The sequence below is a fragment of the Microbacterium sp. S308A+ genome (assembly GCF_049800815.1).
Lineage (GTDB): Bacteria > Actinomycetota > Actinomycetes > Actinomycetales > Microbacteriaceae > Microbacterium.
In genome coordinates, this window is the sequence record NZ_JBNAFT010000001.1 from 687,703 (window position 1) to 801,283 (window position 113,581).

Annotated in this window: 105 protein-coding genes (2 of these 105 running past the window's edge); 27 read left to right on the forward strand and 78 right to left on the reverse strand. The window is 69.9% G+C overall.

Annotated features, from left to right (window positions below; genetic code table 11):
- A protein-coding gene (gene dapF / locus ACP15J_RS03250; protein ID WP_424935487.1) for a diaminopimelate epimerase crosses the window boundary here: on the reverse strand, positions 1-731 show its 5' portion. Its footprint begins 142 nt before the window's first position; 731 of the gene's 873 nt are visible here — the first part of the coding sequence; the start codon lies at positions 729-731; its stop codon lies beyond the left edge, outside the window.
- Positions 732-822: 91 nt separating this feature from the next.
- Between dapF and ACP15J_RS03255 the strand changes: the two genes are divergently transcribed.
- Together ACP15J_RS03255 and ACP15J_RS03260 are read left to right on the forward strand one after the other, a co-directional pair.
- Positions 823-1,449, forward strand: coding sequence for a ClpP family protease (locus ACP15J_RS03255; RefSeq protein WP_424935486.1), 627 nt, complete (start codon positions 823-825; stop codon positions 1,447-1,449).
- Between the two features lies 1 nt (position 1,450).
- Complete coding sequence (locus ACP15J_RS03260) at positions 1,451-2,053, forward strand: ClpP family protease (RefSeq protein WP_424935485.1); 603 nt, start codon at positions 1,451-1,453, stop codon at positions 2,051-2,053.
- Positions 2,054-2,112: 59 nt separating this feature from the next.
- On the opposite strand, the gene ACP15J_RS03265 is transcribed toward ACP15J_RS03260, so the two are convergent.
- The 13 genes from ACP15J_RS03265 to ACP15J_RS03325 form a co-directional block, all read right to left on the reverse strand.
- Complete coding sequence (locus tag ACP15J_RS03265) at positions 2,113-2,457, reverse strand: helix-turn-helix domain-containing protein (RefSeq protein WP_424935484.1); 345 nt, start codon at positions 2,455-2,457, stop codon at positions 2,113-2,115.
- Positions 2,458-2,503: 46 nt separating this feature from the next.
- Complete coding sequence (gene miaA / locus ACP15J_RS03270) at positions 2,504-3,451, reverse strand: tRNA (adenosine(37)-N6)-dimethylallyltransferase MiaA (RefSeq protein ID WP_424980874.1); 948 nt, start codon at positions 3,449-3,451, stop codon at positions 2,504-2,506.
- 19 nt (positions 3,452-3,470) lie between these two features.
- Entirely contained in the window at positions 3,471-5,018 is a 1,548-nt protein-coding gene (gene miaB / locus ACP15J_RS03275; RefSeq protein WP_424935482.1) for a tRNA (N6-isopentenyl adenosine(37)-C2)-methylthiotransferase MiaB, read from the reverse strand.
- A 59-nt stretch (positions 5,019-5,077) separates the two neighbouring features.
- Positions 5,078-5,596 carry a regulatory protein RecX gene (locus ACP15J_RS03280; protein WP_424935481.1) on the reverse strand — a complete coding sequence of 173 codons (519 nt, stop codon included), beginning with the start codon at positions 5,594-5,596 and terminating at the stop codon, positions 5,078-5,080.
- Positions 5,597-5,877: 281 nt separating this feature from the next.
- Positions 5,878-6,930, reverse strand: coding sequence for a recombinase RecA (gene recA / locus ACP15J_RS03285; protein ID WP_424935480.1), 1,053 nt, complete (start codon positions 6,928-6,930; stop codon positions 5,878-5,880).
- 262 nt (positions 6,931-7,192) lie between these two features.
- On the reverse strand, positions 7,193-7,417 hold the full coding sequence (locus ACP15J_RS03290) for a DUF3046 domain-containing protein (protein WP_197220367.1): 225 nt from the start codon (positions 7,415-7,417) through the stop codon (positions 7,193-7,195).
- A 4-nt stretch (positions 7,418-7,421) separates the two neighbouring features.
- The gene (locus ACP15J_RS03295) at positions 7,422-7,730 is read right to left on the reverse strand and encodes a helix-turn-helix domain-containing protein (RefSeq protein ID WP_197220368.1); all 309 of its coding nucleotides are present in this window, start codon (positions 7,728-7,730) and stop codon (positions 7,422-7,424) included.
- A gap of 144 nt (positions 7,731-7,874) precedes the next feature.
- On the reverse strand, positions 7,875-8,369 hold the full coding sequence (locus tag ACP15J_RS03300; protein WP_424935479.1) for a CinA family protein: 495 nt from the start codon (positions 8,367-8,369) through the stop codon (positions 7,875-7,877).
- A complete protein-coding gene (gene pgsA / locus ACP15J_RS03305; protein ID WP_424935478.1) occupies positions 8,366-8,950 on the reverse strand; it encodes a CDP-diacylglycerol--glycerol-3-phosphate 3-phosphatidyltransferase in 585 nt (194 codons plus the stop codon). The genes ACP15J_RS03300 and pgsA overlap by 4 nt, the downstream gene beginning before the upstream one ends.
- Positions 8,950-11,718: a DNA translocase FtsK gene (locus ACP15J_RS03310; protein ID WP_424935477.1), complete on the reverse strand. Its 2,769-nt coding sequence runs from the start codon at positions 11,716-11,718 to the stop codon at positions 8,950-8,952. Before ACP15J_RS03310 ends, pgsA begins: the two co-directional genes overlap by 1 nt.
- Positions 11,719-11,807: 89 nt before the next feature.
- Positions 11,808-13,484, reverse strand: a complete 1,677-nt coding sequence (locus tag ACP15J_RS03315; RefSeq protein WP_424935476.1) for a ribonuclease J — start codon at positions 13,482-13,484, stop codon at positions 11,808-11,810.
- A gap of 61 nt (positions 13,485-13,545) precedes the next feature.
- A complete protein-coding gene (gene dapA, locus ACP15J_RS03320; RefSeq protein WP_424935475.1) occupies positions 13,546-14,523 on the reverse strand; it encodes a 4-hydroxy-tetrahydrodipicolinate synthase in 978 nt (325 codons plus the stop codon).
- Between the two features lie 22 nt (positions 14,524-14,545).
- Positions 14,546-14,995, reverse strand: coding sequence for an EF-Tu/IF-2/RF-3 family GTPase (locus tag ACP15J_RS03325; RefSeq protein WP_424935474.1), 450 nt, complete (start codon positions 14,993-14,995; stop codon positions 14,546-14,548).
- Positions 14,996-15,043: 48 nt separating this feature from the next.
- Between ACP15J_RS03325 and ACP15J_RS03330 the strand changes: the two genes are divergently transcribed.
- Positions 15,044-15,583, forward strand: coding sequence for an NUDIX domain-containing protein (locus ACP15J_RS03330; protein ID WP_424935473.1), 540 nt, complete (start codon positions 15,044-15,046; stop codon positions 15,581-15,583).
- A 52-nt stretch (positions 15,584-15,635) separates the two neighbouring features.
- On the opposite strand, the gene ACP15J_RS03335 is transcribed toward ACP15J_RS03330, so the two are convergent.
- Genes ACP15J_RS03335 through ACP15J_RS03345 form a run of 3 tightly spaced genes read right to left on the reverse strand, consistent with a single transcriptional unit; the run spans position 15,636 to position 17,712 of the window.
- On the reverse strand, positions 15,636-16,397 hold the full coding sequence (locus tag ACP15J_RS03335) for an SDR family NAD(P)-dependent oxidoreductase (RefSeq protein ID WP_424935472.1): 762 nt from the start codon (positions 16,395-16,397) through the stop codon (positions 15,636-15,638).
- Between the two features lie 32 nt (positions 16,398-16,429).
- Positions 16,430-16,906, reverse strand: a complete 477-nt coding sequence (locus ACP15J_RS03340) for a dihydrofolate reductase (protein ID WP_424935471.1) — start codon at positions 16,904-16,906, stop codon at positions 16,430-16,432.
- Positions 16,903-17,712: a thymidylate synthase gene (locus ACP15J_RS03345; protein WP_424936056.1), complete on the reverse strand. Its 810-nt coding sequence runs from the start codon at positions 17,710-17,712 to the stop codon at positions 16,903-16,905. The genes ACP15J_RS03340 and ACP15J_RS03345 overlap by 4 nt, the downstream gene beginning before the upstream one ends.
- A 166-nt stretch (positions 17,713-17,878) precedes the next feature.
- Between ACP15J_RS03345 and ACP15J_RS03350 the strand changes: the two genes are divergently transcribed.
- The 3 genes from ACP15J_RS03350 to ACP15J_RS03360 are packed head-to-tail and all read left to right on the forward strand — an operon-like array spanning position 17,879 to position 19,382.
- Complete coding sequence (locus ACP15J_RS03350) at positions 17,879-18,337, forward strand: TlpA family protein disulfide reductase (RefSeq protein ID WP_424935470.1); 459 nt, start codon at positions 17,879-17,881, stop codon at positions 18,335-18,337.
- On the forward strand, positions 18,334-18,909 hold the full coding sequence (locus tag ACP15J_RS03355; protein WP_424935469.1) for a DUF4395 domain-containing protein: 576 nt from the start codon (positions 18,334-18,336) through the stop codon (positions 18,907-18,909). The genes ACP15J_RS03350 and ACP15J_RS03355 overlap by 4 nt, the downstream gene beginning before the upstream one ends.
- Positions 18,910-18,956: 47 nt before the next feature.
- The gene (locus tag ACP15J_RS03360) at positions 18,957-19,382 is read left to right on the forward strand and encodes an OsmC family peroxiredoxin (protein ID WP_424935468.1); all 426 of its coding nucleotides are present in this window, start codon (positions 18,957-18,959) and stop codon (positions 19,380-19,382) included.
- A gap of 18 nt (positions 19,383-19,400) precedes the next feature.
- Here the strand turns inward: ACP15J_RS03360 and ACP15J_RS03365 are convergent, their stop codons facing one another.
- A complete protein-coding gene (locus ACP15J_RS03365; RefSeq protein WP_424935467.1) occupies positions 19,401-19,844 on the reverse strand; it encodes a hypothetical protein in 444 nt (147 codons plus the stop codon).
- Between the two features lie 108 nt (positions 19,845-19,952).
- Between ACP15J_RS03365 and ACP15J_RS03370 the strand changes: the two genes are divergently transcribed.
- Complete coding sequence (locus ACP15J_RS03370) at positions 19,953-20,957, forward strand: ATP-binding cassette domain-containing protein (protein WP_424935466.1); 1,005 nt, start codon at positions 19,953-19,955, stop codon at positions 20,955-20,957.
- Positions 20,954-21,778: an ABC transporter permease gene (locus tag ACP15J_RS03375; protein ID WP_424935465.1), complete on the forward strand. Its 825-nt coding sequence runs from the start codon at positions 20,954-20,956 to the stop codon at positions 21,776-21,778. The genes ACP15J_RS03370 and ACP15J_RS03375 overlap by 4 nt, the downstream gene beginning before the upstream one ends.
- A gap of 121 nt (positions 21,779-21,899) precedes the next feature.
- Here the strand turns inward: ACP15J_RS03375 and ACP15J_RS03380 are convergent, their stop codons facing one another.
- Positions 21,900-25,076, reverse strand: coding sequence for an ATP-binding protein (locus ACP15J_RS03380; protein ID WP_424935464.1), 3,177 nt, complete (start codon positions 25,074-25,076; stop codon positions 21,900-21,902).
- Entirely contained in the window at positions 25,073-25,819 is a 747-nt protein-coding gene (gene dapB, locus ACP15J_RS03385) for a 4-hydroxy-tetrahydrodipicolinate reductase (protein WP_424935463.1), read from the reverse strand. The genes ACP15J_RS03380 and dapB overlap by 4 nt, the downstream gene beginning before the upstream one ends.
- A gap of 61 nt (positions 25,820-25,880) precedes the next feature.
- On the opposite strand from dapB, the gene ACP15J_RS03390 reads away from it, so the two are divergent.
- Positions 25,881-26,351 (forward strand): GNAT family N-acetyltransferase, encoded by a 471-nt coding sequence (locus tag ACP15J_RS03390; RefSeq protein ID WP_424935462.1) that lies wholly within the window; start codon positions 25,881-25,883, stop codon positions 26,349-26,351.
- A gap of 28 nt (positions 26,352-26,379) precedes the next feature.
- On the opposite strand, the gene ACP15J_RS03395 is transcribed toward ACP15J_RS03390, so the two are convergent.
- The 4 genes from ACP15J_RS03395 to ACP15J_RS03410 form a co-directional block, all read right to left on the reverse strand.
- Positions 26,380-26,982, reverse strand: coding sequence for a histidine phosphatase family protein (locus ACP15J_RS03395; protein WP_424935461.1), 603 nt, complete (start codon positions 26,980-26,982; stop codon positions 26,380-26,382).
- Between the two features lie 105 nt (positions 26,983-27,087).
- Complete coding sequence (locus ACP15J_RS03400) at positions 27,088-28,107, reverse strand: aldo/keto reductase (RefSeq protein ID WP_424935460.1); 1,020 nt, start codon at positions 28,105-28,107, stop codon at positions 27,088-27,090.
- Between the two features lie 196 nt (positions 28,108-28,303).
- Complete coding sequence (locus tag ACP15J_RS03405) at positions 28,304-30,583, reverse strand: polyribonucleotide nucleotidyltransferase (protein ID WP_424935459.1); 2,280 nt, start codon at positions 30,581-30,583, stop codon at positions 28,304-28,306.
- A gap of 292 nt (positions 30,584-30,875) precedes the next feature.
- Positions 30,876-32,822, reverse strand: coding sequence for a GDSL-type esterase/lipase family protein (locus ACP15J_RS03410; RefSeq protein WP_424935458.1), 1,947 nt, complete (start codon positions 32,820-32,822; stop codon positions 30,876-30,878).
- A 150-nt stretch (positions 32,823-32,972) separates the two neighbouring features.
- On the opposite strand from ACP15J_RS03410, the gene ACP15J_RS03415 reads away from it, so the two are divergent.
- The 3 genes from ACP15J_RS03415 (at position 32,973) to ACP15J_RS03425 (ending at position 35,106) form a co-directional block, all read left to right on the forward strand.
- Positions 32,973-33,608 carry a DedA family protein gene (locus ACP15J_RS03415; protein ID WP_424935457.1) on the forward strand — a complete coding sequence of 212 codons (636 nt, stop codon included), beginning with the start codon at positions 32,973-32,975 and terminating at the stop codon, positions 33,606-33,608.
- Positions 33,609-33,618: 10 nt separating this feature from the next.
- Positions 33,619-33,795 carry a DUF5302 domain-containing protein gene (locus tag ACP15J_RS03420; protein ID WP_424935456.1) on the forward strand — a complete coding sequence of 59 codons (177 nt, stop codon included), beginning with the start codon at positions 33,619-33,621 and terminating at the stop codon, positions 33,793-33,795.
- 96 nt (positions 33,796-33,891) lie between these two features.
- On the forward strand, positions 33,892-35,106 hold the full coding sequence (locus ACP15J_RS03425) for a coiled-coil domain-containing protein (RefSeq protein ID WP_424935455.1): 1,215 nt from the start codon (positions 33,892-33,894) through the stop codon (positions 35,104-35,106).
- A 20-nt stretch (positions 35,107-35,126) separates the two neighbouring features.
- Here the strand turns inward: ACP15J_RS03425 and ACP15J_RS03430 are convergent, their stop codons facing one another.
- From ACP15J_RS03430 to efeU, 5 genes are all read right to left on the reverse strand, one after another.
- A complete protein-coding gene (locus ACP15J_RS03430) occupies positions 35,127-35,789 on the reverse strand; it encodes an FMN reductase (protein WP_424935454.1) in 663 nt (220 codons plus the stop codon).
- Position 35,790: 1 nt separating this feature from the next.
- Positions 35,791-36,996: an LLM class flavin-dependent oxidoreductase gene (locus ACP15J_RS03435; RefSeq protein WP_424980875.1), complete on the reverse strand. Its 1,206-nt coding sequence runs from the start codon at positions 36,994-36,996 to the stop codon at positions 35,791-35,793.
- Between the two features lie 136 nt (positions 36,997-37,132).
- Entirely contained in the window at positions 37,133-38,443 is a 1,311-nt protein-coding gene (efeB, locus tag ACP15J_RS03440) for an iron uptake transporter deferrochelatase/peroxidase subunit (RefSeq protein WP_424935452.1), read from the reverse strand.
- A gap of 1 nt (position 38,444) precedes the next feature.
- Entirely contained in the window at positions 38,445-39,674 is a 1,230-nt protein-coding gene (gene efeO, locus ACP15J_RS03445; RefSeq protein WP_424935451.1) for an iron uptake system protein EfeO, read from the reverse strand.
- Positions 39,671-40,609: an iron uptake transporter permease EfeU gene (gene efeU, locus ACP15J_RS03450; protein WP_424935450.1), complete on the reverse strand. Its 939-nt coding sequence runs from the start codon at positions 40,607-40,609 to the stop codon at positions 39,671-39,673. Before efeU ends, efeO begins: the two co-directional genes overlap by 4 nt.
- A gap of 134 nt (positions 40,610-40,743) precedes the next feature.
- Between efeU and ACP15J_RS03455 the strand changes: the two genes are divergently transcribed.
- A complete protein-coding gene (locus tag ACP15J_RS03455) occupies positions 40,744-41,748 on the forward strand; it encodes an isopenicillin N synthase family dioxygenase (RefSeq protein ID WP_424935449.1) in 1,005 nt (334 codons plus the stop codon).
- A 120-nt stretch (positions 41,749-41,868) separates the two neighbouring features.
- On the opposite strand, the gene rpsO is transcribed toward ACP15J_RS03455, so the two are convergent.
- On the reverse strand, positions 41,869-42,138 hold the full coding sequence (gene rpsO, locus ACP15J_RS03460) for a 30S ribosomal protein S15 (protein ID WP_139890564.1): 270 nt from the start codon (positions 42,136-42,138) through the stop codon (positions 41,869-41,871).
- Positions 42,139-42,341: 203 nt separating this feature from the next.
- On the opposite strand from rpsO, the gene ACP15J_RS03465 reads away from it, so the two are divergent.
- Complete coding sequence (locus tag ACP15J_RS03465) at positions 42,342-43,571, forward strand: MFS transporter (protein ID WP_424980876.1); 1,230 nt, start codon at positions 42,342-42,344, stop codon at positions 43,569-43,571.
- A 47-nt stretch (positions 43,572-43,618) separates the two neighbouring features.
- Here ACP15J_RS03465 and ACP15J_RS03470 read toward each other — a convergent pair whose 3' ends face one another.
- The 3 genes from ACP15J_RS03470 to ACP15J_RS03480 form a co-directional block, all read right to left on the reverse strand.
- Positions 43,619-44,170 carry a YceI family protein gene (locus ACP15J_RS03470; protein ID WP_424935447.1) on the reverse strand — a complete coding sequence of 184 codons (552 nt, stop codon included), beginning with the start codon at positions 44,168-44,170 and terminating at the stop codon, positions 43,619-43,621.
- A 175-nt stretch (positions 44,171-44,345) separates the two neighbouring features.
- On the reverse strand, positions 44,346-44,714 hold the full coding sequence (locus ACP15J_RS03475; RefSeq protein WP_197220322.1) for an FKBP-type peptidyl-prolyl cis-trans isomerase: 369 nt from the start codon (positions 44,712-44,714) through the stop codon (positions 44,346-44,348).
- Positions 44,715-44,928: 214 nt separating this feature from the next.
- Positions 44,929-46,206 carry a PrsW family intramembrane metalloprotease gene (locus ACP15J_RS03480; RefSeq protein ID WP_424935446.1) on the reverse strand — a complete coding sequence of 426 codons (1,278 nt, stop codon included), beginning with the start codon at positions 46,204-46,206 and terminating at the stop codon, positions 44,929-44,931.
- A 61-nt stretch (positions 46,207-46,267) separates the two neighbouring features.
- Here ACP15J_RS03480 and ACP15J_RS03485 point away from each other — a divergent pair, with 61 nt between their 5' ends.
- Positions 46,268-47,137, forward strand: coding sequence for a fumarylacetoacetate hydrolase family protein (locus ACP15J_RS03485; RefSeq protein ID WP_424935445.1), 870 nt, complete (start codon positions 46,268-46,270; stop codon positions 47,135-47,137).
- A gap of 94 nt (positions 47,138-47,231) precedes the next feature.
- Here ACP15J_RS03485 and ACP15J_RS03490 read toward each other — a convergent pair whose 3' ends face one another.
- From ACP15J_RS03490 to ACP15J_RS03505, 4 genes are all read right to left on the reverse strand, one after another.
- Positions 47,232-48,707 carry an aspartate ammonia-lyase gene (locus tag ACP15J_RS03490; protein WP_424935444.1) on the reverse strand — a complete coding sequence of 492 codons (1,476 nt, stop codon included), beginning with the start codon at positions 48,705-48,707 and terminating at the stop codon, positions 47,232-47,234.
- A 130-nt stretch (positions 48,708-48,837) separates the two neighbouring features.
- Complete coding sequence (locus ACP15J_RS03495) at positions 48,838-49,746, reverse strand: phosphodiesterase (RefSeq protein ID WP_424935443.1); 909 nt, start codon at positions 49,744-49,746, stop codon at positions 48,838-48,840.
- Between the two features lie 15 nt (positions 49,747-49,761).
- Positions 49,762-50,094 carry a hypothetical protein gene (locus ACP15J_RS03500; protein WP_424935442.1) on the reverse strand — a complete coding sequence of 111 codons (333 nt, stop codon included), beginning with the start codon at positions 50,092-50,094 and terminating at the stop codon, positions 49,762-49,764.
- Positions 50,091-51,329, reverse strand: a complete 1,239-nt coding sequence (locus ACP15J_RS03505) for an anion permease (protein WP_424935441.1) — start codon at positions 51,327-51,329, stop codon at positions 50,091-50,093. The genes ACP15J_RS03500 and ACP15J_RS03505 overlap by 4 nt, the downstream gene beginning before the upstream one ends.
- Positions 51,330-51,504: 175 nt before the next feature.
- Between ACP15J_RS03505 and ACP15J_RS03510 the strand changes: the two genes are divergently transcribed.
- On the forward strand, positions 51,505-53,655 hold the full coding sequence (locus ACP15J_RS03510) for a S9 family peptidase (protein ID WP_424935440.1): 2,151 nt from the start codon (positions 51,505-51,507) through the stop codon (positions 53,653-53,655).
- Between the two features lie 34 nt (positions 53,656-53,689).
- Here ACP15J_RS03510 and ACP15J_RS03515 read toward each other — a convergent pair whose 3' ends face one another.
- The 6 genes from ACP15J_RS03515 to truB all read right to left on the reverse strand — a co-directional run bounded on the left by ACP15J_RS03515 (position 53,690) and on the right by truB (position 60,116).
- Entirely contained in the window at positions 53,690-54,718 is a 1,029-nt protein-coding gene (locus tag ACP15J_RS03515; RefSeq protein ID WP_424935439.1) for a 6-phosphofructokinase, read from the reverse strand.
- 222 nt (positions 54,719-54,940) lie between these two features.
- Positions 54,941-57,097 (reverse strand): DEAD/DEAH box helicase, encoded by a 2,157-nt coding sequence (locus ACP15J_RS03520; RefSeq protein ID WP_424935438.1) that lies wholly within the window; start codon positions 57,095-57,097, stop codon positions 54,941-54,943.
- A gap of 205 nt (positions 57,098-57,302) precedes the next feature.
- Entirely contained in the window at positions 57,303-58,259 is a 957-nt protein-coding gene (locus tag ACP15J_RS03525; protein ID WP_424935437.1) for a bifunctional riboflavin kinase/FAD synthetase, read from the reverse strand.
- Positions 58,256-58,693 carry a hypothetical protein gene (locus ACP15J_RS03530; RefSeq protein ID WP_424980877.1) on the reverse strand — a complete coding sequence of 146 codons (438 nt, stop codon included), beginning with the start codon at positions 58,691-58,693 and terminating at the stop codon, positions 58,256-58,258. Before ACP15J_RS03530 ends, ACP15J_RS03525 begins: the two co-directional genes overlap by 4 nt.
- 113 nt (positions 58,694-58,806) lie before the next feature.
- Positions 58,807-59,175, reverse strand: coding sequence for a hypothetical protein (locus tag ACP15J_RS03535; RefSeq protein ID WP_424935435.1), 369 nt, complete (start codon positions 59,173-59,175; stop codon positions 58,807-58,809).
- Positions 59,172-60,116: a tRNA pseudouridine(55) synthase TruB gene (truB, locus tag ACP15J_RS03540; protein ID WP_424935434.1), complete on the reverse strand. Its 945-nt coding sequence runs from the start codon at positions 60,114-60,116 to the stop codon at positions 59,172-59,174. Before truB ends, ACP15J_RS03535 begins: the two co-directional genes overlap by 4 nt.
- Before the next feature lie 109 nt (positions 60,117-60,225).
- On the opposite strand from truB, the gene ACP15J_RS03545 reads away from it, so the two are divergent.
- The gene (locus ACP15J_RS03545; RefSeq protein WP_424935433.1) at positions 60,226-61,119 is read left to right on the forward strand and encodes an A/G-specific adenine glycosylase; all 894 of its coding nucleotides are present in this window, start codon (positions 60,226-60,228) and stop codon (positions 61,117-61,119) included.
- A 33-nt stretch (positions 61,120-61,152) separates the two neighbouring features.
- Here the strand turns inward: ACP15J_RS03545 and ACP15J_RS03550 are convergent, their stop codons facing one another.
- The 5 genes from ACP15J_RS03550 to nusA form a co-directional block, all read right to left on the reverse strand.
- Positions 61,153-63,318 (reverse strand): LuxR C-terminal-related transcriptional regulator, encoded by a 2,166-nt coding sequence (locus tag ACP15J_RS03550; protein ID WP_424935432.1) that lies wholly within the window; start codon positions 63,316-63,318, stop codon positions 61,153-61,155.
- Positions 63,319-63,436: 118 nt separating this feature from the next.
- The gene (gene rbfA, locus ACP15J_RS03555; RefSeq protein ID WP_424935431.1) at positions 63,437-63,868 is read right to left on the reverse strand and encodes a 30S ribosome-binding factor RbfA; all 432 of its coding nucleotides are present in this window, start codon (positions 63,866-63,868) and stop codon (positions 63,437-63,439) included.
- 142 nt (positions 63,869-64,010) lie between these two features.
- On the reverse strand, positions 64,011-66,737 hold the full coding sequence (infB, locus tag ACP15J_RS03560) for a translation initiation factor IF-2 (RefSeq protein ID WP_424935430.1): 2,727 nt from the start codon (positions 66,735-66,737) through the stop codon (positions 64,011-64,013).
- 59 nt (positions 66,738-66,796) lie between these two features.
- The gene (locus ACP15J_RS03565) at positions 66,797-67,069 is read right to left on the reverse strand and encodes a YlxR family protein (protein ID WP_424935429.1); all 273 of its coding nucleotides are present in this window, start codon (positions 67,067-67,069) and stop codon (positions 66,797-66,799) included.
- Between the two features lie 41 nt (positions 67,070-67,110).
- Positions 67,111-68,094 carry a transcription termination factor NusA gene (nusA, locus tag ACP15J_RS03570; RefSeq protein WP_424935428.1) on the reverse strand — a complete coding sequence of 328 codons (984 nt, stop codon included), beginning with the start codon at positions 68,092-68,094 and terminating at the stop codon, positions 67,111-67,113.
- A 243-nt stretch (positions 68,095-68,337) separates the two neighbouring features.
- On the opposite strand from nusA, the gene ACP15J_RS03575 reads away from it, so the two are divergent.
- On the forward strand, positions 68,338-70,854 hold the full coding sequence (locus tag ACP15J_RS03575) for a LamG-like jellyroll fold domain-containing protein (protein ID WP_424935427.1): 2,517 nt from the start codon (positions 68,338-68,340) through the stop codon (positions 70,852-70,854).
- 143 nt (positions 70,855-70,997) lie between these two features.
- Here ACP15J_RS03575 and ACP15J_RS03580 read toward each other — a convergent pair whose 3' ends face one another.
- The 3 genes from ACP15J_RS03580 to ACP15J_RS03590 form a co-directional block, all read right to left on the reverse strand.
- Positions 70,998-72,029, reverse strand: a complete 1,032-nt coding sequence (locus ACP15J_RS03580; protein ID WP_424935426.1) for a TIGR00730 family Rossman fold protein — start codon at positions 72,027-72,029, stop codon at positions 70,998-71,000.
- Between the two features lie 56 nt (positions 72,030-72,085).
- Positions 72,086-73,846, reverse strand: coding sequence for a proline--tRNA ligase (locus ACP15J_RS03585; protein ID WP_424935425.1), 1,761 nt, complete (start codon positions 73,844-73,846; stop codon positions 72,086-72,088).
- Positions 73,847-73,925: 79 nt separating this feature from the next.
- Positions 73,926-74,699, reverse strand: a complete 774-nt coding sequence (locus ACP15J_RS03590) for an isocitrate lyase/PEP mutase family protein (protein ID WP_424935424.1) — start codon at positions 74,697-74,699, stop codon at positions 73,926-73,928.
- Between the two features lie 52 nt (positions 74,700-74,751).
- On the opposite strand from ACP15J_RS03590, the gene ACP15J_RS03595 reads away from it, so the two are divergent.
- A complete protein-coding gene (locus ACP15J_RS03595; RefSeq protein ID WP_424935423.1) occupies positions 74,752-76,167 on the forward strand; it encodes an RNB domain-containing ribonuclease in 1,416 nt (471 codons plus the stop codon).
- A 23-nt stretch (positions 76,168-76,190) separates the two neighbouring features.
- Here the strand turns inward: ACP15J_RS03595 and ACP15J_RS03600 are convergent, their stop codons facing one another.
- The 3 genes from ACP15J_RS03600 to ispG all read right to left on the reverse strand — a co-directional run bounded on the left by ACP15J_RS03600 (position 76,191) and on the right by ispG (position 78,803).
- Positions 76,191-77,084: a hypothetical protein gene (locus ACP15J_RS03600; protein WP_424935422.1), complete on the reverse strand. Its 894-nt coding sequence runs from the start codon at positions 77,082-77,084 to the stop codon at positions 76,191-76,193.
- Positions 77,081-77,413, reverse strand: coding sequence for a nuclear transport factor 2 family protein (locus ACP15J_RS03605; RefSeq protein WP_424935421.1), 333 nt, complete (start codon positions 77,411-77,413; stop codon positions 77,081-77,083). Before ACP15J_RS03605 ends, ACP15J_RS03600 begins: the two co-directional genes overlap by 4 nt.
- 238 nt (positions 77,414-77,651) lie before the next feature.
- On the reverse strand, positions 77,652-78,803 hold the full coding sequence (gene ispG / locus ACP15J_RS03610) for a flavodoxin-dependent (E)-4-hydroxy-3-methylbut-2-enyl-diphosphate synthase (RefSeq protein ID WP_197220199.1): 1,152 nt from the start codon (positions 78,801-78,803) through the stop codon (positions 77,652-77,654).
- A gap of 233 nt (positions 78,804-79,036) precedes the next feature.
- Between ispG and ACP15J_RS03615 the strand changes: the two genes are divergently transcribed.
- Positions 79,037-80,953: a chorismate-binding protein gene (locus tag ACP15J_RS03615; protein WP_424935420.1), complete on the forward strand. Its 1,917-nt coding sequence runs from the start codon at positions 79,037-79,039 to the stop codon at positions 80,951-80,953.
- A gap of 51 nt (positions 80,954-81,004) precedes the next feature.
- On the opposite strand, the gene ACP15J_RS03620 is transcribed toward ACP15J_RS03615, so the two are convergent.
- From ACP15J_RS03620 to ACP15J_RS03630, 3 genes are read right to left on the reverse strand one after another with little or no spacing between them, the layout of a single operon-like run.
- Entirely contained in the window at positions 81,005-82,321 is a 1,317-nt protein-coding gene (locus tag ACP15J_RS03620) for a M50 family metallopeptidase (protein WP_424935419.1), read from the reverse strand.
- A 38-nt stretch (positions 82,322-82,359) separates the two neighbouring features.
- Entirely contained in the window at positions 82,360-83,448 is a 1,089-nt protein-coding gene (gene dxr, locus ACP15J_RS03625) for a 1-deoxy-D-xylulose-5-phosphate reductoisomerase (protein ID WP_424935418.1), read from the reverse strand.
- Positions 83,449-83,502: 54 nt separating this feature from the next.
- On the reverse strand, positions 83,503-84,462 hold the full coding sequence (locus ACP15J_RS03630; protein WP_424935417.1) for an FKBP-type peptidyl-prolyl cis-trans isomerase: 960 nt from the start codon (positions 84,460-84,462) through the stop codon (positions 83,503-83,505).
- A 257-nt stretch (positions 84,463-84,719) separates the two neighbouring features.
- On the opposite strand from ACP15J_RS03630, the gene ACP15J_RS03635 reads away from it, so the two are divergent.
- Entirely contained in the window at positions 84,720-85,418 is a 699-nt protein-coding gene (locus ACP15J_RS03635; protein ID WP_424980878.1) for a lysophospholipid acyltransferase family protein, read from the forward strand.
- Here ACP15J_RS03635 and ACP15J_RS03640 read toward each other — a convergent pair.
- Positions 85,387-85,884 (reverse strand): OsmC family protein, encoded by a 498-nt coding sequence (locus ACP15J_RS03640; RefSeq protein WP_424935415.1) that lies wholly within the window; start codon positions 85,882-85,884, stop codon positions 85,387-85,389. The genes ACP15J_RS03635 and ACP15J_RS03640 overlap by 32 nt on opposite strands.
- Here ACP15J_RS03640 and ACP15J_RS03645 point away from each other — a divergent pair.
- The gene (locus ACP15J_RS03645; protein ID WP_424980879.1) at positions 85,883-86,914 is read left to right on the forward strand and encodes an asparaginase; all 1,032 of its coding nucleotides are present in this window, start codon (positions 85,883-85,885) and stop codon (positions 86,912-86,914) included. The genes ACP15J_RS03640 and ACP15J_RS03645 overlap by 2 nt on opposite strands.
- 57 nt (positions 86,915-86,971) lie before the next feature.
- Complete coding sequence (ald, locus tag ACP15J_RS03650; RefSeq protein ID WP_424935413.1) at positions 86,972-88,087, forward strand: alanine dehydrogenase; 1,116 nt, start codon at positions 86,972-86,974, stop codon at positions 88,085-88,087.
- Between the two features lie 5 nt (positions 88,088-88,092).
- Here ald and ACP15J_RS03655 read toward each other — a convergent pair whose 3' ends face one another.
- The 17 genes from ACP15J_RS03655 to prmC form a co-directional block, all read right to left on the reverse strand.
- The gene (locus ACP15J_RS03655; RefSeq protein ID WP_424935412.1) at positions 88,093-90,966 is read right to left on the reverse strand and encodes an FtsK/SpoIIIE domain-containing protein; all 2,874 of its coding nucleotides are present in this window, start codon (positions 90,964-90,966) and stop codon (positions 88,093-88,095) included.
- 57 nt (positions 90,967-91,023) lie between these two features.
- Positions 91,024-91,839: a PP2C family protein-serine/threonine phosphatase gene (locus tag ACP15J_RS03660; RefSeq protein WP_424935411.1), complete on the reverse strand. Its 816-nt coding sequence runs from the start codon at positions 91,837-91,839 to the stop codon at positions 91,024-91,026.
- 68 nt (positions 91,840-91,907) lie between these two features.
- The gene (locus tag ACP15J_RS03665; RefSeq protein WP_424935410.1) at positions 91,908-92,888 is read right to left on the reverse strand and encodes an aldo/keto reductase; all 981 of its coding nucleotides are present in this window, start codon (positions 92,886-92,888) and stop codon (positions 91,908-91,910) included.
- A 100-nt stretch (positions 92,889-92,988) separates the two neighbouring features.
- A complete protein-coding gene (locus tag ACP15J_RS03670) occupies positions 92,989-93,879 on the reverse strand; it encodes a hypothetical protein (RefSeq protein ID WP_424935409.1) in 891 nt (296 codons plus the stop codon).
- 69 nt (positions 93,880-93,948) lie between these two features.
- Positions 93,949-94,713, reverse strand: coding sequence for a YaaA family protein (locus ACP15J_RS03675; protein WP_424935408.1), 765 nt, complete (start codon positions 94,711-94,713; stop codon positions 93,949-93,951).
- Between the two features lie 117 nt (positions 94,714-94,830).
- A complete protein-coding gene (locus ACP15J_RS03680) occupies positions 94,831-95,094 on the reverse strand; it encodes a F0F1 ATP synthase subunit epsilon (protein ID WP_424935407.1) in 264 nt (87 codons plus the stop codon).
- Between the two features lie 2 nt (positions 95,095-95,096).
- Positions 95,097-96,551: a F0F1 ATP synthase subunit beta gene (gene atpD / locus ACP15J_RS03685; RefSeq protein WP_197220349.1), complete on the reverse strand. Its 1,455-nt coding sequence runs from the start codon at positions 96,549-96,551 to the stop codon at positions 95,097-95,099.
- 23 nt (positions 96,552-96,574) lie between these two features.
- Complete coding sequence (locus ACP15J_RS03690; RefSeq protein WP_197220350.1) at positions 96,575-97,474, reverse strand: F0F1 ATP synthase subunit gamma; 900 nt, start codon at positions 97,472-97,474, stop codon at positions 96,575-96,577.
- 19 nt (positions 97,475-97,493) lie between these two features.
- Positions 97,494-99,134 (reverse strand): F0F1 ATP synthase subunit alpha, encoded by a 1,641-nt coding sequence (gene atpA, locus ACP15J_RS03695; RefSeq protein ID WP_424935406.1) that lies wholly within the window; start codon positions 99,132-99,134, stop codon positions 97,494-97,496.
- Positions 99,135-99,184: 50 nt separating this feature from the next.
- A complete protein-coding gene (locus tag ACP15J_RS03700) occupies positions 99,185-99,973 on the reverse strand; it encodes a F0F1 ATP synthase subunit delta (protein WP_424935405.1) in 789 nt (262 codons plus the stop codon).
- Positions 99,973-100,524 carry a F0F1 ATP synthase subunit B gene (locus ACP15J_RS03705; protein WP_424935404.1) on the reverse strand — a complete coding sequence of 184 codons (552 nt, stop codon included), beginning with the start codon at positions 100,522-100,524 and terminating at the stop codon, positions 99,973-99,975. Before ACP15J_RS03705 ends, ACP15J_RS03700 begins: the two co-directional genes overlap by 1 nt.
- A 27-nt stretch (positions 100,525-100,551) precedes the next feature.
- On the reverse strand, positions 100,552-100,788 hold the full coding sequence (gene atpE / locus ACP15J_RS03710) for an ATP synthase F0 subunit C (RefSeq protein WP_197220103.1): 237 nt from the start codon (positions 100,786-100,788) through the stop codon (positions 100,552-100,554).
- A gap of 57 nt (positions 100,789-100,845) precedes the next feature.
- A complete protein-coding gene (gene atpB / locus ACP15J_RS03715; protein WP_424980838.1) occupies positions 100,846-101,622 on the reverse strand; it encodes a F0F1 ATP synthase subunit A in 777 nt (258 codons plus the stop codon).
- Between the two features lie 137 nt (positions 101,623-101,759).
- Positions 101,760-102,287: a hypothetical protein gene (locus tag ACP15J_RS03720; RefSeq protein WP_424935403.1), complete on the reverse strand. Its 528-nt coding sequence runs from the start codon at positions 102,285-102,287 to the stop codon at positions 101,760-101,762.
- On the reverse strand, positions 102,284-103,480 hold the full coding sequence (locus ACP15J_RS03725) for a glycosyltransferase family 4 protein (protein WP_424935402.1): 1,197 nt from the start codon (positions 103,478-103,480) through the stop codon (positions 102,284-102,286). Before ACP15J_RS03725 ends, ACP15J_RS03720 begins: the two co-directional genes overlap by 4 nt.
- Positions 103,477-104,298 carry an L-threonylcarbamoyladenylate synthase gene (locus tag ACP15J_RS03730; protein ID WP_424935401.1) on the reverse strand — a complete coding sequence of 274 codons (822 nt, stop codon included), beginning with the start codon at positions 104,296-104,298 and terminating at the stop codon, positions 103,477-103,479. The genes ACP15J_RS03725 and ACP15J_RS03730 overlap by 4 nt, the downstream gene beginning before the upstream one ends.
- Before the next feature lie 44 nt (positions 104,299-104,342).
- Positions 104,343-105,200, reverse strand: a complete 858-nt coding sequence (gene prmC / locus ACP15J_RS03735) for a peptide chain release factor N(5)-glutamine methyltransferase (protein WP_424935400.1) — start codon at positions 105,198-105,200, stop codon at positions 104,343-104,345.
- A 186-nt stretch (positions 105,201-105,386) separates the two neighbouring features.
- Here prmC and cysK point away from each other — a divergent pair, with 186 nt between their 5' ends.
- Both cysK and epsC read left to right on the forward strand, forming a co-directional pair.
- Entirely contained in the window at positions 105,387-106,325 is a 939-nt protein-coding gene (gene cysK, locus ACP15J_RS03740; protein ID WP_424935399.1) for a cysteine synthase A, read from the forward strand.
- A 14-nt stretch (positions 106,326-106,339) separates the two neighbouring features.
- Positions 106,340-106,900: a serine O-acetyltransferase EpsC gene (gene epsC, locus ACP15J_RS03745; protein ID WP_424936055.1), complete on the forward strand. Its 561-nt coding sequence runs from the start codon at positions 106,340-106,342 to the stop codon at positions 106,898-106,900.
- A 114-nt stretch (positions 106,901-107,014) separates the two neighbouring features.
- Here epsC and ACP15J_RS03750 read toward each other — a convergent pair whose 3' ends face one another.
- Positions 107,015-108,559, reverse strand: coding sequence for a CitMHS family transporter (locus ACP15J_RS03750; RefSeq protein WP_424935398.1), 1,545 nt, complete (start codon positions 108,557-108,559; stop codon positions 107,015-107,017).
- Positions 108,560-108,702: 143 nt separating this feature from the next.
- On the opposite strand from ACP15J_RS03750, the gene ACP15J_RS03755 reads away from it, so the two are divergent.
- Both ACP15J_RS03755 and ACP15J_RS03760 read left to right on the forward strand, forming a co-directional pair.
- The gene (locus ACP15J_RS03755) at positions 108,703-110,382 is read left to right on the forward strand and encodes a sensor histidine kinase (protein WP_424935397.1); all 1,680 of its coding nucleotides are present in this window, start codon (positions 108,703-108,705) and stop codon (positions 110,380-110,382) included.
- Positions 110,379-111,032 carry a response regulator gene (locus ACP15J_RS03760; protein ID WP_424935396.1) on the forward strand — a complete coding sequence of 218 codons (654 nt, stop codon included), beginning with the start codon at positions 110,379-110,381 and terminating at the stop codon, positions 111,030-111,032. Before ACP15J_RS03755 ends, ACP15J_RS03760 begins: the two co-directional genes overlap by 4 nt.
- A gap of 63 nt (positions 111,033-111,095) precedes the next feature.
- Here ACP15J_RS03760 and prfA read toward each other — a convergent pair whose 3' ends face one another.
- Together prfA and rho are read right to left on the reverse strand one after the other, a co-directional pair.
- On the reverse strand, positions 111,096-112,175 hold the full coding sequence (gene prfA, locus ACP15J_RS03765; RefSeq protein ID WP_424935395.1) for a peptide chain release factor 1: 1,080 nt from the start codon (positions 112,173-112,175) through the stop codon (positions 111,096-111,098).
- Positions 112,176-112,191: 16 nt separating this feature from the next.
- Positions 112,192-113,581 carry the 3' portion of a transcription termination factor Rho gene (rho, locus tag ACP15J_RS03770; protein WP_424980839.1) on the reverse strand. It continues 563 nt past the right edge of the window, so only the last 1,390 of its 1,953 coding nucleotides appear in the window; the start codon falls outside the window, past its right edge; the stop codon is at positions 112,192-112,194.

Here is a 113,581-nt window from a genome sequence, read left to right on the forward strand (position 1 = left end):
CCGGCCCAGTAGCGCACCGCCAGAGCGGTCGCGGCGGCACCGGTCCCGCAGCTCAGCGTCTCGCCCACGCCCCGCTCGAACACGCGCATGCGCACCTGGCCGATGCCGTCGTGCACGAGCGGGTCCGACGGGACCACGAACTCCACGTTGGCACCCTCCTCATGCGCCGGCGCGAGCTCCGGGGCATGAGACAGGTCGAGCCCGTCGAGCTCGTCGTCGGAGGCGAGGGCGACGACCACGTGCGGGTTGCCCACGTCGACTCCCAGCCCAGGACGCGGCACGCCGAGACCGGTGGCCCGTGCCAGCGGCTCACCGCCAGCGAGGCCCCAGCGGCCGAGGTCCACCTGATACCCGTCGCCGCCGCGCATGACGTCTCGCACGCCGGCACGGGTGGCGATCGGCAGAGTCCCACCCGGCTCGATCGTCGCCAGGCCGCTGCGGATCAGATAGTGGGTGAAGACGCGGATGCCGTTTCCGCACATCTCCGCGACGGAGCCGTCGGCGTTGCGATAGTCCATGAACCACTCCGCGGCCGGCTCCTCGTCGAGGGAGGCGGCTCCCTCGGGAACGGCCGAGGACCGCACAACACGGAGCAGACCGTCTCCTCCGATGCCGAATCGTCGATCGCACAGGGCGGCGACTCGCTCGGCCGAGAGCTCCAGGACGCCCTCCGGGTCGGCGATGATGACGAAGTCGTTTCCTGTGCCGTGTCCCTTGGCGAATGCGACCATGCCCTCAGTCTAGGCGGGACGCCGCTCACGGCGGATCCGCCCGAGGCAGAACAGGTCGTCGTGCTCGCCCGTCGGCGCGCAGTCTGGATGCATGACCGAAGACATGGCCCGCAACCTCTTCGACAGTGAGACGCGTCGAATGCTCTACGCCCGCAGAGTGCTCGTGCTCGACGGCGCCCTGGATGACGACAACGGCGTGTTGCTCATGACGCAGCTGCTGGCGCTCGCCGCCGAGGACCCGCAGGCGGACATCACCCTGTGGATCCACTCTCCCGGCGGCTCGGTGCCGGCCATGCTCGCGATCCGCGACCTCATGCGGACCATCCCGTGCGACGTCGTCACGATCGCGTTCGGCCTCGCCTGCAGCGCCGGGCAGTTCCTCCTCTCCGCCGGCACCCCCGGCAAACGACGTGCTCTCCCGCACAGCCGGATCCTGCTCCATCAGGGGTCCGCGGGCATCGGCGGCACCGCGGTCGACGTGGAGCTGCAGGCCGCCGATCTCCGACAGACCCGCGACACCGTCCTCGCCCTCATCGCCCAGGACACCGGTCAGCCGCTCGACCGCGTGTTCGAGGACTCCCTGCACGACCGGTGGTTCAGTGCCGAGGCGGCGCAGGCCTACGGGTTCATCGACGAGATCACCACTGACTTCCCGTCGATCATGCCGCGCCCCGCCCGTCGACCGGTCGGACTCGCCCCCACGAACGAAGGAGCCTGAGATGGCACAGGTCCTCATCCCGAACGTCGTCGCCGAGACACCGCGCGGTGACCGTGTGATGGACGTCTACTCGCACCTGCTCGCTGAGCGGGTCGTCTACCTCGGCACCCCGCTGGACGCCGACGTCGCCAACGCCCTGGTCGCCCAGCTGCTGTACCTCGATGCCAGGGGCAGCGATCGGGACATCCAGTTCTACATCAATTGCGAGGGCGGAGATCCGAGCGCCATGCTCGCCGTCTACGACACGATGAGATTCGTCCGCTCGGACATCGCGACCTTCTGCGTTGGCCAGGCCGTGGCCGTCGGCGCGGTGCTGCTCGCCGCCGGCGCTCCGGGCAAGCGAGCCGCGCTGCCGCACGCGCGAGTGATCCTCCATCAGCCGGCAGCCCAGGGCCGGGGGGCGATCCCCGACCTGATCCTGCAGGCGGACGAGGTCGTACGAGTGCGGGGGGACCTGGAGCAGATCCTCGTGGACCACACCGGTCAGACCCCGGAACGGCTCCGTGCCGACACCGACCGCGACCTCGTCCTCACTGCAGAGGAGGCTCGCGAGTACGGTCTGATCGACGAGGTCGTCGCTGAACGCACCAGACCCGGCCTCTGATCCATCTGCCCGCCAGGCCAAGGATCCGGCGAACGGCCAGGCGGCGAGAGCGAAAGCGGTCAGGCGGCGAGAGCGAAAGCGGCGCGGGTCCGCATCGACGTCGAGACGGTGGACGAGGGCGATGCGACCCGCTCGCCCACTCCCCTGGTCAGGTCGAGAAGGGTCAGACCGAGCGCGCCCGCGACCGCGGCGAGCATCTCGCTCGACGGCTCTTTGAGCCCGCGCTCCATCTCCGACAGATACTGGGGCGAGACGCCGGCGCGGCGGGCCGTCTCGGCGAGGGTCTCGCCCCGATCCGCACGCTCCTCACGGAGCAGCTCGCCGACGACCTCCCGCCACAGGGGCTCCGGTCCAGAGCGGCCGGGAGACGCGAATCGGGAGGAGGTCTCGGCGAGGTCGGTCATGGCCACATGCTAGATGCGGAGGGACGGCCGGGACGAGCCGATCCGCTCACAGCAGAAAGCCGGACACGCTCCGCGGGTTGATCGTCACGCCGCCGTCGATCCATTCGACGGCGGCATAGCGGCGGAACCAGGAGACCTGGCGCCGGGCGTAACGCCGGGTGAGCGCCTGGGTCCGGGCAATCGCCTCTGCCTCAGTGACATCGCCGTTCAGCTGAGCGAGCGCCTGTGCGTAGCCGATCGCGCGACGAGCCGTCGCCCCCTGTTCGAGGCCCGCGTCACGCAGGCGGCTCACCTCGTCGACGAGCCCGTCCGACCACATGCGCTCCACCCGCCGGTCGAGGCGCTCGACCAGCGCCGCTCTGTCGACATCGACACCGAGGACACGGGTGTTCTCCTGCCAGGGCTCCGGAGCCTCAGGCAGCGCGGCTCCGTGCGTGCTCCCGCCCTGCTCGAGCACCTCGAGCGCGCGGACGATCCGGCGCCCGTTGCGCGGATCGACCCGTGCCGCCGTCCGCGGATCGATCTGTTCCAGACGGGTGAACAGCGATTCCGCGCCCACCGTGTCGAGCTCTGCCTCGAGACGTGCACGAATGCCGGCGTCGCGCGGCGGGAACCGGAAGTCGAAGAGCACGCTGGAGACGTACAGGCCCGACCCTCCGACGAGGATCGCGTCGGCTCCTCGGCTCTGGATCGCGGAGATCGCCGCCCTGGCCTCGGGCTGATACCAGGCGACCGCGGCCTCGTCGGTGACGTCGCAGACGTCGAGAAGGTGGTGCGGCACCCCGCAGCGCTCCGCGACGGGCAGCTTGGCCGTGCCGATGTTCATGCCGCGATAAAGCTGCATGGCGTCGGCGTTGACGATCTCCGCGTTCCGTCCCCGCTCCGCGAGCGCAGAGGCCAACGCGAGCGACAGGTCGCTCTTGCCCGTGCCCGTGGCCCCGACGATCGCCCACAGACGCGGCGCGTCCGCGGGTCGAGATCGGCCCACAGGCAGGTTCACCGTCCGAGCCGCGTCAGACGCCGGTGCGGAGCGTCGGCAGCCCGAGCGAGACGGACCGCGGGCCCTCTCCGGCGAGCGGGGTCGGCACACCGCACGACTCCGCCTGCGCCCGATCCCAGGCATCGCCGCCACGCGTCCGGCGAATGCGGAGAGGGGAACCGTCCGGCGCATCGGCAAGCAGGTGGAACGGCGCCGCATGCGTGACCAGGGCCGTCACGACGTCTCCCGGCCGCGGAAGGTCGGAGCCCGCCGGGACCTCGAAATGCACGAGGCGGTTGTCCTCCGCCCGGCCCGTGAGACGATGCGTCTCCGCGTCCTTCTTGCCCTCGCCCACCGATACGAGCACCTGCAGCTCACGTCCGAGCTGCTTCTGGTTCTCCTCTAGCGAGATGCGTTCCTGCAGGGCGATCAGGCGGTCGTAGCGAGCCTGCACGACCTCTTTGGGCACCTGATCGGGCATGACCGCCGCCGGGGTGCCTTCGCGGATCGAGTACTGGAAGGTGAACGCGCTGGCGAACCGCGCCTGCTCGACCACCCGCATCGTCTCCTCGAAGTCCTCTTCGGTCTCGCCGGGGAATCCCACGATGATGTCGGTGGAGATCGCCGCGTGGGGGATGCGAGCGCGCACCCGCTCCAGGATGCCGAGGAACCGCTCACTGCGATATGAGCGGCGCATGGCACGGAGGACCCGATCGCTCCCCGATTGCAGCGGCATGTGCAGCTGAGGCATCACCGCCGGAGTCTCAGCCATGGCGTCGATCACATCGTCGGTGAAGGCGGCGGGATGCGGGCTGGTGAAACGGATCCGCTCAAGCCCGTCGACCTCTCCCGCGGCGCGGAGGAGCTTGCCGAACGCCTGCCGATCCCCGAACTCCACTCCGTAGGAGTTCACGTTCTGCCCGAGAAGAGTGATCTCGATCGCCCCGTCGTCGACGAGAAGACGGATCTCGTTCAGGATGTCGCCAGGGCGTCGATCCTTCTCCTTGCCCCGGAGGCTGGGGACGATGCAGAAGGTGCAGGTGTTGTTGCAGCCGACCGAGATCGACACCCATCCGCTGTGCGCGGAGTCCCGTCGTGTCGGGAGCGTGGACGGGAAGACCTCCAACGACTCGAGGATCTCGACCTCGGCCTCGCCGTTGTGCCGCGCACGCTCCAGGAGACCGGGCAGCGAGCCCATGTTGTGCGTGCCGAAGACCACGTCCACCCAGGGCGCCTTGTCCAGGACCGCCTGTTTGTCCATCTGAGCGAGGCACCCGCCCACGGCGATCTGCATGCCGTCCCGCTTGTCCTTGCGGGACTTGAGGTGTCCCAGCGTCCCATAGAGCTTGCCCGCCGCGTTGTCGCGCACGGCGCAGGTGTTGATGATGACGACGTCCGCCTCGTCGCCCTCGCCCGCACGCACATACCCGGCGCTCTCCAACGATCCGGAGAGCCGCTCGGAGTCGTGGACGTTCATCTGGCACCCGAAGGTGCGCACCTCGTAGGTGCGCTGACGCCCGGCGGCATCCCGTGCCGCTGAGGAGGGCGCGATAATCGTCGGTTCACTGGCAGGACTGGTCATGATGTCAGCCATTCTACGTCGCGTTCCCGCGGATACTCCTCGCCTGCGGGCCTTCGCCGTCAGTCCTCGTCCGCGTCCTCGAAGCGGACCCGAGAACGGGCGTCCTGCACGCCACCGGTCCCGCCGAGGCCGATCCGTCCGCCGCCACGTCGCGCCTCCCGCATGGCGATCCGCGCCGCCTCCATGGCCACCCTGCCGGCATAGCCTCGACGGGCGAGCTGGCCGACGAGCCTCCGGAGAGCCGTGTCCTCGTCGAAACGGACGAGGGACGGAGCCTTCGTCCGAGCGAAATCAAGCGCGCGCTCGGCGTCGTCATCAGCCAGAGAGGAGAGCGCCGCCTCAGCGACGTCGCGGGGCACGCCCCGTTGCGCCAGCGTCCGCCCGATCGCGACCCGCCCCTGGCCTTTGCGCTCTGACCCCGCGGTGACCAGATACTCGGCCAGCGCCTGGTCGTTGAGATAGCCCCGTCCCTCGAACTCGACGATCACCTCGTCGATCCGCTCCCGCGAGACGCCCTGGCCACGCAGGAGGTCACGCGCCTCGACCGAGGAGAGCTGCTTTGCCCGCAGCCGCCGCACGAGGAGCTCCCGCGCGTCAGGATGAGACGACCGGTCTTGCTCATGAGACGCGTGGTCACGATCGGAAGGAACCCGCGATTCAGCGGGGCTCGTATGTCTCCCGATCGCTCGAAGACGGGCACGATGTGCGGGATGATCAGGCCCCGGGCCTCGGTCGTTCTCGGGATCAGCGCTCTGCGCCACGGCGTCGTGAAACGCGTCTTGACGTGAACCGCCGCGGCCGAAGAGAGGGATCACGGGGGCGAGCTCCTCCGGCTGCTCGCCCCCGTTCTCGATGCCCATCAGGCCGGACGACGCTGCGCGAGCTCGTCGCCCAGGGCCTCGGCCGGCGCCGCCGCGCCGCCCACACCCAGCTTCTGCTTGATCTGCGTCTCGATCGCGCCGGCGACGTCCGGGTTGTTGATCAGGAAGTTTCGGGCGTTCTCCTTGCCTTGGCCGAGCTGATCGCCGTCGTAGGTGTACCACGCGCCGGACTTCTTCACGATGCCGTGGTCCACACCGAAGTCGATCAGGCTGCCCTCGCGGGAGATGCCCGTGCCGTACAGGATGTCGAACTCGGCCTGCTTGAACGGCGGGGCCATCTTGTTCTTGACGACCTTGACCCTGGTCCGGTTGCCGACGGCCTCGGCACCGTCCTTCAGCGTCTCGATCCGACGGATGTCGAGCCGTACGGAGGCGTAGAACTTCAGCGCCTTGCCGCCGGCAGTGGTCTCGGGTGACCCGAAGAAGACGCCGATCTTCTCACGCAGCTGGTTGATGAAGATCGCGGTCGTCTTGGTCTGGTTGAGACCGCCGGTCAGCTTGCGGAGCGCCTGGGACATCAGCCGGGCCTGAAGCCCCACGTGCGAGTCACCCATCTCGCCCTCGATCTCGGCACGCGGCACGAGGGCCGCGACCGAGTCGATCACCACGAGGTCGATCGCCCCCGAGCGGATCAGCATGTCGGCGATCTCGAGAGCCTGCTCGCCGGTGTCAGGCTGGGACACGAGCAGCTGGTCGATGTCGACGCCGAGCTTCTTCGCATAGTCGGGGTCGAGCGCATGCTCGGCGTCGACGAAGGCAGCGATGCCGCCCGCCCGCTGCACGTTGGCGATCGCGTGCAGAGTCAGCGTGGTCTTACCAGAAGACTCCGGACCATAGATCTCGATGATGCGTCCTCGCGGCAGGCCGCCCACGCCGAGCGCGACGTCGAGCGCGATGGAGCCGGTGGGGATGACCTCGACAGGAGCGCGCTCGTCGCTGCCCAGGCGCATGACCGAGCCCTTTCCGAACTGCTTGTCGATCTGCGCGAGAGCCGATTCCAGGGCCCTTTCACGGTCTGCGGGAGATGGCATGGCGTGCTCCTTCGTGCTCGTTTCCTGCCGCCTGTAGGCTGTCGCGACGTTCCCGGCTGGGCCCGCTCTCCGACAAGGCGTATGACACCTCGGTCATGTCGACCACGGTATGAGAGGCCTCCGACATCCGGAGAAGACCTTGCAGGATCCGTGAACGACCACCCGTGGACGTCATCTGTGCAGGAGCCTACGCTCGCCATCGAACGGATTTTCGATGACACGCCGATGCGTCCGGACCTCCGTTCGAACACGCCGAACCCGCTCAGCGTCGGCGCGGCTCCAATCGGCCAGCGCCATAGCGCCGATCGGCAGGCACGTCCGTCTCCTCGCACAGCGCGAGCCAGATCTCGCGGGGAGGGACCCCCGCCGACAACGCCTCAGAAGAGGTCCGCCCGCCCAGTGCGCTCAGCACGAGGTCATCGACCAGAGAGGACGCCCGTGCGCCGAACTCGGCTTCGACGGCACGAAGGAACTCGCTACGGCGCATCCGATCAGCGGAGCGTGAGCTCGGGCTCGACCTCGGCGACCAGCTCGTCCGGCACGACATCCGGGAAGACCTGGATGCCCTCAAGCACCGAGATCCGGTCGCCGACCTCGCGCATGATCGTCGAGATGGGGACGTCGAGCGCGTCCGCGACGGACGCGAGGATCTCGCTGGACGCCTCTTTCTGCCCGCGCTCGACCTCACTGAGATAACCGAGGGCAACCGAGGCCTTGCTCGCCACCTGGCGCAGCGTGCGACCCTTCTGCAGGCGGAAGTCCCGCAGCACGTCGCCGATCTCCTGTCGTACAAGGATCATCGGAACCCCCTCTCCTCATCGTCCGGCCGGACGCTTCTGCCCGATCGGATGGTCAGTCTAACCCGACCCGCTGGCATCGAATCTAGTTTTTCATCCTGTGCTTTGAATGTGAGCACACTGGACTCAACTTCGGAGCGGAGGGTGTTATTCCCCGTCCTCCGAGATCCACTCGCGCAGATACGACAGCGCCGCCGAGACGGCCTCAGCCCTGATCGCAGCGCGGTCCCCCTCGAAGCGGAACGCTCTGCTCTCCTGACGGTCTCCGCGGCTCACTCCGATGTGGACCGTGCCGATCGGAGCCCCGTCCTGCATCGTCGGGCCCGCGACCCCGGTGGTCGAGACGCCGACCTCGGCCTCCCCGCCCTCTACCGTCAAGGCCTTGCGCGCGCCACGAGCCATCTGGCGCGCCACCTCGCCGTCGACCGGTCCTCGCTCGGCCAGGAGGCGCGCATCGACGCCGAGGAGGGTCTGCTTGACCGGCGTGGCATAGGCGATCACGGCGCCGCGAAACACATCCGAGGCCCCGGGAACCGTGACCAACGCGGCGGAGAGCGCTCCCCCGGTCAGCGATTCGGCGACCGCGAGGTGCAGTCCGCGATGGCGGAGCAACGCCAGAAGCTCCTCCGCCTGGTCGGTCACGATGCGCGCCGCTCCTTCCGCGCCCCGCGCATCTGCGCCGCGACATAGTCGACGCCGCTCGCGACGGTCAGCACCAGCACGACGATCATGAGGACGAACGTCACGAGCGTCCACGGGCCGAGGCCGATCAGCACGTGCAGCGGCAGCAGCACCCACCCCAGAGCGACCCCCTGGACGGCGGTCTTCAGCTTTCCCATCCAGGCGGCGGCGACCACGTGCTCCTTGGCGACCACGAGGCGATGGACCGTGATGCCCCACTCCCGGAGGAGGATGACGCCGACGATCCACCAGGAGACCTCGTCGAGGATGGCCAGGCCGATGAAGCCCGCCCCCGTGAGGAGCTTGTCGGCGATCGGGTCCCAGAGCTTTCCGAAGTCGCTGACGAGATCGTAGCGGCGCGCGAGGTACCCGTCGACCCAGTCGGTCGAGATCGCGAGGATGAACAGGGCAGCCGCGGTCCAGCGCAGCGCAGGCTGGCCCAGGCCATACGTGCCGCCCAGGAACAGCAGCACGAAGAAGACGACCGCGAGCGGGATCCGAGCGATCGTGATCGCGTTGGGGAGCTGTCTCGGGATGGCCATCAGTCGCGTCCCGTCAGACCCCAGGCGTCCTCATCGCCCTCAGCCTCGACGACGGGAAGTCCCCGAAACTGCGCCTCGATCGCATCCGCCCCGTACGGATCGGCGGAGGAGGCGGCCGCGGCAGCCGCACCCGACGAAGGGGCGGCACCGGCCGAGGGGCCGCCCGAGGGCGGATCCTCGCCACGGAGCTTGGCCATGACCGACGGCAGCTGCTCGGCGGTGACGAGCACGTCTCGCGCCTTCGACCCCTCCGAGGGACCGACGATCTCACGCGACTCCAGGAGATCCATGAGGCGCCCTGCCTTGGCGAACCCGACACGGAGCTTCCGTTGCAGCATCGAGGTGGACCCGAACTGCGTCGAGACGACGAGCTCGGCAGCGGCCAGCAGGAGCTCGAGGTCGTCGCCGATGTCCTCGTCGACCTCTTTCTTCGCCGGGGCCATGGCCTCCTGCACGTCCGGACGGTATTCCGGCCGCGCCTGGGCAGTGACATGCTTCACGACCGCGTCGATCTCGTCCTCCTGCACCCATGCGCCTTGGAGGCGGAAGGGCTTGGAGGAGCCCATCGGTGAGAACAGCGCGTCTCCTTGGCCGATGAGCTTGTCGGCGCCGGGGCTGTCCAGGATCACGCGGCTGTCCGTGACGCTCGTGACCGCGAACGCGAGACGTGAGGGCACGTTGGCCTTGATGAGGCCGGTGACCACGTCGACGCTCGGCCGCTGCGTGGCGAGGACCAGATGGATGCCGCTCGCTCGCGCGAGCTGGGTGATCCGCACGATCGAGTCCTCGACGTCGCGCGGGGCGACCATCATGAGGTCGGCGAGCTCGTCGACCACGACGAGGAGATAGGGATAGGGCTTGAGCACGCGTTCGCTGCCCGGCGGGACCTCGACCTCGCCCGCGCGCACGGCGCGGTTGAAGTCGTCGATGTGACGGAAGCCGAACGACGCGAGGTCGTCGTACCGCATGTCCATCTCCTTCACGACCCACTGGAGCGCCTCGGCCGCCTTCTTGGGGTTCGTGATGATGGGGGTGATGAGATGCGGCACGCCGGCGTAGCTGGTGAGCTCCACCCGTTTCGGATCGATGAGCACCATGCGCACGTCGGCGGGGCGTGCCCGCATCAGCAGGCTCGTGATCATCGAGTTGACGAAGCTGGACTTCCCCGACCCGGTCGACCCGGCGACCAGCAGGTGCGGCATCTTGGCCAGGTTCGCGACGACGAAATTGCCGCCCACGTCCTTGCCGACGCCGATCGTGAGCGGGTGGGTGCTCTTCTGCGCTGCGGGAGAGCGCAGAACGTCACCGAGCGAGACCGTCTCCCGGTCCGCGTTGGGGATCTCGATGCCGATCGCGCTCTTGCCCGGGATCGGCGAGAGGATCCGCACATCGTTGGAGGCGACGGCATAGGCGATGTTGTTGGCGAGCTGCGTGATCTTCTCGACCTTGACGCCGTGCCCGACCTCGACCTCGTACTGCGTGACGGTCGGCCCCCGAGAGAAGCCGGTGACCTTGGCGTCGACCTTGAACTGCGTCAGCACGCTCGTGATCTGCTCGACGACGCGGTCGTTCGCCTCCGAGCGCGCAACCGACGGCGGCCCTGCGCTGAGCACGCCCGGCGACGGAAGGATGTAGGGCGCGACCGGAGCCTGCGGCCCTCGCTCCCCCGGCCCATCGGTGCCGAAGCCGTCGAACCCAGGCAGCTCGGGGAGCTCCCCCGTGTCCGCGCCGTCGTCGAGGAGCGCGGTGGTCTGCTGCTCGGCGAGCCCGTCGGTCATCGACTGGAGGTCGGACAGGACCTCGGTCGCGGCGTCATAGGGGTCGTCATCGCGGATGACGGCCTGATCGTATGCGGGCGTCTGGTCGGCCGGCCCCGCGACCGGCAGCAGCTCGGTGAGATCCTGCGACCCCAGCGTGCTCGCCTCGCCCGGATCCTCCTCGCGGCCCGTCTTGTTGCGCCGCCACCAGGGCAGCGTGTCGTCCTTCTCCTCGCGCTCCTGAGCCTGATCGGACGAAGCGTCGGCGCCCTTCGGCACGCGCTCGGCGTCGAACATCCAGGCGTAGAGATCACCGAGGCGGGAGCCGATCCGATTCGGTGGCGTCTTGGTGAGGATGAGGACGGCGAGGACCGCCAGCAGCGAGAGCACGACGTAGGCGACGACCGAGGTCAGATAGCTCAGCGGCTGCCCCAGCAGCCATCCGAACAGACCGCCCGCCCGGCTCAGCGCCTCGATGCCCTGTTGCGGCTGCGGAAGACCGCCGGCGACATGGCAGAAGCCCGCCAGGGTCATGACGAACAGTCCGAAACCGATCCCGATCCGCCCGTTGTCGTGCACGGAGGACGGATGCCGGAAGAGCCACCCGGCGAGGAACAGGAGCAGCACCGGCAGGATGAAGGCGGTACGGCCGACGAGCGCGCCGAACGTGTAGGCGCTGATCCTGGTTGCGACCTCGTTGTTGATGAAGAACCACTCGTTCACGGCGCCGGCGACGGCCAGCAGCACCAACAGGAACGGGAAGCCGTCGCGACGCTGATCCTTCTCGAGGGTCTCGGGGCCGAACGCCCGGAAGAGACCCCCCACGCCGTGCGCGAGCCCGCCCCAGGCGCGCATGATCACCGGGGGCTTCTCGACCTCGTCGATGTACTTCTTGGGCGCGGCGGCGCTTCGGCGCTTCGGCGCGGATGCGGAACCCGAGCCGGAGCGAGAGCGCGTCGAGGACTTCTCGGCCGACCCGCCGCTCTTGGTCGCACTCGTACTCCTGGGCATACTCCCACGCTACGGCCGGAGGACGACATTCCCCCGTAATGACGCGGGCGTACGCGAACTCGGCCGCGGGATCGTCCTCGCTCGGGCGCTCAGGCCTCGATCACGAGGGGGACGATCATCGGCCGACGACGCAGCTTCTGGTTGATCCACCGACCGATCGTGCGACGGACGATCTGCGAGAGCGCGTGGCTGTCGCGCACGCCGTTGCCCGCGGCCTCCTTGAGGGCGGCCACGATCTTGGGGGCGACGTCGTCGAACACGGCGTCGTCCTCCGCCACGCCCCTGGCGTGGATCTCGGGACCTGAGATGATCCGCCCCGTCGTGGAGTCGACCACGACGATGACCGAGACGAAGCCCTCCTCGCCCAGGATCCGCCGGTCCTTGAGGTCGGCGTCGGTGATCTCCCCGACCGTGGAGCCGTCCACGTAGACGAAGCCCAGGTCGAGCTGACCGGCCACCCGCGCATCGCCGTCGCGCAGGTCGATCACGGTCCCGTTGGCGGCCACGATCGTGCGCTCCTCGGCGATGCCGGTGTCCTGGGCCAGCTTCGCGTTCGCGATGAGGTGCCGGTACTCGCCGTGCACGGGGAGCACGTTCCTGGGCTTCAGGATGTTGTAGCAGTAGAGCAGCTCGCCAGCTGCCGCGTGTCCGGAGACGTGGACGCGCGCATTGGCCTTGTGCACCACGTCCGCACCGAGCTTGGTCAGGCCGTCGATCACGCGGTAGACCGCGTTCTCGTTCCCGGGGATCAGGCTGGAGGCCAGGATCACCGTGTCACCGGGGCCGGGTTCGATCGCGTGGTCGAGGTTCGCCATCCGGCTCAGCACCGCCATCGGCTCGCCCTGCGAGCCGGTGGACATGTAGACGATCTGGTCGTCGGGCAGATCGCGCGCCTTTTTGTAGTCGATCAGCACGTCACCGGGGACCTTGAGATAGCCCAGCTCCTCTGCGATCGTCATGTTCCGGACCATGCTCCGGCCGAGGAAGGCGACGCGACGACCATGCGCGTGGGCGGCGTCGATGACCTGCTGGACGCGATGCACGTGGCTGGAGAAGCTCGCCACGATAACGCGGCGCGGCGCCTTGCCGATCACCTGGTCGAGCACGGGACCGATCGAGCGCTCGAGCGGCGTGAACCCGGGGACGTCGGCGTTCGTGGAGTCGACGAGGAACAGGTCGACCCCCTCCTCGCCGAGACGGGAGAAGGCACGGAGATCGGTCAGACGCCCGTCGAGCGGGAGCTGGTCCATCTTGAAGTCGCCCGTCGCCAGCACGAGTCCGGCCTGCGTCCTGATCGCGACGGCCAGAGCGTCGGGGATGGAATGGTTGACCGCCACGAACTCGAGGTCGAACGGGCCGACCTGCTCGCGCTGCCCCTCGGCGACCGTCAGGGTGAAGGCCTTGATGCGATGCTCCTTGAGCTTCGCCTCCACCAGCGCGAGGGTCAGGCCTGAGCCGATGAGAGGGATGTCCTGTTTCAGGCGGAGGAGATAGGGGACGGCACCGATGTGGTCCTCGTGTCCGTGGGTGAGCACGACCCCGACGATGTCGTCCAGACGGTCCTTGATCGGCTCGAAGTCAGGAAGGATCAGGTCTACGCCCGGCTGGTGCTCCTCGGGGAAGAGCACGCCGCAGTCGACGACGAGGATCTTGCCGTCGAACTCGAAGATGGTCATGTTGCGGCCGACCTCGCCGAGCCCGCCCAGCGGGGTCACGCGAAGGGAGCCGGACGCGAGTGCCTCGGGCTCGGCGATGGGAGTGGACATACGGTCTCCTCAGTCGGACACCAGGCGTGCCCGTTCGATGCGGGTCAACGCCCGGCGGTGCTCAACGGGTGGTCCCGTGCACCTTGGGCAGCGCGCCGCCGGCGGCGGCGTTGCGGTCGGGACGGAAGTCGGAGAAGTCCGCTCCCGGAACGTCCCTGACGAGCGCGAGCTCGTCCTCGATGATGGCGGCCTCCCATTCCTCCGGCCCGACAAGGGGCAGGCGGACGCGAGGGCTTCCGATACGGCCGAGGCCGTGCAGGATGTACTTGGCCGAGACGGTGCCAGGCACGTGAGTCATGACAGCGCGGACGAGGGGCTCCAGCCGCTGGTGCGCCGCGGTCGCGGTCGCCAGGTCGCCCCGGTTCACGGCGTCCACGATCGTGCGATAGGGAGCCGACGTGATGTTCGCGGTCACGCCGATGAGGCCCGTCGCCCCGATCGCGAGATGGGGGAGCACGTTGGCGTCGTCGCCGGAGAAGTACATCAGGTCGGTCTGGTTGAGGACACGGCTCACCTCGGAGAAGTCACCCTTGGCGTCCTTCACCGCGAGGATGTTCGGGTGCTTGGCCAGGCGCAGGATCGTCTCGTACCGGATGGGCACGCCGGTGCGGCCGGGGATGTCGTAGAGGATCACCGGCAGATCGGTCGCATCGGCCACGAGCCGGAAGTGCGTGAGGACGCCCGCCTGGGTGGGCTTGTTGTAGTACGGGGTCACGATCATGATGCCGTCGGCGCCGGCCTTCTCGCTCGCCTTGTAGAGCTCGATCGCGTGTGCGGTCTCGTTCGACCCCCCTCCGGTGATGATCTTCGCCCTTCCGGCGGCGACGTCCTTGCCGACCTCGACCAGACGCAGCTTCTCAGCGTCGGTGAGCGTGGAGGTCTCCCCCGTCGTCCCGGTCACAACGATACCGTCGGCACCGTCGACGATCACGCGGTCGATGTGCTTCTCCACGGCGGGCCAATCGACCTCGCCGTCCGCCGTCATCGGGGTGACGAGCGCGACGAGCACCTGTCCGAAAGGGTTGCCCGTGTGCGTCATGGTCACAGCGTATCGGGTCGGGCTATGCCCCCGCCGCCGGAGCGACGCGGAGCACGTCCCCGCGCGTCACGTCCGCCACGCCCTTCAGCAGCAGACCGGCGGTGCTCCCGGCCTCGACCTGTGTGGCCTTCTTCCGGAACATCTCGATCCCGGTGATCCTGGCCGTGCCCTTCTCTTCACCTCCGCGCAGCAGCACGACGCCGTCGCCGACGCGCAACGTGCCGATCCGTGCGGCGCCCGTGGCGACGAGACCACGGCCGGTGATCGTGAAGACGTCCTCGACCGTGAACTCCGCGATTCCGCCGGCACCGGCCGTCGAGACGGAGGCCTCGCGTGTCGCGATATCGGACGACGACGCCGCGGGACTCTCGCCACGCATCATCTCTGCGATCCGAGTCGTCTGCTCCTCGTTGTACTGCCGGAGCATCTCGTTCGCGTCGCGCGGCGCCTTCTTCCTCCCGAACCAGCCCATGCCTCGATCCTAGGTCCGGCAGGAGACCGGCTCGGATAGGCTCGCGCCATGGCCTGGCAGACGCACGACTCCCGCGTGATGTACGACAACCGATGGATCTCGGTGCGAGAGGACCGGGTCACCGGCCCCTTCGGCGACGGCATCTACGGCGTGGTCACGGTGAAGCACCCCGCGGTGTTCGTCGTCGCCATCGACGAGGAGGACCGCGTGTGCCTCGTGACCATGGAGCGCTATACGACAGGCCCATCGATCGAGGTGCCCGCCGGGGGGACCGACGGCGAGGACCCTGTCCTGGCAGCTCAGCGTGAGCTGAGGGAGGAGACCGGCCTGGAGGCCGCCCAGTGGACCGCGCTCGGTTCCATGAACGCCCTCAACGGCGTCACCGTCGCGCCCGAGCACGTCTTCCTCGCCCGCGAGCTGCGCGAGACCACGGACAGCGCGGAGACCCGGGCCGAGGAAGGCATCGACGACGTCTCCTGGGTCCCGTTTCCCGAGGTGCTGCGGATGATCGCGGACGGCCGGATCACCGACGGCGAGACGATCGCCGCCCTTGCCTACGCCGGCATCGCGATGGGCCGCTTCCGCTGACGCCGCCTGCCCCGTTCCGCCTCCCGCGCGGGGCACGCTCCCCCGCCAGCGCTCAGACCCGGCCTCGACGAGCCACGCGGGCCGTGACGGACCGCGGGAGGACGCCGGCGAGCGCGACGATCGCCTTATACCGCCATGACGGGATCGAGACGGCCTTGCCTCGGGCGGCGTCACGCAGCCCCTCGCGCACGACGATCCCGGCGTCGAGACACAGCGCTGACGGCACGCCCTCCTCGCCCGCCTCCAGGCCCATCCGGGCATGGAACATCGTGTGGGTGAACCCGGGGCAGACGGCCGTGACGCTCACGCGGTCGCGCGCATACTCGGCGTTCGCCCATCGGCTGAACCCGATGACCCAGGATTTGCAGGCCGAGTACGTCGACCGGGAGATGAAGCCCGCGACCGACGCCACGTTGACGATCCGGCCGCCACGACCACGCATCGCGCCGAGCGCCGCGTGCATCAGATGCATGGTCGCCTCCACGTGCACACGGAGATTACGCGTCTCGTCGGCGATGTCGTTGTCGGCGAAGTGCAGCGGGAGCCCGAACCCGGCGTTGTTCACCAGGACGTCGATCGGCTTCCGCGCGTCTCCGACACGCCTGGCCACGCGGACGAGGTCACGCTCCGCCGAGAGGTCGGCGACAAGCACGTCCGCCCGTACGCCGTGCGCCGTGCGCAGCTCGGCAGCCAGCTCCTCCAGCCGCTCCTCGGAACGTGCGACCAGCACGAGATCGGCACCGCGTTCAGCCAGTTGGCGGGCGAACTCCGCGCCGAGCCCGGCGCTGGCTCCGGTGATGAGGGCGGTGGGCATGAGCGTTCCTTCCGGCGGCGGCGAACGGCGGGTCAGCGCTCGTAGCGGAGGAAGCGGTAGCCGATCCCGGTCCGGGACGTCTGCCACTCCCCTTCGTCCACGAGTCGCCAGCCCGCACGGGAGGGAGCGTAGGCATCGCCCTCGACGTCGAGGGCGAGCTCGGTCACCTCCAGGCGGTCGGCGTCTCCGATCACCTGTCGGAAGATCTCCGCCCCGCCGATGACCCATGCCCGATCGCGGCCGCGCACCGCGTCGGCGACGGTCGCCGCACGGCGGACACCGTCATGCGCCCAGTCCTGGCTGCGAGTGACGACGATGTTCTCCCGGCCAGGCAGAGGACGATACCGCTCAGGAAGGGAATCCCAGGTCTTGCGCCCCATCACCACCGGCGCCGTCATCGTGACCTCTTTGAAATGAGCGAGATCCTCCGGCACATGCCAGGGCATGCCGCCGTCCGCTCCGATCACCCCTCCGCGCGCCTCGGCCCAGATGAGACCCACCCAGGTCATACGGCCACCGCCGCCCTGATCGCCGGATGGTGCCGGTAACCCTCGACGACGAAGTCCTCATAGGCGTACTCGGAGATCGAGGCCGGCCGGCGGGCGAAGCGCAGCAGCGGCGAGGGGAAGGCCTCCCGTGTCAGCTGCTCGCGCACCTGCTCGACGTGATTGTCGTAGATGTGGCAGTCGCCCCCGGTCCAGACGAACTCGCCCGGCTCGAGGTCGGTCTGCTGCGCGATCATGAGGGTGAGCAGAGCGTAGGACGCGATGTTGAACGGGACGCCGAGGAAGAGGTCGGCGCTGCGCTGGTAGAGCTGACAGGAGAGCCGCCCGTCAGCGACGTAGAACTGGAACATCGCGTGACACGGCGCGAGCGCCATGTCGGGGATGTCGGCCGGATTCCAGGCCGAGACGATCAGGCGCCGTGAATCCGGCGTCGCCCGGATCTGGTCGATCACCTGCGCGATCTGATCGATGTGGCCTCCGTCCGGCGTGGGCCACGAGCGCCACTGGACGCCGTACACGGGCCCGAGGTCCCCCGCCTCGTCCGCCCATTCGTCCCAGATCGTCACGCCGTTCTCCTGGAGCCAGCGAACGTTGGAGTCGCCGCGGAGGAACCACAGCAGCTCGTAGGCGATGGACTTGAAGTGCACCCGTTTGGTGGTGACGAGCGGGAACCCCTCAGCGAGGTCGAACCGGATCTGTCGGCCGAACACGCTCGTCGTCCCCGTGCCGGTGCGGTCCTCCTTGTGCGCGCCGTGCGCGAGCACGTCGCGCAGCAGGTCTTCATACGGCGTGGGGATCGCGGCGCTCATGACCGTCAGGATAACCCGCCGGTCATGGGCGAAGGCCCCGTCTGCGGCGGCGAGCCCCGTGGCGGTGGCCGCGACACCCGAGGTCACGGGGGCCGAGGACACGCGCGCGCGGACATCCTGCGTCACATCCGCCCCTGCACCTCCCGTGCCGACGTACCCTCGGACCATGTCCGTGCCCGTCGCGCTCCTCGTGGCCGTCGCGCTGCTTGCGGCGACGACCCTGCTCGGCCTCGTGCTGCGCCGTCGCGAAGGGCGACGACGCGCCGCCCGAGGGACCGTCGCCTCGATCCGTCGCACCGAACTCACGCCCGCGGGGCTCGGCGCCAGGGCGACCCTGGTCCAGTTCGGCACCGAGTTCTGCGCCCGCTGCCCTCAGGCCAGGCGCGTGCTCTCCTCCTGGGCCGCCGGACACGACGGCGTCGCACACGCCGAGATCGACCTGACGCATCGGCGTGACCTCGCCGTCCGCTACGGCATCCTGTCCACCCCCACCACGTTCCTCGTCGATGCGAACGGCACGATCCGCTCTCGCTTCGTCGGCGTGCCGCGTCCCCCCGAGCTCGAGTCCGCGCTCGCCGCGTTGCCTGTCAGCCCCCGCATCGCCCACCAGGGAGGAACCCCATGAGCGCTCCTGCCGGCATCGACCCCCGCGGTCCCGTATTCGCCGCGCGCATCACCGCAGCCCTGCTGCTCCTCGCGACCGTGCTCGGCCTCGTGACCGGGCCGCTGTCCGTGGAGGCCTCCTCTTCCAGCTGGTTCGCCTCTCAGCCGCGTGCCGTCAAGGTCTTCGCCCCCGACGCCTCCTGGACGGCGATGCTGACCGCCCGTGTGCTCGACCCCGCCTTCCTCCTCACCCTCGCGATCGCCCTGCTCTTCCTCTGGGGAGTGCTGTCGCCACGCACACAGCCCTGGAGCGTGCTGTTCCGCAGGATGGTCCGTCCGCGGCTCGCCCCGCCTGTCGAGGTGGAGGACCCTCGTCCGCCGCGCTTCGCCCAGGGCGTCGGGCTGATCGTCGTGACCGTCGGGCTCGTGCTGCACCTGATCGGCGTGCCCTGGGCGTTGCCGATCGCGACCGCCGCCGCCTTCGTCGCCGCGTTCCTCAACGCCGTGTTCGGTGTCTGCCTCGGATGCCAGCTGTACCTGCTGCTGCAGCGGGCGGGGATCGTCGGACAGGCCGGTTCCTCCGCGGCCGCCTGATCGCTAGGCTGGCTGCTGACACCGTCCCACTCCCCGGAGGAATCGAGATGCCCGTCACGAGCGAAGCAGCAGCCACCTGGACCGGAAGCCTCACGGAGGGATCGGGGACCGTCTCCTTCTCGTCCTCGCACCTGGGTACCTTTGCCCTGGATTGGAAGGCGCGCGCCGAGGGCTCCGACACGACCACCACCCCTGAGGAGCTCATTGCCGCTGCGCACTCCTCCTGCTTCAGCATGGCCCTCTCCCATGCGCTCACCGGCAACGGCACCCCGCCGGAACGTGTGGACACCACCGCCTCGGTGACCTTCAAGCCGGGCGCGGGCATCACCGGGAGCCACCTGAACGTGAACGCGACGGTACCCGGCATCGATGCCGAGACCTTCCAGCGCATCGCCGAGGAAGCCAAGACCGGCTGCCCCGTCTCGCAGGCGCTCTCGGGCATCGAGATCACACTCGAGGCGACACTCGCCTGAGGTTCGAGCCCGGGTCGCCTAGGCGGCGACTCGGGCGAGTCGGATCGCCTCCCGGATCGCCGCGCGCGCGAGCTTGCGGTTCCCAGCCGCATCGTGCACCACGCCGAGACGGTACTGGGCGCGCCAGTCGGCCGGGGTCTGCGCCACCGCGTCGCCGTACTCGCGGATCAGCCGTTCGGCATCGTCCTTGCGCAGACGCCCGTTGGGGCTCACCTCGCCCGGGGCTTCCGGCATCCCGCCTTCACCGTCCAGCTGCCGCCCCAGCCGCTCGGCGGCGACGCCGAACTGCATCTCACGCACGAGCGCCCAGACCCCGATCAACGGCATGACGATGAGGGCGACCCCCATCGCGATCGCGATCGGCTCCCCTGAGCCCAGGAGGACGAACGCGCGCCACCCGACCAGAGCGATGTAGAGGACGAGGAGCACGGCCATGACGGCGACGCCGATTCGGGAGCCCATCGCTCCATCCTAGGCTCGCACCCGCGCGCACCCGCCCGACGGAAGCCGCGACAGCGGACGACAGCGGTGGGACAGCGTCGTGAAAGCACGAGGAGGGATGCTCATCCCATGACGAACTCCACCACCGATTGGGCGCTCGAAGCCGACGGGCTCGTAAAGGTGTTCGGCGAGAACCGTGCGGTCGACGGCGTCGACCTGCGCGTCCGCACCGGCACCGTCTACGGCGTCCTCGGCCCGAACGGTGCCGGCAAGACCACCACCATCAACATGCTCGCCACGCTCCTGCGGCCAGACGCGGGTCACGGCCGGATCTTCGGCCACGACGTCGTCCGCGAAGCGCACGTCGTACGGCAGCTGATCGGCGTGACCGGGCAGTTCGCGTCCGTCGACGAGACGCTGTCGGCCAACGAGAACCTGATGATCTTCTCCCGCCTGTTGGGCCTCGGGCGCACCCAAGCCCGTGCGAAGTCCGCCGACCTGCTGGAGCGTTTCGGGCTCGCCGAGGCCGCCACGCGCCCGCTCAAGCAGTTCTCAGGGGGTATGCGGCGCCGGCTCGACCTGGCCGCGTCGCTGCTCGCCCAGCCTCCGCTCATCTTCCTCGACGAGCCGACCACCGGACTGGACCCGCGCACACGAGGCCAGATGTGGGACACGATCCGCGATCTCGTCGCCACCGGCTCCACCGTCCTCCTCACCACCCAGTACCTCGATGAGGCGGATCAGCTGGCCGACCGGATCGCGGTGATCGACCACGGCAAGGTGGTCGCCGAAGGCACCACCGACGAGCTGAAGGCCTCGATCGGCACCTCCTCGCTGCAGCTCCGGCTCGCCGAGGCCGCGGACACCGAAGACGCCCTGGCCGTGATCGCCCGCGTGCTCGACGTGCCGGGAGTGCTCTCCCCCGAGGCCGCCAGGATCACTGTTCCCATGGCCGATCCCGACCGCGTCGCCGACCTTCTCATCACCTTCCGCGAGGCGGGCATCCGGCTCGCGGAGATGAGCGTGCAGAAGCCGACGCTCGACGAGGTCTTCCTCACCCTCACCGGTCACCCCGCCGAGGACGATCCCGACGCGACACACGACTCCTTCAAGAACCAGGAGGTGCTCGCATGAGCGCCATCACCGTCGCCCGCATCGTCCCCGCCTCCGAGCGACAGCTGAAGAACCATGCCAGCCTGGGGCAGACCCTCCGCAACACGCTGACGATGGCGGGCCGTGGTCTCGTGAAGATCCGCCGCACGCCGGAACAGCTCTTCGACGTGACCCTGCAGCCCATCCTGTTCACGCTGATGTTCACCTACATCTTCGGCGGAGCCATCTCCGGAAACGTGGGCAGCTACCTGCCCGTGATCATCCCGGGCATCCTCGTGCAGACCGTGATCACCACCTCCGTGGTCACCGGCACCCAGCTGCGCGAGGACATGGACAAGGGGGTGTTCGACCGCTTCCGATCGCTGCCGATCGCCCGTATCGCCCCGCTCTCCGGCGCGCTGCTGGCAGACACCGTCCGCTACGGCATCGCCACCGTTCTGACCTTCGTGATGGGCTATGTCATGGGCTTCCGCCCGGCCGGCGGACTCCTCATGGTGATCGCGGCCGGCGCGCTCGTCATCGTCTGCTCCTGGGCGGTGAGCTGGATCTTCGCCTTCTTCGGCGTGATCGCCCGCACGGCCTCCAGCGTGCAGGGGATCTCGATGATCGTGCTGTTCCCGCTCACCTTCCTCTCGAACGCCTTCGTCCCGGTCGACACGATGCCGACCTGGCTGCAGTGGTTCGTGAACGTCAACCCTGTCTCGCATCTCGTGACCGCGGTCAGGGACCTGGTCAACACGAGCACGTTCGGGGCCGACGCCTGGCTCTCCCTCCTGGGCGCGGCGGTGATCGTCGCGATCTTCGCCCCGCTGACGGTGCGCGCGTACATGCGCAAAGCCTGACGGCGCCCCCGATGCGGGGCGTTTCGCCGAGCGGCGGACGCCCCGCATCGCCATGTCCCGGCCGGGTCACCCGCGCGGATCGGGGCGGCATGGGGCACAGCACGCGGAGCAGGCGCCGGGATCAGGGCGCTTGGTACCCCAGCACAGCGAGACCGCGGCGGACCCGTCCGGCCGGGTCCAGCTGCGCCGTCGCCGTTCGAGCCGCCGCGATCGCGGAGACCCCGACGAGCCGTTCCGCGTCCGCGAAGTGCTGAGCCATGTCGAGCGTCGGCATGTTCTGCCGGCCGCCGAGCGCCTCGGCGAGGACGAGCGCCTCGACGCCCCGTGCCGCCATGGCCGGCCGACGGACGGCCCAGGCCGACCAGCCGAGGAGAGCGGTCCCGAGGACCGGTCGATCGACCCCCTCCCTGCGCTGCCGGCAGACGGCGATGGTGCGAACTCGCAGGCGGCGCTCCCAGAGGGCGAGCTCGTCCTCGTCCATGCCCAGCGTGCGCGACGCCGCGGAGAAGTACCCGGAGAGCGCCATGAGGTACCACGGCGAACGGCGCTGCCTCGGATCCGCGAACGCGGACATCGCCCGGGCGAAGGATGCGGCGGCCACGTCCGTCCGTCCCTCCAGGAGATCGGCCTCGGCGAGCCCGTAGGCGCCGATCGAGGTCATCTCGAGCCCGTCCTGGCTGAGACCTCCCTCGTCGATCAGCCTCTGGAAGAGAGCACGCGCCTCGGCGACGCGGCCGAGGCAGAGGAGCGCCCCTCCTCGCACCCACTCCTGGTGGTCCAGCTGGTCCTGCGCGCCGTACTCCTCGAACACGGCGGTCGAGCGCTCGATCCACCGCATCGCCTCGGCCGGACGAGCGGACTGCGCCGCAAGCTGCGCGGCGAGGTCGGCCGCCATCCCCTCGGCCCAGCGCTCGCCGATCGCGCGTGCCCGCTTCCAGGCGTCCCGCGCGGCATCCATGGCGATCTCGGCCTCGCCGTCGTTCTCGGCGGTGTGGGACAGGAGAACGTCCGACACCAGGCGCGCATGGGGATCGTCCGGGTCCACGGAGACGTCCAGCCGGTCGGTCGTGGCGACCATCGCGCCGCGCGCCGACCCGACCAGCGCACAGGAGAGCACCCGCCACGCGGGGGCCACGGCCTCTCCCGCGTCCTCGACTCGACGGCGCAGCAGCGCCACGCCCCTGGCCGCGAGCGGATCACCGCTGATCAGGCAGCCGAGGGCAGCCATCGCCAGGGCCATCACGACGAGGTCCGCGTCGATCCGGCCCGCGGGGATCAACGCGGTCGCGACGATCATCTGCGGCGCGTAGCCGAGGAACTCGGTGAACGAGCCGCGGATGAACCAGGACTGCCCGAGAGCGATGAACAGGGGGACCGCGTCGGCCGTGCGTCCCACGGCCAGCAGATGGCGGAGGACGTAGACGAGGTTGTCGTGCTCACGGGTGATCACGCGATGACCGTCCGGGGTCAGACCGCTCGGGAACACCCGGGTGCGGCTCCCGTGACGGTCGGCGAGCGCCAGCGCCCATCCGATGACGGCCTCCCAGGCGGCGTCCTCAGCGCCTTCGCCGGCCAGGCGCGCGTGACCGAACTCGCGCACGGTCTCCAACATCCGGAACCGGACGCCGGAGCCGTCCGGCGCCTCGACCACCATGAGGAGGGAGTGCGAGACCAGCTGGTCGAGCAGGTCGTCCGCGGCGCCGTCGCCGAGCACCGCCGCGGCCGTGGACGCCGCGAACCCTCCGGGAAGGACGGAGAGCTTCGCGAGCGCCGACCGCGCCTCCGGAGCGAGCAGATCCCAGCTCCACTCGATCACGGCCTCGAGCGTGCGGTGGCGCTCGGGAGCGGCGCGATCGCCCGTGGTGAGCAGGGCGAACCGGTTCTCCAGCCGCGCCTCGATCTGTTCCGGCGTCATGGTCCGGACACGGGCGGCGGCGAGCTCGATCGCGAGCGGGAGCCCGTCCAGCCGACGGCACAGCCGCGCGACCACCTCAAGGTCGAGCGTCGCCTCGGGACGAGCCGCTCTGGCCCGCTCGAGAAAGAGGCGCACGGCCGGGGCGGTCTCGTCCGCGGCGATCCCGAGCGGCTCCAGCGGCAGCACGCGTTCGGCAGCGATCGCGACCGGGGTGCGGCTCGTGGCGAGGATCCTCAGCCGGGGCAGCGCGGCGAGCAGGTCGGCGCACCATCGTGCCACGCCGTCGATCACCTGCTCGCAGTTGTCCAGGACGAGCAGGGTCTCCCGCTCGCCGAGCACGCCGGCGATGCGCGCCCCGAGATCGAGCCGCGGGCGGGAGTCGGCCAGACGTCCGCCGGGCGTGTTCTCGCTGATGCCGAGCGCGGCGGCGATGGCAATCGGAACCCCCGCGTCCTCGCGCACGCCCGCGAGCGGCACCACGATCACCACGGGCGACTCGGACTCCCCGGCGAGGGACTGGGCGAGGCGCGTCTTCCCCAGTCCGCCCGCCCCGAGGATCGTGAGGAGCCGCGCTCGCGCGAGGAGGGCGCGTGCCTCCTGGAGCGTCTCGTCACGGCCGATGAGGTCGTTGGGAGCCGCCTGCAGTCCCACGCGCACGCGCGGCCCGTCGTCCTCGTCCCTCAGCAGGCGGGCGTGGAGCTCGGTGATCGCCGGTCCCGGCGAGCTGCCGAGCTCGTCGCGCAGCCGTTCCCGGAAACCCGCGAAGACCCCGAGGGCCTCTGCGGTGCGTCCCTCCTCGGCGAGAGCCTGCATGAGGTCCCGGTGCGCGACGTCGTCAAGGGGCGCGGCCGCGGCCAGCTGCGTCCGCAGGGCGACGGCCTCTGCACCGCGACCGGCGGCGGCGTAGGCGTCGGCGAGCGCCGACTGCGTCTCCTGCCGGAGGCGTCGGGCGGCCTCCTCAAGCTCCTCGCCGACCGGGGCGACGCCGAGATCAGCGCCCGGATCCCCCCGCCACAGGTCCAACGCGGTCTCCAGCAGCTCGACGCGGCCAGGGTCCTGCTCCGGCAACGCCGTGGACGCGGTCGCGAGCGCCCTGGCGCGATGCAGGTCGGTGTCGTCGGTGCCGAGGGCGTATCCGCCGGGCACGCTGCGGATGAGGTCGGGGCCGCCGGTGGCTCGCGCACGAGAGACCAGGGTCTGCAGCGCGGCCTTCGGGTTCTGCGGCTGGTCCTCGCCCCAGACGTCGTCAGCGAGCGCGCCGACCGACCGGGCCGTTCCCACCCCGCCGAGGACGAGCGCGGCGAGCAGGGCACGCATGGCCGCACCGCCGGCGTCTGTTCCGGCGAGCTGCACCGGACCGAGAACGCCGATGCGCGGGATCATGCGCGCGGACTGATGCCGAGGTCGATGATCTTGTCGAGCCCGACGACCACGCCCTTCGCGTCCCGCGCGAAGGGCAGCGCCAGCCGGATCCCCGGCCCGTAGGCCTCGGCGGAGTCGACGGTGTCGTGGACGATGGTGAGCGACTCGCCCTTCCCCGACAGCACGACCTCCTGGCGGGCGATCACCCCCGGACGACGCAGCGAGTGGACCGGGACGCCCGCCACCTGCTGGCCGCGGGCGCGCTGGTCGACGTGCGGGGCGTCGACGGGCCCCTGGCCCGCCCGCGCCTCGGCGATCAGCTCGGCCGTGCGCACGGCGGTCCCGCTCGGCGAGTCGATCTTCGTGTGGCGATGGGCCTCGACGATCTCAGCGGAGGGGAAGAAGGGAGCAGCCAGCGCGGCGAGGGCCGTGCCCAGCGCGGATCCGAGCGAGAAGTTCGGGACGAAGACCGCGCCGGTCCCCGCGGCGTCCACGAGAGGACGCACGAGCGCGATCCGCTCCGCCGACCATCCCGAGGTTCCCACCAGCACGTTGACGCCGCGTTCGACGGCGGCGCGGACCACGTCGACGCTCACGGCGGGAACGGAGGCGTCGACGACGAGGTCGGACCCGTCGAGGTCGTCGAGCTCGCTGCGGGAGGTGAGGACGGCGTGCACGGCAAAGCCGTCGAGCTCCTCGATCACCGCGCGGATGATCGCGCCGAGCTTGCCGGTCCCGCCTACAAGGGCCACGCGCGTCGTCATGGCTCGATTCTATTCAGCGCGGCGGACGCCATCCCGGACGCGCGCGGCGTACCGTCGAAGAATGGTGACCTTCCGTCCGGCTCTCCCCGACGACGCCGACGCCCATGCGGCCCTCGTCGAGTACTTCGCCGCCCGCGCCGCCGACTTCCCCGGCCACACTTACTCCCCCGTCTTCCCCACCGCAGCGGCCTTCACTCCGCCAGCGGGCGTGCTGCTGCTCGTCGAGGAGGACGGTGCCGTCGTCGGCTGCGGAGGCATCCGCCGGATCCCCGTCACCGCGTCCACCGCCGTGCGCTACGAGGTCAAGCACGTCTTCCTCCGTCCCGAGACGCGGGGCCGCGGATGGGGCGGCGCGCTCCTCGACGAGCTGGAACGCCGTGCCGCGGAGTGGGGCGCGCATGATCTCGTGCTCGACACCCACCACACCCTCAAGGCGGCGGGACACCTGTACCGCCGCAACGGCTACGTGGAGATCGAGCCGTACAACGACAACCCCAACGCGACACGCTGGTATCGCAAGACGCTGGGCTGACGTCCGCCCCTCCCGTCGCGCGCCGGTCTCAGACCGGGAGCGGGTCAGGCATCCCCGTGCGCAGCTCGAACGGCAGGTGCCCGAGATCGTTGTGCGCCACGAGGCTCCAGGGTCTCCCCTGCTTCTGGGCGATGACCGTGAGTCCGCAATGCGCCTGGTTGAGTGTCATCCACCGCCACTCCGGCGCCTCGATGACCTCGCGGACGAACCACGAGATCACGAAGTTGTGCGTGATGAGGACCTCGTGCACCTCTCCTGGCTTGCGGACGAGGAACTCGTTCACCGCGTCGCCCATCTGCGCACGACCTGCCTCGATCTCCGCCTCGGTGACGGAGCCGAAGAAGGGCTCGAAGACGGCGGGGGTGTCGTCGGTCATCCCGCTCGGGACACAGTCGAACAGCAGCGCCGTGGGCTGCACGTCCACGGCCGGCAGCCGCTCCGCGATCGCGCGGGCCGTCTCGGCTGCGCGCGACAGCGGCGAATGCCAGACCGCGTCGAGCGCGAGACCGGACAGCCGGTCGGCGATCAGCTCGGCCTGCCGTCGTCCCCGCGGGGAGAGGGGCCCGTCGTCTACGCCGTACTCGGCGTCCTGGTGTTCGCCATGCCTGACCAGATAGATGTAATGGGTCACAAACCGCTCGCTTCGTCGCCGACGCTGGTGTCGGAGCTTCTTTCAGCCTACGCCACGCCCTCCGACACCGCCGGCGCGTCGCCCCGGAACGACGGATAGCGGCCGTCAGCTGGCGGCGCGGGCGAGTTCGGCCAGCTGGGCACGGCTGATCAGGAGACCAGCCCCCTGGATGAGCTCATCGACGTGCGCGGTGGAGAACGCATTGACGATGGGCGCCGTGACGGTCCGCTGAGCGAGGAGCCAGCCGACGGCGACGGCGGCGACCGGCACCTGCAGGTCTTCGGCGACGAGATCGAGGGCACGCAGCAGCTTGATGCCTCGACGGTTGAGGTGGCTGCGCAGCTGCATTCCTCGTGCCCCGTTCAGCGTCTGCTTCGTGCGATGGCGCCCGGAGAGGAACCCGTGCTCCAAAGCATGCGACGGAGTGACCGCCAGGCCTTGCGCTCCCGCCACGAGGCGGAGATCGCCCTCGTAGCCTGTCCGCCGGAGCAGATTGTAAGGCTCGTCGAGCACCTCGATCCGCGGATAGCCCGCCGAGGCGAGGATCCGCGCCTCGACCAGTCGCTCCGGAGTGAACCCATAGGCGCCGAGCGCCCCGACCTTCCCGGTCTCCTTGAGCCACTCGGCGGTCGCCAGCGTGTCCTCCAGCGCGGCGTCGTCATCGTCGCTGCCATCGAGGTAGAGCACATCGATCCGCTCCACGCCGAGACGAGTGAGCGAGCTCTCGACCGACCGGACGAGATTGACCGAGCCGAGTCCGGGATTGTCCGGATGGGCTCCGACGCGCACCCCGAGGATGATCTCGTCTCGACATCCGTGGCTGCGCAGCCACCGGCCGATGACATGCTCGCTCCGCCCGCCCGCGAAGCTGTCCGCGGTGTGCACGGCGTTGCCGCCGAACTCCGCGTAACGATCCAGGATCGCGTTGCTCGCGTCGGCGTCGGTGTTCCAGCCGAACTCCGCTCCACCGAGCACGAGGGGGAAGACCGAGAGACCCGTCTCGCCCAACGGCACTCTGACCCTCTCGCCGACGCCCGGGCCGATCACCGGGAGCGGCGCCGAAGGATGAGGGGCGCTCTCGGCTCGTTGCACGTCGTTCGGAGTCCCGACGCTGAAAAGTCGCATGCCCTCACCCCCGCTGATGCTTGCGTTGCCCGTACTTAGAGCGTAAGGGAGCCGACCGACAGTTCCGTCCTTGACGAAGAGCACCGAACGACCATCCGATAACGAAAGGATCACGATAGGAGAGAAGAGCCCGTTGCATCCCCACTTGGGGGACGCAACGGGCTCTCACTATCTCTCTGAGGTCATGCCCCGAAGGTCACGCCTCGGCCGAAACGGCCTCCTCGACGGCCTGGCCCTCGACCGGGGCGTCGTCGAGCACGGGCTCGAGCGAGAGCTTGCCGCGGTCGTCGATCTTCGTGATGCGCACGAGGATCTTCTGGCCGACGCCGAGGACGTCCTCGACGTTCTCCACGCGCTTGCCGCCGGCGAGCTTGCGCACCTCGGTGACGTGCAGCAGGCCGTCCTTGCCGGGGAGCAGGGAGACGAAGGCGCCGAACGTCGCGATCTTCACGACGGTGCCCAGGAACTGCTCGCCGACCTCCGGGTTGGTGGGATTGGCGATCGCGTTGACCTGAGCGCGCGCGGCCTCGGCCGAGGGGCCATCGGTCGCGCCGATGTACACCGTGCCGTCGTCCTCGATCGAGATCTGCGCGCCGGTCTCGTCCTGGATCGCGTTGATCGTCTTGCCCTTGGGGCCGATCAGCTCGCCGATCTTGTCCACCGGGATCTGCACGCTGATCACGCGCGGCGCGGTCGGCGCCATCTCGTCGGGGGCGTCGATCGCGGCGTTCAGCACACCGAGGATCGTCAGACGCGCATCCTTGGCCTGCGTCAGCGCGCCGGCGAGGACCTCCGAGGGGATGCCGTCGAGCTTGGTGTCGAGCTGGATCGCCGTGACGAACTCGCTGGTGCCAGCGACCTTGAAGTCCATGTCGCCCAGGGCGTCCTCGGCGCCGAGGATGTCGGTCAACGCGGCATAACGCGTCTGACCGTCGACCTCGTCCGAGACCAGGCCCATGGCGATGCCGGCGACAGGAGCGCGCAGCGGCACGCCCGCGTTCAGCAGCGACAGGGTCGAGGCGCAGACAGAGCCCATCGAGGTCGAGCCGTTGGACCCGAGTGCCTCGGAGACCTGGCGGATCGCGTAGGGGAACTCCTCGCGGCTCGGCAGGACCGGCACAAGGGCGCGCTCGGCAAGGAAGCCGTGCCCGATCTCGCGACGCTTCGGGGAGCCGACCCGGCCGGTCTCACCGGTCGAGTAGGGCGGGAAGTTGTAGTGGTGCATGTAACGCTTGCTCGTCGTGGGCGAGAGCGAGTCGATCTGCTGCTCCATCTTGAGCATGTTCAGCGTGGTGACGCCCAGGATCTGGGTCTCGCCGCGCTGGAAGATCGCCGAGCCGTGGACACGCGGGATGACCTGCACCTCGGCGTCGAGCGGACGGATGTCGGCGAGGCCGCGACCGTCGATGCGCGCGCCCTCGGTGAGGATACGGCCGCGAACGATCTTCTTGGTGACCGACTTGTATGCGTTGCCGAACTCGGCGAGGGCGCTCTCGGGGAGCGTTCCTGCCTCGACCGCGGCGGTCAGCTCGCCCTTGACGCGCTCCTTGATCGTGTCGTCGGCGTCCTGGCGCTCCTGCTTGTCAGCGATCTGGTATACGTCGCTGAGCTCCGCGAAGGCGCGCTCAGACACGAACGAGTAGACCTCGTCGCTGTACAGCGGGAACACCGGGTACACGCCCGGCTCGCGCGACGCCGACGCGGCCATCTTCGCCTGCGCCTCGACGAGCTGCTTGAGGAACGGCTTCGCCGCCTCCAGCCCCTGCGCGACGACGCCCTCGTCCGGCTTGGTCGCACCGGCCTTGATCAGGTTCCAGCTGCCTTCGGTGGCCTCGGCCTCGACCATCATGATCGCGACGTCCTCGGTGCCGTCGGCCTTGGTGACCACACGCCCCGCGACGACGAGGTCGAACACGGCCTCCTCGAGCTGCGCGGCGGTGGGGAAGGCGACCCACTGATCGGCGTGCTCGCCGTGACCGGGGATGAACGCCAGGCGCACACCCGCGATCGGGCCGGAGAACGGCAGGCCCGAGATCTGTGTCGAAGCCGACGCGGCGTTGATCGCGAGCGCGTCATAGAACTCGCCCGGCGCGATCGAGAGGACGGTGATGACGATCTGGACCTCGTTGCGCAGCCCGTCGACGAACGACGGACGCAGCGGGCGGTCGATCAGACGGCAGACCAGGATCGCCTCGGTCGAGGGGCGCCCCTCACGACGGAAGAACGAGCCGGGGATCTTGCCTGCGGCGTAGGAGCGCTCTTCCACGTCGACCGTGAGCGGGAAGAAGTCGAAGCCCTCGCGCGGGTGCTTGCCCGCACTCGTGGCCGAGAGGAGCATCGTCTCCTCGTCGAGGTACGCGGCCACCGCGCCCTGCGCCTGCTGCGCGAGGCGGCCGGTCTCGAAGCGGATGGTGCGGGTGCCGAACCGACCGTTGTCGAGCACAGCCTCCGCGGCGGTGATTTCAGGACCTTCCAAGAGGTCTCTCCTTCTTTGTTTAGGCTCGCTCCCCCGTGTGGGGAGCGAGCATCATGAAGGAGCGGAGACGGGCAGATATGGGCGCACGAGGATCCGTGTTCTCCGCCTGCGCTGGCCACCAGTAGAAGATCACCCGGCGTGATCGCGCAGCCGAGGAACCCACCACAGGGGACCAGCTTCCTGCCGACCCGCTCCGTGAAGCATGTGTTGAATTGATGACTCCGCATGGGAGTCCGCTTTCAGCGTAGCAGCCGGGCGCATGGATCACGCCGACGGGGAACCCGTCCGAGCCTCAGACCACGGCCTCTTCCCGCATTCCGGAGGACCGGCCGAGGAGAACATAGTCCTCGTGCTTGGCTACGCGCCCGTCGCCCGCAGCGCGACCGCGCAGCCGCCGCCACATCCACGGCAGTGCATGCCGCCGCCACCAGAGCCGCCGGGTGAGCCGTTCATGCGCGTGGAGCACCTCGTCCAGAGCGCCCAGGGCCTCCGCATGCGGCACACCGAGGAGCTCCCCCACCCGGTAGGCGAGGAACCGGTGCCCGCGACTGGACAGATGCACGAGGTCCTCACCCCAGTTCGGCCGCTCGCCGAGCTCCGGGTGCAGGTCGGTGTCGACGAGCATCGCGCCGGTACGCTCCGCCACCGCCGCGAGCGCGCTCGCGAAGGCCGCGAACCGGCCGGCGTAGAGCGCGGACTCCGGCCGCCGGGGAAGGAAAGGGGTGATCAGGACGACATCGGCGCCGTCTCCGCGGAGCTGCCTGACCGCCTCCTCGATCTGACGGGCGAGAGCAGCGACGTCCGCCCTTCCCTTCACGAGGTCGTTCGCCCCGACGAGGATCGAGACGAGATCGGGGCGGAGAGTGCGCGCCCGCTCCAGCTGAGGACCACAGACGTCCATGACCCTTTTGGAGCGGATCGCGAGGTTGGCGTATCGCAGCCCGCCCCTGGAGGCGAGAAGGAGGGCGAGCCGATCGGCCCATCCGCGCAGAGAGCCGTCCGGGGCGGGATCGCACAGCCCTTCGGTGAGCGAGTCGCCGAGGGCGACGTACCTCCGCCAGCGCGGAGAGGGGGCTGCGAGACGCGGAGCGGGCTCGGGGCGGCGCGAGCGCGGCGCCCGGAGAGCGCGGTCGATGTCGTGCAGCTCCTGCGCGCCGGCGTAGTGCGGGACCAGTTCCTCACACACCGCGGTCCATGAGCGTCCTTGCACGGAGAGACGGCCCGCTTCGCCGAACGAGCGGGCCTTGCGCCGGTCCCCCACGAGGTCCACGACCCTGGCCCGCAGATCGGCCAGGTCGCCCGGCCGGTAGAGCCATCCGTCGATCCCCGGCCGGACGAGGTCGAGCGGTCCGCCGCGACCGGTCGCCACGATCGGCACGCCGCTCGCATGCGCCTCCTGCAGGGTCTGCCCGAACGTCTCGCTCTCGCCAGGATGGACGAACACGTCGAACGAGGCCATGACCCGCGCAAGCTCCAGCCCGCCGAGGTGCCCCCGGAAGTCCGCCTCGGGGAGAAGAGCCTCCAGCCGCGCCTGCGAGGGACCGTCACCGACGATCACGAGCCGCACGCCGGGGAGACCGACAAGGGCGCGCAGGTCCTCCACCTGCTTCTCCGGGGCGAGCCGGCCCACATAGCCGACCACGGCCTCTTCCCGATGCCGGTGCTCGCCGCTCTCCTCCCGACGCTCAGGACGGAACCGCTCGACGTCCACGCCCCTCCCCCAGCGCCGCACTCGGTCCACCCCCAGACGGGCGAGCTGCGCCTCCGCGTCCGAAGACGGCGCGAGCGTGAGCGTGACCCGTCGATGCAGGCGTGCGATGTGCCGCTCCGCGAGGGCTGCGGTCAGGGCGACACCGTAGCGCGAGGCGTAGGCGGCGACGTCGGTCTGATACGCGGCGACCGTCGGCAGGTCCAGCTGCTCCGCAGCGAGCGCGCCTCGCCACCCCAGCGCGAACGGCGAGGCCAGATGCACGACGTCCGGCTGGAACCGTTGCAGCGCGGCGGCGATCCGCCTCGTGCTCGGGGCGACGACGCGCACGGAGCGGTATCCGGGCAGCCCGACACTGGGGATCGCCTCGATCCGTACATCGCGCATGCGCACCGGCATGTCCCGGGCCGCCGGTGCGATGACGTGGGCATCGTGCCCACGGAGCTCGAGGTGGCGGAGGATCTGCAGCACGGACCCGGTCACGCCGTTCATGTGCGGGAGAAAGGACTCGGTCACGATCGCGACTCTCACGCCCTCAGGATGACGCCCCGCATGGGATGAGAGGACGAGGAACGGCGCCCTTCGCACAGAGTTCACCCGATGCACGCCCGCCGGACACCGGACGTCCGCCGGTCGGCTCCCGTTCACCGACGCCTCACCCTCCTCCGAGAGAGTGGGCCTGTGCTTCCAGAAGGACTCGACGCGCTGCTCACCGGACCTTGGGGTCTCGCCCTGATGTTCCTCCTCGTCCTCGGCGATGCCTTCCTCGTCGTCGTCCCCGGCGAGATCGCGGTGACCGCTCTCGGGGCGCTGGCCATCGCGAACGGCAGCCCCGCGCTCTGGCTCGTGATCCTCTGGGCGGCGGCGGCCGCCTTCGCCGGCGACGCCGCGTGCTACCTGATCGGCCGCCTCGTGGGCACAGAGCGCTGGCGGTGGATGCGCGCGCGCCGCGTGCAGGACGCGCTGTCCTGGGCACGACGCCGTCTCGACGGCGGCACGGCGACGGTGCTGTTCACCGCCCGCTTCGTCCCCTTCGCGCGGCTGGCCATCAACCTCGTCGCCGGAGCCTCGCGGATCCACCCCGTGCGGTATCTGTGCCTCGTGGCGGTGGCGGGCGCCGGCTGGGCGGCCTATCAGGCCGCCATCGGCGCCGTGGTCGCTGCGATCGTCCCTGGCGGACCCGTCGTGGCGATCGTCGTCTCGATCGCGGTGGCCGTCGGCGTCGGCGTGCTCATCGACCTCCTGGTCTCGCGCTCCAGGCGCTCCGCCGGTCGGGGAGACGGACAGGCCGGTGACGCTCCGCTCCCACCGCACTAGGCTGACGCTCATGAGCACCGAGGACAAGGCAGGCCCGTCGGAGGAGATGAAGCGCAAGTTCAAGGAGGCGTTGGACCGCAAGAACGCGAAGCATCGCGAGGGCGAGGCTCACCTCGACGGCGACTCGGCCGTCCACGCGACCAACGCGCCGCAGATGAAGCGCGAGTTCCGGCGCAAGAGCGGCTGAGCGTTCGCCCCTCCCTCCCGTCCCACCGCCGAGGGCAGGGGACGATCCAGGCCGGGCGAGGTGGCAATCCGGACGTGGTCGGGTTAGCGTCGTTCGGTGAGGACACGGGGACGGACGACGCGACGACGCCTGGCAGGGACATCGGCGGCGCTGACATTGGCCTGCGCCCTCTCGCTCCTCGCCCCACCCGCGGCGACAGCCGACGACTATCCGAGCTGGGACGATGTGCGCGCCGCCCAGGGCGACGAGCAGGCGACGCAGGAGCAGATCGCACGCATCGGGACGGCGCTGGCGACCGCGCAGTCCCAGTCGGCCTCCGCCTCTCGTCTCGCTCTGGACACCGGCGATGCCGCGGCCTCCGCACGGACGGAGGCCGAGGTCGCCACCACGCGTGCCCGTGTCCTCTCCGCGCAGGCGGCCCGGGCCCAGACGGCGCTCGACACCGCGCGGCAGAGCACCGCCGAGGTGGTCGCCCACCGCTATCGGCTCGAGTCCTCCACGCCCATAGGCCTGCGCCTGCTCACGACGGGCAGCCCCGAGGAGCTCCTCACGCGGCTCGGCGCCATGGATCGGCTGGACGAGACGTGGGCGACCGTCGCCCGCAAGGCGCAGGCGAGCGCGGCCGTCGCGTCGTCGCTGACCGCGCAGGCCGCAGACGCCGAGCGCGAACGTTCGCGGCTGGCCGCGGACGCCGAGTCCAAGGCGGCGGGGGCTCGCGAGGCCGCGGCGACCGAGGCGAGGGCTGTGACCTCGCTCCAAGGGCACGTCGACACCCTTTACGCGCAGCTCGCCACGCTGAAGAACACCACCGCCGACGTGGAGCGTCGGTTCCGGATCGGTCAGCAGGTCGCCGAGCAGGAGCGACAGCGTCAGGAGGCTGAGCGGCAGGATGCCTCCGACCACGAGTCGAGCGGCTCGGGAGGCGCGGGAGGCGGTTCCGGCGGCTCGGGAGGGGACTCCGGCGGCTCCACTCCCGATCCGGACCCCGGTCAGGGTGTGATCGTCGATCCGGCCGGTGCTCAGGACTACGCCCGGAGCAGGCTGGGCTCCTACGGCTGGTCGACCGACCAGTTCTCCTGCCTGCTGTCCCTCTGGAACCGGGAGTCGGGATGGCGTGCCAATGCGCTCAACCCCTCCAGCGGAGCGTACGGCATCCCGCAGTCACTGCCCGGGGAGAAGATGGCCGCCGCGGGACCCGACTGGCGGACCAACGCCCGCACCCAGGTGGACTGGGGGCTCGGCTACATCGCCGACCGCTACGGATCGCCGTGTGGCGCATGGGCGCACTCCGAAAGCACCGGCTGGTACTAGAGCGCGAGCTCCGCGTGCCGCTACTCTCCTGCCAGCCCGCCGAGCAGATGCCCGAAGGAACGGCCTTTGCCGAGGTACGTGTCGGGGTCGAAGGGGTCGCCGTCCACGGTCGCCCGCCGTCGGGCGACCGCCTCGGCCAGCTCACGCGCCCCTCGCTCGACGCGGGCGCTCAGCGGCGCGACCTCGTCCGCGTTCGCGCCCCAGTCGCTCGATGCGGCGAAGACCCCCGTCGGCACGGGGTCGGCGTGCAGATACGTGAACAGCGGGCGGATCGCATAGTCCACGGCGAGGGAATGGCGCGCGGTCCCTGCGTTCGCGCCGATCAGCACGGGCTTGCCCGTGAGCGCATCGGGGTCGAGCACGTCGATGAACGACTTGAAAAGCCCGGAGTAGCTCGTCGAGAAGATCGGCGTGACGGCGATCAACGCGTCGGCCGAGACCACCGTGTTGATCGCAGAGTCCAGCGCGGCGGGGGCGAACCCGGTCAGCAGGTTGTTCGTGATGTCGTGCGCGAGGTCGCGCAGCTCGATCACGTCGACCGTCGCCTCGATCGGGACGCCGTCAGGCGCGGTCAGACCGTTCAGCGCCCGCACGGTCTCGGCGGCGAGCCGGTCCGCGAGCATCCGCGTCGAGGACGGATTGGACAGTCCCGCGGAGATCACCGCGATGCGCCGGGTGCCCATCTCAGGCCCCTGCCCTGGTCGCGGCGGTCCCGAACGCGGAACCGGCAGGAGCAGCAGCGTCCTGGTACGGGGATCCCGCGGTGAGGTTGTCTCCGCGATTCACTCCCGGCCGCGCCTCGCGCGCAGGGCCGTCGCCGTACACCCCGCGAACACGGGCGGCATGCGTCGGCGCGTCGGGGACGGAGGCCGGCCGGTCCTGCGCGAGCTCCTTCCGCAGGACCGGCACGACCTCGCCGCCGAGGATGTCCAGCTGCTCCAGAACGGTCTTGAGCGGGAGACCCGCGTGGTCGATGAGGAAGAGCTGTCGCTGGTAGTCGCCGAAGTGGTCGCGCATCGCGGCGTAGCGATCGATCACCTGCTGCGGCGAGCCGACCGTGAGAGGCGTCATCTCGGTGAAGTCCTCCATCGAGGGCCCGTGTCCGTAGACCGGGGCGTTATCGAAGTACGGGCGGAACTCGTTCACCGCATCCTGCGAGCTCGCACGCATGAACACCTGCCCGCCGAGGCCGACGATCGCCTGCTCCGGAGTCCCGTGGCCGTAGTGGGCGTAGCGCTGGCGATACAGCTCGATCAGACGCTGATAGTGCTCCTTGGGCCAGAAGATGTTGTTCGCGAAGAACCCGTCGCCGTAGTAGGCGGCCTGCTCCGCGATCTCGGGCGTGCGGATCGAACCGTGCCAGACGAACGGCGCGACCCCGTCGAGCGGACGCGGCGTCGAGGTGAAGCCCTGGAGCGGGGTGCGGAACTTCCCCTCCCAGTCCACGACGTCCTTCGTCCAGAGCTCGTGCAGCAGCGCGTAGTTCTCGATCGCGAGCGGGAGCCCCTGTCGAATGTCCTTGCCGAACCACGGATAGACGGGACCGGTGTTGCCGCGCCCCATCATGAGGTCCATGCGCCCTGCGGAGAGATGCTGGAGCATCGCGTAGTCCTCGGCGATCTTGACCGGGTCATTCGTGGTGATGAGGGTCGTCGAGGTCGACACGATGAGGCGTTCGGTCTGTGCGGCGATGTACGCGAGCGTGGTCGTCGGGCTCGAGGACCAGAACGGCGGATTGTGGTGCTCGCCGATGGCGAAGACGTCCAGCCCGACCTCTTCCGCGTGCTTCGCGATGGCGAGCGTCGCCTGGATGCGCTCACGCTCACTCGGGGTCTGCCCCGTCGTCGGGTCGGCCGTGATGTCGCTGACCGACATGATGCCGAACTGCATGCCGCTCGGGCTCTCCTCGCCGCGACCTGCGCTGGTGATCTCGTCCACGTTCGTCTCCGCTCAGGATGCCTGCGCATCCAATTCTATTCAGATGAATGTAATTGGTCCAACGCAGGGCCGGACGGGATATTCCCGCTCAGGCGGCGAAGAGGGGCTCGGCGATGTACGAGCCCTCCGCCGCGCCGGGCGGGATCGCCCAGAGTCCAGAGCCGACATGACGGATGTACTCGTTCATCAGGTCGGTCGACAGCTTCCTCTGCAGCGCGATGAACTGCGACGGCGAGCGCTGGTAGGAGAGGAAGAAGAGCCCAGCGTCGAGGCGCCCCAGCTCGTTGTTGCCGTCGACGTAGTTGTATCCCCGGCGGAGGATGCGGATCCCGTCATTCTCGGCGGGATGGGCGAGTCGCACGTGGGAGGAGGCGTCGAGGGCTCCGCCACGCAGATCCGGCTCGGTGAACTCGTCGCCGCCGGACAGCGGCGCGCCGCTCCCCTTCTCACGTCCGATGATGCGGTCCTGCTCGGCGAGACGGACACGGTCCCAGGTCTCGATGATCATCGCGATCTTGCGCGCGACGAGGTAGGAGCCGCCGCGCATCCAGGCCGGCTCGTCCTGCTCGCCGACCCAGACGTTCTCGGCGAGGGCCGCCGCGTCGTCGGCGAGGATGTTCGCCGTCCCGTCCTTGAAGCCGAACAGGTTCCGCGGCGTCGCCTGGTCCGCGGCCGTGCGCGACGTGCGGCCGAACCCCAGCTGCGACCAGCGGAGGCGCGCCCGGCCGAATGCGATGCGGCTGAGGTTGCGGATCGCGTGCACCGCCACCTGCGGATCGTCCGCACAGGCCTGGATGCACAGGTCGCCGTCCGAGTGGCCGGCGTCCAGCGCCTCGCCGAGGAAGGCCGGAAGCCGTTCGAGCTCTGCCGGGCGTCGGTCGGCAACCCCGAAGCGGTCCCCCTCGGCGAGGAAGAGCGACGGCCCCAGGCCGAAGGTGATCGTCAGCCCGCTCGCAGACAGTCCCTGCGCCTCGCCGGTGTCGTCGGGCGGCGCGTCGGGCGTGCCGCCGACAGCGCCCGTCGCGCTCACCTCCAGACCGCGGGTCATGCGCGACGCGGCATAGGTCCAGTCCTGAAGGAGGGCGACGAGATCGGCCTGGTCCGCCCGCGGCATCATGTCGAACGCCGCGAAGTGCAGATGGTCCTGTACTCGGGTGGAGATCCCCGCCTGATGCTCGCCGCCGAAGGCGAACCGCTCCTCGGCTCCCTGCCCGCCGAGCGCGGAGGCGGCGACCGCCCCGCCCGCCGCGCCGAGGGCGAGCCCGGCGACGCCGGAGCCGACCGCGAACCCGAGGAGCCCGCGGCGGCTGACGCCCGCCGACTCCTCAGCCTGAGCCGTCGCCGACTCTGCAGAGCCGGCTGCGCCCTCCTCCTCGGGGGCCGCACCTTCCGCGGTCATGTCACCCGAGGAGGGTCGAGGTGAGCTTGGACAGCGGCTCGGCGAGAGCGTTGAGCAGGTCGGTGAGCTCTCGCTTGTCGGCGTCCGTCAGCGTCGCGTACGCGGCGTAGCCGTCGCCGACCCTGTGGGCGGCGAGCGCCTCCTCGAGATCGGCATATCCGGCCTCGATCCGCTCCACGAGCTTCTTGCCCTCGGCGTCCTTCGCCGAGGCGAAGTCCTTGACGAGCGAGAACGCCATCTTCGAGCCCTCGACGTTCGCGACGAAGTCGTAGAGGTCGGTGCCGGACCACCAGTCCTCCTCGCCGCTGATCTTGCCCGTCGCGACCTCGTCCAGAAGCCCGATCGCACCGTTCGAGACCTCCGCGATCCCCTGTGCGTCGAGGTCGGCGACGAAGGCGTCGGAGTGGACGTGGTCGTAGAGCTCCTGGAGATCGGCCAGAAGCCTCTTCCCGTGCTCTGCGCGCTCGGCGGGGCTCGAAGGCGCCCAGTCCTGCCACGCGGGCGTGACGCCGTCGGCGTTCATCGCGTCCGACGCCGGCGTCCAGAGATCCTTCTCGATCCTGTGGAAGCCGGTCCAGTCCAGGCCCTCGGCCTTCGCGTCGAGCTCACGGTAGTCCAGGCGGGGATCGAGCGTCCCCAGCTTGTCCGCGACCGGCTCGATCCGCTCGTAGAACGAGCGCACGAGCGGGAACTGCGCCTTGGCCGTCGCATCGTCGCCGGAGGCGTACGCGGCAACGAACGTCTGCGCCGCAGGGATCAGCTGTCCGACCTGGTCCTTCACGAAGGCGGCGTAGAGCTCCACCGCCTTCTTCTTCTGCGCGACGTCGTCACCGGTTGCCTCGACCGCCTTCCCCGTCACGGCGAAAGAGGCCTTGCCGACGCCGTCGCCGATCATCCCCGGCTTGCAGACCGTGTGGTAATCCCCCGGCTGCGCCACGACGGTGAGGGTGCGCGATGCTCCCGGCGCGACGTTCTCGACCTCGCCGACGATCCGCAGGCCGTCTGCGGCGAGAAGGTAGAACTCCGTCACCTTGGTGCCTTCGTTGCGAACGTCGAAGGAGAGGGTCCCGCTGGTCGCGGTGGCCTCCGCGACCTGGCATGCGTCATCGGTCGAGGTGACGCCGATGCGCGAGCCGGCCGTGGTGTCGGCCTTCGCGACGCATCCGGTGAGGGCGAGGCCGATCGCGGCAACCGCTCCCGCGGTGGCGAGTGTTCGTCGGGCGGAGATCATGCTGCTCCTTGCTGGGTAAGAGAGGACGAAGGCTGCACGGCAGCCGGCTGAGGACGCGGTGCGCGTGAGCGCCGCAGGCCACGAACGAAGAGGAGCCCGACCACGACGACGTAGACCGTCCAGGCGATCACCTGGAGCCAGGTCATCCGGGGCATGAACCCCACGGTGGCCTGGAGGATCACGGCGAGCGCGCTGTCTGGCGCGACCGCCGCGGACACGTCGAAAGCCCAGCCGAACGGGAGCGCCGCCCAGCCGACCGCCTCGGCGCCCGTCCCCGGGTCCACCACGGCGCTCGCGGAGAAGGGGCCGGGAAGGACGGCCGCCTCCTGCAGGTCCATCACCGCGTAGGCGAGCACGCCCGCGGCGACGATCACGAGGAAGCCGCCGCTCCAGGCGAAGAACCGCGACAGGTTCAGCCGCACGACGCCTCGGGCCAGCAGCCATCCGGCGACGACGGCGACGAGGAGGCCGAGGACGGCGCCGAGGAACGCGGAGGGCGCATCGCCGAAGGACTGGATCATGGACCACAGCAGGAGCGTGGTCTCGATGCCCTCCCGGGCCACGGAGACGAATCCGACGGCGACGAGCGCCCACATCGTCCCAGCCGCGAGCGCCCGGTCGACCCCGCCCTGCAGGCTCGCCTTCATCGTGCGACCCGCCTTCTGCATCCAGAAGATCATCCACGTCACCATGCCGACCGCGACGAGGGACAGCGACCCGCCGATGATCTCCTGCGCCTGGAACGTCAGCATGTAGTCGCCGAAGGTCAGCACGGCGCCGATCCCGAGCGCGAGGAGGACGGCAAGGGCCACGCCGGCCCACAGCCTGGGCAGCACGTCCGTGCGCCCGAGGCGTCTGAGGTAGGCGACGAGGATGCCGACCACGAGGGCGGCTTCGAGGCCTTCGCGAAGGCCGATCAGGAAGGTGGCGAGCACAGGCGGCTTTCTGACGTGGGAGGCCTGCCGGTCATGAGGTTAGGCAAACCTCAGAGAGTGTACACCCGCGGGCTCCATGGTAATCCTCGGCAACATTCGCGCCCTCAGCGCTCCGACGGACCTAGCCTCGTCCCATGTCTGAGCTCACCCTCCCCGTCCTCGACCTGTCCCAGCTCGACGAGAGCCCCGAGTCCGCCGCCCGGTTCCGCGACGACCTCCGCGCCGCCACGCACGACGTCGGCTTCTTCTACCTGACCGGGACGGGCGTGAGCGCCGATCTCGAACATCGCCTCCACCGCGCCGCTCAGGACTTCTTCGCCCTCCCCGAGGAGGACAAGCTCGCGATCGAGAACGTGAGGAGCCCGCACTTCCGCGGCTACACGCGCATCGGCGGCGAACGCACGCAGGGCAAGGTGGACTGGCGCGAGCAGATCGACATCGGCCCCGAGCGGGAGCCCGTCGGCGACGGCCCCTCCTTCAACCGACTGATCGGGCCGAACCTGTGGCCCGCGGCGCAGCCCGAGCTCCGCGAGGTCGTGGCGGAGTGGCACGACCACCTCAGCGGGGTGGCACGCAAGCTCCTGCGCGCGTGGGCGCTCGCGCTCGGCGCCGACGAGTCCTACTTCGAAGAGAACTTCGGCGAGCCTTCGACCCTCATCAAGATCGTCCGCTACCCCGGCACGCGTGAGCCGGAGCCGCAGCAGGGCGTCGGCGCGCACAAGGACTCCGGAGTGCTCACCCTGCTCTGGGTCGAGCCAGGCAAGGGCGGCCTCCAGGTCGAGCGGGACGGCGAGTGGGTCGACGCCCCGCCTGTTCCCGGAGCGTTCGTGGTGAACATCGGCGAGCTCCTGGAATACGCGACCGGAGGATACCTCAAGGCCACCAACCATCGGGTCGTCTCACCGAGGGCCCCGGAGGAGCGGATCTCCATCCCGTTCTTCTTCAATCCCGCGCTCGACCGGCAGCTGCCGATCATCGACCTGCCCGCCGAGCTCGCCGCTCAGGCACGCGGGGTGACCGAGGACCCGACCAATCCGATCCACAGCCTGTACGGCGAGAACGCGTTGAAGTCGCGCCTGCGGGCCCACCCCGACGTCGCGGCGATCCATCACGCGGACCTGCTTTCCGCCCGGCTCTGAGCACAGAGGCCCCTCCCGAACCACGGCTCCCGGGCCCCGAACCCGCCGGACACGACGAAGGCCGCCCCACACCCGGGGCGGCCTTCTCAAGAATGTTCTGCGCGATTGAACGCTGGTCGCTCAGCGGCGAAGGCCCAGGCGTTCGATCAGCGAGCGGTAGCGCTCGATGTCGATGTCCTGGAGGTAGCCGAGCAGACGACGGCGCTGACCGACGAGCAGGAACAGCCCACGACGCGAGTGATGGTCGTGCTTGTGCTCCTTCAGGTGCTCGGTGAGGTCCTTGATGCGCTGCGTCAGCAGAGCGACCTGCACCTCGGGGGAACCGGTGTCACCGGGGTGCGTCGCGTACTCTTCGATGATCGCCTTCTTGACGTCTGCTTCCAGTGCCATAGAACCGATCCCCTTTCTCCCGTTGCGCGGTGCCTGTCACCGGATGCGCAGGCTCTCTTTCTCCGCGGCCGATCTAACGGCAACCGCACAAGTCTATCAGTCCCCGCCCACGCTGCCGCCCCACCCGGAGGAGCCGATAGCCTCGGACGGTGGGCCATCTCATCGACCTCCGTCCGCTGCGCGAGAGTCCCGCCTTCGCACGGATGTGGATCGGATCGGCACTGAGCGGGGTCGGGAGCCAGCTGACCCTCGTCACCGTCATGCTGCACGTGTTCGCGCTGACGCAGGACACCTTCGCCGTGTCGATGATCGCAGTGGCCGGCCTCCTCCCGATGATCCTCGCCGGCCTCTACGGCGGAATGCTCGCGGACGCCTTCGACCGACGCCTGGTCGCCCTCGTCTCGGCGACCGTCGGCTTCCTCTCCACCGCCCTGCTGGCCGCGCTCACCTGGACGGGGACCGAGACGATCTGGTGGCTCTACGCGCTGAGCATGATCAACTCCGCCGCGGGATCGGTGGGGATGGCCACCCGCACCGCGATCGTCCCCCGCCTCATCCCCCGCGCACACCTGGCGGCCGCCTCCGCGCTCAACGGCGTCTCCTTCGGCCTGACGGTGATGGTCGGCCCCGCTCTCGCCGGGCTCCTCGTCGCCCTCACCGGCTACGGATGGACGTACACGATCGACGTCGCGCTGATGCTCTCGATGTTCCTGGGCCTGTGGACCCTGCCGACACTTCGCCCCGAGGGTGAGACCGTGCGCCCGGGCCTGTCCTCCCTCGTCGACGGCGCGAGGTTCCTGCGGCAGGCGGGGAACATCCGCATGCAGTACGTCCTCGACATCATCGCCATGACCTTCGGCCAGCCGCTGACCCTGTTCCCCGCGCTGGGCACGGTCCTCCTCGGCGGCGGAGCGGTCACGACGGGCCTGCTCACCGCCGCCGTCGCCGCAGGGACCTTCCTGTCCAGCCTGTTCTCGGGCCGGGTCGCGCAGTATCGCTGGCACGGTCGCGGCATCGCGCGCGCGATCCAGATCTACGGCACCGCGATCCTGCTCTTCGGCGCGGTCCTCCTCGTCGCGTCCCTGCTCCCCGAAGACGCGACCGAGACCGCGCCGAACGTCGCGCTCATCGTCGCGGCGTGCGCGTTCCTCGCGCTCTCCGGCGCCGCCGACAACGTCAGCTCGATCTACCGGAGCACGATGATGCAGGCCGCCGTCCCCGACACAATGCGCGGACGACTGCAGGGCGTCTTCGTCGTCGTGGTCGCCGGCGGCCCCCGCGTCGGTGCGCTGTATGCGGGCGGACTCGCCTCGCTCACCACGCTGTGGTTCCCGCCGCTGCTGGGCGGCCTCCTCGTCATCGCCCTGGTGGCGGTGCTCGTGCGCCTCCACCCCCGCTTCCGCGCATACGACGCGGAGAGCCCCGAGCCCTGACGTCTCGCCGAGGCTCAGGGCTCCCGCGGTCGCGGCGATGAGACTGCTCAGTCCTGCTGCAGCGCCCCCTGCAGATCAAGGGTGATCGTCACGTCCTTGCCCACGAGCACTCCTCCGGTCTCGAGCGCCGCGTTCCACGTGAGGCCGAAGTCCTCCCGGTTGATCACCGTGCTCGCCGACGCACCCGCCTTGTAGTTGCCGTAGGGGTCGGTGCCGAAGCCGCCGAACTCGAAGGCGAAGCTCACCGGCTTGGTCACCCCGTGGATCGTGAGGTCGCCGTCCACGAAGAAATCGCCGTCGTCGACGCGGGCGCCGGTCGAGCGGAACTCCATCGTGGGGTGGTTCTCGACGTCGAAGAAATCGCCGGAGCGGAGGTGCGCGTCACGGTTCTCGTCCTTCGTGTCGATCGAGGCCACGTCGACGCTCGCCTCCACGCTCGCCTCCAGCGGGTTCTCCGGAGCGACGAGGGTCGCGCTCTTGATCCCGAACGTGCCGCGCACCTTCGAGATCATCATGTGGCGGATGCTGAAGGTGACCTCGCTGTGCGCCGGGTCCAGGACCCAGGTGCCGGGGCGGTAGCCGGGGATGTCGATCGTCATCGTGGTTCTCCTCTGTCGGAACGGGGTCGCCGTCCGGCGACGCTGGATCCAACTTACATACGAGTGAATATATTCCGGGGAACGGGCGGGTGACGCCCCGCGGCCGCTGCGGAAGATGACGGAGACGACGAGAGCCCCCGTCGCTCGGTCGGCGGGGGCTCTCCGTTCGTCGTGGTCAGCCGACGGCGACGAGGTCGATGATGAAGATCAGGGTCTTGCCGCCGAGGAAGTGTCCCGATCCGGCGGGGCCGTACGCCAGGTGCGGCGGGATGATCAGCTCGCGACGTCCGCCGACCTTCATGCCGGGGATCCCGTCCTGCCAGCCCTGGATCAGACCGCGCAGCGGGAACTGGATCGTCTCGCCCCGTCCCCACGACGAGTCGAACTCCTCTCCGGAGTCGAACTCGACGCCGGCGTAGTGCACGGTCACGGTGTCGCCGGGCTTGGCCTCGTCGCCGCTCCCTTCGATGATGTCGCGGATGACCAGCTCGGTGGGAGCGGGACCGGTGGGGGCATCGAACTCAGGCTTGGTGCGCTCAGTCATGGTCCCATCCAACCGCGAGCGGGGACGGCCGGTCAACGCGACGACACCTGCCCACAGCGAACATCCGAAAATCCTTGACAGCGAGGCGCCGCGGGTGCAGCCTGGGATCAGATCAACTCAGCGCCCGGGAGACATGCAGGCATCGCCGCAGCACCGGGCGCTGAGTCTGTCTCGGGATCCGCCACCGCGAACCGCGGACAGAGTGAGCCGCCGGTCAGTATGCCAGCAGCTCCGACCGCGTCAGCTGCATGCGCCGGAGCAGCAGCTGCTCGTCGTGGGAGGCATGGAGGTCGCGGCCGCCGATGATCCGCTGTCGCGTCGCGGCGAGTGCCGTGGCGTCCTTGATGAACGAACGCATGAGCGGCCGACGGTCCTCGCGCAGACCGCCGGCCCAGCGGAGCCCCGCGCGGCGTCCGGCCGGGGTCCCGAGCATCGTGACCTCCTGCGGGGTGAACCAGCCCGCCGCCGAGTACTCGGCCAAGCGTTCCTGCGTCACTCGCGCCTCCTCTCGCCGAAGAGCCACGATCCCGAGGATGAAGCCGATGAACAACGGCACCTGCGCGGTGACGTACAGGGCGAAGAAGTCGCCGAACAGCGACGAGCCGTTCCAGAACGCATGCAGCAGCACGGCCCCGACGAGTCCGGTCAGAGCGGCCGAGAGCACCCCGCCCCTGCTGCGTCCGCGCCGGACCGCGAGGCCGATCGCGAAGCCGGTGAGCGCGGTGAACATCGCGTGCGCGAAGGGGGACATGAGGCCGCGGAGCACGAAGGTGACGGTGAGGTCCGCTCCCCCGCCCTCGATGAGGCTGACCGCGAAGTACTGGATGTTCTCGGCGAAGGCGAAGCCGGCGCCGACGAGAGCGCCGTAGACGATCCCGTCCACCGGCCCGTCGAACGCCCTGCGGGCCATCAGGAAGACGAGGAAGACGCCGAAGCCCTTTGCCGCTTCTTCTACGATCGGCGCCTGGATGACGGAGACGAAGGTCTCGCCCCGCGAGCCGAGAAGGGACGTGAGCCCCAGGTCGACGAGCAAGGCGATGCCCACCGCGGCGAGCGCGCCCCAGCCGAGCGCGAAGACCACGAGCGATCTGGGCTCCGGCTCCCAGCGGTCGATGAGCCGGACGCCGAAGAGGACGATCCCGAGCGGGATGAGGGCGAGGACGAGACCGATGAGCGACGCGGCAGCGCCGAGCGTGCCGAGGAAGTACCCGACGAGAGCGATGAGGACGAAGAAGAGGGCACCGAGCGACCAGATGACGGCGCCTCGGCCCGTCCGGCGCGGCACCGGGAGCGCCGGCACGGTGGGCACCGGCGCCGGGGGGCGGTAGACGGGCTGGGTCCCCGTCTCGGGGCGCTGCGCGAACACCGACCCATAGACCGGCCGCCCCTGCGACATCTCGGTGCCGACCGTCCAGGGCGAACCTCCGTCGTCCGCACCCGGAGCGGGACGATCCGCGGACCGGGTGGGCTCGTAGGGTCCTCCAAAGCTCATGGTGAAAGCCTAGAGGGCCCGTCGCCCGCGGCCTGGGAGCGCACCCGGGTAGCGTAGAGACATGCGGTTTGCCCATCTGCGCCGTCCCGAGTCCTCAGCCACCGTCCTCGCCGTCGTCGAATCCGACGCGGCGATCCTCGTGTCCGACCTCGTCGACCCCGCGCCTTCCTCCCTTCAGCAGCTCATCGAGGGCGGCGACGCTCTGCTCGACGCTCTCCGTTCCGCTCTGGCCTCAGGAGACGCGCCTCGGCACGCCGTGGCGGGCTTCTCCTTCGCCTCGGCCGTCATCGCGCCGCCGGCCGTGCTCGCGGTGGGGCTGAACTACGCGGCGCACTCGAGCGAGCTGGGGCTGAAGACCGATGCCGCACCGACCGTCTTCACGCTCTGGCCCAACTCGCTCACCGGCCACGAGGAGACCACGTCCTGGCCACGCACGCTGAGCGAGTCCGTGGACTACGAGGCCGAGCTCGGCGTGCTCATCGGCACCGCGGCGAAAGACGTCGCCGCCGCAGACGCCCTCGATCACGTCTGGGGGTACACCGTGGTGAACGACATCACGGCCCGCGACATCCAGTTCGCCGAAGCGCAGTGGTCCCGGTGCAAGTCCTTCGACGGCTTCACGCCGACCGGACCGTTCGCGGTGACCGCGGACGAGATCCCGGATCCGCAGGATCTCCACATCTGGACGGTGGTGGACGGCCATACCGTCCAGGACGCGACCACGAGGCAGATGGTGCGGAGCGTGGCCACGCTCATCGCGCACCTCTCGCAGTCCCTCACGCTGCTGCCTGGCACGCTCATCTCGACCGGGAGCCCCGGCGGCGCCGGCTACTCCCGCGACCCGCAGATCTTCCTCCGCGACCGGTCCACGGTGACGGTCGGGATCGACGGGATCGGCGAACTCACCACACACTGCCGCATCCTGGACTGATCTGGCAGCACGCACAGGACGGCGGCAGAGCGAGAGGACGCTCCGCCGCCGTCATGTGGATCGGCCCTCTTGTCTCCGTCAGGCCTCCACAGGATCAGATGGCGGCGGGATCCTTCTCGGTGACGTCCTCGGCCGCGATGATCGGGATCGCCGCGGTCGCGGTCTCGAGACCCGACAGGCGCGCCGGCGAGAGCTGCTTGGCGACCTCATCGCGCGACATCAGCCCCGCCTCGACGACGAGGTCGGCGACCGAACGGCCGGTGAGCAGGGCCGTCTTGGCCAGCGCCGCCGACGCCGCGTAGCCGATGAAGGGCGTGAGAGCCGTGATGACGCCGACCGAGGAGCCCACCATCGCGCCGAGGCGATCGCGGTTCGCGGTGATGCCGTCGACGCAGTTGACGCGCAGAGTCCACATCGCCTGTCGCATCCACGTGATCGACTGGAAGATCGAGTGTGCGATCACGGGCTCGAAGGCGTTGAGCTGAAGCTGACCGCCCTCGACCGCCATCGTGACCGTCGTGTCGGCGCCGACGACGGCGAACGCGACCTGATTCACGACCTCCGGGATCACCGGGTTGACCTTGCCCGGCATGATGCTCGATCCCGCCTGCTGAGCAGGAAGGTTGATCTCGCCGAGCCCGGCCTGCGGGCCCGAGGACAGCAGCCGCAGGTCGTTGCAGATCTTCGACAGCTTGATCGCGTTGCGCTTGAGGGACGAGGAAAAGGACATGAACGAGCCGGTGTCACTCGTGGCCTCGACGAGGTCGGTCGCCGTGACGAGATCCAGCCCCGTGATCGCCCGCAGATGGCGCAGGACCGCCGAGGCGTAGCCGGGATGGGTGGTGATGCCGGTGCCGATCGCCGTCGCCCCCATGTTGATCTCGAACAGGAGCGAGGCGTTCTCGGTCAGACGGGTGTGATCGTAGCCGAGGGTCGTGGCGAAGCCGTGGAACTCCTGGCCAAGGGTCATCGGAACCGCATCCTGCAGCTGGGTCCGTCCTACCTTGAGCACGTCGTGGAACTCATCCGCCTTGCCGAGGAACGAGCGACGGAGAAGGTCGAGCTCGTCCAGCATCGAACGGAGCGTGAGCGAGAGGCCGATCTTGATCGCGGTCGGGTAGACGTCGTTGGTCGACTGGCTGCGGTTGGTGTGGTCGATCGGCGAGAGGTAAGCGTAGTCCCCCTTGGGGCGCCCCGCCATCTCGAGAGCGATGTTGGTGATGACCTCGTTGGCGTTCATGTTGGTCGAGGTGCCGGCCCCGCCCTGGATCACGCCGACGACGAACTGGTCGTGGAACTCGCCGTCGATCACCCGCTGCGCGGCCGCGTCGATGAGGTCTGCGCGCTCGGCGTCGAGAACCCCGATCTCCTTGTTCGCCCTGGCGCTTGCCTGCTTGACCATGGCCAGGCCTCGCACCAGGTCGGGATAGACCGAGATCGGACGCTTCGTGATCGGGAAGTTCTCCTCGGCGCGAAGCGTGTGCACCCCCCAGTACGCGTCGGCGGGAATCTCCTTGCTCCCCAGGGAGTCGGTCTCGGTACGAGTCAGGGCAGGCGCATCGGCGGCCATGGACACATCCTTGTGGGTGGTGGCGAACAGTGACGAGGGATGCGACGAGTCTATCTCCGCCGACTCTCCGTTCGCCGCTCCCCCGCCGTCCGCCCGCTCTTCGTCTTCGGCCCCTCCCCAGGCCTGCCGCTCAGGGAGCCGGTTTCCGCGAGAACACCTCGAGTCGTTCCTCCGGCGTGAGGGCCGCCATGTGCGCCACCCATTCCGGAGAGAACGTCTCCGCCTCCTCGCCGGAGAGCGACTCCACGACCGGCACGACCGTGTGCGCGATCGTCTCCGGCCGAACGTGGACGAGCTGGAACGACTGCGCCGCGTCCATCCCGTTCACCCGGTCGGCGGGACGGGCGACGTCCATCGTGTAGCAGGTCGCGGAGGCCACGCTCACCGGGATGCCCGCGAAGGTCGCGTGCATCGAGTAATGCAGGTGCCCGGCGAGGATGCCGCGGACGTCGGAGCCGCGGAGCACATCCGCCAGCTCGTCCTGATGGCGCAGTTCGAGGACGTCGAAGAACGGCACATGGCTCGGAACCGGCGGATGGTGCAAGGCCAGGAGCGTTCCGTGCTCGGCGGGCTCACGCAGCACCTCCCCGAGCCAGGAGAGCTGCTCCGCGTCGAGGTCGCCGTGATGCCATCCGGGGACGGTCGAGTCCAGGGCGACGAGGCGGAGCCCGTTCAGGTCCCACACCCCTGTCACCGGCTCCTCGGACGGCGCGACGCCGAGCAGGTGCTCACGCAGTGCAGGGCGCTCGTCGTGGTTGCCCGCGACCCACACCACCGGTGCGCCGAGACGCGCGGAGACCGGCTCGACCGCCGCGCGCAGCCGACGATACGCCTCGGGCTCGCCGAGATCGGCGAGATCGCCGGTGATGACGATCGCATCCGGGCGTTCGACAGCGCGCTCGATCGCGGCGAGGGTGCGATCCATCGTCCCTTCGACGTCGAAGCGTCCGGCCAGACGCGCCCCGCCGGCAAGCAGATGCGGGTCGCTCACGTGCACGATCGTGTGCGTGGGAGGGGCATAGCGTCCGAACTGGGGCATGCCGCCAGGCTAGTCCTAGCCGAGGACGATGAGCAGGATCCCGCTGATCACCGCGAGAGCGCAGACGGCGAAGCAGGCGAAGGCGGCGATCAGGGCCGCCCGCTTCTGCCCTTCGGAGAGCGGGCTCTTCTTCGCCGCCTTCGCCGCCGCCTTCGCGGCGCGCTTGGCCTCTTTCGGGCTGATCACGGTGATCGCGTCCGTGAACTCCGCCGGTGTCACGACCGGCGCATGCCCGGAACGGACCAGCATCCGCAGACCGAGCGCGTAGAACGTGACGACGATCACCGCGCCTGCGAGCGCCGCGCCGAGCACCTTCACGAAGGCGAACCAGTCGACCATGACGTTCATCGGCCTGCCTCCTTCTCCGCGCGCTTCTGCGCCTTCCGCTCCCGGTGCAGCCGACGCTGGCGCGGGGTGGGCGGAGGCGCGTCGGGGACCTCGACGGCGTGACCGGAGGCTGCCACCTCGCTGAACGCGTTGTGCGCGGTGACGGCGTTGCGCCGAGAGCGCAGGAAGAGCCCGAGGATCACGGCGACGGCGAGGACCGCATCGATGAGCACGCCCCACATCCCGAGCCACACCACGAGCACCGCCGCCACCGCTCCCACCGCGCCCGCGGCGGGGAGGGTGAGGACCCACCCGACCGCGATCCGGCCGGCCGTCCGCCAGCGGACCGTCGATCCCCTCCGCCCCAGCCCGGAGCCGATGACCGATCCGGAGGCCACCTGCGTGGTCGAGAGGGCGAAGCCGAAGGCGCTCGAGGCGAGGATCGTGGCCGCCGTCGAGGTCTCGGCGGAGAAACCCTGGGCGGGCTTGACGTCGGTGAGGCCCTTGCCGAGCGTGCGGATGATCCGCCAGCCGCCGAGGTAGGTGCCGAGAGCGATCGTGAATGCGCACGCGACGACCACCCAGAGCTGCGGCTCATGGTGCGCACCGGACTGCCAGCCGACCGTGATCAGCGTGAGCGTGATCACGCCCATGGTCTTCTGCGCATCGTTCGTGCCATGGGCGAGCGCCACGAGGGACGAGGTGAAGATCTGACCCCAGCGGAACCCGTCCCTGCCGTCCGGCTTGTCGTCGTAGCGACGGGTGACGGCGTAGGCGATCTTCGTGGCGATGAAAGCGATGAGACCGGCGGTCACCGGCGCGATGAGCGCGGGGAGGACCACCTTGGAGAGAACGATGCCGAAGTCGATCCCCGAGGCTCCCACGCCCACGAGCGTCGCCCCGATCAGGCCGCCGAAAAGGGCATGCGAGGAGCTGGAGGGAAGGCCGAGGAGCCAGGTGAGCATGTTCCAGGTGATCGCGCCGATGAGCCCCGCGAAGATCAGGGCGGGAAGGATCCCCTGTCCGATCTGGTCCTCCCGGACGATGCCGCCCGAGATCGTCTTCGAGACCTCGGTGGACAGGAAGGCGCCCCCGAGGTTCAGGAGCGCGGCGAGGAGGACGGCGGTCTTCGGCTTGAGCGCGCCGGTCGCGATGGGCGTGGCCATCGCGTTGGCGGTGTCGTGGAAGCCGTTGGTGAAGTCGAAGAAGAGTGCCAGCGCGATCACCAGCACGACGATGAGGGCTGCGGTTTCCACCGTTCGCTTTCGTTGGGTTGACTCAGGTGTGCCGACGGGATCGGCGTGACGAACGAAGAGTTCACCGTGGGTTCAGCATCCGTTATTCGGGCCCAGTGAATCCTCCCACCGGCACAGGCCACGGTCAAACCCGATCTGGGAGCGCCAGCAGAGCCTGCTCGGATACCGTGGTTCCGTGACCACCGATGCACCGCGCACCCGTACCGACACCGCTCTCGACGGCACCGCACCGATCCCCCCGCGCGCCGCGCGCCGGCCGCAGGCGCGCACCCACCACGGTGACACGGTCGAGGATCCGTACGAATGGCTCCGCGCCAAGGACGACCCGGAGGTGGTGGCCCACCTCGAGGCGGAGAACGCCTACGCGGAGGCGCGGACGGCGCACCTCGCTCCTCTGCGCGAGCGCCTGTTCCAGGAGGTCAAGGGACGGGTACAGGAGACGGACCTGTCCGTGCCGTCCCGTCGTGGCGACTGGTGGTACTACTCCCGCATCGTGGAGGGGCAGCAGTACGGGCTGCAGTGCCGTGCCCGTGTCTCCTCCCCTGACGATTGGACGCCGCCGGCGCTGGATCCCGCGGTGCCGATCCTCGGCGAGGAGATCCTCCTCGACGGCGAGGCCGAGGCCGAAGGGCACGAGTACTTCGCGGTCGGCGCCCTCGACGTCTCGGACGACGCCACACGCCTGCTCTGGTCGACGGACTTCGAAGGCGACGAGCGGTACACCGTCCACGTGCGCGATCTCGGGACGGGCGAGACCCTGGCCGACGAGATCCCCGGCACCGTCGGCGCATTCCTCACCCCCGACGGGCATTCGATCATCTACACCACCGTGGACGAGTCGTGGCGGCCCGACACGCTCTGGTTGCACCGTATCGGCACCGACAGGGCCGACGACGTGAAGCTGTTCCACGAGCCCGACGAGCGGTTCTGGGTGGGCGCCATGCTCACCCGGAGCCGTCGCCTGCTCGTCATCGGCGTGGGATCGAACGTCACGAGCGAGGTCCTGACCCTGGATCCCGATGACCTCACGGCCGCTCCCCGCGTGGTCTGGCCGCGCAGGGAGGGTGTGGAGTACTCGGCCGAGCACGCGGTGGTGGACGGACGCGACGAGCTCCTGATCCTGCACAATGACGGCGCCACCGACTTCGAGCTCGTCGCCGTGCCGCTCGAGGATCCCCAGGGCGAGCGGCGCGTCCTCGTGCCGCACGTGCCCGGCCGGAGGCTGGAGGGCGTGGACGCCTTCCAGGACGTGACCGCGATCGAGTACCGTCGCGAGGGGATCAGCCGCGTCGGGCTCCTCGATCTCGCCAGCGGCGCCATCGACGAGCTGGAGTTCGAGGAGCCGCTTTACTCCGTCGGGCTCGGCGGCAACGGCGAATGGGCGACGCCTTTCCTCCGCCTCGGCTACGGCTCGTTCGTGACGCCGTCGACCGTCTACGACCTCGACTGGCGCACGCGAGAGCTGCACCTCCGCAAGCGGCAGCCGGTGCTGGGCGGATACGAGCCCGAGGACTACGCCCAGGCCAGGGAGTGGGCCATCGCGGAGGACGGCACAAGGGTCCCGGTGTCTCTCGTGTGGAAGCGCTCGTTCGGGGATCCGACGGACGGCACGGGCGCCCGCCCCGTGCATCTCTACGGCTACGGCTCGTACGAGCACGCGATCGACCCCGGCCTCTCCGTCATGCGGCTCTCGGCGCTCGACCGCGGCGCGGTGTTCGCGGTGGCGCACGTCCGCGGCGGCGGCGAGCTCGGTCGACCGTGGTACGAGGACGGCAAGCTGGCGCACAAGAAGAACACGTTCGCCGACTTCGTCGCCGTGGCGCGGCATCTCGTGGACAGGGGTGTGGCGAGCCCAGACCGGCTCGTCGCGGAGGGCGGAAGCGCCGGAGGCCTCCTGATGGGAGCCGTGGCGAACCTCTCCCCCGAGCTGTTCTCCGGCATCCTGGCCTCGGTTCCCTTCGTCGACACGTTGACGACGATCCTGGACCCGTCACTGCCCCTCACCGTCATCGAGTGGGACGAGTGGGGTGACCCGCTGCACGATCCCGAGGCGTACGCCTACATCAAGTCCTATTCGCCGTACGAGAACGTGCGCGAGGGCGCCCCGTACCCGCCGATCCTGGCTGTCACCTCGCTCAACGACACGCGCGTGCTCTACGTCGAACCGGCCAAGTGGGTCCAGCGCCTGCGCGACGCCGGTGCGAGGGACGTCCTGCTCAAATGCGAGATGGTCGCCGGGCACGGGGGCGTCAGCGGCCGCTACAGCTCCTGGCATGAGCGCGCGTACGAGCTCGCCTGGATCCTGGACCGTCTCGGCCTGGCCTGACCGCTCCGTCGACCGCGCCCACAGCGATCGGACCTCAGCCGAAGAGAGCGGCGGCCTCCTCGTACCGGTGCTGCGGGACGGTGTTGAGCTCTCCGAGCGCCTCGGCGAAGGGCACGCGCACGATGTCGGTGCCCTGCATCGCGACCATCTGTCCCCAGGCCCGATCGACGATCGCGTCTGCGGCATGCAGGCCCAGACGCGTCGCCAGCACGCGGTCGAACCCCGACGGCGACCCGCCGCGCTGGATGTGGCCGAGGATCGTCGCACGCGTCTCGATGCCCGTGATGCGCTCGATCTCCGGTGCCAGCTGGTCGCCGATGCCGCCGAGGCGGGGGCGGTTGAACGCGTCGAGCCCCTTGTCGCTGTACGCCTCCTCCATGCCGAGCAGCTTGAACCCCTCGGAGACCACGACCAACGGCGCCCGCCCCCGCTCGTGGGCGCTCGTGACGAGCTCGGCGATGTCATCGAGCGACATCGGCACCTCGGGGATGCAGATCACGTGGGCGCCAGCCGCCATGCCCGCGTGCAGGGCGATCCAGCCGACATGACGGCCCATGACCTCGGCGACCATGCAGCGCTGATGCGAGTCACCGGTCGTGCGCAGACGGTCCATCGCCTCGGTGGCGATGTTCACGGCCGTGTCGAAGCCGAAGGAGTAGTCCGTGGCGCGCAGATCGTTGTCTATCGTCTTCGGCACCCCGATGACGTTGATGCCGTCCTTCGCGAGCCGATCGGCCGCAGCGAGGGTGCCCTCGCCGCCGATCGCGACGATCCCGTCGATCTTGTGGCCATACAGGGTCTTCGCGATGTTCTCGGCCCCGCCCCGTTCTCCCTCGTAGGGGTTGGTCCGACTCGTCCCGAGGATCGTCCCGCCCACCTTGGACAGGCCCTTCACCTCGTGCCGAGTGAGCGGGAAGAAGTCGCCGTCCACGACGCCGCGCCAGCCGTCGCGGATCCCGACGAACTCGAGGTCGTAGGTCGTGGTCCCCTTGAGCACGATGCCACGGATCACGGCGTTGAGTCCGGGGCAATCGCCGCCGCTGGTGAGAATGCCGATCTTCATGCTGCTGCCTTCACACTTCGGGTTGGTAAGGGGCCGGCGACGCTGCCTGCTTCGACCCTAGCGCCGTCGGCCCGCCGGACGCCATTCCCGCCCGCCGAAAATCGGTCTTCTTACTAAGTGGTTCGGCCAGTTTCGACCTTCTTGAGCAGATCTCTCGTGAATCAAAGAAAATGGGGCTCAAGAAGCATGATTCTTGACGGCACGCATGCGACCGCGATCGGGTCACTCTCCGCCGAGCGCGTCACGAAGGAGATGCATGAGCGCCGCCATCTGCACGGACTCGCTCGCGCTCTCCTCGACCGCCTCGCCGTCGAGCGCACGCGCCGCGAGGCCCTGCTTCTGGTCGATGAGCTCGGCGATCTTCGTGTCGATCGTGTGCGCGGCGATGATCCGCCACGCCGTCACCGGCTCGTCCTGCCCGATCCGATGGACGCGGTCGATCGCCTGCGTCTGCTCTGCCGCCGTCCAGCTGAGCTCCGCGAGCACGACATTCGACGCTGCCTGCAGGTTGACGCCGACGCCCGCGGCAGTGAGCGAGCAGACGGCGATCCCGACCTGGGGGTCGCCGTTGAACTCGTCGATCGCCTGCTGACGTGCAGGGGTGCTCTGGTCACCGCGGATCGACACCGCGCGGATGCCGGCGGCTGCGAAATGAGCCTCCGCCTGATCCATGACGTCGATGTGCTTGGCGAAGAAGACGACCTTGCCGACCGAGCGCTGGAGCTGAGCGGCATAGTCGGCGGCGAGCAGGGCCTTGGCCTGCCCGATCCGGCGCACCATCGTGAAGACGTTGTCGCCGCCGGTGCCGGCCGCCTTCGACTCCTCGAGCTCGTTGTGCGCGACGAGCCGCACGATGTCGTCGTCGATCTCGCCCGGCGCGAGACCGCGATCGCCACGGGCCTCGATGATGCGGCGGTACTTCGCCGCCATCCGCTCGCCGAGCTCACGCTCCGCCGCCCTGATGCCTCGCCCGAACTCGTCATCCAGCTGCACGGGCAGATCGGCGATGAGCTTGTCCGGAAGATCGGCGGCCACGTCCACCTTCTTGCGACGGACGATGCCCATCGAGATCACCGCGTCGCGGGCCTCACCGTAGAACGCCTTGTCCGCGGGCGTCAGCCCGGTCGCATCGAGCTTCTCCATGAGCGCGGGGGCCGGCTTGTCGCCCGTGGTCCAACCGAGGAAGCGCCAGATGGCGTCGAAGTCCTCGACGTCGTTGATCAGCGGAGTCCCCGTCAGGGCCATGAGCAGCGGCGCGCCGCCCGGAGTCTGCTCGCGCACGCGCGAGGACAGGGCGAGCACGTTCTGCGACCGCTGCGAGCTGAGGTTCTTGATGAAATGCGCCTCGTCCACGACCATGCCACGCAGGCCGATCGCCCCGAGCCACGACAGATGACGATCAAGGATCTCGTAGTTCACGATGAACACGTCGGCGAAGGCGTCGATGTCCTGCCCGTCTCCCTGGATGACCGCAGCGCGGCGCTGCGGAGTCCACCGCTCCACCTCGCGCGCCCAGTTCATCTTGACCACGTTCGGCACGACCACGAGCAGCGGATACGCGTCGGCGACCGAGGCCGCGAGGACCGACTGAGCGGTCTTCCCCAGCCCGGGCTCATCCGCGAGCAGGAAGGCGCGATGACCGGCCCGCACGGCCTCGAGGAAGCGTGACTGGTGGACCATCACCTCCAGCCCCTTGGGCGACATGTGGTCGTACTCCGGGACCGGAGGCAGCTCCATGGATGCGGCCGTGCCGCCGGCGCCGGTCTCGAACGCCTTGTACAGCGGGCCCATGAGCTCCCAGCCGTCGAGACGTCGTCGCGGGACGGACGCAGGGCGCGGGGTGAGATCGGGCGCGAGGAACGGATTGGCCATCAGTCGCGACTCGACCGAGGGCGGTGTCACCTGCCTCTCCGCGAGCGCCGCAGGCACGACAGGAGCCTGAACCGGCGCGACATCCGTGATGATGAGCTCCTCCGGCGGGAGCTCGGCGCCCGACTCCAGCAGCCAGTCGCGACGCATCCGCTTGGCGACGGGGCTTGTGGCCTGGTCCGCCTCGAGAAGCTGGATGAGAGAGGTGTCGCGCGCGGCGGTCTTGGCCAGGATCGTCGCCACGCCGTCGAGCCGCTTGAGCAGCTCGGCGCGTGTCCCATCCGGGATCGACGGCTCCGCCTTCACCCTGGCGCGCTCCTCGCGCACGAGGAAGGCGATCACCTGGAACTTGACGCGGTTGGTCGGCCCGAGCTTCCCGCGCTGGGCCTTCGCCTCGATCTCTCGCACCTTGCGCGCGAGGATCGGGATGAGGGGCGCGTCGTCATCGCGACGCGCCGTCTTCTTCCGCGATGCGGCGGTGGACCGCGCGGTGGTCGCCGTGGTCGGCATGCTCCTCCTGAGCGTGGATGCCTCTTCGCCTTGTGGCGAACGGTACGGGTGCCCGCGCCTGACTCGCGTCGAAACCGGCGGGCGGCCTCTGGAACGCGGCGCAGATCACCGGGAACGGTGTACGGCGGGCAGAAGCCTCTCCCATCAGCTTACGGCATGAGGCTGCCCTGCGTCAGCGGATGCGTCTGGAGGGGGCCAACGACGCTCACGACGCCGTGTCGGCGGCGAGCAGCGCCCTGGCCTGCACGATGTCCGCGGCGATGCTCTCCTTGAGCGCCTCGACACCGGTGAAGGCCGTCATCCCACGGAGATGATGGACGAACTCGACGGTCACGTCGTGCCCGTACAGGTCGAGACCGGACCGGTCGATCACGTGCGCCTCCACCTGCCGCTCCGGCACGTCGTCGAAGGTCGGGTTGGTACCCACCGAGATCGCGGCCGGGTGCCGGACGCCGTCGGTGTGGTCGTCGAGCCATCCGGCGTAGATTCCGTCCGCCGGCACGAGCTCGTCGAGGGACGACGGCAGGTTCGCAGTCGGGAAGCCCAGCTCCCGGCCCCGCTTGAGCCCGTGCACGACCGTGCCGCGCACCGAGGGCAGACGACCGAGCACGGCGGCGGCACGTGCGACGTCACCCGCCGCGAGCAGCTCACGGACCCAGGACGAGGAGACTCGGCGGTCCGAGCCCGCCAGGAAGACGTCCTCGACGATGTCGACCGTGAAGTCGTGCTGCGCGCCGAGGCGCTGCAGAAGCTCAGGGGTGCCTGCGCCGCCGCGGCCGAAGCGGAAATCCCTTCCCACCAGCACCGCAGCGACACGGAGCGAATCGACGAGGATCGACCGCACGAAGTCCTCGGCATCGCGCAGGGAGAGCTTCTTGTCGAAGGTGAGCACGAGCGTCGCGTCGACGCCCGTCTCTGCGAGGAGCTCCAGTTTTCGTTCGACGCCCACGACGTTCTCAGGGCACCGGTCGGGACGCAGGATGCTCAGCGGGTTGCGGTCGAAGGTCACCACGACGGTGCGGGCGTCGAGAGCCTCAGCATCGCGGCGCGCTCTCTCCAGCACGACGCGGTGTCCCGCGTGCACGCCGTCGAACTTCCCGATCGCCACCACGGTGCGTCCGAACTCCTCCGGCACCTCGGCCGGATCGCGGAACACGATCACGACCGCGCCTCCGCCGGGCGGGACGGTGCAGAGCCGGAAGGCGCGGGTTCAGACGGGGCGGGACGATGCGTCACGAGCCACCAGATCCCGAGCATCGGCAGGAACAGCGGCACCAGGACATAACCGAGCCCGAACTGCGACCAGACGGACTGGTGCTGGAACAGCTCAGGCGCGATCAGGCTCAGGGCGCCGACCACGAGCACGCCGGTCATCTCGAACACGATCGCGATCCAGGCCGCCACATACCAGCCAGGCCGCCCGGCGAGGACGAGCCCGAGAGTGGCGACGATGTAGACGGCCGCCGCGACCGCGGACAGCGTGTAGGCGAGCGGCGCCTCGTCGAACCGCTGCACGATCTGGACGAAGGAGCGCCCGGTCGAGGCGAGCGCCATGATGGCGTAGACGATGACCAGCACGCGTCCGATCCCGCGCATGCGGGACGTGCCGGAGCGCGATGTCGTCTCAGCGGGATCGATGCGAGGAGAAGCGGTGCCCATAGCGGATCCCATCCTACGGCGAGCGGGCGACAGCGGACGCCGACAGTCCCTCAGAGCGGCGGCGTGGTCCAGATGACCTGCATACGCCAGATCATCACCGCCAGAGAGAGGCCGACGACCCCGAGGATGACCGTGCTCCACCGGGTACGGTCCAGGAGCGCCCACAGCACGCCCCCCGCCGGCAGCAGCACCGCCGAGACGAGGTACACCCAGTACTCCAACAGGTCCCCGAGCGGCGGGTTTCCGGCGAAGGGGCCGACGATCGAGGCGACGACCTGAACGATCAGCAGCACCTCGACGAGAGCGAGAGCGCCGACGGAGAGATCGCTCGGGCGACGCCCCGCGAGCCCCAGGCCGAGGCACAGCAGCCCCGCCACGACCGCGACCACGAGCTGGACGACCGTGAGCCACAGGATCACGGCCTCTCCTCCCCTTTCGACTGCCGCCCCGACCGCTCGGGCATGTTCATGGCGCTCTTCACGTCCTCTCCTCGGGGCTCCACCACGCCGACGAGATCACCCGCCGGGTCGATCGCCGCCGCGCGAGAGCCCGCGACGCGCGACCGCTCCCCTACCAGGCGTTTCCCCTGGCGCAGGTCCCTCGCCTCCTTCTCGGTCACGTCCAGCCGCTCCAGGACGAACCCGGCGGCCTCGGCCGGCGGGAGGATCCGCGCTCCGGCGAGATCATCGACGCCGGTCGCGGCCGCCACGTCGAACGGGCCGACCCTCGTCCGGCGCAGCGCGGTGAGATGCCCGCCGACCCCCAGCGCGTCGCCGAGGTCACGAGCCAACGCGCGGATATAGGTGCCCGAAGAGCAGTCCACGACCACGTCCAGGTCGAGGACGCCGTCGCCTGCGCGAGTCTCCAGCACGGCGAACCTGGAGACGGTCACGTCGCGCGCGGCGAGCACGACCTCCTCCCCCGCGCGCACGCGGTCATAGGCGCGGCGCCCGTCGACCTTGATCGCCGAGACCGCGCTCGGGACCTGGGAGATCTCGCCGGTGAGCGCGGCGACGCCGGCGCGGATCCGCTCGTCCCCGAGGCCCGTCACGGTGTCAGGCGCGGCCTGGGCCACGAGCTCGCCGTCCGCGTCGTCCGTCGTCGTGCTCTGCCCGAGACGTATCGTCGCGGAATAGGTCTTGTCAGCGCCGACGACGAACGTCAACAGCCGCGTCGCCGCCTCGACCCCGATCACCAGCAGCCCGGTCGCCATCGGGTCGAGGGTGCCGGCATGACCGACCTTCCGGGTGCCGAAGGCTCGTCGCACCCGAGCCACGACGTCATGGCTCGTGAGGCCTCCCGGCTTGTCGACGAGGAGGAACCCGGGAGGCGGCGCCTCCGTCCCGGTTGCTCTCGCCATCCCCCCAGCCTAGGCGCTCCGCGGGACGACGCCCGGCCTCTCCTCGCCGCAGAGACGCATCCGTCCGCAGGCCAGCCGGCCGGCGCCGCTGGCGAACTAGGCTGGCTGCGTGCCGATCTCCGCCGCCTCCGACGCGCTGACCCGGCTCGACCGCTGGTACGCGGCGCAGGCCAGGGACCTCCCGTGGCGACGCCCGGAGTATCTGACCAGGTACGGTGCCTGGGGCGTGCTGGTGAGCGAGTTCATGCTGCAGCAGACGCCCGTCGCGCGCGTGATCCCACGTCTGTCGGCCTGGCTGGAGCGGTGGCCCACCCCGGCGGCGCTCGCCGCGGCGTCTCCCGCCGAGGTCGTGCACCAATGGGCCAATCTCGGCTATCCGCGACGCGCGCTCTGGCTGCACGGCGCCGCGAAGGAGATCGTCCGCAGCCACGGTGGGCACACGCCCCGCGACGTCGCCTCGCTCTTGGCGCTCCCGGGGATCGGCGACTACACGGCGCGCGCCGTGGCCGCCTTCGCCTTCGGCGATCGACATCCGGTCGTCGACACCAACACACGGCGCGTGATCGCCCGCGTCGTGCACGGGCAGGAACAGCCAGGCCCACCCTCGCGGCAGGACCTCGCCGACATGGAACGGCTGTTGCCGGAGGATCCTGCCGCAGCGACCGTCGTGAACGCGGCCATGATGGAGCTCGGCGCCACACTCTGCGGCGCCCGCAGCGCGCGGTGCGCGCCGTGCCCGCTGTCCTCCGAATGCGCCTGGCACACGACGGGCCATCCGCCAGGGGAAGACCGGCGACGGAAGCAGGCGACGTACGAGGGCTCGGACCGTCAGGCCCGTGGCGGCGTGCTGCGCGCTCTGCGGGAGGCGCCGACGCACCGGCTGCCGGCGCAGGAGGTCCTTCACGAGTGGCCCGAGGCGGCCCAGCGCGACAGGGCGATCGACTCCCTCATCGCCGACGGGCTGATCGAGGCCCACGGCGGCGATCTCCTGCTCCCTCGCTGAACATCCTCGCCCGGCGCGGTGCGGACGAGGGCCTCAGGAGTGGAAGGCCGTGCGATGCGCGAGAGCGATGAGCTCGCCGCGGGAACGGACGTCGAGCTTGGCGAACAGCCGCCCGACGTATACCTCCACCGTACGCACGGAGAGGTGCAGGCACTCGGCGATCTGACGGTTGGTGCGCCCGTCGGCGATCCGCAGCGCGACCTCGAGCTCGCGTGTCGTCATCAATGGCTCCCATAGCGCGCGGCAGGCGACGGGTGCTCCCGGCTCCTCGGCCGTGTCCGGTACCTCCGCCGCACGGTCGAGGCGGTACTGTGTCGCCGTCCGCCAGGCGTCTGCGCCCGCGTCGTCGAACAGCGCGACGGCGAGCGCCAGATGCCGCTCCCCATCGCATCGCTCTCCCCGGCTCAGGCGCTGCGCGCCGAGCAGCGCCTCCACGCGTCCGCGCTCGAACGGAGAGACGATCGTGCGCGCCTCCTCGGCGAGCACAGAGCGCTCACCGACCCATCCTCCCTCCCCGCTCATCCGGATCCGACGGCGCAGGCGCGCCGCGCGGCGCGCATCGGCTGGCCCAGACGGCTCGTGCGCGCCCACGGGCCCGACCTCGTCGAGGCCGGGAAGACCGAGCACCGGACCGGGTGCGCCTTGGTCGACCCAGAGACGCAGGGCGGCGGCGGCCTCGTCCGCCCGCCCGTGGAGGTGCGCCTCGATCGCCCGATCCAGATGGCGACCCGGGCCGGTCGCCGTCGCGTCGCCCTGGGCGAGCAGGTCGGAGAGATGCCCCGGACGTCCATCGATCGCGAGCTCCAGGCGACGGGCGAGCACGGCGGCGAGGCCGGCGAACGGCAGCGCGACGGGAAGCGACAGCGCGGCCGAGCCCAGTCCGGTGTACGCCAGCCGCAGCCGCCCCGCCCAGGTCAGCAGCAACGCCTCCACCACAACCAGATGCGCCTGCTGCAAGGGGCCGCGTCTGATCCAGGTGAGAAGCGGGTCGCTGCCGCTCTCGGTCGGCGACTGGGCGGCGCGGACGATGCGGAGTGCCTGATCGTGGTCGCCTTCGAGACCGGCTCGCAGCGCCGCGGCGATCACAGCGAGTGGGCCGAGCGGGGCGGCCGGACCGCCCGGCCCGCTCCGTCCGTCCGGCAGCCTGCTCTCTCCCTCCGCCTCTCCGGCCAGCAGAGCGCACCAGGAAGCGAACAGGGCGCCCCGCTGATCGCCCCGTTCACCACGACGGGCGTGCATGAGCCATGCCCTGGCTTCGGACCGTGCGCCGCGTTCCGCGCAGAGGATCGCCGCCGTCCCCGCGATCGCCGGCGACGGCTCCTCTCCGCACAGAGTGCGGACGGCGCCGAGTGCAGGAAGGGTACCCCGGCGCATCGCCGCCGCGACAAGGAAGGCGCCGAGCGCCTCCTGGCGTTCTGCCACGGAGCCGCCCACGACCACGGGCTCGAGGAGGTCGAGCGCGTCGTCGAGCCATCCGCCGCTCAACGCGGCGAGCCCGCCGACGATCGCCGCCCTGCGACGGATCGGGACGCCGCCATGACGGGCGGCCTCGTCCGCGTACCGGACCGCCGTGCGGGCGTCGCCGCGCGCGTTCCGCGCGACGGCGACCTCGAGCAGGTCTCCTGCGCGCGTCGCCGCGGAGTCGAGGTTGCCCTTGGCCTGATGCCAGAGAGCGCGCTCCTCCTCGCCTTCGGCCTCGAAGGCGAGCGCCAGGGCTTTATGTGCCCGCCGCCGCTGAGACGCGGTCGCCTGAGCCTGCGCCCAGATGCGCGTACGTGGATCCACATAGACACGGTCGTCGGACAGCACGCCGCCCGCGACCGCGGCCAGCCTCTCCCATTCGCCGACGCCCCGGCCCGAAGCTCTCCGGAGGGTGCCGAAGCGATCGACGTCGGTCAATGCCACCAGAAGGAGAAGCGGCAGGTCGTCATGGCACGGGCCGCACCGGTCGACATAGGCCGTCACCGACGGCGTGAGCGGCAGCGGGTCGGGCAGAACGCGGTGTCCGCGCCGCTGAGCGTCGCTCAGCGCAGCCAGCACCTCGCCTGCGGCCGCGGGGTCTCCGGCACATCCGGCCAGGACCTCGGCGCGGACGGCGGGCGTCGCCGTGGGCCATGCCTCTTCCGGCCGGTCCGCCCCAGAACGACCGTGCGCACGGCCGTGCGCAGCAGCCTGCGCTCGGTTCAGGTTCGCCGGCATTCGAGCCCCCCGCTCTCGTCGTCGATCGCGTGCGCAGCATAGCAACCGTCCACAACGGCGGTCCTCGACGACCGAGGCCGACCCGCGAACGGGGTCGGCCTCGAAAGGTCTCGTGAGATCAGTCCTCCGGGCTCTGCTCTTCGCGTCGGTAGGGATCGGACTCCCCCGCCGGATGCGCGCCGGACGCGAGCTCGGCGACCTGCGCATCACGCTCGCGCGCCTGACGCAACAGGTCCTCCAGGTGGTCCGCCGTCTCGGGCAGCGCATCGGGGATGAACTCCAACGTCGGCACGAGCCGGACGTTGAGCTGCCGCCCCACCTCCTTGCGAAGCATGCCGGTCGCCGAGGCGAGGGCCGCCCCGCTGGCGACGCGCTCCTCTTCGCTCCCCAGCACCGTGTAGAACACCGAGGCGTGCTGGAGATCGCCCGAGACCCTCACGTCGGTGAGCGTCACGAAGCCGAGACGCGGATCGCGCAGACCCTTCTCGAGACGCTCGGCGAGGATGACGCGGATGCGGTCCGCGAGCCGTGCCTGTCGTTCTCCGGCCATGTCCCTACCCTCTCACTCTTCGCCCGCGCTGAACGCGAGCGCGAAGCCTGAGACACCCTGTGACGACCGTTGGGGCGTCCGCGCCAGCGGACCGAGGCCCCCTAAGGTCGGCACAGGGTGTCTCAGGCGTCACACGAACCGATCAGCCGCGCGGCTTCTCCACCATCTCGGTCGTCTCGATCTCGTCGCCGATCTGGATGTCGTTGTATTTGCCGAGGCCGATACCGCACTCGAAGTCGGTGCGGACCTCGGTGACGTCGTCCTTGAACCGACGCAGCGACTCGATGGCCAGACCATCAGCGATCACGACGCCGTCACGGATCACACGCGCCTTGGCGTTGCGCGTGATCGTGCCGGAGCGGACGATGACGCCGGCGATGTTGCCGAACTTCGAGGAACGGAACACCTCCCGGATCTCGGCCACACCCGACTGGACCTCTTCGAACTCCGGCTTGAGCATGCCCTTGAGCGAGTTCTCGATCTCCTCGATGGCGTTGTAGATCACCGAGTAGAAGCGGATGTCCACGCCTTCCCGGGCCGAGGCCTCGCGTGCCTTGGTGTCCGGGCGGACGTTGAAGCCCACGATGATCGCGTTGTCGATCGTCGCGAGGTTGACGTCAGACTCCGTGATGGCGCCGACGCCGCGATGGATGATCCGCAACTGCACCGAGTCGTCGACCTCGATCTTGAGCAGCGACTCCTCCAGCGCCTCGACCGCACCGGAGACGTCACCCTTGATGATGAGGTTGAGCGTCTCGACCTTGCCCTCTTCGAGAGCACGGGTGAAGTCCTCGAGCGAGATACGCTTGCGCGCCTTGGCCAGCTGGGCGTTACGCTCGACGGCCTCGCGCTTCTCGGCGATCTGGCGAGCCATGCGGTCCTCGTCGGTGACGATGAACACATCGCCGGCACGCGGGACCGAGTTCAGCCCCTGCACCTGGACCGGACGCGACGGGGCGGCCTCCTCGACCGTCTCGCCGTTCTCGTCGATCATGGCGCGCACGCGGCCGTAAGCGGTGCCCGCGACGATCGCATCGCCGACGCGGAGCGTCCCCGATTGGATGAGCACCGTCGCCACCGAGCCACGACCCTTGTCGAGCTTGGCCTCGATCGCGACGCCTCGGGCGGCCTTGTTCGGGTTCGCCGTGAGGTCCAGCCCCGCGTCCGCCGTGAGCAGCACGGCGTCCAGGAGCTCCTGGATGCCGGTGCCGGCACGTGCCGACACGTCGACGAACATCACGTCGCCGCCGTACTCCTCGGCCACCAGACCGTACTCGGTCAGCTGCTGACGCACCTTGGCCGGGTTGGCCTCAGGCTTGTCGACCTTGTTCACCGCGACCACGATCGGCACATCCGCCGCCTGAGCGTGGTTCAGCGCCTCGACCGTCTGCGGCATGATGCCGTCGTCGGCCGCGACCACGAGGATCGCGATGTCGGTCACCTGTGCGCCACGGGCACGCATGGCGGTGAACGCCTCGTGGCCCGGGGTGTCGATGAAGGTGATCGCCCGCTCGATGCTGTCGTGCTCGGTCCAGACCTGGTACGCGCCGATGTGCTGGGTGATGCCGCCGGCCTCGCCCTCGATGACGTTGGTCTTGCGGATCGCGTCGAGCAGTCGCGTCTTACCGTGGTCGACGTGTCCCATGACGGTGACCACGGGAGGACGGATCTCGAGGTCGTCCTCGCTCTCGTTCTCCAGCTCCTGCTCGAGGTTGAGACCGAAGCCCTCGAGCAGCTCCTTGTCCTCGTCCTCGGGCGAGACCATCTGGATCTTGTAGCCGAGCTCGGCGCCGAGGACCTCGAAGGTCGCCTCGTCGAGCGACTCGGTCGCCGTGGCCATCTCTCCCAGGTTGAAGAGGATGGTCACCAGCGTGCCCGGCTGCACGGTGTAGCCGTTGAGCGCCTCGAGCTTGTCCGCGAAGTCTGCGATCGATGCACCGCGGCGGAGGCGGATGGTCTCGCCGTTGCCCTTCTGGACGTTGACGCCGCCGACGACCGGCGCCGACCGCATCTCGAACTCCTGCCGCTTCGCCCGCCGCGACTTGCGCTGCTTGCTCTTGCCGCCGCCCTTGCCGAATGCACCGGCCGTGCCGCCGCCAGGACCGCGGCCTCGACCGCCGCCACCACCGGGACGACCGGCGAAGCCGCCGCCACCGCCGGGGCGCTGGAAGCCGCCGCCGGCGCCGGCGGCACCGCCAGGACGACCGGGGCCGCCGGGACGCTGCTGGAACGGCGCGCCCGGACGACCGCCACCGCCAGGACGACCGGGACGGCCGCCGGGGCCGGGACGAGGGCCGCCGACGCGCGGTGAACCGGGACGCGGTGCCTGCGGGCGCGGGATGTTGCCAGGCGTCGGGCGCTGACCCATCCCCTGCTGCGAGGCGAACGGGTTGTTGCCGGGACGAGGCCCTGCCGGACGCTGACCCATCCCCTGCTGCGAGGCGAACGGGTTGTTGCCGGGACGAGGCGCCCCGGGCCGGGGCGTCTGTCCGCCCTGGTCCTGACCGTCCGGCTTGGGAGCCGCGGCGGGGCCGGGCTTGGGCGCCGCGGAAGACGTCGTCGCCTTCTCGACGGGTGCCGACGGCGCCTCAGCGGCGGGCGCGGGCTTCGGAGCGGGACCCGGCTTGGGGGCCGGAGCCTTCGGGCCGGGCTTCGGCGCGGCGCTGGGCTTCGGCGCGGAAGCGGCACCCGCGCCTGTCGACGGCTGGTCGGCCTCGATCGCCGCGCGCAGCTTGCGCGCGACCGGAGGCTCGATCGTCGAGGACGGGCTCTTGACGAACTCGCCGAGCTCCTTCAGCTTGGCGAGCGCGAACTTGCTGTCGACGCCGAGTTCGGCGGCGATCTCGTGCACACGTGGTTTGGCAGCCACAATTCTCCTGTCTGGGTCGGTCGGCCCAGGCAGGGCAGACCACTAGTCGCGGACGGGTCTCATTTCGAGCCGTTCACTTTGTTTCCATAGCCGTTCAGCCGTTTCTCGATGGTCTGCGTGTCCAGCGGAGCGGACACACGGAGCGCACGGGCGAAAGCGCGGCGCCGCAAGGCGGTCTCCACGCACTCCGGCGCCGGATGCACCCAGGCGCCTCTCCCCGGCATCACCGCGCGCTCGTCGATGACGAGTTCGCCGTTCCGCGCGACCACCCTCAGCAGGGCGGAGCGAGGCGCACGAGCGCGGCAACCGACGCACGTTCGTACGGGTTCCATCTTACACCTCGCCCGCTCGTCGTCGTTCCGTGCCGCCGCGGTCAGTCCATGACGCTGTCGGGCTGGATGTCGATCTTGGCGCCGGTGAGCTTGGCCGCGAGGCGGGCGTTCTGCCCCTCCTTGCCGATCGCGAGCGAGAGCTGATAATCAGGCACCAGGGCACGGACCGCCTTTGTCGACGCGTCCAGCACGAACGAGCTGGTGACCTTGGCCGGCGACAGCGCATGGGCGACGAAGGTCGCCAGATCGGGGTTGTGGTCGACGATGTCGATCTTCTCCCCTGCGAGCTCTTCCGTCACCGCTCGGACGCGACGTCCCATCTCGCCGATGCAGGCCCCCTTCGCGTTGATCGACGGGTCGTTCGCCTTCACCGCGATCTTGGTGCGGTGACCCGCCTCGCGGGCCAGGGCGACGATCTCCACGAGGCCGGAGGCGATCTCGGGGACCTCAAGAGCGAAGAGCTTGCGAACGAGCCCCGGATGTGTGCGGGAGACCGTGATCGACGGCCCTTTCGCACCCTTGGACACCGACGTGACGTAGACGCGCAGTCGCGAGCCGTGGCGGTACTCCTCTCCCGGCACCTGCTCCTCGGGCGGGAGGATCGCCTCGATCGAGCCGAGGTCGACGTGGATCATCCGCGGGTTCGGCCCCTGCTGGACGACTCCGGCGACGATGTCGCCCTCCTTGCCGCGGAACTCCCCCAACACTGCGTCATCGGCGATGTCGCGCAGGCGCTGGCCGATGACCTGTTTGGCGGCGAAGGCAGCGATCCGGCCGAAGTCCTCGGGCGTGGCGTCCTCCTCGCCGACGACGGCGCCCTCGTCGTCCTTCAGCGGGATGAGGACGGCGACGTGACCTGACTTGCGGTCGAGCTCGACACGGGTCCTCTCCGGCAGCTCGCCATCGGCGGAGGCGTGCTTCGCGTACGCGGTGAGCACCGCCTGCTCGATGATCGCCACGAGCTCGTCGAAGGGGATCTCCTTCTCCCGCTCGATCGTGCGCAGCAGTCCGAGATCGATGTCCATGGCCGGCCTCCCTATTCAGCTCTCGTCGCCGCGCACAGACGCGCCGACATCCGTTCCACGATATCGGATCCGCCCTCCGCGCCTGCCGGATCCGACACGACCCCGTCGTCAACCGTCCCGCCACCCGGCAGTATCTCGCCGTCAACCTCTCGTACAGACGCGCCGACGAGCATGCCGGAGGCGTCGGCTCTCCTCACCCGCGCCTCCCCCTCCGCCGAACTCCCACCCAGAAGGAAGATCTCGTTGCACTCCCCCATCCCCAGAACCAGAGACCGCCTCGCTCGAAGGACCATCGCCGCAGGGACCGCCGCGCTCCTGTCGGCGGGGCTCCTCGCCGCCGCCGGTACGCCGGCCTCCGCCGCCGAGGAGACAGACCTCGCCTCCCGGTTCACCCTCGCCGTGCTCCCTGACACCCAGTTCTACTCGCGCTACTCCGCTGACCAGTTCGTCCCCCGCTACGGCACCGACCCGTTCGCGACTCAGACCCGGTGGATCGCGGACAACGCCGAGGCGTTGAACATCCCGTTCACCGCCCATGTCGGCGACGTCGTGGACCGAGTCTCGGTCGAAGCCGAATGGGCCGCGGCGGACAAAGCGATGCGCAACCTGGAGGACTCGGGCAGGAGCTACTCCATCATCGCCGGCAACCACGATGTGCTCAACAGCGACGACCGCCTCATGGACACCTCCTACGATGTCTCGGCGGAGCCGTTCCTGAAGTGGTTCGGCACCGACCGCGCCGCCCGCGATCGCTCTTATCAGGGCAGCGACCCGACCGGGTTCAGCCGATATCACGTGTTCGAGAGCGAGGGCCAGGAGTTCATGGTGCTCACCCTCCCCTGGCGCGCCTCGGACGCCACACTCGACTGGGCGAACCGGGTGATCGCGGAGCATCCCACCCTTCCGGTCATCCTCACCAGCCACGAGGTGCTGAACATCGCCGCCGACGCGGAAAGCCCCCGCGAGACCGAGTACGGCCTTCGCCTGTGGGACAAGCTCATCAGGAAGAACGATCAGATCTTCCTGACCTTCAACGGGCACTTCCACGGCGCCACCCGCCTGACCAAGACCAACGACTTCGGCCATGAGGTGCACGAGGTGCTCCTCGACTACCAGATGGCGTACGAGGGCGGCAACGGCTACCTCGGTCTGTTCGAGTTCGACCTCAGCAACGGCCGGATCAGCGCGCAGACCGCCTCGCCGTGGGTGGTCTCCAAGCCTCATGAGGCGCTGACCCGCTACGACCAGCCGCTCCTGGAAGGCCCGCAGCAGCAGTATCGGATCGACATCGACTTCGCCGAGCGCTTCGCCGGGTTCGCGCCGGGGTTCGGGACAGGGATCACGCCGGATGAGCCGTCCCTGACCCAGCGGGTGCGCGACATCCTGCTGGACGGCTTCGAGGGGCCGGACCCGATCGACACCCAGGCTCCTGGCGACTCCCGCGACTTCGCCGAGGTTCCCGGCACGGTGGCGCACTGGCGGTTCAACGGCCTGGACGGCGTCGTGGGCCCGGATGTGGTGGTGCCCGACGTCGCCGGCGGCAACGACCTGCGCCGGATCGACCCCGCCGCCACCGGTGCGCAGGGCGCCGAATGGGATGACGTGAGGGTCCAGAGCGCGGACGTCCACGGATTCTCCTCCGACGGCGCCGCCGTCTGCTTCGCAGACTCGTCGGCCACCCGCTTCAGCTACCTCTCCACAGCGGCCGACGCCGCGATCAACGACGTCGACCTCAGCCGCGGATACACCATCGAGACCTTCCTCAAGATGGACGCGAGCTGGACGGCGGAACGGAACGGCTGGTCCAAGGCGATCGTGCGCACCGGCAACCGCTCCTGGACCGACATGCCTCCGAGCCGATGGGACTACACCGCCTCGCCGACAGCCCTGGGCATCTCCAACCTGCGCGAGTTCCAGTTCACCAGCCTCTCGGCGGATGCCAGGAAGGGCGATCGGGTCAACTGGTCCGGCGAGATCATGACGGACAGCTGGGCGCACGTCGCAATCGTGAACGACCCCGCCCAGAAGACCACGACGATGTACGTCGACGGTGCGCCGGTGCTCCGCAACGCCCTCGACACCGCAGGGATGACGTGGAACAAGGGCATGCCCTGGATCCTCGGCGCCGACTGGGTGGACGACGCGGCCCGCAACGGATGGAACGGCTGCATCGGCGAGACGCGGATCATCGACCACGCCACCACCGCGGACGAGTGGCTCACCCAGCGTGCCGATCTGTCCGGCCTGACGCTGACGAGCGCGCCGCAGGGCACGCTGCCCTCCGGCACCGAGAGCGTCGCCTTCGCCGGGACGGGCCTCCCCGGCGCAGATGTGCGGCTCGAGGTCACCGCCGACGCCGCGGACGCGGCGGCCCGGGAGGCCGGGAGCCCGGTCTCGGAGGCCTCCGCGGTCGTCGCGGCCGACGGGACCTGGTCGCTCGCCGTCAGCGGGCTGGGTGCCGGCGCTTATGGCGCCCACGTTTCCCAGGCCTTGGGGACGCGCGCGGCGGAGCCGGTGTCGACGAGCTTCGCGATCGCTGAGGCGCCGACCACGCCCACGCCGACGCCCGTTCCGACGCCCGGCGACGGCGCGCCAGGCCAGGGCGGCGCACCCGGTGTCGACGGTCCGGGTCGGGGCGGCGAGCTCGCGACCACCGGTCTGGATCAGACGGTGCTCCCGATCCTCCTGTCCGCCGCCGCGGGCCTGATCGTGCTCGGCGGGTCGTTCCTGGCGATCCGCCGCCGTCACGGCCGACTCTGAGAGAGCGCTAAGGCGGTGGGGGGGGGGGGGGGGGGGGGGGGGGCCGCCCCCCCCCCCCCCCCCCCCCACCGCCTTCCTCCTCCCCGCGGAGAAGTCCTCCGCGGCCTGTGGGCGTGCGGGCACAAGCGACCTGCACGCGGCGATCAGCCCTCGACAAGCGCGTTGACCGCCCCGATCAGCCGGTAGAGCGAGCCCACAGAACGCTGCTCCAGCCGCAGCATCAGCCGCGGCAGATCGACGCGGTCGTGGTCGGCGCGTTCCGGGGCGAGCGGCTCGGTCCTCTCGATCGCGCCCGAGGCGCAGAACCCGCCGAACCGGGCGTTGAGATCGGCCAGCTGCGCATCGGTGACGGGCTGGCGCAGGCGCAGGACGAGCCGGTCCCCCACCCAGCGAAGAGAGTCGTAGTTCCGCCAGAACCCGGTGATCTCCGCCACGGCGGCGTCGACCGAGTCGGTGATCAGGACCCGATCGAGATCGTCCGGGGAGATCACCCCGGTCGGGACCATGTGGCGGTCTACATACTCCTTCAAGCCCGCCCAGAAGGTCCCGCCCCTCTCGTCGAGCAGCACGATCGGCATCGGCTCGGCCTTGCCGGTCTGCTGCAGCGTGAGCAGCTCGAACATCTCGTCCATCGTCCCGAACCCGCCGGGGAGGCACACGAACCCGCGTGACTCCTTCATGAGCATGAGCTTGCGAGTGAAGAAGTACTTCATTGACACGACCTGCGACTCCTGGGTGACGATCGCATTCGCCTTCTCCTCGAAGGGCAGCCGGATCGACACGCCCAGCGACATCGCCGCCCCCGCCCCCTCGGCCGCGGCCTGCATGATCCCCGGGCCTGCGCCGGTCACGACCATCCAGCCCTCGGCCGCGAGCGCGCCGGCCACGTCCCTCGCCTGCACGTAGAGGGGATCATCCTGCCTCGTGCGCGCCGAACCGAAGACGGTGACCTTGGGGACGCCCTGGAACGGCCGGAACAGGGCGAACGCCTCCCTCATCTCGGCGAGAGCGGCGGAGGCGATCTTCAGGTCGAGCCGGTCGGCCCCCTCCTGGCCGAGGAGCACGGCGCTGCGCAGCATGCGGGCGACCAGGCTCCGCTCGGTGCGTACGCCCGCATCTTCGAGAAGCGCGTCGATCTCGTTCTGGAGTCCTTCGGGAAGGGTGAGGTCGCTCATGCCTCCACCTTCCCACGTCCAGGCGCTTCCCCGATTCCCAGGGCTCGCCGGCGATGTCAGCGCGAGGCGAGGAGGGAACGGACCGCGTCGTCCACCGGGAGCGCCTCCCGCTCGCCCGTGCGGCGGTCCCAGAGCTCGACCTGCCCGTCGGCGGCGCCACGGCCGACGACGAGGATACGCGGCACGCCGACAAGCTCGGCATCGCCGAACTTCACCCCTGGTGACACCTTCGGACGGTCGTCGTAGAGCACGTCGGCCCCGGCCTCCTCGAGACGAGCGGAGATCTCCTCGGCGAGGGCATAGGCGGTCTCGTCCTTCCCCGTCGCGACGACGTGCACGTCGAAGGGTGCGACCGACGAGGGCCAGATGAGACCCTTGTCGTCGTTGTTCAGCTCGGCGATGATCGCGAGGATCCTGGTGACGCCGATGCCATACGACCCCATCGTCACCGTGGTGAGCTTGCCGTTCTCGTCCAGCACCCTGAGGCCGAGCGCCTCGGCGTACTTGCGGCCGAGCTGGAAGACGTGACCGATCTCCATCCCGCGCGCGAGCGTCACAGGACCCGAACCGTCGGGGGCAGGGTCCCCCTCGCGGACGCTGGCGATCTCCGCCGTTCCGTCGGCGACGAAGTCGCGGCCCGCGGTCACCGAGTGCGCGTGCTTCTGGTCGACGTTCGCGCCGGTGATCCAGGACGTGCCGTCGGCCACGCGTGGATCGACGAGGTAGCGGATACCGGTGGCCGACTCCTCACCGAGGACCGCCCCGGTGGGCGACCAGGGGCCGATGTAGCCGCGCACGAGCAGCGGATGCCGCTCGAAGTCCGCGTCGGTCGCGGGCTCGACCTCCGCCGGTGCGAACGCGACCTCGGCGCGCTTCTCGTCCACCTCGCGATCGCCGGGGATGCCGACGACCACAAGCTCGCGCGTGCCGTCGAGGTGGGTGAGGGCGAGCACGACGTTCTTGAGGGTCTCTGCGGCCGTGACCTCACGGGCCAGCGCGCGGGTGCTGTGCGCGACCAGCGTCTCGATCGTGGGCGTGTCCGGCGAGTCGAAGATCGTTGCCTTCGGCGCGTCGTCCCAGCCAGTAGCCGCAGGGGCGACCGTGGTGAACGCCTCGACGTTCGCGGCGTAGCCGCCCGCGGAGCGGACGAAAGTGTCCTCGCCGACCGGGGTGGGGTGCAGGAACTCCTCGCTGCGCGAGCCGCCCATCGCCCCGGCATCGGCCTGGACGATCACGTACTCCAAGCCGAGGCGCTGGAAGATCCGCTCGTAGGCGTCCCGCTGGGCCTGATAGGACGCGTCGAGACCGGCGTCGGAGGAGTCGAAGGAGTAGGCGTCCTTCATCGTGAACTCACGGCCGCGGAGGAGACCGGCACGCGGACGCGCCTCGTCGCGGTACTTGTCCTGGATCTGGTAGATCGTCAGCGGCAGGTCCTTGTACGAGGAGTAGAGGTCCTTCACCAGCAGGGTGAAGGCCTCCTCGTGGGTGGGAGCGAGGAGGTAGTCGCCACCCTTGCGATCCTGCAGGCGGAACAGCAGATCGCCGTACTCCTCCCAGCGGCCCGTCGCTTCGTATGCCTCCCGGGGCATGAGCGCCGGGAAATGAACCTCCTGCGCGCCGGCGGCGGCCATCTCCTCCCGGACGACTTTCTCGATCCGGGCTTTGACCCGCAGACCCAGCGGAAGCCAGGCGAAGATGCCGGCGGCCTGGCGGCGGATGTACCCCGCCCGGATCAGCAGCCTGTGGCTCGCGACCTCCGCCTCGGCGGGGTCTTCACGAAGGGTGCGCAGGAAGAAGTTCGAGAGACGGGTGACCACGGGACAAGTCTAGTGACGCGGGGCGCGCCGTCCGCGACCGGACTCACGGATCGGTCGCGGACGAACCCGTCATCTCGCGTCAGTTCAGCGGACGGGTACCCTCCGGGATCACGCCGCCCGCGTAGATGTCCGACGCGACGTCCTGCAGCGCGGTCAGGGCCACCCGCTGCGGCAGCGGCCCATAGGAGATCCGCGCAATCCCCAGCGTCTCGTAGGCCGTCGAGGTGAGCGCGCCGGGCAGCCCGATCACGCTGACCCTGCCGCGGCCGATGCCCTCGACCAGGCGCGTGGTCGTCTCGGCGTCCAGGACCCCAGGAACGAAGACGCAAGTGGCTCCCGCATCGAGATACGCCCGGCCCCGCTCGATCGCGTCGGCGACGGACTCCTCGACCGGGCGCCCTCCGGCACGGACGAACGCGTCGGTGCGGGCGTTCAACGCGAACGGGACGCCCTCATCGGCGCCGGCACGGATGATCGCCTCCACGTTCGCGACGGACTCCGCGAGCGGTCGCAGACGGTCCTCGACGTTCGCCCCGACCACGCCGACGCCGATTGCCCGACGAACGGTGTCCCCCGCGTCGTCGTAGCCGTCGTCGAGGTCGGCGGTGACGGGCACATCGACCGCCGCGGCGATCCGGCCGACCATGTCCAGCATCAGGTCTCGCGGGATCTCACCGTCCGCATAGCCGAAGGAGGAGGCGATGGAATGCCCGGCGGTCGCGATCGCGCGCGTCTCGGGGAGCGCGGCGACGGCCTGGGCGGACACGACGTCCCACACGTTGACGACACGAAGGATCTGCGGGGCGGCGTACAGACCGGCGAGGGACTGCGCTTTCTCTGCGAGGGTGCTCATCCCTCCACGCTAACGCGCGGGAGACGGGGACGGGCCGCCTTAGCATGTGTCCATGCCCCAGCGCCGATCCCACGTCGCCCCGTCCGCCGCGCAGAGCGAGCTCGCGACCGCACTCTCCGCCCTGCGCACGGAGATGGACGCCCCGGTGGACTTCTCTCCCGCAGCGATCGCCGAGGCGGAGGCGGTCGTCCCATCCACCCCGGCGCTCGACCTGCGCGAGATCCCGTTCGCGACGCTCGACCCCGCGGGTTCCCGTGACCTCGACCAGGCGTTCCATCTCGAACGCGAGGGCGCCGGCTATCGGGTTCGATACGCGATCGCCGACGTTCCGTCCTTCGTCGCTCCGGACGGGGCGATCGACGTCGCCGCCCGCGAACGCGGTCAGACGCTGTACGCGGCCGACGGCTCGATCCCGCTGCACCCGCGAGTGCTGTCGGAGGGGCGCGCCTCGCTCCTCCCCGGCGTCGATCGCCCCGCGCTCGTCTGGACCTTCCGGCTGGACGGGGACGGAGTCGTCGTCGAGCACAGGCTGGAGCGAGCGCTCATCCGATCCCGCGCCCAGCTCGACTACGTCGCCGCGCAGCGGGCGCTGGACGCGGGTGCCGAGTCGCCGGCGGCCCTCCTGCCCGAGATCGGCGCGCTCCGCCTGGCCCAGGAGGCCTCGCGAGGGGGCGCAAGCCTGAACCTCCCGGACGAGGAGGTCGTCCGGGGCGACGACGGCGCCTACGCCATCGTGCGCCGGAGCCCGCTGCCCATCGAGGACGCAAACGCGCAGCTGTCGCTCATGACCGGGATGGCGGCCGCGGAGCTCATGATCAGCGCCAGGGTCGGTGTGCTTCGCACCATGCCGCAGCCGGACGAGAGAGCCTTCGCCGCGTTCCGCGCGCAGACCAAGGCGCTGGGCCGCCCCTGGACCGAGGGACGCTATGGCGACTACCTGCGAGCCCTCGATCGGGCCGATCCGATGACCCTCCCGGTCCTGCAGGTCGCGGCGGGACTCTTCCGCGGCGCGGGCTACCTCGCCTTCGACGGCACGGTTCCCGAAGACCCCGTCCAGGCCGCGATCGGCGCCCCTTACGCGCACGCGACCGCGCCCCTGCGCCGCCTGGTCGATCGCTGGTCGCTCGCGATCTGTCTCGCAGTCGCCGAGGGGAAGGAGCCGCCGGCATGGGCACGCTCGTCGCTGTCCGCCCTGCCTGCGCTCATGCAGGAGTCGGGGCAGCGGGCCTCACGGCTGGGCGCCGCGACGATCAACGCTGTCGAGGCCGCCCTGATCACGCCCCTCGTCGGGTCGCGTGTGACGGCCACCGTGATCGCGCTGCGCGAGGACCGCGCCACCGTCCAGCTCGCCGACCCCGTCGTCACCGCCTCCACGCCGGCGCCGCCCGAGGCCCGACCGGGCGATCGGGTGACGCTCCTCGTGAGGGGGGCGGACATCGCGCGGGGAGAGATCACGTTCGCGCTGTGAGATGTTCGCGGTGACGGGCGGAGTCAGGGCGCCGGCACCGCGCTCGTGGTCATCACGAGCAGCTGCGGGTCGCTGAGGTCGAGCCGGACCCTGATCGACGCGAAATCCGCGAGTGACGCGGTGTGAGTGCCGCCGCATAGGATCGAGGCCGTCCCCTCGGGCAACGCGCACACCCAGCGACGACGGTCGGCGATCGTCGGCCCCTCGGTCTCGATGCTGCTCGCCGCCGCGGAGGAGATCCATCCCGCGAGGTGCGCGTTGATCCTCTCCTCCCGCTCGGCGAGCGAGGCGGCGAGCCCCTCGGTGTCGAATCCCGCCTTGCGCAGGCTCTTGCCGAGCCGGTACTCGTCCACCGCGCCGTCCTGACGGATTCGGCTGGTCTGATTGGCGCGTCCCTCGAAGTCCGGGAAGCCGAGCGCATCGACGCCCGGCTCCTTCCGCCACAGGTCGGCGACCGCGGCGTCCAGCGCGAGCGAGGCGAGGTGGCAGGCGGTGTGCCCGCGGCTGAGCCCGGAGCGAAGGGCCTCGTCCACCGACGCGCGCACCGTCACACCGGGGACCAGGCCGGCGGGCGCCCCGCCGACGATCCGATGCCCGACAAGCCACGTCCACCCCTCGGTGCCGCGCTTGACCGGGATGTCCGCCGCCACCGCGAATGCGCCGTCGTCGTCCTGCGCGGCCATCACCGCCTCCACGACGTCGACGCGGAAGCCCCCGCCTTCGAGCGCTCCCCGATCGCCCGGCTGGTCGGGCCAGGTGTGGTCGACGGGATGGAACGGTGTCCGATCGAGGACGACGACCGTCGTTCCGTCCTCCGGATGCACGGCCACCACCCGCGCCTCGCCGGTGACGGCTCCTGCAGGGAATGCGACGACCGTCGTCTGCGCGCGCATCGCGCCCACACCGGGCGCGGTCAATGCACCGGGGGGATCGTGAAGCTGGCGAGCCGGTCGCCCTCGACGACGAAGATCCCGTCGGACTCGCCGTTGAAGACGTTGCTGCGCCAGTCGAAATGCACCCGGGTGGTGCCTCCGTCGGACTCGACGCTCAGCACGGTCATCTGCGCCCCGGCGCCGATCGCGTCCGATCCAGCCCAGCTGCGCACTCCCTCTGCACCGCGCAGCACACGTCCCCAGTCGTCGACATAGCCATCCGGCGCGAACGCCGCAACGAAAGCGTCGGTGTCGGCCGCGTTGATCGCGTCGATCATCCTCCGCACGGGGGCGGGAAGCGTCTGGTCGGTCATGATTCCTCCTCGGTTCTCGATGCGGATATCGGCTCCTCCACTCTGCCACGCGACACGGAAGGACGAGCGGCGTCGCCGGGTAGTGTCGATGAACGGGCTGGCGATCATCGCGGGCGGCGAATGGTTCCCCGCAGAACCCCCGCCCCCTACATCCGTCTCGGATACGCGGGCGTTGCCCCAGAGCGGTTCGACAAGGCCGCCCGCTTCCTGGTCCGCTCCCTGGCCGGCCTCAGGAGCCTCAGCTCGTGACGACCTGCGCCGTCCCGAGCGGAGCGTCCGGCCCCATCTCGGCGGCGATGCGGTTCGCCTCCTCGATGAGGGTCGCCACGATCTCCGTCTCCGGAACGGTCTTGATGACCTCGCCCTTGACGAAGATCTGCCCCTTGCCGTTGCCGCTCGCGACACCGAGGTCGGCCTCACGGGCCTCACCCGGTCCGTTCACGACACACCCCATGACCGCGACGCGGAGCGGGACCGTCATGTCCTTGAGCCCCTCGGTCACACTGTCGGCGAGGGAATAGACGTCGACCTGCGCCCGTCCGCACGACGGGCAGGAGACGATCTCCAGCTTCCGCTCCCGGAGGTTCAGCGACTGCAGGATCTGGTGGCCGACCTTGACCTCCTCGGCCGGCGGCGCCGAGAGCGAGACGCGGATCGTGTCGCCGATACCCTCGGACAGGAGAATGCCGAACGCGGTCGCCGACTTGATCGTGCCCTGGAAGGCGGGTCCCGCCTCGGTCACGCCGAGGTGCAACGGCCAGTCGCCCCGCTCGGCCAACAGCCGGTAGGCCTTGACCATGACGACGGGGTCGTTGTGCTTGACCGAGATCTTGAAGTCGTGGAAGTCATGCTCCTCGAACAACGATGCTTCCCACACGGCGCTCTCCATGAGCGCCTCCGGAGTCGCCTTGCCGTATTTCTCCAGCAGCCGCTTGTCGAGCGAGCCCGCGTTCACGCCGATGCGGAGCGAGACGCCGGCGTCGGACGCCGCCTTGGCGATCTCGCCCACCTTGTCGTCGAACTGACGGATGTTGCCCGGGTTCACACGCACCGCCGCACAGCCGGCGTCGATCGCCTGGAAGACGTACTTGGGCTGGAAGTGGATGTCGGCGATGACCGGGATCTGGCTCTTCTTCGCGATGATGTGCAGCACGTCGGCGTCGTCCTGCGAGGGGACGGCGACGCGGACGATCTCGCAGCCAGAGGCGGTGAGCTCGGCGATCTGCTGCAGGGTCCCGTTGATGTCGGTGGTCTTCGTCGTCGTCATGGACTGGACCGAGACGGGAGCATCTCCGCCGACGAGCACCTTGCCGACCCGGATCTGCCGGGACTTGCGACGAGGCGCGAGGACTTCCGGGACGCGCGGCATCCCCAGGTTCACTGCTGGCACTCCACCAGCCTACGCCGCCCGGGCTGGACGGGACCTCCCTGTGATCGTTGACGGTGCGGTCGCGCCGCACGGAGCGCATACGTCGATGTGATAGTTTCGGCGCATGTCCGCGACCCGCACCTGGTGGCCCGCCTTCTAGGCGGTGGCTTCGCGTACAGACGAGATCGAGACCGCCTTCCGGGGCGGTCTTCGTCGTTTCTCGCCGCACCGGATGCCCGAATCAGGAGACACCGATGACCTCTTCCTCCTCGCCGGAATCCGACGCCTTCATCGCGCGCATCCGGGACCTCGCCGACGACCCCGGCTCGTCTTTCGTGCTCCTCGCCCGCGAGGGGGCGGAACGAATCGAGCTCCTCTCCGGGAACGTGGTCGACGTCGAGGAACTCGCAGACATCCCGCTCGGCGACGCCCGTGAGGTCTTCGCGATGGTCCCCTATCGTCAGGTGCGCGAACGCGGCTTCGAGACGCAGGACGACGGGGCGCCGCTGCGCTGCCTGCTCGTGATCGAGCATCTGCATGCCGCGGCCGGACCGATCAGAGAGGCCCTGCCCGACGCCCCGATCCCTCTGTCCGACGGCGGCTTCGACATCGACGACGCGGGATACGCCGCGATCGTCGAGCGCGTGATCGCCGACGAGATCGGGCGGGGCGAGGGCGCGAACTTCGTCATCCGCCGCGACTACACGGCCAAGATCGACGTCGACGAGAGGCGGGCGGCCCTCACCTGGTTCCGCGCCCTCCTGGAGCATGAGCGCGGCGCGTACTGGACCTTCGCGGTCGTCACCCCCGGAGTCGTCGCGGTGGGCGCGAGCCCCGAGGCGCACGTGGTCGCCCGCGGCGGCGTCGTGACGATGAACCCGATATCGGGGACCTTCCGCCACCCGGCAGGCGGCGCGACCGCCGAGACCCTGACCGCCTTCCTCTCCTCTGCCAAGGAGACCGAGGAGCTGTTCATGGTCGTCGACGAAGAGCTCAAGATGATGAGCGCCGTATGCTCCGACGGCGGACGGATCACCGGCCCGCACCTCAAGCGGATGTCCCGGCTGACGCACACCGAGTACATGCTGCGCGGACACAGCAGACTCGATCCGCGCGACATCCTGCGCGAGACGATGTTCGCCCCCACCGTCACCGGCTCGCCGATGCAGAACGCCTGCGCCGTGATCCGTCGTCACGAGCACAAGCCCCGCGGCTACTACTCGGGCGTCGCCGCGTTGTTCTCCCCGAACGACACGGGCGGGCACGATCTGGACGCCCCCATCCTCATCCGGACCGTCTATCTGAAGGACGGCGAGCTGGCCGTGCCGGTCGGCGCGACGCTCGTGCGTCATTCCGACCCCGCGGGCGAGGTCGGCGAGACGCACGGCAAGGCGGCAGGCGTCCTCGGCGCGATCGGTGCGGTCCCCCGAGACGACGTCCCCGATGCCGACGCCCCGAGCGGAGACCCCTCTGCCTCGTCCGCGCGTTCCGCTGACATCGCCGACGATCCGGCGATCGCCGCCCTCCTCGCTTCCCGCAACGCGCGTCTCGCCGAGTTCTGGATCAATCCTCAGGGCGACGGCTCGACGGGTCCCTTCGCCGGACGCACCGCCGTCGTGGTCGACGCCGAGGACCGGTTCACGACCATGCTCGCCCACCAGCTGCGCCACCTCGAGCTCGACGTGCGCATCGTGCCCTGGGCTGAAGCCCAGGACGAGGAGGTCGACCGTACGGACCTCCTCGTCGCGGGCCCCGGCCCCGGCGACCCGCGCGACACGGGCTCACCCCGCATCGCCCGGATGCGGGAGCTCGTCGCCCGCCGCCTCGACCACGGCCGGCCGCTCCTCTGCGTCTGCCTGAGCCACCAGATCCTCGCCGACCGGCTCGGGATCGCGCTCGCGCCGCTCGCGAGCCCCCATCAGGGACTGCAGAAGACCGTGCCGGTGTTCGAGGAGGACGCGTCGATCGGCTTCTACAACACCTTCACCGCGCGTGTGGCTCCCGGCACCACGCGCGTCGGGGAGGTCGAGGTCTCCGCCGACGCCGAGACCGGTGACGTCTACGCCTTACGAGGCACGGGCGTGGCGTCCGTGCAGGGACACCTGGAGTCGATCCTCTCTCGCGACGGCATGCGCACGCTCGAACGTCTCATCGCCCACGCTCTGATCTGACGTCCACGCCTGTCCTCCGACCCTCTCGGGCAGGAACGACGCCTCCGCCGATCAGCCGAGAAGCTTGACCGGATTGAACAGGTCGGCGACGAGGAGCAGGGCTCCCATCCCGATGAGGACCACAGCGACGACGACGGTCAGCGGAACCAGCCGGGTCGCGTCGACGGGCTTCGGCGGCGGGCGACGGAAGAGTCTCGCCCACGCCCGCTTCACCCCGTCCCACAGCGCGACGACGATGTGGCCGCCGTCCAGGGGAAGCAACGGGATGAGGTTGAACACGAACAGCGCGATGTTGAGGGAGCCCAGGAGGCTGAGCAGAGTCGCGAACCTGTTGAGGACCGGCGCGTCGGTCGCGGCGACCTCCCCCGCCAGCCGGCCCACCCCGACGACGCTCAGCGGACCGTTCGGGTCACGCTCTCCGCCGGTCACGAGCGAGACCCCCACGTCCCACAGCCGCGCGGGAAGCGTGATGATCATCAACGCCACGGAGCCGACGTTCGCCCCCGCTGCCTCGATACCCGCCGTCAACGGCTGCGGGACGTAGGCCAGCTGCGCTCCCACGCCGGCATACCCGACGTCCTTCAGGACCGGCTTGCCGTCCGCATCCCGCAGAGGACGCCCCCGTTCGTCCGACGCCGGGCGCTGCGCCGCGACCGGCGTGAGATCGAGCGTGAGTCGTTCGCCCCCGCGGTCCACGACGACGGGGAGCGTCTTCCCCGGCGAGGCCTGGATGATCGTGCTCGCCTCGGCGAACGTGTCGACATCGGTGCCGCCGACCGAGACGAGGACGTCGCCCGGCATGATCCCCGCCGCCGCAGCGGGGGCGACCTGGTCGCCCGTGGTGCACGCGGTCTGGCTGGTCCCGGCGGGGAGGACGCACTGCGACACCGTCGCGATCGTGGTCGTCCCCTGCTGCACGCCGATGCCGCTGAGCAGGATCGTGAAGATCACGACCGCGAGCAACAGGTTCATGAACGGGCCGCCGAACATGACGACGACCCGCTTCCACACCGACAGCCGATAGAAGACCCGCTCCTCACGATCCGGGTCGATCGTGTCGTCGTTCGCCGCGCGCGCGTCCTGGATGAGCGTACGGAAGACGCCTCGCGCGGGTTCTCCGTTCGAGGAAGACGGCGGGTACATCCCCGACATCGAGATGAAGCCGCCGACCGGCAGCGCCTTGATCCCGTACTCCGTCTCGCCGACACGTCGCGACCACAGCCGTGGCCCGAACCCGATCATGTACTGGCCGACGTGCACGCCGAACAGCTTCGCAGGCACGAGATGGCCGATCTCGTGCAGGGCGATCGAGACGCCCAGGCCGACCAGCATGAACAGCAGGCCGCCGACGTACAGCAGGATTTCCACCCCGCTACGCTACCGGCGCGAACTAGGAAACCGCCGTGCTACTCCGATGCGACGGCGATGAGCCGATCCGCGGTGCGCCGCGCCCATCGCTCCGCGTCCAAGAGCGTGTCGACCGTGAGGGTCTCGGGCGGCTCATGCGCGTCCACGACCCGAGCGATCGTGTCGACGATCCCGAGGAACGGCAGCCGCCCCTCGTGGAAAGCATCCACGGCCTGCTCGTTCGCGGCGTTGTACACCGCGGGAAAGGTGCGACCCGCGCGTCCCACCGCCTTCGCCAGTGCGACGGAGGGAAACGCGACGTCGTCAAGCGGCTCGAATGTCCAGGTGCTCGCCGAACGCCAGTCCAGAGGAGTCCCGACCCCGCCCACGCGGTTCGGCCAGTCCAGGCCGAGCGAGATCGGCAGCCTCATGTCCGGCGGCGAGGCCTGGGCGATGGTGGATCCGTCGACGAACTCGACCATCGAGTGCACGATCGACTGCGGATGCACAACCACGTCGATGCGGTCGTAGTCCACGTCGAAGAGCAGGCGGGCCTCGATCACTTCCAGCCCCTTGTTCACGAGGGTCGCGGAGTTGGTCGTGACCATCCTCCCCATGTCCCAGGTCGGGTGCGCGAGGGCCTGCCCGGGAGTGACCTCGGTCATCTGCTCTCGCGTCCGGCCGCGGAACGGCCCGCCGGAGGCGGTGACGACCAGGCGACGCACCTCGCTCCTCGTCCCGCTCCGCAGCGCCTGGGCGATCGCGGAGTGCTCGGAGTCGACCGGGACGATCTGCCCCGGCTGTGCGAGCGCGGTGACGAGGGTGCCGCCGACGATGAGCGACTCCTTGTTCGCGAGGGCAAGGGTCCGCCCCGCTCGGAGCGCGGCGAGCGTGCTCCCCAGCCCGATCGAGCCGGTGATCGCGTTGAGGACCACATCGGCGTCGACGTCGCGGACGAGCTGTTCCGCCTCGGCGGCGCCGAGGGCGGTGTCCTCCACGCCGAGGTCCGCGGCCTGGGCCGCGAGGCCCTCGGCGTCACGGCCGGCCGCGAGGCCGACGACCTCGAAGCGTCGAGGATTGGCGCGGATCACATCCAGCGCCTGGGTGCCGACGGAGCCGGTGGATCCGAGAACGATGACGCGCCGCATACCCCCAGCCTAGGGCGCCGCCGCCGTCTTCCGCGGTCTCGCCCTCTGCGCGGCCTACTTCGGAGCGGAGGGCGTGGTCGCCAGGATGTCGACCACGAAGACAAGGGTCTCCCCCGCGAGCTCGGCGGTGTTGCCGTCGCTCTTCTCGCCATAGCCGTCCTTCGGCGGGATCACGACCTCCACCTGCGATCCGACCTTCTGCCCCTCCAGGGCAGTGCGGAACCCGGCGACCACCTGGCTCGTCACGAACTGCGCCGGGGCGCCCCGCTTCCAGCTGGAGTCGAACTCCGACCCGTCGCTCCACTTCACACCGCGATACTGCACCGCGACGAGGTCGCCCGCGCCGACGGTCGGCCCGTCGCCCTGCTTCAGCACTGCGACCTTCGTCTCGGTCGGGACGCTGTCGCCCTGGGGGATGGTGATGTTCGGCGCGCCGTCCTTGTCGAGCTCCACCGCGGGCATGCTCTTGTCGGCGGCGACGGAGGTGCCGGTCGCCTTCGTCGGAAGCAGCTCGGTCGCCTTCGCATAGACGACGAAGGAGCTGCCGCCGCTCGTCATCGAGGACGGCACCGTCATCACGATGCGGGAGCCGAGGGGCTGGCATTCGAGTGCGGCGACGAACAGCGAGGACTGCTGGTCGAGCAGCACGGGCAGGACGCCGGACTCCCCGCGCGCGCTCGAGTCGAGCACGGTGTTGTTCGTGGCGTCGACGATCTGGTATTGCACAGACACGAGGTCGTTCTGCCCGATGTCCTTGCCCTTGCCCTTCTCCAGCACCGTGCGCTCGAGATCGGTCATCTCGGTGCCCGCCGGGATCTCGACCTTGGCGTCAGCGCCTTCTCCGGACACCGTGACGGCGTCGGACGCCGCGCCGGACTTGGTGTCCAGGACACAGCCGCCCGCCGACGGCGACGAGGTCGGGTCCGGCGACCCGCCGAACCCGCCGGCGCAGCCTGCGAGCAGAAGAGCAGACGCGGAGATGGCCGAGACGGCGGCGAGCAGACGAAGACGCACGGGAAACCTCGAGACGGAGAGCCGGGATGGGAGACGACCGAGAGCTTCCCGGCCTCGACCATCTTGCCCCATCTCGCTTTGCCGGTGCTGAGAGCGCGAAATCCGACACCGGAACGCGCCTCCGAGCCATTCCTGCGACGGCATGTGGGCTCCTCTACTGTGGTCGGGTGACACCAGAGCACCCCGTCTCCGCCACCGCGCCAGACTCCGAAGACCTCCCCGGCACGGATCCACGCAGGGCCGGACTCCTCTACCTCCTGGGCCGGATCGTGCTCGCCCCGCTCGCCCGGCTCGTCTACCGGCCGCGAGTGGAAGGACGCCGCAACGTCCCCCGCACCGGTCCGGTCATCATCGCCTCGAACCATCTGTCCTTCATCGACTCGATCGCGATCCCCGTCGCCGCCCCGCGGCGTGTGCACTTCCTGGCGAAGTCCAGCTACTTCGAAGGACACGGGGCTCGCGGCGCGCTGATCCGGAACTTCATGCAGGCGGTCGGGGCGATCCCGGTGAACCGCGGAGCGGGTCAGGCCGCCCTCGACGCGCTCGAGCAGCAGCGACAGCTCCTCTCCGACGGACAGGCGGTCGCGTTGTACCCCGAGGGCACGCGCTCGACCGACGGGCGCCTCTACAAGGGGCGGACGGGCGCCGCCTTCCTCGCGCTCGAGACCGGTGCCGTCGTCGTGCCGGTGGGCCTGATCGGCACCGACAAGGCCATGCCCGTCGGAGCGAAGATTCCGACCTTCGGGCACCGGGTGACGATCCGCTTCGGCGAGCCGATCGACCTGTCGCACCTCGGCGCGGCGGGGTCGGGCCGCGCGCGCCGGCAGGCGACCGATGCGATCATGTCCGCGATCCATGACCTCTCCGGCCAGGAGCTCGCCGGGGTCTACAACGAGGTTCCCGCGCAGGGGGCGATCGAGAAGATCAAGCAGGCCCTGCCCCACGAGCGTCGTTGACGAGGATCGTGGCCTCGTGTCGTACGGGGAACGCGACCGAGTTCGCGATGAAGCACCAGGCGTTCGCCTGAGCGTGCGCCGCATGCGCCGCAGCCACCATCTCCGGCTCGCTGACGGTCACGACGGGACGGAGCACGACCTCGGTGAACGCGCCGCTTCCCCGTCCGTCCTCCCGCATCGTCCCGCTCGCCTCGTCGCGATAGTCGGTGACCACCACGCCCGCGACGACGCACGCGTGCAGATAGGAGAGCAGGTGGCATTCAGAGAGCGCGGCGAGCAGGAGGTCCTCGGGGTTCCACCGCGAGGGGTCGCCGCGGAAGGGTTTGTCGGCGGAGGCCAGAAGCTCGGGCTTGCCGGGGACCACGACCGTCACATCCCTGGCGTAGTCACGGTAGCCGCTGGTGCCGGTCCCGAGATTCCCGGTCCAGACGGTCGTAAGCGCGTAGTCGTGGGTTCCGATGACCATGACGCCATCGTTTCACGCCGCTAGGCTTGCTGGCGTGCTGGAGACCCTGACCGTCAAGGACGCCGTCGAGCTCGCCGTCGTGGAGCGCAACGGATTCGTCGAATCCCGGCATGCCGGCGCCGCCGTCATGCTCTCCCCCGAGGGCGAGGTGATCGTCGCGCACGGCAACGCCCAGGCGCTGGTGCTGCCCCGTTCGAGCCTGAAACCGCTGCAGGCCGTCGCGTGCCTCACCGCTGGGTCCCCTCTCGCCGGCGAGCAGATCGGTCTGTCCACGGCCAGCCATGCCGGGACCGACCGCCACACCGAGGTCGTACGGGGGATGCTCGTCGACGGCGGTCTCACCGAAGACGATCTCGGCTGCCCGCCCGACTGGCCCACCGACTCGGCGACCCGCAACGAGCTCGTCCGCGAGAACGGCGAGCCCGCGCGCATCCGGATGAACTGCTCCGGCAAGCACGCCGCCATGCTCCGCGCCTGCGTGGCGACGGGCTGGAGCACCCACGACTACCTCTCCCCCGACCACCCGCTTCAGCTGCACATCCGCGACGTCGTCGAACGGCTGTCCGGCGAGAAGGTCGCCATGACCGCGATCGACGGCTGCGGGGCCCCGGTCCATGCGATCACCCTCATCGGCCTCGCCCGCGCGAGCCATCGGATCGGAGCCGCCTCGGAGCGCTCCCCGTTCGCGCTCCATCGCGTCGCGGGAACGCTGGTCCGCACGGTCCGGGAGCAGCCGTGGACGATCGACGGTCCCGGACGCGCCGACACGCTGGCGATCGAGAAGCTGGGAGTCTTCGCCAAGGGCGGCGCCGAGGGCGTGATGGTCATGATCGCGCCGAATGGCACGACCGTGGCGTTGAAGACTCTCGACGGCTCGCTCCGTGCGCGCACGATGGTCGCCGCGACCATGCTCGCCCGCGCCGGCGCCGTCACCGACGCTCAGGTGGCCGACCTCGCTGCCGCCCTTCCCCTCGCCGTCCACGGAGGCGGCACGGTCGTCGGGGCCATCCGCCCCGGCGCCGGAATCTGAGAGCCCCCAGAAGGGGCCGATCTCCCCTCTCCGGACCGGGAGAAGAAAGGAAGCACCATGAGGATCGCCGTCCCCGCCGAGGTGAAGAACAACGAGTTCCGTGTCGCGCTGACGCCGGCGGGCGTGCACGACCTCGTGCTCTCCGGGCATGAGGTGTTCGTGCAGTCCGGTGCCGGCGCCGGCTCGTCCATGTCGGACACCGACTATCGCGAGGCGGGCGCCACCTTGCTCGACGAGGCGGACGAGGTATGGGCGCGTGCCGAGCTCCTGCTGAAGGTCAAAGAACCGATCGCCAGCGAGTATCACCGGTTCCGCGACGACCTCGTGCTCTTCACCTATCTGCACCTGGCCGCCGACCGGTCCCTCACCGACCGTCTGACGGCGACCCGTCTGACCGCGATCGCCTACGAAACCGTGCAGCTCCCCGGCGGAGGTCTCCCGCTGCTGGCCCCGATGAGCGAGGTCGCCGGTCGGCTCGCCCCTCTCGTGGGCGCGCATACGCTCATGCGCTCCGAGGGCGGCCTCGGCCTGCTGATGTCGGGGGTGCCCGGCACGCGCCCCGCGACGGCGACCGTGATCGGCGGCGGAGTGGCCGGAGCCAACGCCGCGGTGATCGCCGCGGGCATGGGAGCCGACGTGACGGTGTTCGACACGAACATCGCTCGTCTGCGCTTTCTGGACGACCACTTCGCCGGTCGGGTCAAGACCGCCGCCTCGAACCCGCTGGACCTGCGCAAGGCCGTCGTCGCCTCGGACCTCGTGATCGGGTCCGTGCTCATCCCCGGCGCGAAGGCGCCCAAGCTCGTGACCAACGACATGGTCGCCGAGATGCGCCCGGGGAGCGTCCTCGTCGACATCGCGGTGGACCAGGGCGGATGCTTCGAGGACACTCACGCCACCACGCACGACGATCCGACCTTCCGTGTGCATGACACGGTGTTCTACTGTGTCGCGAACATGCCGGGCGCCGTCCCGAACACGTCCACCTCCGCGCTCACGAACGCGACCCTCCCGTACATCCGCGCCATCGCAGGCCGGGGTTGGAAGGATGCGCTGCGCGCCGACCAGGCACTGGCCAGCGGGCTCAACGTCGCGGCAGGCGCCGTGGTGAACGCCGGCGTCGCGTCCGCGCACGGTCTGCCGCTGGCTCCGATCGGCGACGTCCTGGGCTGACACGGTCACTGACCATGCGCTGCGAGGCCGGGGACGACGACCCGGCCTCGCAGCGCACCGTCTCGGAGCGCCCATGCCCGGCCGGCATCGATCTCGGCATACGGAGGAAGCTCGCGTATCCCAGCGAGCGTCCGCAGCTCGCGCGCCGCCTCGGCGAGCACTAGGACCTCGGCGCGCTCCCGCAGATCCTGCCACAGTGAGAACCGGCGCTGCCAGGAGTCGGGGTCTCCGACGAGGATGACCCGGCCACCGTCGCAGAGCGCCTCCGCGTCCACTCCTCGCGCCGTCGGCGGCAGCGTATCGAGGGTACGGACGCGGCTGTCGGGGAACGTCCGTTCTAGCGCCTTTGCCGTCCGCTCCGGCGCTGGCCCCACGACGACCGTGATCCTCGCCTCCGGGCGCCACAGTGATGCGCTGTCACGCATCCGGCGACCGGCCCCGCGCCCGTCGTCCGGCCGCCGGTCGTGGACCGCCACTCCCACAAGCTGTATCTCGTGCGCGCCGCTCCTTCCACGTCCCGGCGGACGCGCGGGGTCGAAGCCGTTCGCGTCGCCACCTGCCGCGAGGTGCTCGGCGCGATTCGGCAGCCGGAGCAGCACCCGGCGTGGCAGCAGGTCGGCGATGGCCGAGACCGACCCGGGACACCGGGAGGCCGTGGCGACGACCACCGTCCCTCGGGCGGGTGCGGCGCGGATCACCCGCTGCAGGAGACCCGCCCAGGCGGTCGCGTAGTCGATCGGGAATCGGCTCAGGATCACGTCGAGATCGTCGACGAGGAGGAGCTCGGGGAAGCGTCGGCGTCCTTCGGCGAGCTCCGCGACGGACGTCCATGCGCGTTCGAGGTCGCCGGGGACCTCGAGAACCGACGCGCTCTGCCCCCGAAGCGCCGCGACGACGGTGCTCTTGCCCGTCCCCGGCCCGCCCAGCACTGACACGCCCCGCTCTCGCACCGGATCGAGGAGGAGGACGGACTGACGTTGCCGCTCGGGCTCGTCGACGAGCCCGAGCACGAGCCCCGCCGCCCCCGCTCCTTCGCGACAGCCTGTGACGTCGTCGGTGTCGTTTCGGAGAGGACTCAGCTCCGCCACGGAGACCGCTGCAGGCAGCGACGGCAGCCAAGGGCTGGGCGCCCGCCTCGCCCCCTGGTGCTCCCCGGCGATGGCGCGGACGTCGCTCCGGTCGGTCCGGGCCACACGGAAGAGGACGGGTTCGTCGTCGCCCGCGCGCCGGACGAACGCGAGGCCGCGGCCCTCGTCATCGCCCGGAAGAGAGGAGGCATCTTCCGTGCCGAGCATCAGCCTGCTGTCCTGAGGCTCCGAGACCCGCAGACAGATACGCAGCGGGCAGTTCGCCGCCAGCGCCTCGCGGATCACCCCCGTCGCCCGCTGGGTGCCCAGGACCAGGTGCATCCCCAGCGCCCGGCCACGGGCGGCGAGGTCGGTGAACACCGCCCCGAGCTCCGGATGCTCGTGCAGGAAGGCCGCGAACTCGTCGACCACGATGACGAGCCGGGGAAGCACCCCGGGGGCCTCCTCGATGCTGCGAGCACCGCGTTCGGCGAGCGCGGCCTCCCTGCGGCGCAGCTCCGCCCGCAAGCTCTGAACACCACGCTCGGCCCCGGCACCATCAAGATCGGTGAGGACGGCGGCGACGTGAGGAAGCGGGCGCAGCGCCTCGAATGCCGTCCCGCCCTTGAAGTCGGCCAGCACGAACGCGACCTCGTCCGGCGGGTACGACGCCGCGATCGCGGCGACCCAGGTCGCCAGGAGCTCGCTCTTGCCTGCACCGGTGATCCCCGTGACCAAGGCATGCGGGCCATCGCGGACGAGATCGACGAAGACCGGCGTCGTTCCCGGCGCGAGGCCGATCGCGATGCGAAGGCCCGGCCCGTCCTCGCGCGTCGGTCGTTCGGCCGTGCCCGCGGCCGAACGCACCTCGGCGAGCCCAGCGGCCGCCGGAGGACCCTCCGCCCGGCGTCCCCCTTCCACCGCCGCGAGCACCGCTCGTGCCTGCGCGGCGGAGACGCCTTCGACGGCGCAGCGGATCTCTTGCGTCGCGGATCGCACGATCGCCGCCTCGGGCGCGTCGACATCGATCACCGTCTCGACCCCGACCGGCGGCCTGGCGCCCGGCGCGAGGAGGAGCAAGGCGACATGATCGCGGCCGTCCGTCGCCGGTGTTCCGATGCCGACATGCACCTGCAGGAGCGTGCCGCTCCGTCGGCGCACCTGCGGGGCCGAGTCAAGGCCGAGCTCCGCCACCCCCTCTCCGGTCAGGCGGATCGCGTCGGCGGCGAACCGCAGGCACAGCTGCAGGACGAGCGCCCTGAGCACGGCTCGCGAGACCGCTCCGGCACCGCGCACGCAGATTCCGCCGTGCAGCGAGGCGGTGACCGTCATGTCGTCGATCGTCGCCGCCCGCTCGCGAAAGGCATGCGCCCTGTCCCCCTCACCGCCGGAGAGCCGGACCGGGCTGGGCACGCTTCCGCGGCCGACGGCGAGACGAACATCCTCCCCTGTGTCCGCGGAACGCAACGGGAGTTCTGTGAGGCAGCGAAGAACGTCCGGTGCCTCACGGGCGGCCCGGCGACGCTCGGCATCGGATCGGGCGGAGAGGCGCTGCGCGACACGCTCCCATGCGTCGTCCTCCTCCGTGGCGCTTCGTCGTCGCTCCCTCCGGCCGTTCCGCAGGAGGTCGAGGAATGATGCGAGAAGCATGAGCGGTGAGATCGCCGCGAACCAGAGCATCATCGCGTTGCCGGTGATCTGCCACAGGAGCACGCCGGAGGCGACCGGGACCACGGCGGCGATCAGCGGGAGTGCGGCCCGGCGTGGTGCGGCGGGTGCCGAAGGCAGCAGGAGAGGCTCTGCGGATTCCATGCCGACAGTCCACCGGAACGGCGAGGGCGTCGAAGACCCGTCCCCGGGATCGGTGTACTACTCGGCCTCGGAGGCGGCTGTGGAGGAGGCGGGATGACGCGTCACATCGAGGACGATGAGCGTCACGTTGTCCCTCCCGCCGTTCTCGAGGGCGGCCTCGAGCATCGCGTCGACCGCGGTCGACGCCTCAGAGTGCTGGTTCAGGAAGTGCTGGATGCCGTAGTCGGTCAGTTCCTTCGTGAGACCGTCTGAGCAGATCACGAAACGATCGCCGTCGCGAACGGCAAACTCGCGGTAATCGGGCGGCGCGGCCTCGCTCACGCCCACCGCGCGGGTGATGACGTTGCTGTACGGGTGCCCCTCCGCCTCCTCGGGGCTCAGCCGCCCGGCGGCGATGAGCTCTTGAACCACCGAATGGTCGGTGGTGATCTGCTTCAGCGCGCCGTCGCGGAGAAGGTAGACGCGTGAGTCGCCGATGTTCAGCGACACCCATCGCGGCTCATCGGGGCCAAGCGCCAGGAACACGCCGGTGAGCGTGGTTCCGGTGCCCTCGTCGGTGGTCTCGGGGTGTTCGGCGATGTCCTCCACCGCCGATGCCAGCGCCTGCTCGATCGCCGGTGACGTGATCTCGCCGGCCTCGACGCTCTCCTGCAGACGGGCGATCGTCCGTTGGCTGGCGATCTCGCCTCCGGCGTGCCCGCCCATGCCGTCGGCGACGACGAAGAGGGGATACTCCGCCAGGAAGGCGTCCTGATTGTTCTCCCGCCGCCTGCCGCGGTCCGTCGCGCCCGCCCACCGGAGTCCGATGACGTCCCCGGACGCGAGAACGACCTCCCGCGTGTACGGCGTCGACGTCTGGGTCACTGAAACCATCCCCCTCCTCGGACGATCATCGTGACCGTCGGAGTCTCACTCATCGTAGTCGAAGGCCGTCGGGACGCTCATGCGCCCGGGTCGGCGGGCAAGGGGAAGAGCGAGTCGATCGCCGCGAGGTCCTCTGCCGTCGGCGTCCACGCCGCGCCGGCCCGGGCGTTCGCCTCGATCTGCTCCGGGGTGGTCGCCCCCGCTATCACCGAGGCGACCGTCGGACGGGCGAGGAGCCAACCGAAGGTGGCCTCCAGCATGGTGATGCCCCGCTCCGCGCAGAAGTCACGATAGGAGTCGAGCGCGTCCCACGGGGCGTTCTCCCAGAGGTGCGCCCTGGTGGACATGATCCGGCTCCCCGCGGGACCACCCTCCCTCGTGAACTTGCCGGTGAGGAGTCCGTTGTGCAGCGGGAAGTAGGGGAAGAACCCCAAACCGAACCGCTCGGAGGCCGGGAGCACCTCCCGTTCAGCTGCCCGCGCGAGAAGAGAGTAGTGGTTCTGCGCGGACACGAAACGGGAGCCGCCGCGGGCCCTGGCCGTGAGCTCCGCCTCGGCGATCTGCCATCCGGTGAGGTTCGAGTGCCCGTAGTAGCGGATCTTCCCCTCCCGGACGAGGTCGTCGAGCGCGTCGATCGTCTCGGCGATCGGCGTGTCCGGGTCGGGGAAATGGAGCTGGTAGAGGTCTATCCAGTCTGTGCGCAGACGGCGCAGCGACTCCTCGACGGCGCGACGGACGTAGCGGCGCGACCCCATCCCTCCCGGGAAGTCATATCCCATGTCGTAGTGACCGTGGCCGAACTTCGTGGCCAGGACCACGCGGTCCCTGCGCCCTTCGAGGGCCTCGCCCATCAGCGTCTCGCTGAGACCGGGGTCCTTGCCGTAGATGTCCGCGGTGTCCAGGAACGTGATCCCGTTGTCGATCGCCGCGTCCAGGACGAGCCTCGTCCCCTGCCGCGTCTCGGTCACGGTCCCGGCCCGCCCGAAGTTGTTGCACCCCAGGCCCACGGCGGAGACGAGGAGTCCAGAGGAGCCGACACGACGTTCGGAGATCACCATTCCTCCACGCTATCAACTCGTCGACCGTCGTGACGCCTCCACCGGAAAGGCGGAAGGGGCGGGGATCGTGTGATCCTCGCCCCTTCCGGTCGACCGCGACTCAGGCGGGCGGCGTGTTCGGGTCGGAAGGCTTGTCCTGCTCGGCCTCGCTCTCGGGAGCAGGGACGGCAGGAGATGCCGTCTCCGGTGCCGACGGAGCGGGCGGCGCGGCCGGAGGGGCGGCAGGCGGTGCCGGAGGCACCACCGGTGCGCTGGCCGGGGCGGCAGGAGGCGTCGGCGGAGCGACCGGAGCCTGGTAGCCAGGCTGCGCCGGAGCGGCAGGAGCTTGATAACCGGGCTGCCCGGGAGCCTGGTAGCCCTGCGGCGGCGCATAGCCCTGCGGAGCGCCGTATCCCTGCGGAGCGCCGTAGGCACCGGGAGTCGGTGCCGCAGCGGACGGCTGGACCGGGATGCCCTCCCACTGGGTGCGGTCGCCGAAGAAGCTGTTCCCGCCCCACGGGGCCGGAGCGATGTTCGGGTTCCACCGCGAGCGGTCGAAGGCGTTGATGCCCAGCCAGACGATGCTCAGGAAGAAGTACAGGACGACCCAGACGGCGTCCTTCTGCAGTTTCAGCCCGATGCGCCAGGCGGCCAAGACCATGACGACCGTGCCGCCGAGCCCGAGAAGACCGGCGAAGAGGTTGAGGATCGGAATCCAGGAGAGCACGATCGCACCGCCCCAGGCGATGAGCGGCAGCCACGGCGACAGATCGCCGAGCTTGGCGAAGATCATCGTGTTGTACACGGGGATCCACGCCCGCCACTTGCCCTGGACACCTGCTTTCTCGAAGACCTTCATCATGAAGATCGACGAGATGACGTACCAGACGAGAGCGAAGAAGACGGCGAAAAGGGCAAGGCCCCCGACGATGGCCCACGCCGCGCCGTAGTAGTAGTAGTCGTCCATGGATCCCTCCGGGTGGAAGTCACGATGCCCGTCGCATCGCGACATAAACAATAGCGTGCTATGGCGTCGAATGCCGTATGCCTGCGTGAACGGTCGTTTCTCTGCCCGCGTGTGTCAGGAACGGCGCGCGGCGACCTGCGCCGTCACGAGCTCGATCACCCGCGGATCGGAGGTCTCGCGCACCTCCAGTCCCTCGCCCCGTGCCCAGGCGAGGAACCCTCGCCTCGTCGCCGCACGCGGACGGCTCTCGGCCAGAGCACGGACCAGCAGGCCCTTCGCATGCTTGTTGAAGTGGTTGAGCGCCCTGCCCGACTCGGCGACGACCCTGACATACGCGGCGGGGACCCCGTCGGGCACGGGGCCGAGCGCCACATAGGCCTCGGAGCGGAGGTCGAGCACGAACCGGGGCGCCGCCGCGGCGATGGCCTCGCTGACCGCGGCAGCCCAGTGCCGGCGGAGCGGCGGGAGCCCGGGAAGCGAGGCCCCGGCCCCGAGGCGGTAGGCGGGGATGGGATCGAGCGCACCGACGGGACCGAAAGGCGCACTGTGGATCCACACGTGCGCGCCGAGCCACCGGCGCCCCGCCGGCGGAAGGGAAGAGGCGTCGAGAGCGTCGAAAAGCACGCCGGTGTACCGGTCCACCGCGGGCATGGTCGGCGCAGTGCGGAGCACCGCGTTGTCGCCGATCCCGCCGCGCTGACGTTCGCTGAGCGCGAGGACGCGAGCCGCCCGCTCCTCGTCCGCGGACAGGGCGATCAGCGCGTCCACCGCCGCCTCGCGCTGCGGCGTGAGCTCCGGCAGCGCCCACGACGCCATCGCCGCCGGCGCACCGACGCCTCCCGGTCGTTTGGTCTCGGAAGGGGGAAGGAGGATTCTCATGCGCTCCTGCTGCTCCATGTCATGCTGCGCCTGCTGTGCGGCCGGGCAGACGACGAGAGGGAGACCCCGAAGGGACTCCCTCTCGTCGTGGCTCTGCCTCTGGCCGTGTTTCGGTTCTCAGGCGATGAGCGCGGCGTTGCCCGCGACGATCGTCAGGACGTTGCCCTCCATGGAGAGGAAGCCGTCCTGCGCGTTCGCGAGCACCTTGGACCCGTCGCCCTGAGTGATCCGCACCTGGCCCTCGGCGAGGATCGCCAGCACCGGCTCGTGCCCGGGCATGATGCCGATCTCGCCCTCGACGGTCTTGGCGACCACCAGGCTCGCCTCACCCGTCCAGACCTCCGCATCGGCGGAGACGAGGCTGACGTGCAGAGTTGCCATGATCAGGCGTTCTCCTTCTGGATCTGCGCCCACTTCTCCTCGACGTCCGAGATCGGGCCGACGTTGAAGAAGGCCTGCTCGGCGACGTGGTCGAAGTCGCCGCGGCAGATCGCGTCGAACGATTCGATCGTGTCCTTCAGCGGCACCGTCGACCCCTCGACACCGGTGAACTTCTTCGCCATGTAGGTGTTCTGCGAGAGGAACTGCTGAATGCGGCGGGCGCGGGAGACGACGATCTTGTCCTCTTCCGAGAGCTCGTCGACACCGAGGATCGCGATGATCTCCTGCAGTTCCTTGTTCTTCTGCAGGATCTGCTTGACCGTCGTGGCCACCCGGTAGTGGTCCTCGCCCAGGTAGCGCGGGTCCATGATCCGCGAGGTCGAGGTCAACGGGTCGATCGCGGGGTACAGGCCCTTCGAGGCGATCTCACGCGAGAGCTCGGTGGTCGCGTCGAGGTGCGCGAAGGTGGTCGCCGGCGCCGGGTCGGTGTAGTCGTCGGCGGGGACGTAGATCGCCTGCAGCGACGTGATCGAGTGACCGCGAGTCGAGGTGATGCGCTCCTGGAGGAGCCCCATCTCGTCGGCGAGGTTCGGCTGATAGCCCACCGCAGAGGGCATACGTCCGAGGAGGGTCGAGACCTCGGAACCGGCCTGCGTGAAGCGGAAGATGTTGTCGATGAAGAGCAGCACGTCCTGCTTCTGCACGTCACGGAAGTACTCCGCCATCGTCAGAGCCGACAGCGCGACGCGCAGACGGGTCCCCGGCGGCTCGTCCATCTGTCCGAAGACGAGGGCCGTCTTGTCGAAGACGCCCGCCTCCTCCATCTCGCCGATGAGGTCGTTGCCCTCACGGGTGCGCTCGCCGACACCGGCGAACACCGACACACCGCCGTGATCCTGCGCCACACGCTGGATCATCTCCTGGATGAGGACGGTCTTGCCCACACCCGCACCGCCGAAGAGGCCGATCTTCCCCCCCTGCACGTACGGGGTGAGAAGGTCGATCGACTTGATGCCGGTCTCGAACATGGTGGTCTTGGACTCGAGCTGGTCGAAGTTCGGTGCCTTGCGGTGGATCGGCCAACGCTCGGTGACCTCGATCTGCTCGCCCGGCTCGCCGTTGAGGACCTCGCCGATGACGTTGAAGACCTTGCCCTTGGTGACGTCACCGACGGGCACGGAGATCGGCGCACCGGTGTCGCGCACCTCCTGGCCGCGAACGATGCCATCGGTCGGCTTCAGCGCGATCGCACGGACGAGGTCGTCGCCGAGGTGCTGGGCGACCTCGAGCGTGATCTCGGTCGACTCGTCACCGATCGTGATCGTCGTCTTGAGGGCGTTGTAGATGTCGGGGATCGAGTCGTGCGGGAACTCGATGTCGACGACCGGTCCGTTGACGCGCGCGACGCGCCCGACGACCGCGGTCGCGGCGTTGTCAGCCGTGGCGGTGGTGGTCATATCTTCGTCTCTCTCTTAGAGGCTTACTTGCTCGTCGCCAGCGCGTCGGCGCCGCCGACGATCTCGGCGATCTGCTGCGTGATCTCGGCCTGGCGCGCGTTGTTGCGGAGGCGGGTGTAGTCGGTGATGAGCTTGTCGGCGTTGTCGCTGGCCGACTTCATCGCCTTCTGTGTCGCGGCCTGCTTCGCGGCCGAGGACTGCAGGAGGGCGTTGAAGACCCGACTCTGGATGTACACCGGCAGGATGGCGTCGAGCACCGTCTCGGCATCCGGCTCGAACTCGTACAGCGGGTAGACCGCAGTGCCGGCGTCGGACTCGTCGGCCTCCGCGATCTCCAGCGGAAGCAGACGCACGGTCTCGGGCGACTGCGTCATCATGCTGACGAACCGGTTGTAGACGAGGTGGATCTCGTCCACGCCCCCGGCGTCGCCGCCGCGGCCGAAGGCCTCGAGCAGCGTCGCCGAGATCTCCTCGGCCGTGTGGAACGACGGTGTGTCCGTGTCGCCGGTCCACTCCGCTGCCGCCTCGATCCGACGGAACTGGAAGTAGCCGACGGCACGACGGCCGATGAGGTAGAACACCGGCTCCTTGCCCTGCTCCCGCAGGAGCTCCGCCAGCTCGAGCCCCTCGCGGAGGATCTGCGAGTTGAAGGCACCGGCGAGACCGCGGTCGGCCGCGAAGATCACGACCGCGGAACGGCGGATCGTCTCGGGCTCGCGGGTGAGCGGATGATCCACGTTGGAGTGCGTTGCGACGGCCGAGACAGCCCTCGTCACCGCGCGCGCGAACGGCGAGGACGCCTTCACGCGTGCCATGGCCTTCTGGATGCGCGAAGCCGCGATGAGCTCCATCGCCTTCGTGATCTTCTTGGTCGTCTGAGCAGAGGAGATCTTCTGCTTGTAGACCCGGAGTTGTGCGCCCATATCTCAGACTCCTCCGCGACTATGCGCGACGGCCCTTGACGATCTTCTCCTGGTTCACGTCGTCGACGTCTGCCGCCGCGTGCTCCTCGTGACCGGGAGCGCCGATGCCATGGCTCTTGCCGCCCTGGAACTCCAGGACGAAGGCGTCGGTGGCCTTCTCCAGCTCGGCGACCGTGTCGTCGTCGAGGACGTTGGTCTCACGCAGGGTGTCCAGGACCTTGGTGTTTCGACGCAGGTAGTCGATGAGCTCGCGCTCGAAGCGGAGCACGTCCTCGACCTCGATCGTGTCGAACTTGCCGTTCGTGCCGGCCCAGATAGAGACGACCTGGTCCTCGACCGGGTACGGCGAGTACTGCGGCTGCTTGAGCAGCTCGGTCAGGCGCGCGCCTCGGGCGAGCTGCCGACGCGAGGCGGCATCGAGGTCGGACGCGAACATCGCGAAGGCCTCGAGCGAACGGTACTGCGCCAGCTCCAGCTTCAGTGTGCCGGACACTTTCTTGATCGACTTCACCTGGGCGTCGCCGCCGACACGCGAGACCGAGATGCCCACGTCGACCGCCGGACGCTGGTTGGCGTTGAAGAGGTCGGACTGGAGGAAGATCTGTCCGTCGGTGATCGAGATCACGTTGGTCGGGATGTAGGCAGAGACGTCGTTCGCCTTGGTCTCGATGATCGGCAGGCCGGTCATCGATCCGGCGCCGAGGTCGTCGGACAGCTTCGCGCAACGCTCGAGCAGACGCGAGTGCAGGTAGAAGACGTCGCCAGGGTAGGCCTCGCGCCCGGGCGGGCGGCGAAGGAGCAGAGACACGGCACGATAAGCCTCGGCCTGCTTCGACAGGTCGTCGAAGATGATGAGGACGTGCTTGCCGCCGTACATCCAGTGCTGGCCGATCGCCGAGCCCGTGTACGGAGCGAGGTACTTGAAGCCGGCCGGGTCAGAGGCAGGAGCCGCGACGATCGTCGTGTACTCCATCGCGCCGGCCTCTTCGAGCGCGCCCTTCACCGAGGCGATCGTGGAGCCCTTCTGGCCGATCGCGACGTAGATGCAACGGACCTGCTTGTTGACGTCGCCCGACTCCCAGTTGGCCTTCTGGTTGATGATCGTGTCGATCGCGATCGCCGTCTTGCCAGTCTGACGGTCGCCGATGATGAGCTGACGCTGGCCGCGTCCGACGGGGATCATGGCGTCGATCGCCTTGATCCCGGTCTGCATCGGCTCATGCACGCTCTTGCGCTGCATGACGCCGGGCGCCTGCAGCTCGAGCTCGCGCACGCCCTCGGTCGCGATCTCGCCGAGGCCGTCGATCGGGGCGCCGAGCGGGTCGACCACACGGCCGAGGTAGCCGTCGCCGACCGGGACCGAGAGCACCTCGCCGGTACGGGTGACCTCCTGGCCCGCCTCGATGCCGGCGAAGTCGCCGAGGACGACGACGCCGATCTCGTGCTCGTCCAGGTTCAGCGCGAGACCCTTGGTGCCGTCGGCGAAGGTCACGAGCTCGTTCGCCATGACGCCGGGCAGTCCCTCGACGTGAGCGATGCCGTCGGCCGCGTCGATGACCGTGCCGACCTCGGTCGCCGCAGCCCCTGTGGGCTCGTACGCGGCGGCGAAGTCCTTCAGCGCGTCACGGATGACGTCGGGGCTGATCGAAAGTTCTGCCATTGTCTTCCCTTTGTATCTGGGTGCGCGGTTCCCCGCGCGAAGTCCTTGTGTCAACCCGCGAGCTTGTGCCGGAGATCGGCGAGTCGGGCGGAGAGGCTGCCGTCGATGACGTCGTCCGCGACCTGCACGCGCAGACCGCCCACGACCGTGGGGTCGATGACCTCGTTGAGCGCGACGGGGCGACCGTAGCGCTGGGCGAGGACGTCGCTGAGACGACCGCGCTGCGGCGCGCTGAGCGGTGCGACGGCGTGAACCGTCGCGACGATCCGATCGCGCTGCGCGGAGACGATCCGCATCGCCCGACTGAGGAGCTGGCGCACCCGACGCTCCCGCGGCTGGCGCACCAGCGAGGAGACGATCAACGTCGTCGCGGCGCTGACGCCACCGCCGAGGAGCTTCTCGACGAGCGCGCCCTTAGCCGCTCCGTCCCCGAGCCTGCTGCCCAGGGCCAGCTCGAGCTCCGGGTTCCCCGCGACCAGACGCGAGACCGAGAACAGCTCTCCCTCGATGTCCGTCTCGGGCGCGGCGATCGCTGCGGCACGGATCGCGAGCTCCTCGATGCCGTCGACGAGGTCGGCGGCACCGGACCAACGCTCGGACACCGCGGCGCGGAGCACGTTCTGCACCGGGGCCGTGGCCCCGTCGAAGACACGGCCCACGACGGCCGCACGGGCCTCCGTGGGAGCCGAGGGGTCGGCCAGCGCGCCGCTCAGCGCGGAGGAATCACCCACCAGGCGGGCGGCGGAGAACAGCTCGCTCGCGCTGCCGAGGGTGAGACCCTGCGTCGCCGCCAGCGCCTGGCTCGACGCCGCGAGTGCCTGAGTGGTCGCGCTGCCCATTACTTCGCCGCCTCGGAGGCCTCGAGGTCCGCGAGGAAGCGGTCCACGACGGCCGTCGCACGAGCGTCGTCGCTGAGAGTCTCCCCGACCACGCCGCCGGCGAGGTCAAGGGCGAGCGTGCCCACCTCACCGCGCAGCGAGACGAAGGCCGCCTGACGCTCCGCCTCGATCTGCGCGCTCGCGGCCGTGGTGATGCGGGTGGCCTCGGCCGTCGCGGTCTCCTTGGCCTCGGCGACGATCTTCTTGCCGTCCTCACGGGCGGCCTCGCGGATCTCACCGGCCTCGGCGCGAGCCTCGGCCAGCTGGCGGGTGTACTCCTCCAGGGCTGCCTCGGCCTGCTTCTGGGCCTCGTCCGCCTTGGCGATGTTGCCCTCGATGGCGGCCGAACGCTCGTCGAGCATCTTCGTCAGGCGCGGAAGGGCGACCTTCCACACCACGACGAGGATGACCAGGAACCACAGCCCCGACCAGATGATGTCGTACCACGCGGGGATGAGCGGGTTCTTCGGCTCGCTCTCTGCCGCGAGGTTCGTGACAAGAGCGTTCAGCATCCTGTCTCCTTCAGAGGTCGGTACGGATTACGAGAAGGGGATGAATCCGACGGCGATGCCGACGAACGCAAGCGCCTCGGTGAAGGCGATACCGATCCACATGAGGACCTGCAGTCGGCCGGCCAGCTCGGGCTGACGGGCGACGCCCTCGATGGTCTTGCCGACCACGATGCCCACACCGATGGCGGGGCCGATGGCGGCGAGGCCGTAGCCGATCGTGGCGATGTGGCCGTTGATGTCAGCGAGAACCGTAGTAGCGTCCACGGATTTGTTTCCTTTCGGTTGTGGGCGGCGGCCAGTCGTCCGCGCCCGCGTTGTGCTTTAGTGCTCTTCTGCGACCGCGAGCTGGATGTAGACCGCGGTGAGGATCGTGAAGACGTAGGCCTGCAGGACAGCGACCAGGATCTCGAAGACCGTGAAGGCGCCGCCGAAGGCGAGGGTGGGGACGCCGAGAGCGGCCCAGCCGCCTCCGGCCGTGAAGAAGAAGAACTGGGTCGCCGCGAAGCAGAGCACCAGCAGCATGTGCCCGACCACCATGTTCATCAGCAGTCGGAGCATCAGCGTGACCGGACGCAGGATGAAGGTCGAGACGAGCTCGATGACTGCGACGATCGGCAGCGCGAACCCGGGGACGCCCTGCGGCATCAGGGCGTTCTTGAAGAAACGGAACCCATGGCGGCGGATGCCGGCGTAGATGAAGGTGACGTAGCTGACGACGGCCAGCAGGAGCGGAACGGCCGCGATGCTCGTGCCCGCGATGTTCAGGAACGGGATGATGCCCGTGATGTTCATGAACAGGACCATGAAGAAGATGGCCGTGAGGATCGGCAGGAACCGGTCGCCGTCCTTGCGGCCGAGCAGGTCGTGCGCGATGCCGTTGCGGACGAAGCCGAGGCCCATCTCGACGAGGCTCTGGAAGCGACCGGGGACCACACGCATGCGGCGCGTACCGAGCCAGAGGATGAGCACGACCGCGACGACCGAGAGGAACTGCACCAGGTGGATGCGGTGGACCGGGACGCCGAAGACGTCGAACAGGATCTCCGGGAAGAACTCGTCCATCGACGGACCGTGGAACTCGCCCCCGTCGGCGGCCATACGGGTGGTCAGGGTCGCAGCAAGATTAAACAGCGCGGGCTCCAGCTTCGGGGCACCGGTCAAACCGGGGCGACGACGGTCGGTGTGCTTCTCGGCGCAACGCTCGCAGTCCGCGAGCGGGCTCGGGATTCAGCCTATCAGACCCGAGAGTTTCCTGAATCCGCGTCGCCCTCCCCGTCCCTGAGAGCGGACGCGGCCCCGGGCGCCCGGTCCTCGGGGACCTCGGTGGGCAGCGAGGTGTCACTGACGGCGGGCAGGCGCATCCGGGTGAGGACGATCACATCCACCACGAGAGACATCACGACGCCCGCGATCATCGACAGGAAGAACACCATCGGCGAGACCCAGGGCATGCCCCGGATCACGAGCATGAGGACCACGAACAGTCCGAGCTTGAGAAGCCACCCGCCCAGCACGATCGCGAAGAAGAGCTGAACGTAGAGGGGCTCGCCGTACCACCGATTGGCGATGAGGATGCTGATCGCGGTGATCGCGAGGAACAGCACGGCCAGGAGCACGCCCGCAAGGCCGCTCCAGACGCCGTCCGCGCCGGCGACGAGGCCCCCGATCGTCGCCGCGATCGCCGCGAGGACGACGGCGGCGATCGCGGACCAGATCAGCGTGCGGCGAAGGATCGGGGTGCTGGAGACGGGACTCGGGCTCATCGGGGATCCTCGGGGTCGGAGACGGCAGGGGCGGGAACCGGGGGGACGATCGCGGTCACGCGGCGCGACGGGCGGCCGCGTGTGGGCAGGAAGGTGACGACGAGGCAGGCGGCGACGCCGACGACGCCGAACAGCACGCCGAACAGATAGTCGCCGTACCAGCCTTCCCTCGTGCCGATGTACATGAGCAGGACCGACAGCGAGATGATCGCCGTCCAGGCGTAGAAGATGAGGACCGCGTCCCGGTCGCGATGCCCGAGGTCCAGCATGCGGTGGTGCAGATGCTTGCGGTCCGGAGAGAACGGCGACTTGCCCGCTCTCATCCGCCGGAGCACGGCCAGCCCGAAGTCCAGGAGCGGCAGCAGCACCACGACGACGGGCAGGAGGATGGGGATGAAAGCGCCGAGGAGCTGAGACCTGCCGAACCGGTCCGGGGTCAGCATCTCAGGGTTCAGCTCACCGGTGAAGGCGATCGCCGACGTCGCCATGAGGAGACCGAGCACGAGTGCGCCGGAGTCCCCCATGAAGAGCTTGGCCGGACTCCAGTTCAGCGGCAGGAAGCCGATGCAGGCCCCGATGAGGACTGCGGCGAGGAAGGAGGCGAGGTTGAAGTAGGACGACTGACCGGTGTCGCGGGCGACGATGTAGGAGTAGGCGAAGAAGACGCCGTTCGCGATCAGGCACACGCCGGCGACGAGCCCGTCGAGGCCGTCGATGAAGTTCACCGCGTTCATCACGACGACAATGGCCACCATGGTGATCGCGATGCTCACCCAGTTCGAGCCGACGAACAGCTCGCCGATGGGCAGGGACAGGATCTGCAGGCCGCCCACGACCGTGATGACACCGGCGGCGAGGAACTGCGCGCCGAGCTTGATCATCCAGTCCAGGTCCCAGAGATCGTCGATCACCCCGATGACGGCGATGAGCAGCGCCGCCCCCAGCACCGCCCACATGGTCTGCGGCTGTGACCAGATGATCCCGAAGAACGGGTTGGCCGAGGACACGCCGATCGCAGTCGCGATGCCCAGGAAGATCGCCACGCCGCCCAGCCGAGGAGTGGGGGTCTTGTGGACGTCGCGCTCGCGGATGCCGGGATAGATCTTGAAGCGCAGGCTCAGCTGCCACACGACCCACGTCAGCGCGAGCGTGATCGCCGCTGTCAGGATGACGGTGAAGAGATACTGCTTCACGCGGGCCCTTCTGGCTCGTCGGGCGTCGCCGACGGCTCAGGGGTCGCGGGGGAAGACGCGGACGTCCCCGACATCTCAGGTGCCTCGGCGTCCGTGGGCTGCTCTGAGGCGGCCTGCAGGTCCGCGGGCACGGCGGCGCCGGGGGTCGCGGGCTCCTCGAGGAGGTCCCCGAGGACTCGCCGCAGCTCGTCGCGGGAGACCGCTCCGTCGCGGAGAACGCGCACCTTCGCGTCCTCTCCGCCTGGCCGTACGAGGGAGGTGGCGTCCACGATCGTCGAGGCGACCCCCGTGGCGCTCGGTCCGTTGTCGAGGTAGACCGCGACGCTGTCGCCGAGCATCCGCTCCGCGGCGCCGACCTCGACGGCCGCGTCCTGGCCGGTGAGGTTCGCGCTGGAGACCGCCAGCGGCCCCGTCTCCTCCAGCAGTTCCAGGGCCACGCGCATCTCGGGCATGCGCACGGCGACCGTCCCGTGCGTGTCGCCGAGGTCCCACACGAGCGAAGGCTGCGCCGGGAGGACGATCGTGAGGCCGCCGGGCCAGAACTCGTCCACCAGACGCTGCACCGGCTCTGGCACCGACTCCACGAGGGCGCTCAGGGTCGCGGCGTTGCCGATGAGGACCGGAGGCGGCTGGTTCCTCCCCCGCCCCTTGGCGTCCAGGAGCCGCTGTACCGCGGCAGGGTCGAAGGCGTCGGCACCGACGCCGTAGACGGTGTCGGTGGGAAGCACGATGAGCTCGCCGCGGCCGATGGCCTGACGCGCGTGACGCATTCCGGTGAGGAGCTGATCCGCATCGCGGCAGTCGAAGACGGAGGACATGACCCCTCATTCTACGCGGGCGCTCCCGTCGATCCGGTCACCGCTCAGGGACGCACCGCCGTGGTGGCTCGATCCCTCTGGGTCAGGTCGGGGTGGGTCGCCGTGGCGATCCACCCGTCAGCGTCGAGAAGAGCACGGATCTGCGGTCCCTGGAGCTCGCCATGCTCGAGGACGAGGACTCCGCCCTGGCGCAGGAGCGCGAGGCCGCGGCGGCTGACGACCCGGACGACGTCGAGGCCGTCCGCTCCCCCGTACAGCGCGAGAGCGGGATCGAAGAGCCGGACCTCGGGGTCACGGGGAACCGCGTCGTCCGGCACATAGGGCGGATTGGAGATGACGACGTCCGCGCTCCCCTCGAGCTGCGGAAAGGCCGATCCCAGGTCGACGAGCTCGAGGGTGAGGTTCGCCGCCCCCGAGGTGTTGCGGGCGGCCCAGGCGTACGCCTCAGGCGAGATCTCCGCGGCGAACACTCGGGCATGGGGCACCTCGGTGGCCATCGCGAGCGCGATCGCTCCGCTGCCCGTGCCCAGGTCGATGCCGATGGGCTCCGACGACACGGCAGCGGTCAGCGCGTCGATCGCGAACTGGACGACGACCTCGGTCTCGGGGCGGGGCACGAAGACGCCGGGGCCGACCGCGAGCTCGAGGTGACGGAACGGCGCACGCCCCGTGAGGTGCTGCAGCGGCTCGCGCCCGGCCCGGCGTGCGACGAGCGCCGCGATCGCCCCTGCGTCCGCGTCCGCGAGATCGTCCCCGCGCACCGCAGCCGCCTGAACCTCTCCCCTGCCGACGCCCAGCACATGGGCGACGAGCAGCTCGGCGTCGACGACCGGGGCGGGGACGCCGGCGCCGGCGAGGATCAGCGCGGAGTCGCGGAGGAGGACGTCGATCGGCTGGGGCACAGAGACCAAGCCTAACGACGTGACCGGGCGCGGCGAGGCACGCCGAGGCCAGCGAGGCGGCCGTCCCGCCGGGCCGCGCTTTCGTCATATTCGGTCCTTTCCCGATGCGCTCGCCTAGGCTGGCAGCCGCGGGCCGGCTCGACCGACGAGCCCGCGCATCCGGTGACGCACCAGGGAAGGGCAGCCATGGCCGGTATTCACTCCGACATCACGACCGCTTTCGGGAACACGCCGCTGGTGCGGCTGAACCGGGTGACCGAGGGCCTCGACGCCACCGTCCTCGTCAAGCTCGAGTCCTACAACCCGGCCTCGAGCGTGAAGGACCGGATCGGCATCGCGATGATCAACGCGGCCGAGCGCTCAGGGGCGCTCGCGCCCGGCGGGACCATCGTCGAGTCGACCAGCGGCAACACCGGCATCGCCCTGGCCATGGTCGGCGCGGCGCGTGGGTACCGGGTGATCCTCACCATGCCGGCCTCGATGTCGAAGGAGCGCCGCGTGCTCCTCAAGGCGTTCGGCGCCGAGCTCGTCCTCACCGATCCGACCAAGGGCATGTCCGGCGCGATCGAGGTCACGAGGCAGATCGTCGACGAGACTCCGGGCGCCGTCTGGGTGCGCCAGTTCGAGAACGCGGCCAACCCCCAGGTCCACCGGGAGACCACGGCGCAGGAGATCCTGCGCGACACCGACGGGAACGTCGACGTCTTCGTCGCCGGTGTGGGCACCGGCGGCACCGTGACCGGGACAGGACAGGCTCTCAAGGCGGCCAAGCCCGGCGTGCGGGTGATCGCCGTCGAGCCGAAGGACTCCCCCGTGCTCTCCGAAGGACACCCCGGACCGCACAAGATCCAGGGCATCGGCCCGAACTTCGTGCCGGAGATCCTCGACCGTGAGGTGCTGGACGAGGTGATCACCGCGGAGTTCGAGGAGTCGATCCGCGTCGCCCGCGAGCTCGCCGCGAAGGAGGGCCTGCTCGTCGGAATCTCCACCGGCGCCGCCGTCTCCGCCGCGCTGAAGGTCGCCGCACGCCCCGAGAACGCGGGGAAGACGATCGTCGTCATCGCCCCGGACACCGGGGAGCGCTACATCTCCACCGCCCTGTTCGAGGACCTCCGCGAGGAGTGAACGGCGTGGGCTGGATGACGCGCCTGCGCGAGGACGTGGCGGCAGCGCGTCTGCGCGACCCTGCGGCACGGAGCGCGTTCGAGGTGGTCCTCCTCTATCCCGGGCTGCACGCGATCTGGGCGCATCGGCTGAACCATGCGCTGTGGCGACGTGGGATCCGCTTCCCCGCACGGATGGGCTCCCAGGTCACGCGCTGGCTCACCGGGATCGAGATCCATCCCGGCGCGACGATCGGTCGCCGCTTCTTCATCGACCACGGCATGGGGGTCGTCATCGGCGAGACGGCCGAGGTGGGTGACGACGTGATGCTCTACCACGGCGTCACGCTGGGCGGTCGCCAGCGTGAGGGCGGAAAACGCCACCCCACGCTCGGCGACGGCGTGCTCGTCGGCGCAGGGGCAAAGATCCTCGGCCCCGTCGTGATCGGTGCGCGGACGGCGATCGGCGCGAACGCCGTCGTCACCAGGGACGCGCCGGAGGACGCGGTCCTCACCGGCGTCCCCGCCCGGGTGCGGGCGCGCCGCCCTGACGACGACATCACCCGGCTGCTCTCCGCGCCGGAGTACTCGATCTAGCCGGAGGAAACCCGAGCACGAACACGTGGATCGCGCCCGCCCTGCCCCCCGACGGGGCGAGCGCGATCCCGTGGTTTCCGACGCCCGCGCGTCTCCGACAGCGGGCGCCGGAGTCTATGAGGCGACGAAGAACGGGATCGCTCCGGTTAGGATCCCGACGCCGAGCATCACGAGCGAGACGATCGCCGCCCGCCACAGCACCTTCTTGTGGTGGTCGCCCAGGTTCACGCCCGCGAGCGAGACGAGCAGCAGGATCGCCGGCACCAGCGGGCTCTGGAGGTGGACCGGCTGGCCGGTGACGGACGCGCGTGCCATCTCGACCGGGTCGATGCCGAAGTGCGCTGCGCTCTGCGCGAGCACGGGCAGGATGCCGAAATAGAACGCGTCGTTCGACATGAAGAACGTGAACGGGATCGAGAGCACGCCGGTGATCGGCGCGAGGAACGGGCCGAGGGCCGGCGGCAGCACGTTCGTGATCCAGTTCGCCATCGCGTCCACCATCCCGGTGCCGGTGAGAACGCCGACGAGCACGCCCGCGGCGATGACCATCGACACCACGCCGACGATGCTCGGAGCATGGGCGACGATCTCAGACGCCTGATCCTTGAGTCTGCCGAAGTTCACGAGCAGCGCGATCGCCGAGCCCACCATGAACACGTAGGGCAGCGGGAGAACATCGAGCACCAGCAGGACCATGACCGCGACCGTCAGCACGAGATTGAACCAGATCAGCCGGGGGCGCAGGGTCGCACGGGCCGGGTCGAGCATCGTGTCGGCCATCGCGGTGTCGGTCGGGTCGACGCCGGCCGCGGCAACGGCGCCCCGGCCTCCGGCCACGGTCACGACGTTGCCGGTGTGCAGAGAGGCGCGGGCTCCTGGCTTGGCGTCGGCGCCGCGGAAGATCCGCGGGCCCCCGGCGAGCACGCCGCCCTCGGCGGTGCCGTCGAGACGGCTCTCGTCGATCCGTCCGAGGCGGTTGCGCTCCTGGACGCCCAGCAGCCAGGCGAAGCCGAGCGCGAGGACGAGGCCGACGCCGAGGGCCGGGAGCATCGGGACGAACACGTCGGTGGGCTGGAGGCCGAGCGCCGTCGCGGCGCGGACGGTCGGACCGCCCCAGGGCACGATGTTGAGCGTGCCGTTCATGAGCCCGGCGACACAGGTGAGGACCACGGGGCTCATGCCGAGACGCAGGTAGATCGGCAGCATCGCCGAGGTGGTGATGATGAAGGTGGTGGACCCGTCGCCGTCGAGCGAGACGGCGCCGGCGAGGATCGCCGTGCCGAGGACGACCTTGGCCGGGTCGTCACCCAGCAGGCGCGTGATCAGGCGGATCAGCGGATCGAAGAGGCCGACGTCGATCATGATCCCGAAGAACATGATCGCGAACATCAGCAGCGCCGCGGTCGGTGCCATCTTGGCGATCGAGTCGAGGATCATGTCGCCGAGCCCGAGCCCGGCGCCGGCGAAGAGGCCGAAGGCGGTAGGTACGAGGATGAGGGCGACCATCGGAGTGAGCCGCTTGGTCATGATGAGCGTCATGAAGACGAGCACCATCGTGAAGCCGAGGACGACGAGGACCCACTCCGGCGGCACGAAGGCCACGTCGTAGGAGGGCTTCTCGGCCGACGCGACGAGCAGACCGGTGAGCGCGGTGGACATGCGGGGACTCCTTCGTCGTTGCCCGTCGTCGTCGACGGGTGCTGCCGACCCTAGGGAATCCGTCGGAGGCGGGCGCGGTATCTCGCATTCCGCGCGGTTCTTCGCGTAGCGTGAGTTCTGCGCATATTGCTCAAGGGGATGGGATGCCGGGATCGGATCGGACACGCCTGCGTCTCGCGACGCGCGCGCTGCTCCTGCAGCTGGGGACGGTCGTCCTCGTCGTCGCGCTGTGCACGGGGGCCCACCTGCTCCTCGCCGTGCAGCAGCTGCGGGAGGAGGCGGAGTCCTCGGCTCTCGGGATCGCCAGGACCCTGGCCGAGGATCCTCAGGTCCGGACCGCGGTCGCGATCGCCTCGGCGGATCCGGGGACGCCACGTGCGGACGGGCTCAGGGACGGTGAGCTCCAGCGGATCGCGCTCGCCGTCGCCGGCCGCACGGGGGCGCTGTTCGTCGTGATCACGGACGATCACGGGATCCGCCTGGCCCATCCCGATCCCGCCCGTCTGGGCGAGGAGGTGAGCACTCCGTACCAGGAGGCGCTCGCCGGCCGTGAGGTGGTCGAGTGGAACGACGGCACGCTCGGCGAGTCGGCGCGTGCGAAGGTCCCGGTGCGGGACGAGGAGGGCACCCCGGTCGGCGAGGTCAGCGTCGGCTTCGCCCGCGCCGGCGTGTTCGACAACCTCCCCTCCCTCCTCCTCACGGCCGGCCTCGCCGCAGCGGGCGCGCTCATCCTCGGGGCACTCGCCTCTCTGCTCCTGCGCCGACGCTGGGAGCGGCTGACCCTCGGGGTCCAGCCCGAGGAGCTGGTCGCGCTGGTGCAGAACCAGACCGCCGTGCTCAACGGCGTCGGCGAAGGCGTGCTCGCGATCGACCAGGCCGGGATCGTGCGCGTCTGCAACGACGCGGCGGAGAGGCTGCTGGGGCTCCGCTCCCCCGTCGGGCGCCCGCTGGCCTCGCTGGGCCTCCCTGCGGCGGTGCACGACGCCGCGGCGGGCGCAGAGCCCCGTGCGGGCGTGCGCGTGGGCGACAGGGTGCTTTACCTGGACAGCCGCCCCGTCGAGCGCGACGGACGCGATCTCGGCACGGTCGTCATCGTCCGCGACCGGACGGACCTGGTCGCGCTGTCCGAGCGTCTTGAGACCGTCCGTACGATGACCGCAGCCCTGCGCGTGCAGCGGCACGAGTTCGCCAACCGCATGCACGTCGCCGCCGGCCTCATCGACGCCGCGCGCGTGCCCGAGGCGCGGGCCTTCCTCGACGAGATGGTGGAGCGCGGCGCCGTGGCCTTCCGTATCCCCGGCATCGACCGGGTCTCCGACCCGTTCCTGCATTCGTTCCTCGGCGCCAAGGGCATCGAGGCGGGAGAGCGAGGGGTCGCTCTGCGCATCGGCGAGGAGAGCCAGATCCTCGGGACCGTCCGCGAGGCGGAGGACGTCGCCGCGGTGCTGGGGAACCTCGTGGACAACGCCGTCGGCGCCGCGGTGGCCGGCTCCGCGCCGTCATGGGCCGAGGTGACGGTCCTCGACGACGACGACGCCCTCGTCCTGACCGTCGCCGACTCGGGGCCGGGACTCCCCCGTGACCACTCCGCCGACGAGTCCGCCGCCCGCGCAGACCGCGACGTCGTCGACGCGGTGCACGGCCACGGCCTCGGGCTTCCCCTCGCTCGGGAGATCGCCCGTCGCAGCGGTGGCGACCTCTGGATCATCGACCCCGGCGGCCTGCACGGCGGCGCGGTGTTCGCCGCACGGATCGGCGGTGCCGTCGCCCCCATCGGCCCTGGCACGGACCCGGTCCGCCCCGACCCGATGGAGAGCCCATGACCAATCCGATCCGTGTGCTGGTGCTGGACGACGATTTCCGGGTGGGACGGCTGCACCAGGCGGCCGTCGACGGCCATCCCGGCTTCGTCGCACGGGAGCCGGTGAGGACGATCGCCGAGGCCCAGGCCGCGATCCGCAGCGCCCGCCCCGATCTCCTCCTCGCCGACGTCTACCTTCCGGACGGCGATGGGATCGCCCTGGCGCGGGACGCGGGCGTGGACGTGATCCTCGTCTCAGCTGCGGACGACGCCCCGACCGTCCGGCGCGCGCTCCGCTCAGGGGCGCTGGCCTATCTTGTGAAGCCCTTCGAGCAGCGGGCTCTGACCGATCTCCTCGACCGCTACGCCCGCTTCCGCAACCTGCTCTCCGGCGATCGACCGCTCCGGCAGGAGGACGTGGACCGCGCGCTCTCGATCCTGCACAGCGCGGGAGAGCCGGTGTCGCTGTCGCGCTCGGCCACCGAGCAGCGGGTGCTCGCGGCGCTCGGCGACGGCGAGGCATCGGCGGCCGAGGTCGGCGAGCGCGTGGGGATCTCCCGGGCGACCGCACAGCGCCACCTGGCGGCTCTCGCGACGCGAGCCGTGATCGAGGTCAGACTCCGTTACGGCGCGACGGGGCGGCCCGAGCACCGCTACGCCATACGCTCCTGACGGCGCCGTCACCGACACGGGTGGCGACTCCACGGCAACGAGGCGGGCCAGGCCCCGTCCCCGTCAGGACTCGGCGCCGAGACCGGCCAGCCGCGCCTCCTCGTCGGCGTGGATCGCCGACTCGATGATCGGATCGAGCGCGCCGTCCATGACCTGGTCGAGGTTGTATGCCTTGAAACCCGTGCGGTGGTCCGCGATCCGGTTCTCCGGGAAGTTGTAGGTGCGGATGCGCTCCGATCGGTCCATACCGCGGATCTGTGAGCGCCGGGCGTCTGCGGCCTGCGCGTCGAGCTCCTCCTGCTGCTTCGCCAGAAGCCGCGCACGGAGCACGCGCATTCCCGCCTCGCGGTTCTGCAGCTGGGACTTCTCGTTCTGCATCGACACCACGATCCCGGTCGGGACGTGCGTGATGCGCACGGCCGAGTCCGTCGTGTTCACCGACTGGCCGCCGGGGCCCGAGGAACGGAAGACGTCGATCTTCAGGTCGTTCGGGCTGATCTCGATCTCGTCCGGTTCATCGACCTCGGGGAAGACGAGCACGCCGGTCGTGGACGTGTGGATCCGCCCCTGGGACTCGGTGGTGGGCACTCGCTGCACCCGGTGCACGCCGCCCTCGTACTTCAGGTGCGCCCAGACACCCTGGGCGGGGTCGGAGGAGGTCCCCTTGATCGCGACCTGGACGTCCTTGTACCCGCCGAGATCGGACTCTGTCCGCTCCAGGAGCTCGGTCTTCCACCCGCGGGACGCGGCGTACTGCATGTACATGCGAAGCAGGTCCGCGGCGAACAGCGCGCTCTCGGCACCGCCTTCGCCGGCCTTGATCTCCATGATCACGTCGCGTGCGTCATCGGGGTCTCGCGGGATGAGCAGACGCCGCAGGCGCTCCTGGGCGGCCTGCCGACGCTCCTCCAGGGCGGGAACCTCCTCGGCGAACGCCTCGTCCTCTCGGGCGAGCTCCTGAGCGGCCTCGAGGTCCTCCCCCGCGGCCACCCAGTCCTCATGCGCCTTGACGATCCTGCTGAGCTCCGCGTAACGGCGGTTCACCCTCTTGGCGCGTGCGCCGTCGGCGTGCAGGTCAGGATCCGAGAGCTCCCGCTCGACGGCGCGGTGCTCCTCGACGAGGGCCTGGACCGACTCGAACATGTCGCGCGCCGACGGGTCAGCGGATGCTGTTCTCGTGCCCGTGGCTGTGGCCCGTCGCCGGCGGCGCCGGGATCGACTTCTGCATCTGCACGAGGAACTCGACGTTGGACTGGGTCTCCTTCAGCTTGCCGAGCACGACCTCGAGCGCCTGCTGCGGGTCGAGGCCGGCCAGCGCACGGCGGAGCTTCCACGTGATCTTCACCTCGTCCGGAGAGAGGAGCATCTCCTCGCGGCGGGTGCTCGACGCGTTGACGTCGACCGCGGGGAAGATCCGCTTGTCGGCGAGCTGACGGGACAGACGCAGCTCGCTGTTTCCGGTGCCCTTGAACTCCTCGAAGATGACCTCGTCCATCTTGGAACCGGTCTCCACCAGCGCCGTGGCGAGGATCGTCAGCGAGCCGCCGTTCTCGATGTTGCGGGCGGCGCCGAAGAAGCGCTTCGGCGGGTACAGGGCGGATGCGTCGACGCCTCCGGTGAGCACACGGCCCGACGCCGGGGCCGAGACGTTGTACGCGCGTCCGAGACGGGTGATGGAGTCGAGCAGGACGACCACGTCCCTGCCGAGCTCGACGAGCCGCTTGGCGCGCTCGATCGCGAGCTCGGCGACCGTGGTGTGGTCCTCCGCGGGGCGGTCGAACGTCGAGGCGATGACCTCGCCTTTGACCGTGCGCTGCATGTCGGTGACCTCTTCGGGACGCTCGTCGACGAGCACGACCATGAGGTGCACCTCGGGGTTGTTCTGCGCGATCGCGTTCGCGATCTGCTGCAGCACGATCGTCTTGCCGGCCTTCGGGGGCGCCACGATGAGGCCGCGCTGGCCCTTGCCGATCGGGGCGACGAGGTCGATGATGCGTTGGGTCAGCTTCTCCTGCGCCGTCTCCAGACGCAGCCGCTCCTGCGGGTAGAGCGGGGTGAGCTTGCTGAACTCGACGCGGGTGCCCGCGTCGTCGGGCGAGAGACCGTTGATCGAGTCGACCTTCACCAACGCGTTGTACTTCTGGCGACCCTGCTGCTCGCCCTCTCTGGGCTGCTTGATCGCGCCGACGATCGCGTCGCCCTTGCGAAGGTTGTACTTCTTCACCTGGCCGAGCGAGACGTACACGTCGCTCGGGCCGGAGAGGTACCCGGTGGTCCGCACGAACGCGTAGTTGTCGAGCACGTCGAGGATGCCTGCGATCGGGATGAGGACGTCGTCCTCGCCGATCTCGGTCTCGAACTCGTCGCCGTTGCTGTTTCCTCGGCGCTTGTTGCGCTGGCGCTGGCGCTGCGAGGACGAGCTCTCGTCCTCGGCGGAAGGCTGCTCGCCGCCGTTGCCCTGGGCGCCGTTCGCACCATTCCGGTTCCGATTGCGGCTGCGGTTGCGACCACGGCCGCGGCCGCTCTGCTCGTCGCCGCCGTCCGTGCCG

Excerpts from the sequence above, each read along its gene's own strand:
- ACP15J_RS03255 (WP_424935486.1), top strand. The coding sequence starts at position 823 with ATGACCGAAGACATGGCCCGCAACCTCTTCGACAGTGAGACGCGTCGA.
- ACP15J_RS03260 (WP_424935485.1), top strand. The coding sequence starts at position 1,451 with ATGGCACAGGTCCTCATCCCGAACGTCGTCGCCGAGACACCGCGCGGT.
- ACP15J_RS03265 (WP_424935484.1), bottom strand. The coding sequence starts at position 2,457 with ATGACCGACCTCGCCGAGACCTCCTCCCGATTCGCGTCTCCCGGCCGC.
- miaB (WP_424935482.1), bottom strand. The coding sequence starts at position 5,018 with ATGACCAGTCCTGCCAGTGAACCGACGATTATCGCGCCCTCCTCAGCG.
- recA (WP_424935480.1), bottom strand. The coding sequence starts at position 6,930 with ATGCCATCTCCCGCAGACCGTGAAAGGGCCCTGGAATCGGCTCTCGCG.
- ACP15J_RS03290 (WP_197220367.1), bottom strand. The coding sequence starts at position 7,417 with ATGCGCCGTAGCGAGTTCCTTCGTGCCGTCGAAGCCGAGTTCGGCGCA.
- ACP15J_RS03295 (WP_197220368.1), bottom strand. The coding sequence starts at position 7,730 with ATGATCCTTGTACGACAGGAGATCGGCGACGTGCTGCGGGACTTCCGC.
- pgsA (WP_424935478.1), bottom strand. The coding sequence starts at position 8,950 with ATGGCCATCCCGAGACAGCTCCCCAACGCGATCACGATCGCTCGGATC.
- ACP15J_RS03310 (WP_424935477.1), bottom strand. The coding sequence starts at position 11,718 with ATGCCCAGGAGTACGAGTGCGACCAAGAGCGGCGGGTCGGCCGAGAAG.
- ACP15J_RS03315 (WP_424935476.1), bottom strand. The coding sequence starts at position 13,484 with ATGTCCACTCCCATCGCCGAGCCCGAGGCACTCGCGTCCGGCTCCCTT.
- dapA (WP_424935475.1), bottom strand. The coding sequence starts at position 14,523 with ATGACGCACACGGGCAACCCTTTCGGACAGGTGCTCGTCGCGCTCGTC.
- ACP15J_RS03325 (WP_424935474.1), bottom strand. The coding sequence starts at position 14,995 with ATGGGCTGGTTCGGGAGGAAGAAGGCGCCGCGCGACGCGAACGAGATG.
- ACP15J_RS03330 (WP_424935473.1), top strand. The coding sequence starts at position 15,044 with ATGGCCTGGCAGACGCACGACTCCCGCGTGATGTACGACAACCGATGG.
- ACP15J_RS03335 (WP_424935472.1), bottom strand. The coding sequence starts at position 16,397 with ATGCCCACCGCCCTCATCACCGGAGCCAGCGCCGGGCTCGGCGCGGAG.
- ACP15J_RS03340 (WP_424935471.1), bottom strand. The coding sequence starts at position 16,906 with ATGACCTGGGTGGGTCTCATCTGGGCCGAGGCGCGCGGAGGGGTGATC.
- ACP15J_RS03345 (WP_424936056.1), bottom strand. The coding sequence starts at position 17,712 with ATGAGCGCCGCGATCCCCACGCCGTATGAAGACCTGCTGCGCGACGTG.
- ACP15J_RS03350 (WP_424935470.1), top strand. The coding sequence starts at position 17,879 with ATGTCCGTGCCCGTCGCGCTCCTCGTGGCCGTCGCGCTGCTTGCGGCG.
- ACP15J_RS03355 (WP_424935469.1), top strand. The coding sequence starts at position 18,334 with ATGAGCGCTCCTGCCGGCATCGACCCCCGCGGTCCCGTATTCGCCGCG.
- ACP15J_RS03360 (WP_424935468.1), top strand. The coding sequence starts at position 18,957 with ATGCCCGTCACGAGCGAAGCAGCAGCCACCTGGACCGGAAGCCTCACG.
- ACP15J_RS03365 (WP_424935467.1), bottom strand. The coding sequence starts at position 19,844 with ATGGGCTCCCGAATCGGCGTCGCCGTCATGGCCGTGCTCCTCGTCCTC.
- ACP15J_RS03370 (WP_424935466.1), top strand. The coding sequence starts at position 19,953 with ATGACGAACTCCACCACCGATTGGGCGCTCGAAGCCGACGGGCTCGTA.
- ACP15J_RS03375 (WP_424935465.1), top strand. The coding sequence starts at position 20,954 with ATGAGCGCCATCACCGTCGCCCGCATCGTCCCCGCCTCCGAGCGACAG.
- ACP15J_RS03380 (WP_424935464.1), bottom strand. The coding sequence starts at position 25,076 with ATGATCCCGCGCATCGGCGTTCTCGGTCCGGTGCAGCTCGCCGGAACA.
- dapB (WP_424935463.1), bottom strand. The coding sequence starts at position 25,819 with ATGACGACGCGCGTGGCCCTTGTAGGCGGGACCGGCAAGCTCGGCGCG.
- ACP15J_RS03390 (WP_424935462.1), top strand. The coding sequence starts at position 25,881 with ATGGTGACCTTCCGTCCGGCTCTCCCCGACGACGCCGACGCCCATGCG.
- ACP15J_RS03400 (WP_424935460.1), bottom strand. The coding sequence starts at position 28,107 with ATGCGACTTTTCAGCGTCGGGACTCCGAACGACGTGCAACGAGCCGAG.
- ACP15J_RS03420 (WP_424935456.1), top strand. The coding sequence starts at position 33,619 with ATGAGCACCGAGGACAAGGCAGGCCCGTCGGAGGAGATGAAGCGCAAG.
- ACP15J_RS03430 (WP_424935454.1), bottom strand. The coding sequence starts at position 35,789 with ATGGGCACCCGGCGCATCGCGGTGATCTCCGCGGGACTGTCCAATCCG.
- ACP15J_RS03435 (WP_424980875.1), bottom strand. The coding sequence starts at position 36,996 with ATGCAGTTCGGCATCATGTCGGTCAGCGACATCACGGCCGACCCGACG.
- efeB (WP_424935452.1), bottom strand. The coding sequence starts at position 38,443 with ATGACCGCGGAAGGTGCGGCCCCCGAGGAGGAGGGCGCAGCCGGCTCT.
- efeO (WP_424935451.1), bottom strand. The coding sequence starts at position 39,674 with ATGATCTCCGCCCGACGAACACTCGCCACCGCGGGAGCGGTTGCCGCG.
- ACP15J_RS03455 (WP_424935449.1), top strand. The coding sequence starts at position 40,744 with ATGTCTGAGCTCACCCTCCCCGTCCTCGACCTGTCCCAGCTCGACGAG.
- rpsO (WP_139890564.1), bottom strand. The coding sequence starts at position 42,138 with ATGGCACTGGAAGCAGACGTCAAGAAGGCGATCATCGAAGAGTACGCG.
- ACP15J_RS03465 (WP_424980876.1), top strand. The coding sequence starts at position 42,342 with ATGTGGATCGGATCGGCACTGAGCGGGGTCGGGAGCCAGCTGACCCTC.
- ACP15J_RS03470 (WP_424935447.1), bottom strand. The coding sequence starts at position 44,170 with ATGACGATCGACATCCCCGGCTACCGCCCCGGCACCTGGGTCCTGGAC.
- ACP15J_RS03475 (WP_197220322.1), bottom strand. The coding sequence starts at position 44,714 with ATGACTGAGCGCACCAAGCCTGAGTTCGATGCCCCCACCGGTCCCGCT.
- ACP15J_RS03480 (WP_424935446.1), bottom strand. The coding sequence starts at position 46,206 with ATGAGCTTTGGAGGACCCTACGAGCCCACCCGGTCCGCGGATCGTCCC.
- ACP15J_RS03485 (WP_424935445.1), top strand. The coding sequence starts at position 46,268 with ATGCGGTTTGCCCATCTGCGCCGTCCCGAGTCCTCAGCCACCGTCCTC.
- ACP15J_RS03490 (WP_424935444.1), bottom strand. The coding sequence starts at position 48,707 with ATGGCCGCCGATGCGCCTGCCCTGACTCGTACCGAGACCGACTCCCTG.
- ACP15J_RS03495 (WP_424935443.1), bottom strand. The coding sequence starts at position 49,746 with ATGCCCCAGTTCGGACGCTATGCCCCTCCCACGCACACGATCGTGCAC.
- ACP15J_RS03500 (WP_424935442.1), bottom strand. The coding sequence starts at position 50,094 with ATGAACGTCATGGTCGACTGGTTCGCCTTCGTGAAGGTGCTCGGCGCG.
- ACP15J_RS03515 (WP_424935439.1), bottom strand. The coding sequence starts at position 54,718 with ATGAAGATCGGCATTCTCACCAGCGGCGGCGATTGCCCCGGACTCAAC.
- ACP15J_RS03520 (WP_424935438.1), bottom strand. The coding sequence starts at position 57,097 with ATGCCGACCACGGCGACCACCGCGCGGTCCACCGCCGCATCGCGGAAG.
- ACP15J_RS03530 (WP_424980877.1), bottom strand. The coding sequence starts at position 58,693 with ATGCGCGGGATCGGACGCGTGCTGGTCATCGTCTACGCCATCATGGCG.
- truB (WP_424935434.1), bottom strand. The coding sequence starts at position 60,116 with ATGGCGAGAGCAACCGGGACGGAGGCGCCGCCTCCCGGGTTCCTCCTC.
- ACP15J_RS03550 (WP_424935432.1), bottom strand. The coding sequence starts at position 63,318 with ATGCCGGCGAACCTGAACCGAGCGCAGGCTGCTGCGCACGGCCGTGCG.
- rbfA (WP_424935431.1), bottom strand. The coding sequence starts at position 63,868 with ATGGCCGGAGAACGACAGGCACGGCTCGCGGACCGCATCCGCGTCATC.
- ACP15J_RS03565 (WP_424935429.1), bottom strand. The coding sequence starts at position 67,069 with ATGGAACCCGTACGAACGTGCGTCGGTTGCCGCGCTCGTGCGCCTCGC.
- nusA (WP_424935428.1), bottom strand. The coding sequence starts at position 68,094 with ATGGACATCGATCTCGGACTGCTGCGCACGATCGAGCGGGAGAAGGAG.
- ACP15J_RS03580 (WP_424935426.1), bottom strand. The coding sequence starts at position 72,029 with ATGAGCGACCTCACCCTTCCCGAAGGACTCCAGAACGAGATCGACGCG.
- ACP15J_RS03590 (WP_424935424.1), bottom strand. The coding sequence starts at position 74,699 with ATGAGCACCCTCGCAGAGAAAGCGCAGTCCCTCGCCGGTCTGTACGCC.
- ACP15J_RS03595 (WP_424935423.1), top strand. The coding sequence starts at position 74,752 with ATGCCCCAGCGCCGATCCCACGTCGCCCCGTCCGCCGCGCAGAGCGAG.
- ACP15J_RS03605 (WP_424935421.1), bottom strand. The coding sequence starts at position 77,413 with ATGACCGACCAGACGCTTCCCGCCCCCGTGCGGAGGATGATCGACGCG.
- ACP15J_RS03615 (WP_424935420.1), top strand. The coding sequence starts at position 79,037 with ATGACCTCTTCCTCCTCGCCGGAATCCGACGCCTTCATCGCGCGCATC.
- dxr (WP_424935418.1), bottom strand. The coding sequence starts at position 83,448 with ATGCGGCGCGTCATCGTTCTCGGATCCACCGGCTCCGTCGGCACCCAG.
- ACP15J_RS03645 (WP_424980879.1), top strand. The coding sequence starts at position 85,883 with ATGACGCCATCGTTTCACGCCGCTAGGCTTGCTGGCGTGCTGGAGACC.
- ACP15J_RS03640 (WP_424935415.1), bottom strand. The coding sequence starts at position 85,884 with ATGGTCATCGGAACCCACGACTACGCGCTTACGACCGTCTGGACCGGG.
- ald (WP_424935413.1), top strand. The coding sequence starts at position 86,972 with ATGAGGATCGCCGTCCCCGCCGAGGTGAAGAACAACGAGTTCCGTGTC.
- ACP15J_RS03655 (WP_424935412.1), bottom strand. The coding sequence starts at position 90,966 with ATGGAATCCGCAGAGCCTCTCCTGCTGCCTTCGGCACCCGCCGCACCA.
- ACP15J_RS03660 (WP_424935411.1), bottom strand. The coding sequence starts at position 91,839 with ATGGTTTCAGTGACCCAGACGTCGACGCCGTACACGCGGGAGGTCGTT.
- ACP15J_RS03665 (WP_424935410.1), bottom strand. The coding sequence starts at position 92,888 with ATGGTGATCTCCGAACGTCGTGTCGGCTCCTCTGGACTCCTCGTCTCC.
- ACP15J_RS03670 (WP_424935409.1), bottom strand. The coding sequence starts at position 93,879 with ATGTCGCGATGCGACGGGCATCGTGACTTCCACCCGGAGGGATCCATG.
- ACP15J_RS03675 (WP_424935408.1), bottom strand. The coding sequence starts at position 94,713 with ATGAGAATCCTCCTTCCCCCTTCCGAGACCAAACGACCGGGAGGCGTC.
- ACP15J_RS03680 (WP_424935407.1), bottom strand. The coding sequence starts at position 95,094 with ATGGCAACTCTGCACGTCAGCCTCGTCTCCGCCGATGCGGAGGTCTGG.
- atpD (WP_197220349.1), bottom strand. The coding sequence starts at position 96,551 with ATGACCACCACCGCCACGGCTGACAACGCCGCGACCGCGGTCGTCGGG.
- ACP15J_RS03690 (WP_197220350.1), bottom strand. The coding sequence starts at position 97,474 with ATGGGCGCACAACTCCGGGTCTACAAGCAGAAGATCTCCTCTGCTCAG.
- atpA (WP_424935406.1), bottom strand. The coding sequence starts at position 99,134 with ATGGCAGAACTTTCGATCAGCCCCGACGTCATCCGTGACGCGCTGAAG.
- ACP15J_RS03700 (WP_424935405.1), bottom strand. The coding sequence starts at position 99,973 with ATGGGCAGCGCGACCACTCAGGCACTCGCGGCGTCGAGCCAGGCGCTG.
- ACP15J_RS03705 (WP_424935404.1), bottom strand. The coding sequence starts at position 100,524 with ATGCTGAACGCTCTTGTCACGAACCTCGCGGCAGAGAGCGAGCCGAAG.
- atpB (WP_424980838.1), bottom strand. The coding sequence starts at position 101,622 with ATGGCCGCCGACGGGGGCGAGTTCCACGGTCCGTCGATGGACGAGTTC.
- ACP15J_RS03720 (WP_424935403.1), bottom strand. The coding sequence starts at position 102,287 with ATGAGCCCGAGTCCCGTCTCCAGCACCCCGATCCTTCGCCGCACGCTG.
- ACP15J_RS03730 (WP_424935401.1), bottom strand. The coding sequence starts at position 104,298 with ATGTCCTCCGTCTTCGACTGCCGCGATGCGGATCAGCTCCTCACCGGA.
- cysK (WP_424935399.1), top strand. The coding sequence starts at position 105,387 with ATGGCCGGTATTCACTCCGACATCACGACCGCTTTCGGGAACACGCCG.
- epsC (WP_424936055.1), top strand. The coding sequence starts at position 106,340 with ATGACGCGCCTGCGCGAGGACGTGGCGGCAGCGCGTCTGCGCGACCCT.
- ACP15J_RS03750 (WP_424935398.1), bottom strand. The coding sequence starts at position 108,559 with ATGTCCACCGCGCTCACCGGTCTGCTCGTCGCGTCGGCCGAGAAGCCC.
- ACP15J_RS03755 (WP_424935397.1), top strand. The coding sequence starts at position 108,703 with ATGCCGGGATCGGATCGGACACGCCTGCGTCTCGCGACGCGCGCGCTG.
- ACP15J_RS03760 (WP_424935396.1), top strand. The coding sequence starts at position 110,379 with ATGACCAATCCGATCCGTGTGCTGGTGCTGGACGACGATTTCCGGGTG.
- prfA (WP_424935395.1), bottom strand. The coding sequence starts at position 112,175 with ATGTTCGAGTCGGTCCAGGCCCTCGTCGAGGAGCACCGCGCCGTCGAG.